Origin of the sequence: Actinoplanes sp. HUAS TT8, assembly GCF_051380535.1 — a bacterium.
Taxonomy (GTDB): Bacteria; Actinomycetota; Actinomycetes; order Mycobacteriales; family Micromonosporaceae; genus Actinoplanes.
Map to the genome: position 1 here is coordinate 3497139 of NZ_CP195646.1, position 108136 is coordinate 3605274.

The 108136-nt window shown below is 70.4% G+C and carries 126 protein-coding genes, 3 pseudogenes and 1 riboswitch (2 of these 130 only partly in view); of the genes and pseudogenes, 66 read left to right on the top strand and 63 right to left on the bottom strand.

All coding sequences use genetic code 11. The features are described from left to right. On the top strand, positions 1–287 hold the 3' portion of the coding sequence (locus ACSHV8_RS15640) for a hypothetical protein (protein WP_436533650.1). The gene continues 256 nt to the left of window position 1, outside the view; only the last 287 of its 543 coding nucleotides appear in the window; its start codon lies off the left edge, out of view; its stop codon occupies positions 285–287. Between the two features lie 20 nt (positions 288–307). Here ACSHV8_RS15640 and ACSHV8_RS15645 read toward each other — a convergent pair whose 3' ends face one another. The 7 genes from ACSHV8_RS15645 to ACSHV8_RS15675 all read right to left on the bottom strand — a co-directional run bounded on the left by ACSHV8_RS15645 (position 308) and on the right by ACSHV8_RS15675 (position 6429). Further along, positions 308–799, bottom strand: a complete 492-nt coding sequence (locus tag ACSHV8_RS15645) for an SRPBCC family protein (RefSeq protein ID WP_436533652.1) — start codon at positions 797–799, stop codon at positions 308–310. Beyond that, positions 796–1233, bottom strand: a complete 438-nt coding sequence (locus ACSHV8_RS15650) for a metalloregulator ArsR/SmtB family transcription factor (RefSeq protein ID WP_436533654.1) — start codon at positions 1231–1233, stop codon at positions 796–798. Before ACSHV8_RS15650 ends, ACSHV8_RS15645 begins: the two co-directional genes overlap by 4 nt. A 577-nt stretch (positions 1234–1810) precedes the next feature. Continuing rightward, positions 1811–2560 (bottom strand): SDR family NAD(P)-dependent oxidoreductase, encoded by a 750-nt coding sequence (locus ACSHV8_RS15655; protein ID WP_436533656.1) that lies wholly within the window; start codon positions 2558–2560, stop codon positions 1811–1813. Then, positions 2551–3822 (bottom strand): enolase C-terminal domain-like protein, encoded by a 1272-nt coding sequence (locus tag ACSHV8_RS15660; RefSeq protein ID WP_436533658.1) that lies wholly within the window; start codon positions 3820–3822, stop codon positions 2551–2553. Before ACSHV8_RS15660 ends, ACSHV8_RS15655 begins: the two co-directional genes overlap by 10 nt. Further along, positions 3819–4643: a fumarylacetoacetate hydrolase family protein gene (locus ACSHV8_RS15665; protein ID WP_436533660.1), complete on the bottom strand. Its 825-nt coding sequence runs from the start codon at positions 4641–4643 to the stop codon at positions 3819–3821. Before ACSHV8_RS15665 ends, ACSHV8_RS15660 begins: the two co-directional genes overlap by 4 nt. Continuing rightward, positions 4640–5458, bottom strand: coding sequence for an amidohydrolase family protein (locus tag ACSHV8_RS15670; RefSeq protein WP_436533662.1), 819 nt, complete (start codon positions 5456–5458; stop codon positions 4640–4642). The genes ACSHV8_RS15665 and ACSHV8_RS15670 overlap by 4 nt, the downstream gene beginning before the upstream one ends. After that, positions 5455–6429, bottom strand: a complete 975-nt coding sequence (locus ACSHV8_RS15675; protein ID WP_436533664.1) for an aldo/keto reductase — start codon at positions 6427–6429, stop codon at positions 5455–5457. The genes ACSHV8_RS15670 and ACSHV8_RS15675 overlap by 4 nt, the downstream gene beginning before the upstream one ends. A gap of 89 nt (positions 6430–6518) precedes the next feature. Between ACSHV8_RS15675 and ACSHV8_RS15680 the strand changes: the two genes are divergently transcribed. Beyond that, the gene (locus tag ACSHV8_RS15680; protein WP_436533666.1) at positions 6519–7160 is read left to right on the top strand and encodes a GntR family transcriptional regulator; all 642 of its coding nucleotides are present in this window, start codon (positions 6519–6521) and stop codon (positions 7158–7160) included. Positions 7161–7339: 179 nt separating this feature from the next. Here the strand turns inward: ACSHV8_RS15680 and ACSHV8_RS15685 are convergent, their stop codons facing one another. Both ACSHV8_RS15685 and ACSHV8_RS15690 read right to left on the bottom strand, forming a co-directional pair. Then, entirely contained in the window at positions 7340–7540 is a 201-nt protein-coding gene (locus ACSHV8_RS15685) for a helix-turn-helix transcriptional regulator (RefSeq protein ID WP_436533668.1), read from the bottom strand. Positions 7541–8169: 629 nt separating this feature from the next. Further along, complete coding sequence (locus tag ACSHV8_RS15690; RefSeq protein ID WP_436533670.1) at positions 8170–9321, bottom strand: monooxygenase; 1152 nt, start codon at positions 9319–9321, stop codon at positions 8170–8172. Between the two features lie 139 nt (positions 9322–9460). Between ACSHV8_RS15690 and ACSHV8_RS15695 the strand changes: the two genes are divergently transcribed. Beyond that, positions 9461–10375, top strand: a complete 915-nt coding sequence (locus tag ACSHV8_RS15695) for a cation diffusion facilitator family transporter (protein WP_436533671.1) — start codon at positions 9461–9463, stop codon at positions 10373–10375. A gap of 16 nt (positions 10376–10391) precedes the next feature. After that, a complete protein-coding gene (yiaA, locus tag ACSHV8_RS15700; RefSeq protein ID WP_436536776.1) occupies positions 10392–10811 on the top strand; it encodes an inner membrane protein YiaA in 420 nt (139 codons plus the stop codon). Here the strand turns inward: yiaA and ACSHV8_RS15705 are convergent. Next, entirely contained in the window at positions 10799–11356 is a 558-nt protein-coding gene (locus tag ACSHV8_RS15705; RefSeq protein ID WP_436533672.1) for a GNAT family N-acetyltransferase, read from the bottom strand. The genes yiaA and ACSHV8_RS15705 overlap by 13 nt on opposite strands. A gap of 372 nt (positions 11357–11728) precedes the next feature. After that, positions 11729–12727 (bottom strand): cation diffusion facilitator family transporter, encoded by a 999-nt coding sequence (locus tag ACSHV8_RS15710; protein ID WP_436533674.1) that lies wholly within the window; start codon positions 12725–12727, stop codon positions 11729–11731. Between the two features lie 52 nt (positions 12728–12779). Here ACSHV8_RS15710 and ACSHV8_RS15715 point away from each other — a divergent pair, with 52 nt between their 5' ends. Beyond that, positions 12780–13112 (top strand): ArsR/SmtB family transcription factor, encoded by a 333-nt coding sequence (locus tag ACSHV8_RS15715; RefSeq protein WP_436533676.1) that lies wholly within the window; start codon positions 12780–12782, stop codon positions 13110–13112. A gap of 52 nt (positions 13113–13164) precedes the next feature. Beyond that, complete coding sequence (locus ACSHV8_RS15720; RefSeq protein WP_436533678.1) at positions 13165–14106, top strand: hypothetical protein; 942 nt, start codon at positions 13165–13167, stop codon at positions 14104–14106. Here the strand turns inward: ACSHV8_RS15720 and ACSHV8_RS15725 are convergent. Both ACSHV8_RS15725 and ACSHV8_RS15730 read right to left on the bottom strand, forming a co-directional pair. Continuing rightward, positions 14057–14653, bottom strand: a complete 597-nt coding sequence (locus ACSHV8_RS15725; RefSeq protein ID WP_436533680.1) for a hypothetical protein — start codon at positions 14651–14653, stop codon at positions 14057–14059. The genes ACSHV8_RS15720 and ACSHV8_RS15725 overlap by 50 nt on opposite strands. A gap of 120 nt (positions 14654–14773) precedes the next feature. After that, positions 14774–15787 carry a LacI family DNA-binding transcriptional regulator gene (locus ACSHV8_RS15730; protein ID WP_436533682.1) on the bottom strand — a complete coding sequence of 338 codons (1014 nt, stop codon included), beginning with the start codon at positions 15785–15787 and terminating at the stop codon, positions 14774–14776. A gap of 142 nt (positions 15788–15929) precedes the next feature. Here ACSHV8_RS15730 and ACSHV8_RS15735 point away from each other — a divergent pair, with 142 nt between their 5' ends. From ACSHV8_RS15735 to ACSHV8_RS15745, 3 genes are all read left to right on the top strand, one after another. Further along, entirely contained in the window at positions 15930–19436 is a 3507-nt protein-coding gene (locus tag ACSHV8_RS15735; protein WP_436533684.1) for a LamG-like jellyroll fold domain-containing protein, read from the top strand. Between the two features lie 102 nt (positions 19437–19538). Next, positions 19539–19733: a hypothetical protein gene (locus ACSHV8_RS15740; protein ID WP_436533686.1), complete on the top strand. Its 195-nt coding sequence runs from the start codon at positions 19539–19541 to the stop codon at positions 19731–19733. After that, positions 19730–19996, top strand: a complete 267-nt coding sequence (locus ACSHV8_RS15745; protein WP_436533688.1) for a hypothetical protein — start codon at positions 19730–19732, stop codon at positions 19994–19996. Before ACSHV8_RS15740 ends, ACSHV8_RS15745 begins: the two co-directional genes overlap by 4 nt. A 12-nt stretch (positions 19997–20008) precedes the next feature. Here ACSHV8_RS15745 and ACSHV8_RS15750 read toward each other — a convergent pair whose 3' ends face one another. The 4 genes from ACSHV8_RS15750 to ACSHV8_RS15765 all read right to left on the bottom strand — a co-directional run bounded on the left by ACSHV8_RS15750 (position 20009) and on the right by ACSHV8_RS15765 (position 23118). Then, positions 20009–20422 carry a chemotaxis protein CheW gene (locus ACSHV8_RS15750; protein ID WP_436533690.1) on the bottom strand — a complete coding sequence of 138 codons (414 nt, stop codon included), beginning with the start codon at positions 20420–20422 and terminating at the stop codon, positions 20009–20011. 191 nt (positions 20423–20613) lie between these two features. Then, positions 20614–21576, bottom strand: a complete 963-nt coding sequence (locus ACSHV8_RS15755; protein ID WP_436533692.1) for a hypothetical protein — start codon at positions 21574–21576, stop codon at positions 20614–20616. Next, positions 21573–22076, bottom strand: a complete 504-nt coding sequence (locus tag ACSHV8_RS15760; RefSeq protein ID WP_436533693.1) for a SigE family RNA polymerase sigma factor — start codon at positions 22074–22076, stop codon at positions 21573–21575. The genes ACSHV8_RS15755 and ACSHV8_RS15760 overlap by 4 nt, the downstream gene beginning before the upstream one ends. A gap of 37 nt (positions 22077–22113) precedes the next feature. Beyond that, positions 22114–23118 carry a DUF4037 domain-containing protein gene (locus ACSHV8_RS15765; protein ID WP_436533695.1) on the bottom strand — a complete coding sequence of 335 codons (1005 nt, stop codon included), beginning with the start codon at positions 23116–23118 and terminating at the stop codon, positions 22114–22116. A 50-nt stretch (positions 23119–23168) separates the two neighbouring features. Between ACSHV8_RS15765 and ACSHV8_RS15770 the strand changes: the two genes are divergently transcribed. Together ACSHV8_RS15770 and ACSHV8_RS15775 are read left to right on the top strand one after the other, a co-directional pair. After that, a complete protein-coding gene (locus ACSHV8_RS15770; RefSeq protein WP_436533697.1) occupies positions 23169–24170 on the top strand; it encodes a phosphotransferase in 1002 nt (333 codons plus the stop codon). Between the two features lie 285 nt (positions 24171–24455). Beyond that, a complete protein-coding gene (locus ACSHV8_RS15775; RefSeq protein WP_436533699.1) occupies positions 24456–25436 on the top strand; it encodes a BtrH N-terminal domain-containing protein in 981 nt (326 codons plus the stop codon). Between the two features lies 1 nt (position 25437). On the opposite strand, the gene ACSHV8_RS15780 is transcribed toward ACSHV8_RS15775, so the two are convergent. Continuing rightward, positions 25438–25629, bottom strand: a complete 192-nt coding sequence (locus tag ACSHV8_RS15780) for a hypothetical protein (protein ID WP_436533701.1) — start codon at positions 25627–25629, stop codon at positions 25438–25440. Positions 25630–25709: 80 nt separating this feature from the next. Here ACSHV8_RS15780 and ACSHV8_RS15785 point away from each other — a divergent pair, with 80 nt between their 5' ends. From ACSHV8_RS15785 to ACSHV8_RS15795, 3 genes are all read left to right on the top strand, one after another. Further along, the gene (locus tag ACSHV8_RS15785; protein WP_436533703.1) at positions 25710–27212 is read left to right on the top strand and encodes an MFS transporter; all 1503 of its coding nucleotides are present in this window, start codon (positions 25710–25712) and stop codon (positions 27210–27212) included. 379 nt (positions 27213–27591) lie between these two features. Beyond that, the gene (locus ACSHV8_RS15790) at positions 27592–27963 is read left to right on the top strand and encodes a YciI family protein (RefSeq protein ID WP_436533705.1); all 372 of its coding nucleotides are present in this window, start codon (positions 27592–27594) and stop codon (positions 27961–27963) included. Further along, on the top strand, positions 27960–29174 hold the full coding sequence (locus ACSHV8_RS15795) for an RNA polymerase sigma factor (protein ID WP_436533707.1): 1215 nt from the start codon (positions 27960–27962) through the stop codon (positions 29172–29174). Before ACSHV8_RS15790 ends, ACSHV8_RS15795 begins: the two co-directional genes overlap by 4 nt. A gap of 306 nt (positions 29175–29480) precedes the next feature. On the opposite strand, the gene ACSHV8_RS15800 is transcribed toward ACSHV8_RS15795, so the two are convergent. From ACSHV8_RS15800 to ACSHV8_RS15810, 3 genes are all read right to left on the bottom strand, one after another. Continuing rightward, the gene (locus ACSHV8_RS15800) at positions 29481–29942 is read right to left on the bottom strand and encodes a MaoC family dehydratase (RefSeq protein ID WP_436533709.1); all 462 of its coding nucleotides are present in this window, start codon (positions 29940–29942) and stop codon (positions 29481–29483) included. A 79-nt stretch (positions 29943–30021) separates the two neighbouring features. Next, positions 30022–30777 carry a CbtA family protein gene (locus tag ACSHV8_RS15805; RefSeq protein ID WP_436533711.1) on the bottom strand — a complete coding sequence of 252 codons (756 nt, stop codon included), beginning with the start codon at positions 30775–30777 and terminating at the stop codon, positions 30022–30024. Continuing rightward, positions 30768–30971, bottom strand: a complete 204-nt coding sequence (locus ACSHV8_RS15810; protein WP_436533713.1) for a CbtB domain-containing protein — start codon at positions 30969–30971, stop codon at positions 30768–30770. Before ACSHV8_RS15810 ends, ACSHV8_RS15805 begins: the two co-directional genes overlap by 10 nt. 57 nt (positions 30972–31028) lie before the next feature. Next, a riboswitch (cobalamin riboswitch) is annotated at positions 31029–31103 on the bottom strand. Between the two features lie 116 nt (positions 31104–31219). Here ACSHV8_RS15810 and ACSHV8_RS15815 point away from each other — a divergent pair. The 7 genes from ACSHV8_RS15815 (at position 31220) to ACSHV8_RS15845 (ending at position 35373) form a co-directional block, all read left to right on the top strand. Beyond that, on the top strand, positions 31220–32128 hold the full coding sequence (locus ACSHV8_RS15815; protein WP_436533714.1) for a S8 family serine peptidase: 909 nt from the start codon (positions 31220–31222) through the stop codon (positions 32126–32128). A gap of 10 nt (positions 32129–32138) precedes the next feature. Continuing rightward, on the top strand, positions 32139–32441 hold the full coding sequence (locus ACSHV8_RS15820) for a hypothetical protein (protein WP_436533716.1): 303 nt from the start codon (positions 32139–32141) through the stop codon (positions 32439–32441). Positions 32442–32498: 57 nt separating this feature from the next. Next, positions 32499–32909, top strand: a complete 411-nt coding sequence (locus tag ACSHV8_RS15825) for a TetR/AcrR family transcriptional regulator (RefSeq protein ID WP_436533718.1) — start codon at positions 32499–32501, stop codon at positions 32907–32909. Then, positions 32906–33271, top strand: coding sequence for a hypothetical protein (locus ACSHV8_RS15830; RefSeq protein ID WP_436533720.1), 366 nt, complete (start codon positions 32906–32908; stop codon positions 33269–33271). Before ACSHV8_RS15825 ends, ACSHV8_RS15830 begins: the two co-directional genes overlap by 4 nt. 55 nt (positions 33272–33326) lie before the next feature. Continuing rightward, a complete protein-coding gene (locus ACSHV8_RS15835) occupies positions 33327–33893 on the top strand; it encodes a TIGR03086 family metal-binding protein (protein ID WP_436533722.1) in 567 nt (188 codons plus the stop codon). A 150-nt stretch (positions 33894–34043) separates the two neighbouring features. Beyond that, positions 34044–35072, top strand: a complete 1029-nt coding sequence (gene trpD, locus ACSHV8_RS15840; protein ID WP_436533724.1) for an anthranilate phosphoribosyltransferase — start codon at positions 34044–34046, stop codon at positions 35070–35072. Positions 35073–35184: 112 nt separating this feature from the next. After that, entirely contained in the window at positions 35185–35373 is a 189-nt protein-coding gene (locus ACSHV8_RS15845) for a hypothetical protein (RefSeq protein WP_436533726.1), read from the top strand. Positions 35374–35463: 90 nt separating this feature from the next. On the opposite strand, the gene ACSHV8_RS15850 is transcribed toward ACSHV8_RS15845, so the two are convergent. From ACSHV8_RS15850 to ACSHV8_RS15875, 6 genes and pseudogenes are all read right to left on the bottom strand, one after another. Beyond that, the gene (locus ACSHV8_RS15850) at positions 35464–36096 is read right to left on the bottom strand and encodes a hypothetical protein (protein ID WP_436533728.1); all 633 of its coding nucleotides are present in this window, start codon (positions 36094–36096) and stop codon (positions 35464–35466) included. Further along, positions 36083–36340 (bottom strand): sigma factor-like helix-turn-helix DNA-binding protein, encoded by a 258-nt coding sequence (locus ACSHV8_RS15855; protein WP_436533730.1) that lies wholly within the window; start codon positions 36338–36340, stop codon positions 36083–36085. The genes ACSHV8_RS15850 and ACSHV8_RS15855 overlap by 14 nt, the downstream gene beginning before the upstream one ends. A 103-nt stretch (positions 36341–36443) precedes the next feature. Continuing rightward, positions 36444–36611 (bottom strand): annotated as a pseudogene (locus ACSHV8_RS15860) (RNA polymerase sigma factor); the annotation flags it as partial. A gap of 52 nt (positions 36612–36663) precedes the next feature. Beyond that, positions 36664–37176 (bottom strand): adenylate kinase, encoded by a 513-nt coding sequence (locus ACSHV8_RS15865; RefSeq protein WP_436533731.1) that lies wholly within the window; start codon positions 37174–37176, stop codon positions 36664–36666. A 59-nt stretch (positions 37177–37235) separates the two neighbouring features. Further along, entirely contained in the window at positions 37236–37919 is a 684-nt protein-coding gene (locus ACSHV8_RS15870; protein ID WP_436533733.1) for an alpha/beta fold hydrolase, read from the bottom strand. Between the two features lie 70 nt (positions 37920–37989). Continuing rightward, the gene (locus tag ACSHV8_RS15875) at positions 37990–38685 is read right to left on the bottom strand and encodes an SDR family oxidoreductase (protein ID WP_436533735.1); all 696 of its coding nucleotides are present in this window, start codon (positions 38683–38685) and stop codon (positions 37990–37992) included. A 92-nt stretch (positions 38686–38777) separates the two neighbouring features. On the opposite strand from ACSHV8_RS15875, the gene ACSHV8_RS15880 reads away from it, so the two are divergent. Next, positions 38778–39587, top strand: a complete 810-nt coding sequence (locus ACSHV8_RS15880; RefSeq protein WP_436536778.1) for a LysR family transcriptional regulator — start codon at positions 38778–38780, stop codon at positions 39585–39587. A 96-nt stretch (positions 39588–39683) separates the two neighbouring features. On the opposite strand, the gene ACSHV8_RS15885 is transcribed toward ACSHV8_RS15880, so the two are convergent. Then, the gene (locus ACSHV8_RS15885; RefSeq protein WP_436533737.1) at positions 39684–40034 is read right to left on the bottom strand and encodes a DoxX family protein; all 351 of its coding nucleotides are present in this window, start codon (positions 40032–40034) and stop codon (positions 39684–39686) included. Positions 40035–40100: 66 nt separating this feature from the next. Then, on the bottom strand, positions 40101–40736 hold the full coding sequence (locus ACSHV8_RS15890; RefSeq protein ID WP_436533739.1) for a class I SAM-dependent DNA methyltransferase: 636 nt from the start codon (positions 40734–40736) through the stop codon (positions 40101–40103). A gap of 310 nt (positions 40737–41046) precedes the next feature. Between ACSHV8_RS15890 and fxsT (ACSHV8_RS15895) the strand changes: the two genes are divergently transcribed. The 4 genes from fxsT (ACSHV8_RS15895) to ACSHV8_RS15910 all read left to right on the top strand — a co-directional run bounded on the left by fxsT (ACSHV8_RS15895) (position 41047) and on the right by ACSHV8_RS15910 (position 46551). Next, on the top strand, positions 41047–43743 hold the full coding sequence (gene fxsT, locus ACSHV8_RS15895) for an FxSxx-COOH system tetratricopeptide repeat protein (RefSeq protein ID WP_436533741.1): 2697 nt from the start codon (positions 41047–41049) through the stop codon (positions 43741–43743). A 193-nt stretch (positions 43744–43936) separates the two neighbouring features. Beyond that, complete coding sequence (locus ACSHV8_RS15900; protein WP_436533743.1) at positions 43937–44119, top strand: hypothetical protein; 183 nt, start codon at positions 43937–43939, stop codon at positions 44117–44119. Between the two features lie 18 nt (positions 44120–44137). Beyond that, complete coding sequence (locus ACSHV8_RS15905; protein WP_436536780.1) at positions 44138–45349, top strand: FxsB family cyclophane-forming radical SAM/SPASM peptide maturase; 1212 nt, start codon at positions 44138–44140, stop codon at positions 45347–45349. After that, entirely contained in the window at positions 45346–46551 is a 1206-nt protein-coding gene (locus ACSHV8_RS15910; RefSeq protein ID WP_436533745.1) for an HEXXH motif domain-containing protein, read from the top strand. Before ACSHV8_RS15905 ends, ACSHV8_RS15910 begins: the two co-directional genes overlap by 4 nt. On the opposite strand, the gene fxsT (ACSHV8_RS15915) is transcribed toward ACSHV8_RS15910, so the two are convergent. From fxsT (ACSHV8_RS15915) to ACSHV8_RS15930, 4 genes are all read right to left on the bottom strand, one after another. Continuing rightward, positions 46552–49404 carry an FxSxx-COOH system tetratricopeptide repeat protein gene (gene fxsT, locus ACSHV8_RS15915; RefSeq protein ID WP_436533747.1) on the bottom strand — a complete coding sequence of 951 codons (2853 nt, stop codon included), beginning with the start codon at positions 49402–49404 and terminating at the stop codon, positions 46552–46554. Between the two features lie 53 nt (positions 49405–49457). Then, on the bottom strand, positions 49458–50183 hold the full coding sequence (locus ACSHV8_RS15920; RefSeq protein WP_436533748.1) for a class I SAM-dependent methyltransferase: 726 nt from the start codon (positions 50181–50183) through the stop codon (positions 49458–49460). 10 nt (positions 50184–50193) lie between these two features. After that, the gene (locus ACSHV8_RS15925) at positions 50194–50916 is read right to left on the bottom strand and encodes a maleylpyruvate isomerase family mycothiol-dependent enzyme (RefSeq protein WP_436533750.1); all 723 of its coding nucleotides are present in this window, start codon (positions 50914–50916) and stop codon (positions 50194–50196) included. 150 nt (positions 50917–51066) lie between these two features. After that, the gene (locus tag ACSHV8_RS15930) at positions 51067–52173 is read right to left on the bottom strand and encodes a tyrosine-type recombinase/integrase (RefSeq protein WP_436533752.1); all 1107 of its coding nucleotides are present in this window, start codon (positions 52171–52173) and stop codon (positions 51067–51069) included. Positions 52174–52327: 154 nt separating this feature from the next. Here ACSHV8_RS15930 and ACSHV8_RS15935 point away from each other — a divergent pair, with 154 nt between their 5' ends. Both ACSHV8_RS15935 and ACSHV8_RS15940 read left to right on the top strand, forming a co-directional pair. Further along, the gene (locus ACSHV8_RS15935) at positions 52328–52999 is read left to right on the top strand and encodes a maleylpyruvate isomerase family mycothiol-dependent enzyme (protein ID WP_436533754.1); all 672 of its coding nucleotides are present in this window, start codon (positions 52328–52330) and stop codon (positions 52997–52999) included. Between the two features lie 23 nt (positions 53000–53022). After that, positions 53023–53436: a GNAT family N-acetyltransferase gene (locus tag ACSHV8_RS15940; RefSeq protein WP_436533756.1), complete on the top strand. Its 414-nt coding sequence runs from the start codon at positions 53023–53025 to the stop codon at positions 53434–53436. Positions 53437–53446: 10 nt separating this feature from the next. Here the strand turns inward: ACSHV8_RS15940 and ACSHV8_RS15945 are convergent, their stop codons facing one another. Together ACSHV8_RS15945 and ACSHV8_RS15950 are read right to left on the bottom strand one after the other, a co-directional pair. Further along, positions 53447–54199, bottom strand: a complete 753-nt coding sequence (locus tag ACSHV8_RS15945) for a class I SAM-dependent methyltransferase (protein ID WP_436533758.1) — start codon at positions 54197–54199, stop codon at positions 53447–53449. 21 nt (positions 54200–54220) lie between these two features. Further along, on the bottom strand, positions 54221–54604 hold the full coding sequence (locus tag ACSHV8_RS15950) for a hypothetical protein (protein WP_436533760.1): 384 nt from the start codon (positions 54602–54604) through the stop codon (positions 54221–54223). Positions 54605–54698: 94 nt separating this feature from the next. Here ACSHV8_RS15950 and ACSHV8_RS15955 point away from each other — a divergent pair, with 94 nt between their 5' ends. Beyond that, positions 54699–55025 (top strand): hypothetical protein, encoded by a 327-nt coding sequence (locus ACSHV8_RS15955; protein WP_436533762.1) that lies wholly within the window; start codon positions 54699–54701, stop codon positions 55023–55025. Here ACSHV8_RS15955 and ACSHV8_RS15960 read toward each other — a convergent pair. Beyond that, positions 55009–56004, bottom strand: a complete 996-nt coding sequence (locus ACSHV8_RS15960; protein WP_436533763.1) for a TerC/Alx family metal homeostasis membrane protein — start codon at positions 56002–56004, stop codon at positions 55009–55011. The two genes, ACSHV8_RS15955 and ACSHV8_RS15960, sit on opposite strands and share 17 nt — an antisense overlap. A 147-nt stretch (positions 56005–56151) precedes the next feature. Further along, positions 56152–56691: a TetR/AcrR family transcriptional regulator gene (locus ACSHV8_RS15965; RefSeq protein ID WP_436533765.1), complete on the bottom strand. Its 540-nt coding sequence runs from the start codon at positions 56689–56691 to the stop codon at positions 56152–56154. Between the two features lie 85 nt (positions 56692–56776). On the opposite strand from ACSHV8_RS15965, the gene ACSHV8_RS15970 reads away from it, so the two are divergent. The 3 genes from ACSHV8_RS15970 (at position 56777) to ACSHV8_RS15980 (ending at position 59667) form a co-directional block, all read left to right on the top strand. Then, on the top strand, positions 56777–57988 hold the full coding sequence (locus ACSHV8_RS15970) for a thiolase family protein (RefSeq protein ID WP_436533767.1): 1212 nt from the start codon (positions 56777–56779) through the stop codon (positions 57986–57988). A gap of 9 nt (positions 57989–57997) precedes the next feature. Beyond that, positions 57998–58801, top strand: a complete 804-nt coding sequence (locus tag ACSHV8_RS15975; protein WP_436533769.1) for a thioesterase family protein — start codon at positions 57998–58000, stop codon at positions 58799–58801. Positions 58802–58971: 170 nt separating this feature from the next. Then, on the top strand, positions 58972–59667 hold the full coding sequence (locus tag ACSHV8_RS15980; RefSeq protein WP_436533771.1) for a rhomboid family intramembrane serine protease: 696 nt from the start codon (positions 58972–58974) through the stop codon (positions 59665–59667). Between the two features lie 47 nt (positions 59668–59714). Here ACSHV8_RS15980 and ACSHV8_RS15985 read toward each other — a convergent pair whose 3' ends face one another. The 3 genes from ACSHV8_RS15985 to ACSHV8_RS15995 form a co-directional block, all read right to left on the bottom strand. Continuing rightward, entirely contained in the window at positions 59715–61211 is a 1497-nt protein-coding gene (locus ACSHV8_RS15985; RefSeq protein WP_436533773.1) for a M1 family metallopeptidase, read from the bottom strand. Between the two features lie 79 nt (positions 61212–61290). Then, entirely contained in the window at positions 61291–61833 is a 543-nt protein-coding gene (locus ACSHV8_RS15990; protein ID WP_436533775.1) for a hypothetical protein, read from the bottom strand. Then, positions 61814–62779: a DUF2332 domain-containing protein gene (locus tag ACSHV8_RS15995; protein WP_436533777.1), complete on the bottom strand. Its 966-nt coding sequence runs from the start codon at positions 62777–62779 to the stop codon at positions 61814–61816. The genes ACSHV8_RS15990 and ACSHV8_RS15995 overlap by 20 nt, the downstream gene beginning before the upstream one ends. 60 nt (positions 62780–62839) lie before the next feature. Here ACSHV8_RS15995 and ACSHV8_RS16000 point away from each other — a divergent pair, with 60 nt between their 5' ends. After that, positions 62840–63595: a methyltransferase domain-containing protein gene (locus ACSHV8_RS16000; protein WP_436533778.1), complete on the top strand. Its 756-nt coding sequence runs from the start codon at positions 62840–62842 to the stop codon at positions 63593–63595. Here ACSHV8_RS16000 and ACSHV8_RS16005 read toward each other — a convergent pair. Continuing rightward, positions 63573–64340, bottom strand: a complete 768-nt coding sequence (locus ACSHV8_RS16005; RefSeq protein WP_436533780.1) for a hypothetical protein — start codon at positions 64338–64340, stop codon at positions 63573–63575. The genes ACSHV8_RS16000 and ACSHV8_RS16005 overlap by 23 nt on opposite strands. Positions 64341–64400: 60 nt before the next feature. Here ACSHV8_RS16005 and ACSHV8_RS16010 point away from each other — a divergent pair, with 60 nt between their 5' ends. Beyond that, entirely contained in the window at positions 64401–64886 is a 486-nt protein-coding gene (locus ACSHV8_RS16010) for a MarR family winged helix-turn-helix transcriptional regulator (protein WP_436533782.1), read from the top strand. A 55-nt stretch (positions 64887–64941) separates the two neighbouring features. On the opposite strand, the gene ACSHV8_RS16015 is transcribed toward ACSHV8_RS16010, so the two are convergent. After that, positions 64942–65802 carry a LysR substrate-binding domain-containing protein gene (locus tag ACSHV8_RS16015; RefSeq protein ID WP_436533784.1) on the bottom strand — a complete coding sequence of 287 codons (861 nt, stop codon included), beginning with the start codon at positions 65800–65802 and terminating at the stop codon, positions 64942–64944. Between the two features lie 71 nt (positions 65803–65873). On the opposite strand from ACSHV8_RS16015, the gene ACSHV8_RS16020 reads away from it, so the two are divergent. Both ACSHV8_RS16020 and ACSHV8_RS16025 read left to right on the top strand, forming a co-directional pair. Continuing rightward, positions 65874–66695 carry a 4-hydroxy-tetrahydrodipicolinate synthase family protein gene (locus ACSHV8_RS16020; RefSeq protein WP_436533786.1) on the top strand — a complete coding sequence of 274 codons (822 nt, stop codon included), beginning with the start codon at positions 65874–65876 and terminating at the stop codon, positions 66693–66695. Between the two features lie 78 nt (positions 66696–66773). Beyond that, positions 66774–67145 (top strand): hypothetical protein, encoded by a 372-nt coding sequence (locus ACSHV8_RS16025; protein ID WP_436533788.1) that lies wholly within the window; start codon positions 66774–66776, stop codon positions 67143–67145. Positions 67146–67165: 20 nt separating this feature from the next. On the opposite strand, the gene ACSHV8_RS16030 is transcribed toward ACSHV8_RS16025, so the two are convergent. Further along, positions 67166–68101 (bottom strand): hypothetical protein, encoded by a 936-nt coding sequence (locus ACSHV8_RS16030; RefSeq protein WP_436533790.1) that lies wholly within the window; start codon positions 68099–68101, stop codon positions 67166–67168. Positions 68102–68265: 164 nt separating this feature from the next. Between ACSHV8_RS16030 and ACSHV8_RS16035 the strand changes: the two genes are divergently transcribed. Genes ACSHV8_RS16035 through ACSHV8_RS16045 form a run of 3 tightly spaced genes read left to right on the top strand, consistent with a single transcriptional unit; the run spans position 68266 to position 71031 of the window. After that, positions 68266–69810 (top strand): FkbM family methyltransferase, encoded by a 1545-nt coding sequence (locus ACSHV8_RS16035; protein WP_436533792.1) that lies wholly within the window; start codon positions 68266–68268, stop codon positions 69808–69810. Positions 69811–69829: 19 nt separating this feature from the next. After that, positions 69830–70648, top strand: a complete 819-nt coding sequence (locus tag ACSHV8_RS16040; protein WP_436533794.1) for an SDR family oxidoreductase — start codon at positions 69830–69832, stop codon at positions 70646–70648. 26 nt (positions 70649–70674) lie between these two features. After that, positions 70675–71031: a DUF6204 family protein gene (locus tag ACSHV8_RS16045; RefSeq protein WP_436533796.1), complete on the top strand. Its 357-nt coding sequence runs from the start codon at positions 70675–70677 to the stop codon at positions 71029–71031. On the opposite strand, the gene ACSHV8_RS16050 is transcribed toward ACSHV8_RS16045, so the two are convergent. Further along, entirely contained in the window at positions 71028–71408 is a 381-nt protein-coding gene (locus tag ACSHV8_RS16050; RefSeq protein WP_436533799.1) for a VOC family protein, read from the bottom strand. The two genes, ACSHV8_RS16045 and ACSHV8_RS16050, sit on opposite strands and share 4 nt — an antisense overlap. Before the next feature lie 8 nt (positions 71409–71416). Next, on the bottom strand, positions 71417–71869 hold the full coding sequence (locus tag ACSHV8_RS16055; RefSeq protein ID WP_436536782.1) for a GNAT family N-acetyltransferase: 453 nt from the start codon (positions 71867–71869) through the stop codon (positions 71417–71419). A 71-nt stretch (positions 71870–71940) separates the two neighbouring features. Between ACSHV8_RS16055 and ACSHV8_RS16060 the strand changes: the two genes are divergently transcribed. Next, the gene (locus ACSHV8_RS16060) at positions 71941–72651 is read left to right on the top strand and encodes a Clp protease N-terminal domain-containing protein (protein ID WP_436533801.1); all 711 of its coding nucleotides are present in this window, start codon (positions 71941–71943) and stop codon (positions 72649–72651) included. On the opposite strand, the gene ACSHV8_RS16065 is transcribed toward ACSHV8_RS16060, so the two are convergent. After that, positions 72648–73169: a 2'-5' RNA ligase family protein gene (locus tag ACSHV8_RS16065; RefSeq protein ID WP_436533803.1), complete on the bottom strand. Its 522-nt coding sequence runs from the start codon at positions 73167–73169 to the stop codon at positions 72648–72650. The two genes, ACSHV8_RS16060 and ACSHV8_RS16065, sit on opposite strands and share 4 nt — an antisense overlap. A 116-nt stretch (positions 73170–73285) precedes the next feature. On the opposite strand from ACSHV8_RS16065, the gene ACSHV8_RS16070 reads away from it, so the two are divergent. From ACSHV8_RS16070 to ACSHV8_RS16100, 7 genes and pseudogenes are all read left to right on the top strand, one after another. Continuing rightward, entirely contained in the window at positions 73286–74224 is a 939-nt protein-coding gene (locus ACSHV8_RS16070; RefSeq protein WP_436533805.1) for an ABC transporter ATP-binding protein, read from the top strand. After that, the gene (locus tag ACSHV8_RS16075) at positions 74221–75000 is read left to right on the top strand and encodes an ABC transporter permease (protein WP_436533807.1); all 780 of its coding nucleotides are present in this window, start codon (positions 74221–74223) and stop codon (positions 74998–75000) included. The genes ACSHV8_RS16070 and ACSHV8_RS16075 overlap by 4 nt, the downstream gene beginning before the upstream one ends. A gap of 20 nt (positions 75001–75020) precedes the next feature. After that, positions 75021–76142, top strand: coding sequence for a sensor histidine kinase (locus ACSHV8_RS16080; RefSeq protein ID WP_436533809.1), 1122 nt, complete (start codon positions 75021–75023; stop codon positions 76140–76142). Next, positions 76139–76750, top strand: a complete 612-nt coding sequence (locus ACSHV8_RS16085; protein WP_436533811.1) for a response regulator — start codon at positions 76139–76141, stop codon at positions 76748–76750. Before ACSHV8_RS16080 ends, ACSHV8_RS16085 begins: the two co-directional genes overlap by 4 nt. A gap of 57 nt (positions 76751–76807) precedes the next feature. Further along, the gene (locus ACSHV8_RS16090; protein WP_436533813.1) at positions 76808–77440 is read left to right on the top strand and encodes a HEAT repeat domain-containing protein; all 633 of its coding nucleotides are present in this window, start codon (positions 76808–76810) and stop codon (positions 77438–77440) included. Beyond that, entirely contained in the window at positions 77427–78488 is a 1062-nt protein-coding gene (locus tag ACSHV8_RS16095; RefSeq protein ID WP_436533815.1) for a MerR family transcriptional regulator, read from the top strand. The genes ACSHV8_RS16090 and ACSHV8_RS16095 overlap by 14 nt, the downstream gene beginning before the upstream one ends. 212 nt (positions 78489–78700) lie before the next feature. After that, positions 78701–79558 (top strand): annotated as a pseudogene (locus ACSHV8_RS16100) (sigma-70 family RNA polymerase sigma factor); the annotation flags it as partial. Positions 79559–79874: 316 nt separating this feature from the next. Here ACSHV8_RS16100 and ACSHV8_RS16105 read toward each other — a convergent pair. Together ACSHV8_RS16105 and ACSHV8_RS16110 are read right to left on the bottom strand one after the other, a co-directional pair. Beyond that, positions 79875–80477, bottom strand: a complete 603-nt coding sequence (locus ACSHV8_RS16105) for a dihydrofolate reductase family protein (protein WP_436533817.1) — start codon at positions 80475–80477, stop codon at positions 79875–79877. An 82-nt stretch (positions 80478–80559) separates the two neighbouring features. Continuing rightward, complete coding sequence (locus tag ACSHV8_RS16110) at positions 80560–81753, bottom strand: PLP-dependent aminotransferase family protein (protein WP_436533819.1); 1194 nt, start codon at positions 81751–81753, stop codon at positions 80560–80562. A 344-nt stretch (positions 81754–82097) separates the two neighbouring features. Here ACSHV8_RS16110 and ACSHV8_RS16115 point away from each other — a divergent pair, with 344 nt between their 5' ends. The 3 genes from ACSHV8_RS16115 to ACSHV8_RS16125 all read left to right on the top strand — a co-directional run bounded on the left by ACSHV8_RS16115 (position 82098) and on the right by ACSHV8_RS16125 (position 85421). Next, positions 82098–83696 carry an ABC-F family ATP-binding cassette domain-containing protein gene (locus tag ACSHV8_RS16115; protein ID WP_436533821.1) on the top strand — a complete coding sequence of 533 codons (1599 nt, stop codon included), beginning with the start codon at positions 82098–82100 and terminating at the stop codon, positions 83694–83696. Between the two features lie 85 nt (positions 83697–83781). Continuing rightward, on the top strand, positions 83782–84618 hold the full coding sequence (locus ACSHV8_RS16120; protein ID WP_436533823.1) for an undecaprenyl-diphosphate phosphatase: 837 nt from the start codon (positions 83782–83784) through the stop codon (positions 84616–84618). A 122-nt stretch (positions 84619–84740) separates the two neighbouring features. Then, entirely contained in the window at positions 84741–85421 is a 681-nt protein-coding gene (locus ACSHV8_RS16125; protein ID WP_436533825.1) for a hypothetical protein, read from the top strand. 62 nt (positions 85422–85483) lie between these two features. Here ACSHV8_RS16125 and ACSHV8_RS16130 read toward each other — a convergent pair whose 3' ends face one another. After that, on the bottom strand, positions 85484–86218 hold the full coding sequence (locus ACSHV8_RS16130) for a hypothetical protein (protein ID WP_436533827.1): 735 nt from the start codon (positions 86216–86218) through the stop codon (positions 85484–85486). Between the two features lie 114 nt (positions 86219–86332). Further along, complete coding sequence (locus ACSHV8_RS16135; RefSeq protein ID WP_436533829.1) at positions 86333–86917, bottom strand: exonuclease; 585 nt, start codon at positions 86915–86917, stop codon at positions 86333–86335. A gap of 849 nt (positions 86918–87766) precedes the next feature. Here ACSHV8_RS16135 and ACSHV8_RS16140 point away from each other — a divergent pair. The 5 genes from ACSHV8_RS16140 to ACSHV8_RS16160 are packed head-to-tail and all read left to right on the top strand — an operon-like array spanning position 87767 to position 91609. Beyond that, on the top strand, positions 87767–88735 hold the full coding sequence (locus ACSHV8_RS16140) for a tyrosine-type recombinase/integrase (RefSeq protein ID WP_436536784.1): 969 nt from the start codon (positions 87767–87769) through the stop codon (positions 88733–88735). Then, positions 88732–89229: an HAD domain-containing protein gene (locus ACSHV8_RS16145; RefSeq protein ID WP_436533831.1), complete on the top strand. Its 498-nt coding sequence runs from the start codon at positions 88732–88734 to the stop codon at positions 89227–89229. Before ACSHV8_RS16140 ends, ACSHV8_RS16145 begins: the two co-directional genes overlap by 4 nt. 5 nt (positions 89230–89234) lie before the next feature. After that, complete coding sequence (locus ACSHV8_RS16150; RefSeq protein WP_436533833.1) at positions 89235–89966, top strand: dienelactone hydrolase family protein; 732 nt, start codon at positions 89235–89237, stop codon at positions 89964–89966. Further along, complete coding sequence (locus tag ACSHV8_RS16155; protein WP_436533835.1) at positions 89956–90495, top strand: GNAT family N-acetyltransferase; 540 nt, start codon at positions 89956–89958, stop codon at positions 90493–90495. The genes ACSHV8_RS16150 and ACSHV8_RS16155 overlap by 11 nt, the downstream gene beginning before the upstream one ends. Before the next feature lie 16 nt (positions 90496–90511). Continuing rightward, positions 90512–91609, top strand: coding sequence for a GNAT family N-acetyltransferase (locus ACSHV8_RS16160; RefSeq protein WP_436533837.1), 1098 nt, complete (start codon positions 90512–90514; stop codon positions 91607–91609). On the opposite strand, the gene ACSHV8_RS16165 is transcribed toward ACSHV8_RS16160, so the two are convergent. From ACSHV8_RS16165 to ACSHV8_RS16175, 3 genes are read right to left on the bottom strand one after another with little or no spacing between them, the layout of a single operon-like run. After that, positions 91585–92070, bottom strand: a complete 486-nt coding sequence (locus tag ACSHV8_RS16165; RefSeq protein ID WP_436533839.1) for a diadenosine tetraphosphate hydrolase — start codon at positions 92068–92070, stop codon at positions 91585–91587. The two genes, ACSHV8_RS16160 and ACSHV8_RS16165, sit on opposite strands and share 25 nt — an antisense overlap. A gap of 10 nt (positions 92071–92080) precedes the next feature. Continuing rightward, the gene (locus tag ACSHV8_RS16170) at positions 92081–92680 is read right to left on the bottom strand and encodes a class I SAM-dependent methyltransferase (RefSeq protein ID WP_436533841.1); all 600 of its coding nucleotides are present in this window, start codon (positions 92678–92680) and stop codon (positions 92081–92083) included. 59 nt (positions 92681–92739) lie between these two features. Continuing rightward, positions 92740–94788, bottom strand: a complete 2049-nt coding sequence (locus ACSHV8_RS16175) for a hypothetical protein (RefSeq protein WP_436533843.1) — start codon at positions 94786–94788, stop codon at positions 92740–92742. 149 nt (positions 94789–94937) lie between these two features. Here ACSHV8_RS16175 and ACSHV8_RS16180 point away from each other — a divergent pair, with 149 nt between their 5' ends. Next, the gene (locus ACSHV8_RS16180) at positions 94938–95690 is read left to right on the top strand and encodes a metallophosphoesterase (RefSeq protein ID WP_436533845.1); all 753 of its coding nucleotides are present in this window, start codon (positions 94938–94940) and stop codon (positions 95688–95690) included. Positions 95691–95695: 5 nt separating this feature from the next. Here ACSHV8_RS16180 and ACSHV8_RS16185 read toward each other — a convergent pair whose 3' ends face one another. Next, complete coding sequence (locus ACSHV8_RS16185; protein ID WP_436533847.1) at positions 95696–96784, bottom strand: hypothetical protein; 1089 nt, start codon at positions 96782–96784, stop codon at positions 95696–95698. 142 nt (positions 96785–96926) lie between these two features. Between ACSHV8_RS16185 and ACSHV8_RS16190 the strand changes: the two genes are divergently transcribed. Beyond that, complete coding sequence (locus ACSHV8_RS16190; protein WP_436533849.1) at positions 96927–97766, top strand: aminoglycoside phosphotransferase family protein; 840 nt, start codon at positions 96927–96929, stop codon at positions 97764–97766. Here ACSHV8_RS16190 and ACSHV8_RS16195 read toward each other — a convergent pair. Next, a complete protein-coding gene (locus tag ACSHV8_RS16195) occupies positions 97747–98049 on the bottom strand; it encodes an SAM-dependent methyltransferase (protein WP_436533851.1) in 303 nt (100 codons plus the stop codon). The genes ACSHV8_RS16190 and ACSHV8_RS16195 overlap by 20 nt on opposite strands. Before the next feature lie 32 nt (positions 98050–98081). Next, a pseudogene (locus ACSHV8_RS16200) lies at positions 98082–98231 on the bottom strand (SAM-dependent methyltransferase); the annotation flags it as partial. A 119-nt stretch (positions 98232–98350) separates the two neighbouring features. Between ACSHV8_RS16200 and ACSHV8_RS16205 the strand changes: the two are divergent. Genes ACSHV8_RS16205 through ACSHV8_RS16225 form a run of 5 tightly spaced genes read left to right on the top strand, consistent with a single transcriptional unit; the run spans position 98351 to position 101322 of the window. Then, positions 98351–98911, top strand: coding sequence for a hypothetical protein (locus tag ACSHV8_RS16205; RefSeq protein WP_436533853.1), 561 nt, complete (start codon positions 98351–98353; stop codon positions 98909–98911). Beyond that, complete coding sequence (locus ACSHV8_RS16210; RefSeq protein WP_436536786.1) at positions 98911–99507, top strand: HD domain-containing protein; 597 nt, start codon at positions 98911–98913, stop codon at positions 99505–99507. Before ACSHV8_RS16205 ends, ACSHV8_RS16210 begins: the two co-directional genes overlap by 1 nt. A 5-nt stretch (positions 99508–99512) precedes the next feature. After that, positions 99513–100250: a metallophosphoesterase family protein gene (locus ACSHV8_RS16215; protein WP_436533855.1), complete on the top strand. Its 738-nt coding sequence runs from the start codon at positions 99513–99515 to the stop codon at positions 100248–100250. After that, entirely contained in the window at positions 100250–100615 is a 366-nt protein-coding gene (locus tag ACSHV8_RS16220) for a zinc-binding dehydrogenase (RefSeq protein WP_436533857.1), read from the top strand. Before ACSHV8_RS16215 ends, ACSHV8_RS16220 begins: the two co-directional genes overlap by 1 nt. Then, positions 100612–101322 carry a VOC family protein gene (locus tag ACSHV8_RS16225; protein WP_436533859.1) on the top strand — a complete coding sequence of 237 codons (711 nt, stop codon included), beginning with the start codon at positions 100612–100614 and terminating at the stop codon, positions 101320–101322. The genes ACSHV8_RS16220 and ACSHV8_RS16225 overlap by 4 nt, the downstream gene beginning before the upstream one ends. Positions 101323–101335: 13 nt before the next feature. On the opposite strand, the gene ACSHV8_RS16230 is transcribed toward ACSHV8_RS16225, so the two are convergent. The 5 genes from ACSHV8_RS16230 to ACSHV8_RS16250 form a co-directional block, all read right to left on the bottom strand. Then, positions 101336–101947, bottom strand: coding sequence for a maleylpyruvate isomerase family mycothiol-dependent enzyme (locus ACSHV8_RS16230; RefSeq protein ID WP_436533861.1), 612 nt, complete (start codon positions 101945–101947; stop codon positions 101336–101338). Next, positions 101944–102381 carry a MarR family winged helix-turn-helix transcriptional regulator gene (locus ACSHV8_RS16235; protein ID WP_436533863.1) on the bottom strand — a complete coding sequence of 146 codons (438 nt, stop codon included), beginning with the start codon at positions 102379–102381 and terminating at the stop codon, positions 101944–101946. The genes ACSHV8_RS16230 and ACSHV8_RS16235 overlap by 4 nt, the downstream gene beginning before the upstream one ends. 67 nt (positions 102382–102448) lie before the next feature. Beyond that, positions 102449–102763 carry a transcriptional regulator gene (locus tag ACSHV8_RS16240; RefSeq protein WP_436533865.1) on the bottom strand — a complete coding sequence of 105 codons (315 nt, stop codon included), beginning with the start codon at positions 102761–102763 and terminating at the stop codon, positions 102449–102451. Continuing rightward, positions 102760–103449 (bottom strand): hypothetical protein, encoded by a 690-nt coding sequence (locus ACSHV8_RS16245; RefSeq protein WP_436533867.1) that lies wholly within the window; start codon positions 103447–103449, stop codon positions 102760–102762. The genes ACSHV8_RS16240 and ACSHV8_RS16245 overlap by 4 nt, the downstream gene beginning before the upstream one ends. 43 nt (positions 103450–103492) lie before the next feature. Continuing rightward, a complete protein-coding gene (locus tag ACSHV8_RS16250; protein WP_436533869.1) occupies positions 103493–103951 on the bottom strand; it encodes an Lrp/AsnC family transcriptional regulator in 459 nt (152 codons plus the stop codon). Positions 103952–104031: 80 nt separating this feature from the next. Here ACSHV8_RS16250 and ACSHV8_RS16255 point away from each other — a divergent pair, with 80 nt between their 5' ends. From ACSHV8_RS16255 to ACSHV8_RS16270, 4 genes are all read left to right on the top strand, one after another. Next, positions 104032–105048 (top strand): Glu/Leu/Phe/Val dehydrogenase dimerization domain-containing protein, encoded by a 1017-nt coding sequence (locus tag ACSHV8_RS16255; protein WP_436533871.1) that lies wholly within the window; start codon positions 104032–104034, stop codon positions 105046–105048. 8 nt (positions 105049–105056) lie between these two features. Continuing rightward, complete coding sequence (locus ACSHV8_RS16260; RefSeq protein ID WP_436533873.1) at positions 105057–105482, top strand: hypothetical protein; 426 nt, start codon at positions 105057–105059, stop codon at positions 105480–105482. A gap of 75 nt (positions 105483–105557) precedes the next feature. Further along, the gene (locus tag ACSHV8_RS16265) at positions 105558–105893 is read left to right on the top strand and encodes an Imm51 family immunity protein (protein WP_436533875.1); all 336 of its coding nucleotides are present in this window, start codon (positions 105558–105560) and stop codon (positions 105891–105893) included. Positions 105894–106006: 113 nt separating this feature from the next. Beyond that, the gene (locus ACSHV8_RS16270; RefSeq protein ID WP_436533877.1) at positions 106007–106576 is read left to right on the top strand and encodes a DUF4240 domain-containing protein; all 570 of its coding nucleotides are present in this window, start codon (positions 106007–106009) and stop codon (positions 106574–106576) included. 1 nt (position 106577) lies between these two features. Here ACSHV8_RS16270 and ACSHV8_RS16275 read toward each other — a convergent pair whose 3' ends face one another. Beyond that, positions 106578–107105: a LuxR family transcriptional regulator gene (locus ACSHV8_RS16275; protein ID WP_436533879.1), complete on the bottom strand. Its 528-nt coding sequence runs from the start codon at positions 107103–107105 to the stop codon at positions 106578–106580. Continuing rightward, positions 107102–108136, bottom strand: partial view of a LuxR C-terminal-related transcriptional regulator gene (locus tag ACSHV8_RS16280; RefSeq protein WP_436533881.1) — the 3' end only. Its footprint extends 1407 nt past the window's final position; 1035 of the gene's 2442 nt are visible here — the last part of the coding sequence; the start codon falls outside the window, past its right edge — the gene reads right to left on this strand; its stop codon occupies positions 107102–107104. The genes ACSHV8_RS16275 and ACSHV8_RS16280 overlap by 4 nt, the downstream gene beginning before the upstream one ends.

Consider the following 108136-nt stretch of genomic DNA (forward strand, 5'->3'; position numbering starts at 1 on the left):
GTACGTACGGAACACCGGCCCCGTTCGTGCAGACGTTCGCGGCGCAGCCCGGGCGGACCCGCATCCGGCCCGGCAAGTCGCCGAAGATCCCGGTGAAGGTCGCGCCGACGGTCGACGGATGCGATCGGAACTACGGCACGAAAGCGCAGTGCATCCCGCTGAACTACCCGGCCGGGGTGAAGGACCGGTGCGCCTGGCTGAAGGCGCACGGGTTCACCGGGATCAAGGTCGTCGCCAAGGACCGGCAGAACCTCGACCCCGACCGCAACAAGATCGCCTGCGGCTGACCGTGTGATCGGGGGCCCTGTCAGCGGGGGTCCCCGATCTGCCTCTCGAAATGCTCCTTCATCGACGGGTAGTAGTCGTCGAAGCTCGGCATCGGGATGCCGTCCCGGGCCGCGACCAGCGCGTCCAGGTAGAACTCCCACCCCGGCCCGACCTCACCGATCCCGTCCGTGCTCGTCAGGTGCTGGGTGAACGTCAGCTCGGTGACGCCCGCGCTCTCGATCAGCACCATCTCCAGGAACCAGCGGCCGTCGTCCTCACCGGCCGACACGGCCAGCCGGGCCGGCGGCTCACACGCGTCGACCGTCATGTCGAACCACGGCTTGCCCTCCTCCTGGACCATCTGCACCTTGATCGTCCGGCCCGGGCCGGCGTCGCCCTCCCACGGCCCGAACCACCTCGCGGTCCGCTCCGGCTCGGTCAGGCTCGCCCACACGTCGTCGATGCCGGCGCGGAACGTCCGCGTCAGCACCAGGTCGCTCCCGAACAGTCGCCCGGTCGGTGTCGGACTCATGCGCTCTCCCTCTCCTCAGGCTGCCCCCGCCGCCGGTCGCGGCGAGTCCGGTGAACCTCGGTCTCCAGCGCGTCGAAGTGCCGCCCCCACACCCCGGCCGCCGCATCGCCGCGCTCCCACAAGCCGCCCGCCCCCACGCCACCGCGCTCCTGCGGCTCACCCGCCACCACCACGCCGGAGCGTCCGGTCAGCTGCCCCAGCCACCCGGCCAGTTCGTCCAGCGGCGCGGTGACCAGCTCATACACCCGCCGCCGCCCATCCGCGGTGTCCTGCACGAGGCCGGCCTCGCGCAGCACCCGCAGATGTCGGCTGACAGCGGGCCGGCTGATCGCGAACCGCTCCGCCACCTGCCCGGCGGTCAGCGCCTCGTCCCGCAGCATCAGCAGGATCTCCCGCCGCACCGGGTCCGCGATCGCACCGGCCACCCCATCCACACCCAGAAGCGTAACCACTAGGTTACGCGTCCAGCAACCCACATCCCCGAATCCGCCCAGCCGCGGGGTCCGTTCCGGCCGTCGGCAGGACCCGCACCTGGGCCGGGTGCAGCGCGGACTCCGCGGGGGTTGCGGTCGGCGGCGCGGTTCCGGCTCTCGGCTGGTGCTGACGGCTGTTCCGGCTCGTTTTTGGAGCCGTGAGTGCCAGCCGGCGGGCGGGAGGCGCGGCTGGGCCGGGTGTGGCGCGGACCTCGCGGGGGTTGCGGTGGGCGGTGCGGTTCCGGCTCTCGGCTGGTGCTCAGGGCTGGTTTTTGGGCTGGGAACAGCCGTGAGCACCAGCCGGGGGTGGAGGCGCGGCTGGGGCTTGACCGGGCGCGGGCTCGCGGGGGCGGCGGGCGGCTCGGGACGAAACAGGGTGGACGGGTTTGTTGCTCTGACCGTGACCAACTGACCACGTCGCCCTTTCGGGCTGAGCGTTCTGGGCGCGCCAGCGCCCTGCTCAGCCCGGAAGGGTCCCCGCGGGAGCGACGATCTAGACCACAGACCAGAGAGGCAATGATGAATTTGATCTTGGTTTTTAGCGGGACGGGAGGCGCAGGCCGGACATTCCGCCGTCGACGGCCAGGGACATTCCGGTGGTGGCGCCCGAGGCCGGGGCGGCCAGGTATTGGACCGCGGCCGCGACCTCGTCGGCGGTGACCAGGCGGCCGGTGGGCTGGCGGGCGGCGAGGCGGGCCTTCTCGGCTTCGGGGTCGTCGGTGCGGGCGAGCAGGCGAGCCACCCAGGGGGTGTCGACGGTGCCGGGGGCCACGCAGCAGACGCGGATGCCTTCGGTGACCAGGTCGGCGGCCATGGCCAGGGTGAGGGCGTGGACGGCGCCCTTCGACGCGCAGTAGAGGGCGCGCTGGACCAGGCCCGCCGTCGCGGCGATCGACGACAGGTTGACGATGACCGGGGAGCGGCTGCGGCGCAGGTAGGGCAGGGCGGCGCGGCTGGCGCGGGCCACGCCGGTGACGTTGACGTCGAGGACGCGGGACCATTCGGCGTCGTCGTTGGCCTCGACGGTGCCGACGGCGCTGACGCCGGCGCTGTTGACCAGGATGTCGATGCCGCCGTAGGCCTCGGCCAGTTCTCGGAAGGCCGCGTCCAGGGAGGCCTCGTCGCGGACGTCGGCCTTCAGGGGCAGGCCGGGGGCCTTGGCCGGGTCCAGGTCGAGGATGCCGACCTTGGCGCCGGCGGCGGCGAGGCGGCGGGCGCACGCGGTGCCGATGCCGGAGCCGCCGCCGGTGATCGCGGCCACCAGGCCGTCGAGGTCGTTCACTGCCATGCCGGGCCTTCCGGGTAGGCGTACCGGGTCAGCGACTCCGGACGCATCTGGGTGGAGAAGCCGGGGACGGCCGGGGCCAGGTAGCGGCCACCGGCGACGACCGCCGGGTCGACGAAGTGTTCGTGCAGGTGGTCGACGTATTCGATGACACGGTCGTCGAGGCTTGCGGAGACCGCGGCGTAGTCGAAGAACGACAGGTGGCGGACGACCTCGCACAGGCCGACGCCGCCGGCGTGGGGGCAGACCGGTTTCTGGTACGCGGCGGCGAGCAGCAGGACGGCGATGTTCTCGTTGACGCCGGCGACCCGGCACGCGTCGAGCTGGACGAAGTCGATCGCGTCGGCCTGCAGGAGCTGCTTGAACACGACCCGGTTGGCGATGTGTTCGCCGGTGGCGACCCGGATCGGGTCGATCGCCGAGCGGATCACGGCGTGGCCGAGGACGTCGTCGGGGCTGGTGGGTTCCTCGATCCACCACGGGTCGTATTTCGCCAGCGCGGACATCCAGGTGATGGCGTCGGGGACGTCCCAGCGCTGGTTGGCGTCGACGGCGATCCGGATGTCGGGGCCGACGACGGCCCGGGCCAGGGCGAAGCGGCGGATGTCGTCGTCGAGATCTGCCCCTACTTTTAGCTTTATCATGGTAAATCCGGCGTCGACGGCCTCGCGGGCTAGCCTTTCGATCTTCGCGTCGTCGTAGCCCAGCCAGCCCGCCGAAGTGGTATATGCCGGATATCCGAACGCCTTCAAGTGGTCAATGCGTCGTGCTTTGTCCGATAAATCGGACAACAGATCTCGCGCGCCCGACGGCGTCAACGTATCCGTCAGATACCGCCAGTCCACCAGATCCACGATCTCGTCGGGCGACAGCGACGCCAGCAACTCCCACAACGGCAGCCCGGCCTTCTTGGCCCGCCAGTCCCAGGCCGCGTTCACGATCGCTCCGGCCGCGAGGTGCATGACCCCCTTCTCCGGCCCGAGCCACCGCATCTGCGAGTCGTGCGTCAACCTCCGATAGAACTCGCCCAGGTCGTCCAGGGGCTGTCCGGCGATCAACGGCGCCAGCGCGTCGATCGCCGCCCGGCACACCTCGTTCCCGCGCCCGATCGTGAACGTGAACCCGTGCCCCTCCGAACCGTCCTCGGCCCGCAGCACCACGTAGGCCGCCGAGTAGTCCGGATCCGGGTTCATCGCGTCGGATCCGTCCAGCTCACGCGAGGTCGGAAAGCGGATGTCGGACGAGGTGATCGAGGCGACCCTCATCCCTTGACCACGCTGCGCTGCCGCCCCAGCCCGTCGATCTCGATCTCCACCACGTCACCGGCGCTCAGGTACGGGAATCGTCCGCTCAGCGCCACCCCCTCGGGCGTCCCGGTGTTGATCAGATCGCCCGGTTCCAGGACGGTGAACTGGGAGAGGTGCCAGATCAGGAACCCGACGTCGAAGATCATGTCGGCCGTGCTGGAGTCCTGCCGGGGCGCGTCGTTGACCCAGCTGCGCAGCCGCAGCGGGAACCTCAGCTCGTCCGGCGTGACCAGCCACGGCCCGAGCGGGTTGAACGTCTCGCACGACTTGCCCTTCGACCACTGCCCGCCGGACCGGTCGAGCTGGTATTCACGTTCGGACACGTCGTTGGAGAGCACATAGCCGGCGACGCACTCCAGGGCCGCCTCCGGACTGGGCAGGTAGCGTGCCGTGCGGCCGATCACGACGCCCAGCTCCACCTCCCAGTCGGTGCGTTTCGAGCCGGGCGGGATCCGGATGTCGTCCTCCGGGCCGACCACCGTGTTCGGCGCCTTGTAGAAGATGATCGGCTCGACCGGCGGCTGAGCTCCGGATTCGGCGGCGTGCGCGGCGTAGTTCTGCCCGATGCAGACGACCGCGCCCGGTCGCACAATCGGCGGGCCGATCCGGTGGTGATCCAGATCGGCCGCCGGCAGCTCGTCCGGATCGCCGGTGAACCCGCCGCCGGCCAGGAACGCGCCGTCGATGTCGGCCGTGACCTCGGACAGGTCGCGGAGCACGCCGTCGGCGTACAGAATCGGACGCTCGGCGCCCGGCTCACCGGCACGCAGGTACCTCATCGGTTCTCCAATCGATAGACGCGGATCGCGGTGCGGCCGAACACGTCACCCGGCCGGCCGCCGAGGATGCCACTGAGCAGCGCCATGACCTCGCCGTAGCCGGCGACGACCTCGCACACCGGCCAGTCCGAGCCGAACATCAGCCGGTCCGGACCGAAAAGATCAAGAGCGACTTGGACGTACGGCCGGAGCCCCGCCCGCGTCCACCCGGGACCGGCCTCGGTGACCAGCCCGGACAGCTTGGCCACCACGTTCGGGCACGCCGCGACCGGTGTGATCAGGCGCGTCCAGCCGTCGAGGTCCCCGATCGACGGCTTACCCAGGTGGTCCAGCACGAACGTGGACTCCGGCATCGCGGCCACCGCGCGGGCCACCGACGGCAGCTGACTCGCGCGGACCACCAGCTCGTTGACCAGCCCGGAGTCGGCGACGGTGGCCAGCCCGGCGCGGACCCCGGGCTGGTCGAGCAGGTCGTCCGGCCCGGCCTGCACCTGGTCGCGGACGCCGACCAGCCGGTCACCGCCGGGGCCGGAGCGGTGCCGGGCCAGCATCGCCCGCAGATCCGGATCGGACAGGTCGGCCCAGCCGACGACCCCGGCGATCTCCGGGGTGTTGGCCGCCAGGGCCAGGAACCGGCTGGTCTCGGCCGGCCGGCACAACCCGGCCTCGACCAGGACCGTGCGCTGTACCCCGGAGGCGGCCAGGTGCGGGCGCAGGTCGGCCATCGTGTAGTCGCGCCGGATCCGGGCCAGCCCGTCGGCAGCCAGCCACGGATAGTCCGCGGTCCACAGGTGGTGATGGGCGTCGACGATCATCCTGGCACCGGGATCCCGGCGTCCAGCAGACCGCTTTTGATCAGGTCACGCCAGAGCCCGCCGGGGATCTCGACGGCCGCCATCGCCGCGGCGTCGGCGGCCTCCGCGGCCGATCGCATGCCGATCACCACCGACACGACAGCCGGATGGGCCAGGGGAAACTGCAGAGCAACAGCCCGCAGAGGTACGTCGTGACGGGCGCACACCTCGGCCATCGCCCGCGCCTTGGCCACGATGTCCGGGCGGGCCGGGCCGTAGTCGAAAGTGGTGTTGCGCCCGGGGTCGGCCAGAATCCCCGAATTGAACACGCCACCGCAGATCACGGCGATGCCGCGGCGCTCGCACTCCGGGAGCAGATCCCGCAGGCCGGACTGGTCCAGCAGCGTGTACCGCCCGGCCAACAGGAAACAGTCGAAACGGCCGGTGCGGGCGAACTCGGTGAGCATCGCGGACTGGTTCATGCCGGCCGAGACGGCCCCGATCGCGCCCTCGCGGCGCAACGCGACGAGGGCCGGGAGGGCGTCGGTCAGCGCCTGCGCGAAATGCTCGTCGGGGTCGTGCAGGTGCAGGATGTCGACCCGGTCCAGGCCCAGGCGGTCGAGGCTCTCGCGGTGCTGACGGCGTACGCCGGCATTGCTGAAATCCCACACCGGTGACGCGCCGGACGGCTCGGACCACATGCCTTCGGCCGCGTGGTGATCGGGAACGAGCCGCCGGCCGACCTTGGTGGCGAGGGTGAAGGCGCTCCGGCCGCGCAGGGCCGCGCCGGCGCGACGCTCGGAGAGGCCGGCGCCGTAGAGCGGGGCCGTGTCGAAGAACCGCACACCCAGCCGCCAGGCGGTGTCGACGGCATCCCGGGCCGCACGGTCCCCGACCGGCGTGAACAGGCCGCCGATCGGGGCCAGGCCCATGCCGAGGCGGGTGACGGTGACGCCGGTGCCGCCCAGCGGCACTGTCTCGAACGGATCCACTTCGCGGTCCTTTCGTAGATCCTATAGGATCCGCGTACCTGTCTAATCTCCTTCGCATTGATAGTCAACTTTCCCATGGAGGAAGGTCGATGTCTGGGCCGATTCGCCGCTCGGTGCTCAGCGACGACGTCCACGAATCGCTGCGGTCGATGATCCTGGAACACCAACTGGCCCCCGAGGAACGCGTCAACATCGACGCCCTGGCCCGCTCGCTGGACGTGTCGCCGACACCGGTGCGGGAAGCGCTCGCGCGGCTGGAATCGGAAGGACTGGTGCGGAAACGGCCCCTGGCCGGGTACACGGTGGCGCCGCTTCTCACCCGGGCCGAATTCAACGACATGTTCGACATGCGGCTGGTGCTGGAAACGGCGGCCGCGCGGTGGGCGGCCTCGCGATCCCCGGCCGCGGTGCGGGAATCGCTGTCGGCCGAGGCCTCGATCTCGTACGTCGTGTCGTCGTCGCATGCGGCGTTCACGGCCGCGGACGCGCGCTTCCACGACCTGGTCGCCGAGGCAGCCGACAATCCGCTGCTGCGGGACGCGATCTCACGACTGCATGCGCATCTCCATATTCATCGGTTGTATTTTCCGTACGCGGAGACCGGGTCGACGCGGCGTGAACACGAACTGGTCGCGGTGGCGATCGGGGCCGGTGACGCCTCCTCGGCCGAGGAGGCGATGCGGGAGCATCTGAGTGCGGCCCGGGCCCGGCACCTGGCCGTTTTTGACTAACCCTCGCTCGGGGTGTGCTGGCCGGGCTGCGTTTCGACTTGCTGTTGCGCTGATGCGGGTCCTCGCCGGTGCGCTGATCGCCGACCCGCGTATCGGCTCCCGCATCGGCCTGCTGGCCGCGCCGTGCTCTGCCCGTGGCGGCCTGGCCTCGGGTCGGGTTCCGGCCTCGGGCGGCCCGGTCAGGGCTTGGATTCCGGGCGGTGGATGCTGATCCACTCCTCGACGTCCTCGGCGAGCCAGACCCGGCCCTGGGCGAGGTCGGCGGCCGGCTTGGGGAAGTGGGTTTTGGCGGTCAGCTGGGTGACGCGCTGACGGCTGATCGAGCCGAGCCGGGCGCAGATTTCCTTGGTGCCCATCAGCTTGGGGCGCTTGGTGGTCATGCGAGCGACTATAGGCACAGAGCAACCACCTTGAGTACCCCGCAGGGCCAATTCGTTGCGGAAACTTTCGTCGGTTGTGGAGGGCTGGGGCGGCCCTTTGGTGCTTGTCACGAGGCCAGATGCCCTGTGTCAGCCTCGCAGAGTTCCCGAGGCTCGCGCATCGACCGTCACCGTTTCGTGTAACCGGCACCCGAACCGGTGACCCTGACCGAGCTCCGAGAGTAGTGACCTATCTTCCTAGGATGCCTTACGCGATGTCGCCTCGGCCACGCGCGGAAACCGCGAGCGAGGCCGAGCGGCTTTCGAGCTGTCACCGCGCGGCCCGGACCGTGAAGGCGGCCGGCGGGTCGTCCGGGCGTCTCTTGGACCGGATTGCCCTGGGTCGGATCAGGACGGCGGAGTCAGCCGACGCCAGACCGCGCGGCCCTGCCGGGCGGCGGGACCGTGCGGGGTTGGATCGCGGCGGCGGAGTCGGCCGGCGTCGACCCTGCGTGGCCCTGGGGGTAGCCGGACCGCGCGAGGTCGGGGGTCGCCACGACTTGGGTGGCGACCCCGGCCGGCAGGAGCGAGTGCGGCGACCCTGGGTGGCGTGGAGTTGGACCCGGCGGCCGCGGGTGGCGTGGAGTCGGTCAGCTGCGGGCGGTGACCAGGATGCCCAGGCACATCTCGTCGCTGGTGCCTTCGCCCCAGACGACGTACCTCGGAGGCAGTTTTTGCAGCTGCGGCAGCAGCTTTCGCAGTGTGGCGTCGTGCGTGCACGTCACGCGGACCGTGTCGCCCGCTTTGACGGTGATCGGTCGGGGGAGCGGGACCAGGGCCTGGTTGTCGAAGTTGTACTGCGGGACGTCCAGGATGGTCTGCGCGCCGGGCTTGCCCGGGTTGAGTTCGATCTTGATGGAGCGGCCGAGCAGGTGCATGTGGCCGGCCGCCATGTAGATGGTGGCCGGTTCCTCGACCGGCTGGTCGCAGTGCTGGGTGTTGCCGGCGGTGACCTTGCCGGCGTTGCAGCCCTGGATCAGGTGCGATTCCTGTTCGCCGGCCTCGGCGCCGAAGCGGTGGCCGACGTCGGCGATCGCGGTGTCGCGGTCGCACAGCGGGCCGGACTCGCCGGGCGCGCAGGGGAGTTCGATCGGGGCCGGGAACAGGGCGGTGTCGAGCCGCTTGAGCGGGGTGGTGCCGTCGGCGACGCGCAGCCGGATGCCGGACCTGTCGGTCTGGCCGGTGGCGCCGGTCTCCAGCAAGTTGTAGTGGACCTGCATGACGAGTTTGCTGCCGGGCGGCATGGCGAATCCGGAGCCGGACGGCATCAGGGTCTCGCCGGCGCCGGGCGCCCAGTGGGCGACCCACGCGGTCTGGCCCTGGACGCCGGCGTCGCCGAAGCAGGTCCAGCCCTCACCCGGGGTGCCGTCGTCGACCCGGGTGGCCTCGGTGGCCTGCTGCGGGTCGAGGCGGTAGAAGATCGCGTGGTGCACGATGGCCGCGTTCTGCGGCTGGAACTGGCTGCCGGTCAGGTACGACGCCGACGTGAGGCCGGGGTCGACGAGGAAGCATCGGTAGTCGTCGGTCCCGCCGTTCGGGGCCTGCGGCGTGTACGGCTGCGGCAGCGCCAGATCGACGAACCGTTCCCCGGCTCGTAGCGGGGTCGGCGGTGGCGCCGAGCCGAGAGTGTGCCCGGCGTGCGGGCCGGCCGAGGCCGGAGCCGGGGCCGAGGCCGGAGTTTCGGTGGATCCGCAGGCCGCGAGCAGCAACAACGCGGCGGCGGGGAGCAGGATTCGCTTCACGGTGCCCTCCCATCGAGACCCGCGAATCGTCCCGTTTGGGACGTCGTGATCGCATCCGGGATGTCCCGTAGTTTCTCCCCCCGAATGTGAAACTTGATCATGGCTGGATAATGGTTGTTCAGACTTCAAGAGAGGAATCATGGCAACCGAAGGCAGTACCAAGGCTGTGGTGACGGCACTGAGCGCGAACCTCGCGATCGGCGTCTCGAAATTCGTCGCCGCGGCCATCACCGGATCCGCCTCCATGCTCGCCGAGGGCGTCCACTCGGTGGCGGACTCGACCAACCAGGTGCTCCTGCTCGTCGGCGGGCGCCGGGCGAAACGGCCGGCGTCGGCGCTGCACCCGTTCGGCTACGCCCGCGAGCGGTACGTCTACGCGTTCATAGTGGCGATCATCCTGTTCAGCCTGGGTGGCCTGTACGCGGTGTACGAGGGCTACCACAAGATCATCGACCCCCATCCGCTGGAGTCGCCGCTGGTCGCGGTCATCGTGCTGCTGATCGCCGCGGTCCTTGAGGGGTACGCGTTGCGGACCGCGGTCGGGGAGGCGAACCGGGTGCGCGGCAAGCGCAGCTGGTTCCGGTTCATCGTGCGCACCCGCAACCCGGAGCTGCCGGTCATCCTCCTGGAGGACAGCGGCGCGCTCCTCGGCCTGCTGTTCGCGCTGCTCGGCGTGGGCCTGACCGTGATCACCGGGAACGGGATCTTCGACGGCATCGCGACGCTGATGATCGGTCTGCTGCTGGTGGCCGTCGCGGTGGTGCTCGCGGTCGAGACCAAGAGCCTGATCATCGGCGAGTCGGCGGTGCCCGAGCAGCTGACCGCGATCGAGACGGCGCTGCTGGCGTCGCCCGGCGTGCAGCGGGTCATCCACCTGCGGACCATGCACCTGGGGCCGGAGGAGTTGCTGCTCGCCGCGAAGATCGCGGTGGGCGAGGACGACGAGGGCCGGGACATCGCCGCGACGATCGACGACGCCGAGGCCCGGGTCCGCGCGGTGGTGCCGACCGCGAAGGTCATTTATCTGGAGCCGGACATCTACCGTCCGTCCTGATAATGTCCGTTAGGTGGTGAATTATCAGCAGCCACCGTCCCAGCCGCGGCCGCTCAGGCCGACGCCCGCCTTCGTGGGCGCATCCTGGGCGGCTCTGGCTGTCGGCATCATCTCGTACGGGGTCGGGCTGTGGAACGCCGACATGACCAAGAGCGAGAAGGGCTTCTACGCCGCGACGCTGCTGCTCGGGCTGTTCGGTGCGATCTCGCTGCAGAAGTCCGTTCGTGATCAGGCCGAGGGCGTGCCCGTCTCCGGGCTCTACCTCGGCCTGGCCTGGGTGATGGTCGCGCTGTCGATCATCATGCTGATCGTCGGGCTGTGGAACAGCGGGATGCAGCTCAACGAGAAAGGCTTCTACGGGCTGGCGTTCGTCCTCGCGCTGTACGCGGCCGTCGCCGTGCAGAAGAACGTGCGGGACTCGCTCTACAAACCCTGACGCAGCACCCAGAACGGGAACGGCTCGGTCGCCTCGGCCGTCACCTCCCAGCCGGCCCGCCGGTACATGCCGACGTTGCCCTCGGTCGCGGTCTCCAGAACGGCCGGGACGTTGTCGGCCCGGGCCCGCTTGAGGCCCTCGGCCATGACGGCGTGACCCAGACGGCGACCCTGGTGATCCGGGTGGGTGCCGAGAACACCCAGATACCAGTACGGCCCGTCGGGCAGGACCGCGTGCACGGCCCGATCGTAGGCGTCGACGCGGGCGCTCACGTCGGCCGGGACGTCCAGAACCAGGTCGACCGGGGGCGTGCCGTCGGACGGCGGCTCCCAGATCGCCACCGCGTCCCCGCCGTCGGCCACCCAGATCGAGCCGCGGCCGACCCGCTTGTCGAAGAGCCGCCCGAAGAACGCCGCCGCGTATCGCGGGTAGGTCGCGTCCTCCGGGAACAACCAGCGCAACACCGGATCCTCGGCAAAGGCAGGAACCAGAGAAGAGACCACTTTTGTACGGTCGGAAGGCCCGGCCACCGAGATCACAGTCACGCCACCCGACTCTATCGGCCCCGTCCCGACCCCGGCGCCCCGCGTCGCCAGGCCCCCGCCCGCCGGTGTCGCCCAACGCCTCCGGCCCCGTCCGCCAGCCCGCCGCCGGGCTTCCTCGCGCTGTCGGCCACCGGGTTGCGGGCGCCGGGGATAAGAGAGGGTGGGACGGGGATCGGTGGTGGTGGGGTGGGTTCAGGGGCCGGTCACGGGTTTTTTGGTTTGACCGTGACCAACCGACCACGTCGCCCTTTTGGGCCTCGCGTTCTGGGCGCGCCAGCGCCCTGCGAGGGTCGGAAGGGTCCCCGCGGGAGCGACGATCCGGACCACGGCGGACATAGGCAATGAAGAATTTGAATTTGATCTTGGGTGGGGTCAGGCGGGCTGGCGCGAGTGGGAGATGCGCAGGTGGTGGGCGGCGCCGGGGTGGGTGTCGGGGTCGACGTGGACGGTCGCCTCGGTGAGGCGGGGGATGTGGTGGGTGAGCTGATGTTCGGCGTCGGCGGCGATCTCGTGGGCGGCCATCAGGGTGAGGGCGGCGTCGACGACGACGGCGGCTTCGGCGTGCAGGTGGTGGCCGACCCAGCGCATGCGCAGGCCGGAGATGTCGCGGACGCCGGGGATGAGGCGGAGTTCGCGTTCGGCGTGGTCGACCAGGGCCGGGTCGACGCGGTCCATCAGGCGGCGGTAGACCTCGCGGGCGGCGTCCTTGAGGACGAACAGGATGGCGGCGGTGATGGCGAGGCCGATGACCGGATCCGACCATCGCCAGCCGAGGGCGGAGCCGGCGGCGGCCAGGACGACGGCGAGGGAGGCGAAGCCGTCGGTGCGGGCGTGCAGGCCGTCGGCGACCAGGGCGGCCGAACCGATGCGGCGGCCGACGGCGATGCGGTAGCGGGCGACGAGCTCGTTGCCGGCGAAACCGATGACGCCGGCGGCGAACACCCACGGGAGGTGGGTCATCGTGCGGGGTTCGAGCAGGCGCTGGACCGCGAAGAACGCCGATGCGGCGGCGGAGGCGGCGATGACCAGGACGACGGCGATGCCGGCAAGGTCCTCGGCGCGGCCGAAACCGTAGGTGTACGCCCTGGTCGCGGCGCGGCGGCCGAGCCAGAAGGCAATCCCCAGGGGTGCGGCGGTGAGCGCGTCGGCGAGGTTGTGCAGGGTGTCGCCGAGCAGCGCGACCGAGCCGGAGAACGCGACGACGGCGGCTTGGGCGAGGGCGGTGAGCGTGAGCGCGACCAGGGAGATCCAGAGGGCGCGCAGGCCGGCCCGGGACGATTCGAGGGCCTGGTCGACCTTGGTGGCGGCGTCGTGCGAGTGCGGGGTGAGGGCGTGGCGGACGCGGTGCAGCCAGCGGTGGTCGTGGCTCATCGGAGGCTTCTTTCCTCTTTCGGGTGGCCGGGCGCGCCCATAATATGTGCTCATGCGCGCACGCGACAACGTTGCAGATGCCAGTGACCTGCAGAAACACACTTCCGGTGACACCATAGAGGTGGCAACGACCATGCTGGGGATGCTGGCCGACCCGACCCGGTTGCGTCTGCTGGCGGCGCTGGTGGCGGGGGAGCGGGACGTCACCGGGCTGACCGAGGTGGCCGGGGCGGCGCGTCCCGCGGTGTCGCAGCATCTGGGTAAGTTGCGGCTCGCCGGGCTGGTCAGGGTGCGCCGGGAGGGGCGGCGCCAGGTGTACGCGGTGGCCGGTCCGCACGTCGCGCGTCTGGTGACCGAGGTGCTGCGGGCCGCGGCCGGGCATTGATCGACTTGTGCCGATCGGCGGAGCATTAGACCAGGCGTGGAACACTCGCGTCATGACGGACGGTGGGCGCGTCGTACGGTGGGGAGCCCGGCACCGCACCAAGGGCATCGCGGCGACCAGTTTTCTGATCGCCGGATTCATCGGGGTCGCGGTGCAGAAGCTCTTCGACACGCATCTGAGCTTCGCCGCGATCGCCGCGGTTCTCGTGTCGCTGCTCGTGGCGGCGCTGTTCACCAGCCTGACCGAGATGGTCGAGGGCCGGCTGCGGGCCGACGAGGCGATCATCGCCACGGTCCGGGAGGAGATCGCCGATCATCGGCGTCTGGCCGGCAGCACCGACGCGCGGATCTCGTCGCTCGGGCACGAGATCGTCGCGCTGGCCGGGAGCGTCGGCATGAAGGTCGACACGATGATGCTGGACGAGCTGAACCGCGCGAAGACCGTCGAGAGTGACCGGACGGTGCAGCTCATGTTGACCACCAAGGAGGAGATCCTCGTCCTCGACCTGCTGCTGGAGGACGGGCGGTGGCCGGACGAGGCGATGGACCAGTCGTATCAGACCAACGCGTTCGACGTCTTCTACGGACTTCTGAGCCAGTCGGATCCGGCGATCTGCTACAAGCGGATCGTCCAGGTCGAGTCGCCCGAGGCCGGGCTGCACCACGCGCTCACACCGAATCTGGTGCGGCACTGCCACGACATCATGGACCTGCAGAGCATCCGCAGCGGCAAGGTGTCGCTGCGGGTGACGCGGCGGCGGTTCCCGTTCAAATTCATCATCATCGACCGTACGGCGTTGGTGATCCAGCTCCAGGAGTACGGCGACACCCCCAGTGATCTGCGGATCTGGGGCGAGGTGCTGGTCAACGACCCGGGCGGTCAGCTGGTCGGGGTGTTCCGCGGGATCTGGGACGAGATCGTGGACGACCCGTCGACCCGCACGGTCACCCGCGCCGACCTGCCACCGTTCGGCGGCGTCCGCGCAGCAGGATGATCGCCGTCAGGCCGGCGCCCAGGACGGCCAGGTAGCCGGCGAACGCGTAGTGCGACAGCGTCCGCCCGCTGATCGTGGCCAGGGTGATCAGCGCGCTGACGGTCAGGCACCCGTAGTTGAACCAGGACTCGCTCTCCGGATCCCGCCACGACTTGCGGTAGGTCGGCACCGAGGCCAGCGCGTCGGCGGCGATCGCCAGGACGACCGCGTACGCGGCGTGGCGGGTCAGCAGCCAGGCGGCGATACCCAGCACCGACAGCGCCCCGCAGAAGACGTCGAAGCCGGTCACGCCCCACGCCGCCTGCCCGCGCAGGATCAGCACGACCACCACGACCAGCGGGCTGACGCCGGTGAACAGGGTGACCAGGGCGGCGAGGCCCAGACCGTCACTGACCTGGGCCGAGAACGCCAGGCCGGGCGCGAGCGCCCACAGCGCCCAGGTGACGATGTGCGGCTGGATCTCGCGGCGGACCAGCCGATACAGGTAGAAGCCGGCGCCGAGACAGTTGAAGGCCAGGGCCAGGAACACGAATCCGGACGGGATCACGGATGCCCTTTCGCCTCGCCGCGGAGCCTGGCGCAGTCAGGCTAGCCGGGGCAGTCCAGGGCGGCATCCGGTTTACCGCGTTTGTCGGGTGCTCAGGTGGGGACCTTCACTGCCGGGTGCTCAGGCCGGCGCGGAGGAGTTGCGCACGACCAGCTGGCACGGGACCGAGTGGACACCGGCCGTGTGGCCGTGTTCGATGGCCTGCAGCAGGAGCTGCCCGGCCCGGCGACCGACCTGGCGCAGGCTCAGGTCGACGCTGGTCAGCGGCGGGCGGCACTCCTCGGCGACCGGGGCCCAGTTGTCGACACCGACCAGCGCCACGTCCTCGGGGACGCGGCGGCCGGCCTCGCGCAGGCCGTCGGCGACACCGCGGGCGATCGTGTCGCTGCCGCAGAAGACGGCGTCGACCTCCGGGTGCTCACGGGCGATCGCGGACGCGGCGAAACGGCCCCAGACCTCGCTCCAGCCGCCGTACCAGGGCTCGCCGACCAGCTCCAGGCCGGCCGCGGCGAGCGCGCGGGACGTGCCGGCGACCCGGGCGATCGCCGAGGCGTGGCCGTGCGGGCCGGTCACGTGGGCGATGCGGCGACGCCCGGTACGCACCAGGTGTTCGATCGCGGTGACCGCGCCGCCCTCCTCGTCGGTGACCACGCTGCAGTCGGCGTCGTCGGCCGAGCGGGCAAAGGCGTAGACGACCGGGACCGGCGACTTGGCCAGCAGCGGCGGGCGGGCCTCGGCGCGGCGGCCGGCCACGATGATCCCGTCGACGCGCCGGCTGAGCAGGCTGCGCACGTAGTGCTGCTCGCGGATCGGGTCGTCGCGGGTGTCGCAGACGAAGGCCAGGGTCTCGGCCCAGCCGAGCGCGTCCTCGGCGCCGTGCAGCACCGGCAGGCTGAACCGGCCGTGATGGTCGGTCATGATCAGGCCGACGGTGAACGTGCGCCCGGTCAGCAGGCTGGTCGCGACCGAGCTCGGGATGAAACCGAGCTGCTCGGCGGCGGCCTGGACGCGGGCGCGGGTCTCCTCGCGCAGCTGTCCGCGATCGTTCAGCGCCTTGGACGCCGTCCCGATGGAGACGCCGGCGAGGCGGGCGACGTCGGCGATCCCGGCGCGCGCTTTGGTTTTCCCTGGCACAACGCCACGCTACCGACGGAAACCCTTTTCCTCAACCCAGCCCATTGACCACTGTGTACCTCGATCGTAACCTGGCGGAAACCGCTGTCCCCCTTCGGCAAAAAGTTTCCGCGTTGATGTCACACCAGTGGAGCTGAGCGCTATGAGACCGTCCCGAATCCTGGCCGCGGCGGCCGTCGCCGGCCTGGTCACGGCCCTGACCGCGGTCCCCGCCGCGGCCGCCGGCGACCTGCCCGCACCGGTGGTCGCCTACGATTTCGACCACGACGACCTGAGCGGCGTCATCACCGACACGTCCGGCCACCGGCTGAACGGGACCCTGGTCAACGGGGATACCGCGGCCCTCGTCGACGGGGCGTTGCAGCTGCCCGGCGGTGCGACCAACTCGGCCGGCGCGTACGTGACCCTGCCCCGCGGGGTCCTCGCCGGGCGCACCGATCTGACCGTTTCCGTTCGCGTCAGATGGAACGGATCGACCGCGCCCTGGCAGTGGATCTACGCGCTGGGCAAGGACAACGGGCGGTACCTGTTCAGCACGCCGTACAACGGGGACGGGCTGCTGCGGACGGCGATCACGACCGGCGGGGGTGGCGCGGAGGCGCAGGTCACCGGGTCGGCGGCACTTCCCGCCGGGGCCTGGAAGTTGCTGACCGTCACGCTGGACACCGCGGCCGACCGGATCGTGACCTACCTGGACGGCGTTGCCGTGTCGTCGGCCGCCACCACGATCAGTGCGACGGACGTGCTCGCGGACGCCACGTTCGCCGGTTACATCGGGAAATCGTTCTACGCCGACCCGCTCTTCGGCGGTGCGGTCGACGACTTCCGCGTGTACGACACCGCCCTCACCGCGGGCCAGGTCGCTTCCCTGTACGGCGCCGAGCTGCCGGCGCTGACCGGTGTGGCCCCGACCTCGTTCGACGTGCGGACGACGATCGGCACCGCCCCGGCGCTTCCGGCAACCGTGCGCGGCACGTTCTCCGACGGGTACGCCCGCGACGTGCCGATCACCTGGGCCGCGGTGGATCCGGCGTCCTACGCCCGGCGGGGCACCTTCACCGTCGCCGGAACCGCGGCCGGCGACGTGACGGTTTCGGCAACGGTGACGGTCATCCGCGAGGGCGAGATGACGATCGACCTGGCCACATCCACCGGCGCGTTCCACGGCGGGGCGTCCGGTTCGCTCTACGGGCTCTACGGCGACGGCGTGCCCACCAACAACCTGATCGAGGGCATGCACCTGCGCACCGTCTCGACCAAGGCGCAGGACGGCCCGCAGCACCCGGGCGCGGACGCCCTCGAAGTGGTCAAGCCCCTGGCCGACAGCACCGGCGGTGACACCTACATCTACATGACCGATATTCATCGCGGTTTCCCGTACCAGTGGCCGGGCAGCACGCCCGCCGAGAAACTGGCGCTGTTCAAGGAGAAGATCGGCAAACAGGTCGACCAGGTGCTCACGCTCGACCCGGAATACCAGAAACATGTCGTGTTCGTGCCGTTCAACGAACCCGAGGGCAACATGTTCGGCACCGGCGAATGGAGCCTGAACGGCATCAGCTGGCTCGACGATCCCACCGATTACTTCACCGCCTGGGACGACGTCTACCACCTGATCAAGGGCAAGATGCCGGCCGCGCGGATCGCCGGGCCGAACACCAGCGTGCTCTACACCCAGATCCAGGGCTTCCTCAAGCACACGCTGGCCGCCGCAACCGTGCCCGACGTGATGACCTGGCACGAACTCAGCCACCCGGAGAAGGTGCGGCAGGACGTCGCGCTCTACCGGGAATGGGAAGCCGCCATTCTCGGGCGCCGACTGCCGATCAACATCAACGAGTACGCGTTCAACTACCACACCTCGGTGCCCGGGCAGATGATCCAGTGGATCTCGGCGATCGAGGAGTCCAAGGTCGACGCCGACATCGCGTACTGGAACATCGACGGGAACATCTCCGGCTCGGCCGTGCAGGCCAATCGCGGGAACGGGCAGTGGTGGCTGTTCAACGCGTACGGGAGCATGACCGGGAACACGGTTCAGGTGACGCCGCCGTACCCGGGCCAGAATTACACCCTGCAGGGCGTCGCCACCCTCGACAAGCAGAAGAAACAGGCGCGGGCCATCATCGGGGGCGCAGCCGGCGCCGGGTACATCCGATTCGACAACGTGCCGGCGTCGGTCTTCGGCACGACGGTGCACGCGACGATCCGGGAGATCGCGTGGACCGGCCAGATCGGCGATTCCGCTCAGCCGCGCCTTCTCACCGAAACCGATCTGCGCGTACGGGACAACGCGGTCGCCGTGGAAATGCCCGGCCTGGTGGACTCCTCGGCCTATGAGATCGTGCTGTCGCCCGGCCCGTCCCGGGCGGTTGCCGGTGCTGTTCCGCAGACCTGGAGCGGTTCGTACGAGGCCGAGGACGCGAAATACACCGGCAGTGGCTACAGCCGGAACGGGCCGGAGGGATCGACGGCCGACGTCTCCAAGTTCTACACGTCCGGCGGCTACGACGTCGGCGGGCTGCGGACCGGCAGCGACGGCGTGCTCGACTTCAGCGTGGACGTTCCGGCCACCGGCACGTACGACCTGAGCGTTTTCGTCAACTCGCTGAACACCTATGACCTGGTCAAGGAACAGGGGCCGACGAATGTGTTCCTGCGGGTCGACGGCACGGCCGAACAGGAGGTGTACCTGCCGCTCGGCTACAAGTGGGTGGTGTGGGATCACGCCGACACGACCGTGCGGCTGACCGCCGGCCACCACACGATCTCGCTGGCCGCGCGCAGCCTGGACGGAACCCGGACGACCAAGGGCGACGCCATTCTCGACCGGATCACCCTCGCGTTGCCGAACCCGGCGGCGGCCACCGCGGTCTATCCGGCGGCCCAGGCCGACCTGAGCGGGGTGCGTTCCGTCTCGGCCGGGCGGGTGACGCTGAAACGCGGCGGGACCGCGACGTTCTGGGTGTACTCGAAAGCCGACGCCGAATCGACTATCGACGCCGGAGCCGGAACGGTGACCGTGAACGGGATCGCGGTGGCCCCGACATCGGCGGTGTCGCTGTCCGGCGGCATCAACAAAGTGGTGGTCAAAGCCGGCCGGGACAGCACGGTCCTGGACCGGTTGACGGTACGGGCCTCGGCTCACCTGCCGTCGACAGTTCTGGAAGCCGAATCGGCGTCGCTGACCGGCACCGCCGCGGTCGTATCGAAGTCGCTGGCCAGTGGCGGGGCGGCGGTCAGCGGAATCGGGAACGGGCCGGCGAACACGGTGACGTTCTCGGTGCCGGCGGCCCGGACCGGAACCTATGCGCTGCGGATCCGGTACGCGAACCCGGAACAGGCCGAGGCGACGCACTACAACCCGGACCCGCTCGCCCGGCATGCCGACATCGTGGTCAACGGGGGCACGGCGAAGCGGGTGCTGTTCCCGCACAGCTTCCACGACAACAACTTCTGGGAGCTGACCGTGCCGGTGACCTTGCGGCGCGGGACGAACAAGGTCACCTTCTCGTCGGCTGAGCTGCCCAACTTCGACGGGGTGACCTATGCGTCGCAGACGTGGCCCGGAGTGCTGCTGCGGTCGGCGTATGCGCCGGTCATCGACAAGGTGACGGTCACGCCGTATGCGAGGCCGTCGGCGCACTGAGGTTCGTGGCGGCCCGGTGCTTCGGTGCCGGGCCGCACGTGCTGTGTGACGCCTAGTCGTGCGACTTGATGTCGTGCGTTCACGGGCTGTACGCTCGTCAACATGTCGCACGACATCCCTCAGGACATCATCCGTTATCGCAACGAGTTCGCGGCGAAATTCTGCGCCGACATGGGGTTGCCACCACCCGAGCCGTGGACCGAGGAGGACGAGGCCCGCTACCAGGCGGAGAAGGTCGATATCAATCGGAAAGTCTCCGAGCTCCGCGCCGCCCGGCTCAAGGGTGAGGCGGCATGATCGAGGAGCCGCCCCGCATCCTCGATGCATCCGCACTGGTGGAACTGTTTCACGGAAATCCCAAGCTGCTGACGATGCTGACCGATGCGGATCTCGGAATTACGGCGGCCACGACGTTTCTCTGGTGGTCATCGAGTAGGGCGGGCTTACCGCCGTACGGCGAAATTGGGGTTGATCTGGGGAATGTCTTCCCCCGGCGCGGGAGGGGCCGGGCGGAAGACATTCCTCGACTCACCGGGTCAGGGCCTGAGTTCAGGCGGTGACGCGGGTGGTGCTCACGCATTCGGCGACGTCCAGGACCAGCAGCAGGCGGCCCTCGGTCTTGTACGCGCCGGTGACCAGGGCCCGGACGGCCCGGTCAGGGTGGCCGGGGGCTCCTCGAACATCTCTGCGTCGAGGTCGGCGACCTGACCGATCCGGTCGACCAGCAGGCTGACCGGCTCGCCGTCGTATCGGACGATCACGTTCATCACCAGGCCGGACATGTCGCGGCGGGGCAAACCGAACTGCACCCGCAGGTCCACCGCGGCGATCACCTGGCCGCGCAGGTTGAACAGTCCGCCGACCGCGTTCGGGGCCAGCGGCACCGGCGTGTACTCGCTGTACGACAGGACCTCCTGCACGGCGTCCACATCCACGCCGAAGAACTGGCCGGCGACCTCGAAGGTGACGAACTGGCGAGTGGACATGTGTGACTCCCTGGGGGTGATGACCGCCGGGGACCTGTAGCGACGGATTCACCAGGACCATCGGACGACGCAGGGCCGGGACAAGGAAATCTGGCGGGATTTGTCGCGGGTCTTCCGCCGCGTCGGATTCGACCCGGGATACGCCGACGTTCGGCTTCCTCCCGGCGAGGAGGAAGCCGAACGTCGGGCCGTCAGGAAATACCGTTCGCGAGTCGGATCGCGTCGTCGCGGGTGAACGGCACCATCTGCTGATCCCAGGTGATGAACACATCCTGCGTGGCCGACCAGGTGATCACCATCTGGTGCAGTTCCTCGTAGTAGACCGCGTGGCGCCCGTTGATGGTCATGTTCTCCAGCGGCGGTTCCAGGCTGACCCCGTCGGAGTCCTCAATCCCGATGCAGACCGGGTTGCCGCCCTGTCGTTGCCGCGACGCGACGTCGGGCGGGGCCAGGCACATCAGGCCGTCGGACTGCTGGGCCAGGGTCAGACCGGGCGGGACGGTCGCGAGCGTGAACGGCGCTTTCCCGGCCGGGACGGTGCCCGTGTCGCGCAGGCCCTCGGCGAAGCGCAGCACGTCCGCCTCGGTGCGCGGGCCCCAGCTCAGGACCGAGATCCACCGCCCGTCGGGCTGCTGCCAGCGGATACCGACATACCGGTCGGCGGGGCCGGAACCATCGTACTGGGAAGATCTGTGCACCTCGGCCGGTCGCCCGTTGACCGTCGTGGAGCCGGTCTGCTCGGCCTCGGTCTCCCAGTCGGCCTGCAGCGGGCCGATCTCGGCCGAGATGATCGCCTCGTCGGCGTTGCGATATTCCAGGTGGACGTTCGGGCCGAACACGGCGACGCTCGCGGTGCCGGCGTTGCCGGGAACCCAGGTCGGGCGCATCGGGAAGGCCGGCTCCGGCCAGGACGGCGGCGCCCAGCGGTCGGTCGGCTGCACGACCGGCGGGTTCGGGGCGCGGTCGTGGCCGAGCAGCGGGATCGTGGCGCTCGCGGCGCCGACGACCAGGGCCGCGGCGACGGCCACCAGGGTGCGGCGGCGGCGCTGATCACGGCGGACGCCGTCGGTGACGCTCGACCACAGGTCGGGTTGCGGCGCGGCGTCGGCGGCCCGGTCCCGCAACGTCGTACGCAGGTCTTCTTCCAGGCTCATCGCTTCGCTCCCGACTTCTCGGACAGTGCTGGATCGATCTCGTCGCGCAGCCGGGCCAGGCCGCGGCCGGCGTGCACGCGTACGGTGCTCGGCGCACAGCGCAGGATGTCGGCGATCTGCCGGTCGTCGAGGTCCTCGTAGTAGCGCAGCACCAGCACCGCACGCTGGGACCGGCTCAGGCCGGACAACCGCGTCCACAGTTCGTCGCGGACGGCCTGCTGATCGGCGAAGTCCCCGCCGATCGGTTTCTCGTCACTGATCGTGGCCGGTCGCTCGGTGTTGGACAGGCGGCGCAGCCAGGAGACGTGGGAACGCACGAGGGCCGTGCGCAGATATCGGTCCGGTTGTTCGGACTCGATTTTCGACCATCTTCGGTACGCCTTGACCAGCACTTCCTGAACGAGATCCTCGCCCAGATGCCGGTCGCCGCAGAGCAGGTAGGCGAAGCGTCGTAACGCGTCCCCCCGTGCTCGCACGTATTCCTCGAATCCGCTGTGCACTCCGTCGTCCCCCCGGTCCTCGAACGTGCCGTCACCCTCAAGGACGCGGTGAGTGGGCCGCGCTGCTTACGGCGATGCAGATTTCCGGTCGCTCCAGCACATCGGTGCTGTCACTGATCTGGTCGATCGAGCCGATCGGTGCCCGCCCGTCGAGCAGCGCCTCGGCGAAACGGCCGGCACCGATCACCGGATAACCGCGGTCGAAGAACGGGCGGCGGTGCGTTTGCAGCGGCGGGCACAGGCCGAGCGCGTTCTGCCGGCGGGCGGCCTCCTCGGAGGCGTCGGCCAGCGCCGCCGATCGGAGATCGGCATTGCCGGCCGACAATGCGCGGGCCAGGTGGTTCGCCGCCGGGTCGCTTTTGATCGCGGTCAGGAGCCATTTCCCGTACGGGGGCCAGCGGCGCTGCTGGAGCAGGAACAACCGTGCGAGATCACGGGCGAGCCGGGCCGCCACGACGCGGGATCCCGTGTCGTCGCCGAGTTCGGCAGTGCGGCCGACGAACGATTCCTCCTGGCCGATCCGGGCCCATTGGCAGCCCAATACGTACGTCCACACGTCGGTCGGATACCAGGCGAAACGCTCGCGGATCCGGGTGAGCTCGCCGTCCGGGTCGTGGAAGACGGCGCCGCCGGTGATCTCGGCCAGCCGCTGCCACGGAATGGCTGGCCAATCCGGGTCGTCGCCGATTCTCGCGCGCAACCACGCATCGAGAGGCGCGATGGTGACGTAGTGGTCGACCGGGCCGTCGGTGTCGGCCATCGAGCGGACCCGGGCGCCCGGCGGGGCGAAGTGCGTGGACCAGCCCAGGAAGCGTTTCGGCAGCTTGTGGCGCAGCTCCTCGCCGAGGTCGCCCGGGTCGTCGAGGAACAGGTCGACACGGGGACCCCAGTCGTGGTCGATGGAGCGTTCCGTGTCGAAGCCGAGGACATCGCTGCCGGGGCCGATACGGGCGGCACTGTGGGGACGGTCGCCGAGTAAAGGGCGTACCGCCTCGAGGTAGAACCGTCGGGCCAGTTCCACGCCAGGCCGGAAATCGGGCATGTGATCGGTCTACCATCCGAACCTATGTGGATCATCGGGATATTCGCGTCGTGAGCGCCGGCCTGCAGGAATTGGCGCACGGAACGGCCAACGAAGTGACCGGTGGAGTCTGGCGGGTGCCGCACGACGGCGGGACGGCCGTGCGGAAACTGGTCATGCGCAGCCGGGACGGGGCGGCGGCCCATCTGGCCGCCAGTGAGGATCCCGGGCATTTCAACTATTGGCGGCGGGAACCGACCGCATACGAGAACGGGTTGGCCTCGACCGCGTTCGCCGCGGGTGGACTGTCCGTTCCGGAACTGTATGAGATCGCGGAACAACCCGACGGGTCGATCGCGATGCTGCTCGCCGATGTGCGCGGAACCCCGCTGTCGTCGTGGCGGCCCGAGGATCTGGGGGACATCGCGTACCGGCTCGGGGTCGCGCAGGCGCGATGGCTCGGTGATCCGCCGGCCGCCGGGTGGCTGGCGCGGGATTTTCTTCGCGATTACACCCTGGCCCAGCCGATACCGCCGGAATTGGATTGGGATCATCCGGTCGTGGCCGCGGCCTGGGAGCCGGAATTGCGGGCCCGGCTGCGCGAGATGTGGACGCACCGGCACGATCTGCTGGCGGCGGCCGACGCCCTGCCACGGACGCTCTGCCATCACGATGTGTGGCCGATGAATGTGGTGCTGTCCGAGTCCGGGCCGGTGCTGCTGGACTGGGCTTTCGTCGGGCCGGGGGCGATCGGGGAGGACGCGGCGAATCTGGCCCTGGACACTTTTCTCGACGGGCTGGTCGATCTGTCGCTGCTGGACGGGGTGCTGTCGGCGGTCACCGAGGGTTATGTGCGGGGGATGGCGGATGACGTGGATCCGCTGGCGGTCCAGCGGGCGATCATGGTGACCGGCGCGGCGAAGTACTTCTGGCTGGCGCCTCGGATGATCGACGCGTTGATGCGGGATGCGCGGGCGGCCGCGTACGACTCGCGGGGGTGGCCGGAGCGGTTCGCCGGGCGAGGGCCGGTCCTCGAAGTGGTGGCGCGGTGGGCCGGCGAGGCTCTCCGGTGATCGGCTTCATCCTATCGTCCTAGGATGGCCTACGGGTAGTGCGGCAAGCCGCACCCATAAACGAAAAGGACGGCTTCGCCGACGAGCCCACCTTCTTGCCGGCTCGGCGAGTCCCGCAAAGACTTCCGGGGACGGGCTTGACTCTGCCCCAAGGGCAGACCTGAGGCTTGTCTCGTTGCCGGCGTCGGGCGGCCACCCGCATCGGGGCGGGTCGGTCCGGCGCCCAGGAAGCCTGGGGGTTCCGTTGTCCGAGATCGCTGCCGTCATGGCGGGCGGTGCCCTGCCATGATCATCGAAGGAGTGGGGTTTCCCGGCGGTCAGCACTGCGAGACGACCGCGGTCGGTGCACTGCTGCGGCACGCGGGGCTGGAGCTGTCCGAGCCGATGCTGTTCGGGCTGGGCGAGGGGCTCGGCTTCGTCTACTGGGATGCCAAGAACATGGACTTTCCGTTCCTGGGCGGCCGGTCCAAACCGATGGAGATCACCCGCAGGCTGGCCGAGCGGCTCGGGCTGGCGCTGTGGGTCGAGGAGACCGGGTCGGCCGGCAAGGCCTGGCGCAACGTCGAGGCCGCGGTCGAGTCGGGGCGACCGGTCGGGCTGCAGCTGGACTGTTTTCACCTGGACTACTTCACGACCAGGACGCATTTCGGCGGGCACGTCGTCGCTCTGTACGGGTTCGACGAGACCTCGGCGTTCCTGGTGGACACCGCTCAGCAGGGCGGCGCGGTCACCACCTCGCTGAAGAGCCTGGAGCTCGCGCGGGGTGAGCGCGGGCCGATGACGGCGCGGAATCTGTCGTTCACCGTGGCGGTTCCGGGCAACCGGCCCGACCTGGGTGCGGCGATCCGGGCCGCGGTGCGGGGGAACGCGGCGACGTTCCTGAACCCGCCGATCGCGAACCTGGGATATCGCGGGATCGGCAAGGCGTCGGCGCGGGTGCGCACGTGGCTGGACCGGTCCGGTGATCCGGCCCGGGATCTGCCGCGGGCGGCGATGCTGATGGAGCGGGGCGGGACCGGCGGCGGGCTGTTCCGGGCCATGTACCGGGACTTTCTCGCCGAGGCGGCCACGATCGTCGACGACGAGAAACTGTCCGCCGCCCATCGGATGTACGGGGAGATCGCGCCGCTGTGGACCGAGGTGGCGGGCTGCTTCGCGGCGGCCGGCGAGTCCGGTGATCCCGTGCCTCTGGATCGTGCCTCCGCGCTGCTGGCCGACCTGGCCGATCGGGAGCGGCGGGTGATGCGGCTGCTGGCGGGGCTGTGACTCAGCGGCGGTCGGTGATGGCAGCTTCCAGGCGCAGGCCGATGCCGGTGACGACCAGCAGGCCGGCGAAGACGTAGCCGCCGGTCCGGGTGCTGGCGGCCAGGGATCCGGCGACGGCGATCACGAGACCGAGGAGCAGGGCCATGGTTCCGAGGATCCGGGCGGTGTCGGTTCGGCGCTCGCGCGTATCCATGACCATCACGGTAGGGGATGAGGGTGGAGCTCTCGCATCGGGGCGTGTCAAGAATCGGTGGCCCGTTCCGACCATCGGGCATGACAAGTGATGCCTTACGCCCGGCCACCACCACCCGGTCGCTGCGGACGTGGCTGGGCCTGGCCGTTCTGATGTTGCCGACGCTCATCGTCGCCATGGACCTGACCGCCCTGCTGCTGGCGCTGCCCAAGCTCAGTGCCGACCTGGGCGCGACGGCGGTCGAGCAGTTGTGGATCAGTGACAGTTACGGTCTGACCGTGGCCGCGCTGGTCATCACCATGGGGACGCTCGGCGACCGGATCGGCCGCCGGAGGCTGCTGCTGATCGGGGCGGGTGCGTTCGCCGGGCTCTCGCTGCTGGCCGCTCTCGCCACGGGTCCGCTCATGCTGATCGGGCTTCGTGCGCTGCTGGGGGTGGCCGGTGCGACCCTGACGCCGTCGACGCTGGCGCTGATCACGAACATGTTCCGGGACGATGATCATCGGCGGGGACGGGCGATCGCGGTGTGGGCCACCTGCCAGTTCACCGGGGGTGCGCTGGGGCCGGTGCTGGCCGGTCTGCTCCTGCAGCACTTCTGGTGGGGGTCGGTTTTCCTGCTGGCCGTTCCGCCGATGCTGTTGTTGCTGGTCGCGGGGCCTTTTCTGCTTCCGGAGTTCCGGGCGCCGCAGCCCGGTCGGCTCGACCTGGCCAGTGTCGGGCTGTCCCTGGTCGCCGTGCTGTTGTTGATCTACGCCCTCAAGCAGGCCGTGTCCGGGGGAGGGGCGGTCGTTCCGGGTGTGGCTTTCGTGCTGGGCACGGTGGTCGGGGTTGCCTTCGTGCGTCGTCAGCGGCGACTGGCCGCGCCGCTGCTCGACCTGGGGTTGCTGCGGAATCGGACGTTTGCCGCGATCCTCGTCGCGCTGGTCGGGGCCGGTATCGCCATGGCCGGGACCGGGCTGCTGGTCACTCAGTATCTGCAGGGGGTGCGGGGGTTTTCGCCGGTCGCATCGGCGGTTCTGTTCGCGCCGATGGGCCTCGGCGTGGCCGTCGGGACGTTGACCGCGCCCGCGGTGGCGCGCCGGGTCGCCCCGATCACCGCTATCGCCGGTGGGTTGGGCGTGTCGGCTCTGGGGAGTTTGCTGGTGCTTACCGAGTCGCTTCCGCTGATTCTTGCCGGGATCACGGTGCTGGCTCTGGGCACGGGTCCGTTGTTCGCGCTCGGGACCGGGTTGATCATGAGTGCGGTTCCGCCGGCGCGGGCCGGGTCGGCGGCGTCCATGTCCGAGACCGGTAACTACTTCGGCGGGTCGCTCGGGTTTGCGCTTCTCGGAGTGCTGGCGGCGTTCGTCTACCGGACCCGGATGGACGGCGCCTCGGATTCGCTGCCGGCTGCCCTTGCGGCGAGTCGTCGCCTTCCCGCAGGTCAGGCCGTTGAGCTGCTTGTCGACGCGCGTCATGCCTTCACGGCGAGTCTGACCGTGACCGCCCTGGTCGCGGCGGTGATCCTGGCCGGGCTGGCGCTGTTGATCCACGCCGCGCGCAGGCCTGTCGCGGTGCCGGAACGCGATGTTGTCCGCGGCTAGCTTCGTTCCCGGTCGCCGCCGGGTCCAGCAGGTCTCGGCTGGTCCTGAGGGCTGTCTTCCGGGCCGGGTTCAGCCGTGGACGCCAGCTGGCCGGGTGCCGATCGGGGTGCGGCCGTTGGAGCTCGGGTTCGTGGGGCGGGGAGGTTGCCGCGCCGACAGGGAAGCGCCGACAGGGAAGCGCCGGCAGGGAAGCGCCGGCAGGGAAGCGCCGAGTGGGCGGTGCCGCATGCGGGCGGGGGCGTCGGGCTGTGGACGGGGGAAGTGGGGTTCGGGTGGGGGCTGTGGATGGCGGCGGAAAAAAGTCGGGTGGGGGTGTCAAGGTGGGGGCGGTGGCTACGACTGAGGGCCGAAAGACACCGAGTTCTGTGGAGGTATGGAGATGAAGTTCCTGATCAGCATGCATATCAACCCGGCGGTTCTGGAGGCGCTCACCGATGAGGAGAAGGCGGCCATCGGTGAGGGGCACGGGCGGTTCATGGACGGGCTGAAGGAGCGGGGGGAGCTGATCACGACGCAGGCGCTGGTTGATCCGTCGCAGGCGGTGGTGGTGGCCGTGCGTAACGGGCAGCCGGTGGTGACCGACGGGCCGTTCGTGGAGTCGAAGGAGTATCTGGGCGGGTTCTACTTCGTCGACGTGGAGAGCAAGGAGCGGGCGATCGAGCTGGCGTTGCAGATTCCGGATGCGGGGATCGAGGGGCTCGGGGTCGAGGTGCGGCAGGTGATGTTCGCGGACGGGGTTCTGGAGGCGTGACCGGGCCGGGCATCGAGGACCTGCTGCGTGAGTTGATGCCGCAGGTCCTCGGCGCGCTGGTGCGCCGGTACGGGCAGTTCGAGGGGTGTGAGGACGCGGTTCAGGAGGCTGGGCTGGCGGCTTCCGTGCAGTGGCCGAGGGACGGGGTTCCGCAGAATCCGCGGGGCTGGCTGATGACGGTGGCGTCGCGGCGGCTGATCGACGAGGTGCGCAGCGAGTCGGCGCGGCGGGAGCGGGAGTCGGCCAACGCGGTCGAGGTTCCGGTGGAGGTTGCGGATAGCGATGACACGCTTCTGCTGCTGTTCCTGTGCTGCCATCCGGCGTTGACGGCGGCTTCGCAGACGGCGTTGACGTTGCGTGCGGTGGGTGGGTTGACGACGGCGGAGATCGCGCGGGCGTTTCTGGTGCCGGAGGCGACAATGGCGGCGCGGATCAGCCGGGCCAAGCAGCGGATCCGGGCGGCCGGTGGGTCGTTCCCGTTGCCGGCCGGGTCGGAGCGGCTGCCGGTGGTCCTGCACGTGCTGTATCTGATCTTCAACGAGGGGTATACGGCGTCGTCGGGGTCGTCGTTGGACCGTCCGGATCTGGCCGGGGAGGCGATCCGGCTGGCGCGGATGGTTCACGCGCGGCTCCCGGAGGACGGTGAGGTGACCGGGCTGCTGGCGTTGATGCTGCTCACGCACGCGCGGCGGGTGGCGCGGACCACGGCCGGTGGGGATCTCGTGCCGTTGGACCGGCAGGATCGTACGCAATGGGATCGGAATTTGATCGAGGAAGGTCTCGAACTGGCGAAAGGGTCGTTGGGGGCGCCGGAGCTGGGGCCGTATCAGTTGCAGGCGGCGATAGCGGCCACGCACGCCGATGCGGTGACGGCGGCCGAGACCGACTGGCGGCAGGTGTACGCGTTGTATCTGATCCTGGAGCGGATCGCGCCGAACCCGATGGTGACGTTGAACCGGGCGGTGGCCCTGGCCGAGTTGGACGGGCCGGAGGCGGGGCTGCTTCTGCTGGCCGGGTTGGACGGTGACGAGCGGATGGCGGGGCACCATCGGTTGCTGTCGGTGCGGGCGCATCTGCTGGAGAAAGCCGGTGACAGCGAGGCGGCGTACGAATGCTATCGGCGGGCGGCGAAGGCTACGGCGAGTCTGGCCGAGCAGCGTTACCTGGATTCGCGGGCCGGTCGCTTGAGTCATCATCCTAGGACGGCTTAGAGACAGTGCGGCAAGCCGCACCCAACATCAGAAAGGACGGCTTCGCCGACGAACGCCAAAGACCTGAGCCCACAGGCCGGCATTTCCCGCTGACGCTTGCGGTGGCGTGGTCATCGGGTTGGATCGGGCGGCGCGGGATCGCCGCAACCGGTGAACTCGGCGGCGGCGTCGAGGTGGGCTGTCGCATGCGACAAGGAAAATGGGGGCGTCCGTGTCGGCCCTGGATGCGGTGCTGGCGCCGGTGGGGGCGCGCACGGCGGTGGCGTTGCGGACGGAATGAGGGTGGGGGCGGTGCTCGGGCCGTACCTAATCGGGGGTTTGTTCGTAGAGGGCCAGGATCTGGTCGGCTACGCAGGCGGGGCGGCGTTCGCCGTCGATCTCGGCGGTGGTGCGCAGGATCAGGCGGGCGCCGCCGGGCAGTCGTCGTGATTCCAGGAGGCGGACCTTGCCGCGCAGGCGGGCGCCGCAGCGGACCGGGGTGTGGAAGCGGACGCGGTCGAAGCCGCCGTTGACGACGAAGGTGACGGTGTCGACCTGGACGATTTCGGTCAGGAAGGTCATGCACAGGGAGAGGGTGAGGGCTCCGTGGGCGATGGTGGTGCCGAACGGGCCGTCCTTGCGGGCGCGTTCGGGGTCGGTGTGGATCCACTGGTGGTCGCCGGTGATGGCGGCGAATCCGTTGATGCGGTCCTGGTCGACGGGCAGCCAGTCGCTGGTGCCCAGCTCGTCGTGGCCGAGGAGTTCGTCGAGGCTGGTGAACCGGGGCATCGCCACACTCTATGGGAGAACGCCGCGCGAATCGGATTCGCGCGGCGTTCGGTGGTGCCTCGGAGCAGCCGATGTTCGGTCAGGCGTCGGCGGTTTCCGCGACGGCCGGTTGGTCGGCGGTGCGTCCGGCGAGGCGGTTGAGCTGGCCGGCGAAGGCGAGCCCGAGGACCGTCCACAGGATGGATTGGGTGCCGAGTGAGGCGATCCGGAATTTCCACAGCAGCACGGCCGGGAAGGTGTCGGGGACCTCGTTGATGGTGGGTAGCAGCAGGTAGGCGATGGTGACCACGATGACGAACCCGAGCAGGCCGGCGGTGGCGCGGCGCCACTCGTGGGTCTGGGTGCGGGCGGCCAGCACGCCGGCCCAGACGGCGACGACGCCGAGGGCGAGCACGGCGAGGTAGCTGACGGTCCGCTGGTTGATCGTGGCCGGGTCGCCGACCGCGGGTGGGTTGGGGGGATATTTGAAGAACGGCACGAGGACGATGCCGAGCAGGGCGGCGCCGGCCAGGCCGATCGCGGCGCGGGTGTCGCTGCCGGTGCGCAGGCGGCGGCGCAGCAGGGTGTACCCGGTGGCGAGGAAGCCGCCCATGGCGATGCCGTAGAGGCCGGTGGCCAGGAACAGGCCGACGTGTTTCTGGGTGTCGCGGCTGACCAGTTCCTCGCCGCCGCCGGCCTCGCCGTGGGCCAGGGCGTTCTGTTCCTCGATGGAGATGGCCGCGTCGATGCGCGGTTCGCCGGCGAAGTAGGCGAAGGTGCCGGCCAGCAGCCCGGCGACGAGGCCGGCGAGCAGGCCGGCGATCAGGAGCCGGCCGAAGCTGACTTTCAGTGGCACGGGACACCCAGCAGGTGGCGGCCGTCGTGCATGAGTTCGTGCATGTACATGCCGCTGCGCGAGAGGGCGCCCTGGTCGAAGGCGACCAGGTAGGCCAGGGCGAGCAGCAGGAGCACGGCGCCGGCTGCGGTGAGCAGCAGGCGGGGTGAGACGGCCGGGATGGTGAGGGGCCGGATGGTGGTGGCCTTGGGCATGGCGGATCAACCTCCTACGGGATGACGCGTCCCGTCGAACAGGCTGCGGACGCGTGAGCGTCCTGACTCACCGTCCCCGCGGGCGGGGGCGGTTCACAGTGGCGCGACCGCACCGGAATCTCACCGGTTTCCCTCACGACGCCGCAGATGGCCCTCACAAACTAACTGTCGCCGTGGCAGGGGCACAACCGGACGATAAGATTCACGTTCGTCGCTGGTCGGGGGTGGGGGCGTCGATGGTGTGGTGGGTGGGGGTTCTCGCGTCGTGTGTGGCGCCGGTGGTGGTGAATCCTTATCCGGTGTCGCCGCTGGCCACCGGGGCCGGGGTGCGGGTGGCGGTGGTCGATTCCGGGGTGGATGCGACGCTGCCGCAGCTCAAGGGCCGGGTGGCCGGTGGGCGTGACCTGCTGGCGGGCCGGCCTGCGTGTGCCGGGCACGGGACGGCGGTGGCGTCGTCGATCGTCGCGGTGGCGCCGGGGGTGACGATCGTCGCGGTCCGGGTGTCCGATGGTGATCCGGGGGATCGGGCCGGGATCGGGCGGGTGGCGGAGGGGATCCGCTGGGCGGCCGGCCACGCTTCAGTGATCAACATCTCGCTGGTGGTCGGGGTGGACGACCCTCGGGTGCGTTCGGCGGTGGCGTTCGCGCTCGCCCGTGGGGTGGTCGTGGTGGCCGCGGTCGGTAACGATGCGGGGCGGCCGGGGATGTATCCGGCCGCCTACCCGGGGGTGATCGGGGTCGGCGCGGTCCTCACCTCGGGGGAGGCGGCGTCGTTCTCCCCGGCGGGCCCGCACACGGATCTGCTGGCTGCCGGGGATGCGGGGACCAGTTTCGCGGCGGCGTTCGTGTCGGGGACGGTGGCGCTGCTGCGGGAGCGGTTTCCTCGGCTGACGCCGGCCCGGGTTGAGGACCGGCTGGTGGCGACTTCCGATCGCACGCGCCGGCTCAACCCGGCCCGGGCCCTGGCCGAGGGGACGTCACGGTCGCTGACGGCCGGGCATCCTTCGGAGACTTTCGCGTACGGCGTGAGCGAGGTCCCGGCCCGGCGGCGGGCCCTGTGGTTCGCCGGTGCCGGGGCGGGGCTGGGCGTGTCCGCGGCGGTGGTCGGGGCGGCGCTGGTGCGGGGGCGCCGCCGGCGGTGGCGTGCGGCAGGTTAGCTTGGCGGTCATGACGACGATGGAGTTGGCCTCGTTCCGTATTCACGACGGGGCCGAGCCGGCGCTGCTGGCCGAGCGCCCGGCGATGTTGGCCGCGATGCGCGCGGCCTATCCGGCTTGCCTGGCCGCGTATCTGGTCAAGCAGGACGACGGGTCGTGGACCGACATCGTGCTGTGGCGTTCGCTCGCCGAGGCCGAGGAATCAGCCAAGACGATCATGGAGGTGCCGGAGTGTGCGGCGTGGTTCCGGCACATCAGTGAGTCGCTGGGTATGCGTCATGCCGAGGTCGCCGACGCCTGGCCGGCACCGTAAATTTTTAGGAACGGTCGTTCTTGACTGGGTGTTCCTGAAAGGGTTAGCGTGGTCGTCATGGGAAGGCCACGCGCGTTCGACGAAGCCGAGGTCGTGCAGGCCGCCGCCGGGTTGTTCGCCCGGCGCGCGTTCGACGGGATCTCGGTCGACGACCTGGTCGCCCACCTGGGCGTGCACCGCAACAGTCTGTACTCGGTGTTCGGCAGCAAACGTGGCCTCTACCTGCGGGCGCTGCGCTGGAGCCTGGACAACCAGGTCCGGCCGCTGCTGCACGACGCCGACCCGGCCACCCTGGCCTACGAGCCGGCGTTGGACCTGCTGCTGATGGCCGCGGTCGAACGCGCCCCGCAGGATCCGGAGGTCGCCCGGGAAGTGGGTGCCGTCCTGACCGACGAGCGCACCGCCACCATGCTCGGGCTGCGGCTGCGCGCCCGGATCACCTCACCCACCGACGGGAGCGTCCGATGACCGCCGAGGTCAGCATCGCCGGGGAAACCCTCATCGTCGAGGTCCGTGGTCTCGACAAGCTCTGGGCGCTCAAGAGCCGCCTGGAGATCCCCCTGGTCAACGTGGCCGGCGCGACCGCCGACCCGGGTGTCGGCCGCGAACGCAAAGGGCTGCGGGCGCCCGGTACCCACGTGCCCGGGGTGATCACGTCGGGCACGTTCCACCTCGACGGCGAGAAGGTGTTCTGGAACGTGCACGACCCGAACCGGGCCGTGGTCATCGCGCTGCGCGACCAGACGTACGCGCGTCTGGTCATCGAGGTGGAGGATCCGCGCGCCACCGTCGACCTGGTCGAGCATGCCATCGTGCGTCCTCCGCAGTGATGACATCCGATCCGATCGCTTTGAGCGCGGCGGCCCGGGTTCGTAGCCTGTCCGGGTGTCCACCGAAATCAGCGACAAGCTAGCCACCGCCTCGGCCGCCGTCGCCGGACTGGTCGCCGCGGTCCGCGACGACCAGCTCGACCAGGCCACGCCCTGCACCGCGTTCCGGGTGCGGGACCTGCTCAACCACCTGATCCAGGTCGTCCACAACTTTCAGGCCCTGGCCCGCCGCGACGACGTCGACTGGACGCCCGGACCGGACCGGCTCGTCGGTGACTGGCGGACCGCGTTCGCCGCCGAGACCAGCCGCCTCGTCGACGCCTGGTCGGACCCGGACACCCTGGACGGCGTGTCCCCCGGCATGGGACTGCCCCAGCGCACCGTCGGGCAGATGGTGCTCGGCGACCTCGTCGTGCACGGCTGGGACCTGGCCCGCGGCACCGGCCTGCCCTACCGGGTCGACCCCAGTCTCGTCCCGGCCCTGCGCGAATTCCTCGACACGATGGTCGAAACCGGCCGGAAGATGGGTGCGTTCGGCGACCCTGTCGACTGCCCGCCCGACGCCGGGGAATTCGCCGAACTGCTCGCCCTGACCGGCCGCGACCCGGCCTGGCAGTGCTAAAGTCCGTGCCGTGATCACGTGTGTGAAGTTCTGGTGGCCCGCCGGTTAGGCGGCCCCGCTTCGCACCATCCCATCGGCCGCCTCCACGAGGCGGCCGATTTTGCGTGTGAGCCTCGTGAGTGGCCCCCACCCAGCGAGGACACCCCGGACATGCCGCTGTCGAAGATCATCCTGCCCCGGCTCCTGCAACGCCACGACCTGACCCGCGCCGAGGCGGCCTGGGCGATGACCCGGATCGTCAACGGCGAACCGGCCCCGGCTCAGGTCGCCGGGTTCGCGGCCGCGCTGCGCACCAAAGGCGAAACCGCCGCCGAGATCAGCGGCCTGGTCGATGCGCTGCGGGCCGGTGCCCTGCCGGTCGACATCCCCGGACCGGTCGTCGACATCGCCGGGACCGGCGGGGACGGCCTCGGCGCGGTCAACATCTCCACCATGGCCGCCGTCGTGGCCGCCGCTACCGGGCTGACCGTGGTCAAACATGGTGGCCGGGCCGCGTCGTCGACCACGTCCGGGGCCGCCGACCTGGTCGAACACCTCGGCGTGAGTCTCGACCTGAACCCGGCCGCGGCGGCCCGGGTCGCCGCCGAGGCCGGAATCACCTTCCTGTACGGGCCCAGGTTCAACCCCGGGCTGCGACACACGGCCGGGGTGCGCCGTGACCTCGGCGTACCCACCGTGTTCAACATCCTCGGCCCGCTGATCAACCCGGCCGCCCCGGAGCATCAGGTCGTCGGCGTGGCCGACGCGCGGATGGCGCCGCTGATCGCCGACGTGCTCGCCGCCCGCGGCGGCCACGCCCTGGTCGTGCGCGGCGACGACGGCCTGGACAAGCTGACCACCACCACGACGTCGCAGGTGTGGACGGTGCGCGACGGCACGGTCCGGGCCTCCGTGCTGGATCCGCGGACGCTCGGGCTGCCCCGGGCCGCGCCGGCCGACCTGCGCGGCGGCACCCCGGAACAGAACGCGGCCGGCTTCACCCGGCTGCTGGACGGGCAGCGCGGGCCGGTACGCGACGTGGTGCTGCTCAACGCCGCGGCGATGCTCGTCGCCGTGGACGGGCGTGGCCTGGCCGACGCGCTCGCATCCTGCGGCCGGGCGGTGGACGAAGGAGCGGCCCGGGAGACGCTGGCGCGGTGGGTGTATGCCGCCCGACGCGAAGCGGAGCAGGCCCGTTGAGACCGTTTTGTCCTGAACGATCGGGTGGTTTACCGGCATTGTGGCAACGGGCCGGCGGATGCGGTGGTCAGCTCAGGGGCGCATCGAGTTGTTCGCTGAAGGGAGCCGCACGATGAACAGGGTTCAGAGCTTGCTGACAGCCGGGATCGGTCTGATGGCCGCGGTGGCCCTCGGCGCCGGGGCGTCCTCGGCCGTCTCGGCCACTCCGGCCGGCACGGAAGGTGCCGCGATCACCACCGGCCTGCACGCGGGCGTCCTCATCCAGCCGCAGCCCCTGCCGCCGGGTGACCGCGCTGCCTGAGGTCCGGCTGGTGCTCACGGTCGTTTCCGCGGGCGGGAACAGCCGTGAGCACCAGCCGGCGATCGGGGCCGTGCAGACCGGGGTGGCCGGTCAGCCGCCGGCGATCAGCGTGTCGCCCGGGATCGGGAGGCACGGGCCGACCGGGCCGTCGGCCAGGCGGATCGCGGCCTTCGTGCTGCCCTTGTTGACCTGTGCGGCGTAGACGAACGTCTGACCGGGGCCGATGTACTCCGGGTGGACCTTGAAGTAGTGGTCGGGTTCGGACAGGGTGGACCAGTCGACCATTCCCAGCGGCATCTTCTCCGGGGCGACGAAGTCGGCGCGCGGACCCTGGCAGACCATGCGGGCGGGCAGGAAGTCGACGGCGGCTTTCACCCCGAACGACTCGATGCGCTTCTGCAGGCCGGCGGCGTCGGTGTACTGGCGGATCGTGACGCGGATCGAGCCGTCCGGGTCACGTTCGACCGCGTACGCGGGGGCGGTGTGCAGCAGCGGCACCAGCGCGGCCACCGCGGCGACGATCGTCGCGGCGGCCAGGGCGGGTTTCCCCACCCGGCGCTCCCGGGTCCGCCGATGATCATCGGTGGAAGAAGAACCGCTGCCGGTCAGCGCGGCCAGGCCCTCGCGATGCTCCGCGGCCAGGGGGCGCAACGCGGTGAGCAGGCGATCCTCGAACCGGCCGGACGGCCCGGCGTCGTCGAAACGCAGGTCAGGCGTATTCATGGGTGGTTCCTCCCAGCGGAATCTCGTCGGTGAGCAGCGACCGCAGCAGACGGCGGGCCCGGTGCAGGCGCACCCGGGCGGCGATCGCCGACATCCCGAGCACGGCGGCCGCGTCGGCGACCGGCAGTCCGTCGACCGCCACCAGTTCCAGCAGCCGGCGGGTGCCCTCGGGGATGCCGGACAGGGCCCGGTGGACGTGCCGGGCCGACGCCTCGGCGTCGATGCGTTCCTCGATGCGGGCCACGTCGGCCGCGTCGAGCAGGCGGTGGCCGGCGATGCGGCGGGTCGCGGCGGGCGCGACGGTGTTCGGCGGCGACCACGTTGTGGGCGACGCCGTAGAGCCAGGCGGTGATGCTGCCCCGGTCGGGGCGGTAGGTGTGCGCGGATTCGATCACCGCGACGAACACGTCGGCGGTCAGATCGGCCGCCAGGTGCGGGTCGTCGACGCGGCGGGCGACGAAGCGGCTGACCGGGCCGATGTGCTCCCGGTAGAACGCCTCGAACGGATCCTCCACAGGGCCTCCTTCGATGTCTTCACCGAGTACTTGGCCCGGGAGGCGCCCGGTGTTACATCGTGTCGAGCCAGGCGCGGACCGCGCGCGGCGAGCGCAGCAGCACGATCGGCGGCATCGACGGATCGTGCTGCCACTGCCGCATCCGGCGGCGTTTGCGCGGGTAGGACGCGAACTGCTGCCGGATGATCGAATCGCGGGTGAACAGTTCGCGCAGCGACTCGGTGTTGCCGTTGCAGACCGGGGTACGGGTGATCGCCCGTGACACCGTGCGGCGCAGCAGCCGGACCAGGCACAACCACTGTGGCAGGTCCAGTCCGACGATCAGTTGCGCGCGGGCCATCGGCACGTCCAGCCAGGACATGTACGCGCTGTCGAGCACCCATTCCTCGCCCGCGCACACCGCGGCGATCCGTGAGCGCTGTACGTCGGCCGGCACCTCGACCCAGCCCGGCTCCCAGGTCAGGTCGTCGACCGCGTGGTACGGCAGACCGGTGCGCTCACCGATCGCCCGGGCCAGGGTCGACTTGCCGGAACCGGTCACCCCGTAGACGACGATCCGTTTCACGCCCGTCAGCGTCGCACCCGCGCACGGGTGCGACGCTGACGCCGTACGGGAAAATCGGGTCAATGATTCTGAAGGAACCGGGTGAGCTCGCTCATGAACGCGGTCGGCTGCTCGGTGTGGACGTTGTGACCGGCCGTGACCGTGGCCAGCACCGCGTCCGGGATGCGGTCGGCCGCGTCGGCGAGCAGTTCGTGCGGGACCGGGCTCTCCGCCCCACTGATGATCAACGTGGGTGCGGTGAGCGTGGGCAGCGCCTCCCACCAGGCCGGATCCGGGTCGTTGAGCTGCGCCCGGATCGCGTTGACCACGGCCCAGTCGAACGGTGTCGCCTCGGTCGGCGCCGGCAGCGGCGGCCTCGACAGCGCCCCCGGGCGGGGCACGACCGCGTCCTCCACGACCAGATGTGACACGCGGCCGGGCGCGGCCACGACGACCAGGGTCGCCACGACCGCGCCCATCGAGTGCCCGACCAGCACACACCGGTCGATGCCGGCCGCGTCGAGGAAACCGAGCACGTCGTCGCGCATCAGCTCGAACGAATACTTGCCCGGACGGGCGCTGTAGCCGTGACCGCGCAGGTCGAGGGCGTAGACATGGTGGGTTTCGGAAAGGTCGGGCAGAACGGTCTGCCAGTCCGCGGCACTGTCGCCGAGGCCGTGCAGCAGGACCAGCGGCGGGTTGCCGGGATCACCGGCAGTTCGGTAGGCGACGGTTACTCCATTGACATCCAGACTCGTCGTCATGGCCGGAATGTAGCCGATCAGCGCCGCCCGTCCGGTTCCGGTCGCCCGAACGCGGGTAGGCAATCGCCGTTCAGACCAGCAGCGCACCCCCGTCGACGGTGACGACGGTTCCCGTGGTGAAGGGCTGACCGATCAGGTACAGGTACGCGTCGGCGACGTCGCCGACCTCACCGACCCGCCGCAGCGGCACCTGCGCGGCCGTCTGCGTGTAGAAGTCGTCGGCGCCGGCACCCCACAGCGGCGACCGGGTAACGCCCGGTTTGACGGCGTTCACCCGGATCGGCGCCAGCTCCACGGCCAGGGCCCGGGTCAGCGAGTCCACCGCCCCGCAGATGCTCGACGCGACCGCCCAGCCGGGGCTCGGCCGGTCCCCGGCGGTACCGGTGGTCAACGTGATCGACCCGCCCTCGCGCAGCACCGGCAGTGCGGCCCGCACCGCGGACAGCGCCCCGAAGTAGCGCAGCCCGAAGAAGTCCCGGGCCACCACCGGATCGAAATCGGTCACCGGCATCAGCGACAGCGGCCCGCCGGCGGTGTAGACCAGGTGATCGAAGGCCCCGATCTCGTCGAACAGCCCGGCCGGGAGCTCGTTCAGGTCGGCGGCGATCCCGGTCACGCCGAGCCGGTCGGCGGCGGCCCGGACGCGCTGCTCGTTGCTGGAGACGACCACGACCTCGGCACCGTGAGCGGCGGCGGCCTGTGCGGTCGCGTAGCCGATACCGGACGTGCCGCCGAGGACGACCACCCGCTGTTTCGCAATGTTCATGACCATCACGATGCGCCCGGCCGCGGCCCCGCGTCCAAGACCTGTCCGGTCGCCTGTAATACCCTGAGGGCATCGACCTGGACCTGCGCAAACTGCGCTACTTCGTGGCGGTCGCCCGGCACCTGCACTTCGGGCGGGCCGCGGCCGAACTGCACATCGCCCAGCCGGTGCTGTCACGCCAGATCCGGGCCCTGGAAACCGACCTGCGCACCCAGCTGTTCCGGCGCGATCGCCGCTCGACCGAACTGACCCCGGCCGGGCAGCGTCTGCTCGCCGACGCCGTCGCGCTGCTGGCCGACGCCGCGCGGGTGCGGCGGCGGGTGACCGGCGCGGACCGTTTCGTCGTGGCGTTCATGCCCGGCCTGATCGTCACCGATGCCGTGCGCGCGCTGCGCGACCGGCACCCCGACCTGGTCGTCGACGTGCTGCGCACCACCTGGAGTGACCAGGTCACGGTGCTGCACGACGGGCGCGCCGACGTGAGCTACCTGCGGTTGCCGGCCGAGCAGCACGGGCTGACCGTGCGGCCGGTGCTGCACGAACCGCGCGTGGTCGCCCTGCCCGCCGGGCATCGCCTGGCCGGTAAGGACACCGTGCGCATCGCCGACCTGGGCGGGGAACCGCTGCTGCAGGACCCGGACGCGGTGCCGGAATGGCGGGCGGTCGCCACCGTGCCCGCGGTGCCCGTGCCGGCCCTCGCGGTCGAGGAGAAACTGGAGCACGTCGCGGCCGGGCGGGGCATCGTGGTGCTGCCCTTGTCGACGGTGACGTTCTACACGCGGCCCGATGTGGTCCACGCCCGCATCGACGACATCGCCGACAACCAGGTGTGCCTGGCCTGGCTCACCGGGCCGCGGAATCCGCTGGTCACCGAGTTCGCCTCACTCGCGCTCCACCCCTGAAAAACACATTTGCGCGTACGGCGATGCAGCGCCCCGTGGCCCGGCCCGGCGCGTCGCGCGGGTTCTCACGCCGTACGCGCGCATCGGTTCTCGTCGTCACCAGAGGTAGAGGACGTTGATGATCAGGGTCGCGGTCATCGTGGTGAAGAAGATGGCCCAGCCGAGCAGATTGCGGGAGCCGACACGCAGGTGGGCGATCAGCGCACCGACGAAGTAGAGGACCAGCCCGGCGGCGGCGAGCGTGCCGACGATCGGGAGGGCGAAACCGGTCAGCAGGCCGACCGCGCCGGCGGCCAGTGACGCTCCCAGCCGCGGCATCCACGACAGCGGCAGCCGTTTCATGCTCAGTTGCGCTTTCGGGTAGTCGTGGCCGATCAGGTAGGTGACCGCGGCGCCGGCGGCGAAGAACGCGGCGACGATCGTGACAGTGATGTAGGCGGCGTGCACGGGTGCTCCTCGGCATTCGACGGGCTTTGCCGATCCGACGAGACAGCGAGCCGGAATGTGAGGTGGTCAGCGGCGCGCGATCAGGATGGCCCCGGGCCGCGGCTGATCCAGGTCGAGCAGCAGCTGCGTGGTCAGGGCGAACCCGGCCTCGCGCAGCCAGGTCGCGACGCGGCTGGGCTGGCGGCGGTGCACGTGCACGTTCATCGGATACCCGCCGTAACCCTGCGTCTTCAAGGTCGACTCGTTGCCGACGTGGAAGCCGATCAGCAGCGGACACCCCGCCCGCAGGACGCGGTGGAAGTGTCCGAGCACCCCGGGGACGGCCGCGTCGGGGATGTGGATCAGGGACCAGAAGACGAGCAGGCCGCCGGCCGAGGCGTCGGGCAGCGGCAGGTCCGTCATGGAACCGACCTCGAAACGCAGGCCGGGATGGTCACGGCGCGCCAGGTCGATCATGGCGGGGGACAGGTCGAGACCCCACGCGTCGACGCCGAGCTCCCGCAGGTGGGCGGTGACGTGCCCGGGCCCGCAGCCGACGTCGACGACCGGGCCGTCGCCGGCCGCATGAACCAGATCGGCGAACAGGGTGAGGGCGGCGCGCAGTTCCGGTTGCTCCCGCATCGAGGCCCGCATCAGGTCGGCGTAGCTGGCGGCGACGGTGTCGTACGAGGTCCGCGTGTCGGCCAGCCACCCCTCGGTCACCGTGCGGACGCTACCAGTCCGTCAGCAGTTCGCCCGTTCGGGGACCACGCGGCGGTGGCACAGTCGGTGAAACGACCGTGCATCTGATGGTGTTGTCGGCCGTCCGGGGTGGCCCGCGTGGGATCCTGTACCGATCTGAAAACCTTGGCAGCAGCTCGGAGCGTGTGGAGTGCCGATTGCAGTACCTGGGCCCGACGCGCTGCCGGAAGGCCCTCGCCGCGACCTCGTGGTTCGGCTGCACGCGCTATATCAGCAGGCGGGCAAACCGGCAACCCGGCTCATCAGGAAGCGCATTCTGGCTGACCGTTCATTGGAGAGCGTCTCCCACGAGACGGTCAGCAGCATTCTCCGCGGCAAGCACGTGCCGTCCTGGAACAAGTTGAAATCGATCATCGTGGTGCTGTGCGCCATGTCCGAACGGACGATCGACAGCCGCCGGGAACTCGTCGAGTGCCTCACCCTGTGGAATGAGGCCGACCTGGTTCCACCGGAAACCGAACCTGCTGATGTCCTGCCGGAACCCGCGCCGACATCGGCGATCGGCCACGAAACTTTGCCGCTGCGCCATCGGGTCGAGGCCCGCTGCCACGGTGAGATTCCGGCTCGGTCATCACTGTTCACCGGCCGGAAGGAGACCCTCGACGAGATCGAGCGCCGGCTGATCCGTTCGCCGCAGGCCCTGCTGTTGCACGGGCCGATCGGGTCAGGCAAGACACAGATCGCGGCCGAATACATGCGCCAGAACCGGGAGCGCTACACGATCACCTGGTGGGTACCCGCGGCCACCGTGGAGGAAGCCCGGTTGTCCCTGCTGAGGCTGGCCGATGCCCTGCACATCCCGCCCGCCGACTCCACGCGGCTCCGCCTCGGTGTTCTGTCCGAGGTGCTCGGCCGGTCCAGGCCGTACTTGCTGATCTTCGACGGTGTCGTCACCGGCGACGTGCGAACTCTGATCACCACTCGTGGTGGGGATGTCATCGTGACCGCCCGCAATCCGGGCTGGGGTCAGACCAATCCACCCCCAAGCCTGGAGATTCCGGGCTTCGACGAGGGCGAATCGACGCAGCTCCTGCGCAAGTACGATCCGTCCATCACGGCCGTGGAGATGCGACGAGTGGTCACGGCGGCCGGGCGGACCCCGTTCGGGTTGGTCGAGGCCTGCAAGCTGCACAGTGAGCTGGGCTGCACATGGGACAAGCTGGCCGAGTGGCTTGCCGACCCGAAGCAGCGGGTCCTGACCGGGCCCGGTCGCACGGCGACCGAGACCGTCCGGCAGGTCCTCGACGAGGGCCTGACCTCCGAACCGGGTCTGAAAGCGCTGCTCACGCTGTTGCTCGGCTTCGGTTCCAGTCCGGTCTGGGTGTGGATTCTGCGTAAGGGCATGGACGGCGACATCTCGGCCGGTGCCCGGCAACTGCTGGCCGATCTTGCCGGCCTTCAGCGACAGATACAGACCCTGGCCAGAATCGGCCTGGCCCGCCGGCACCCCGACGGCGATTGGGTGCGAATCCCGGCCTTCGAACGCTTGGTGCTGCACGAGCTGCTGCCCGAGTCCCGGAGCGAGATCAACCGGCGCGACGTGGTGGAGATTTTGGTGTGCGCGGACCCCGGCCGGCCGGGCGACCGGGATGCGCAGTCCCGCCACACGGCGATCGTGCCGCACCTCGGGCCGGCCGGAATCCTGGAGTCGTCGCGCCCGGCCGCGTACCGGACCGTGCACCACCAGATCCGGTTCCTGTTCCTGACCGGCAACTTCTTGCTCGCCCAGAAATTGGGCCGCGAGGCCGAAGCCGCCCTGGCCCGGCACGGGTCGGCGTTGTCCGGCTCCGGGATCGTGCTGCTCATCAAGCGAGACCTCGCGAACGCGTTACGTGCCGACGGCCGGTATCCGGAGGCCGACCGGCTGACCGAGGAGTCCCTGAAACTGGCCTTGGACAGCGCCTATCCGGGTGACGCCGAGGCCCAGGCGATAGTGCTCGACCTCGCCCGCAGCCGCGGGCACGACCTGCGGCTCGCCGGGCGATACCAGGAGGCGCACGACCGTGACGAGCTGACGCTGAAGGAGCATCTGGCCGCGTATGACGTGAAGGACCCGCGGTGCCTGGCCAGTGGCTACAACCTGTCGGTCAGCCGACGGTTCCTCGGCCGGTACCGCGAGGCCGAGGCAGCGGATCGGATCATTTTCGACCGGTTCCGCGACGATCGGCGTCGGCGAGCGCGACTGACCAACGCCCTGGCCGAGGACCTGTACGGGCTCGGCCGCTTCGAAGAACTGGCCGACCTGCTCGCGCCGATCCTGGAGAGCGAATCGGGTCGCGAGCTGTATCGCGCCCGTCGCATGGCCGGGGTCGCACTGCGCCGGCTCGGCCACTCCGCAGCAGCGGTCGAGCAACTCGGTGCCTGCCACCAGGCGTGCCTGGACCAGTTCGGCAGCCGGCACGAGCTGAGCCTGACGGTGTGCCTGAGCTTCGCCAACGCCTTGCGCGATCGGGGCCAGTCGGCCAGCGCCCTGCACTACTGCTTACTCGCCGAGAAGGGCTACCGCGATGCCATGGGTGACGACAATCCCCTGGTCCAGGTAGCGCGGGTGAACACGGCCGCGGTGCATCTGGCCGACGGCGACCGCGAGCGGGCCGCATGGATCATCGGCCCGGCCTACTCCGCGCTGGCGCAGCAGGTCGGAGTCCGGCATCCGTTCACCGTTCTGGCCGGGGTGAACCAGGCCTTTGCGGCCGCGAGCCGCGGCCCGGAACCGGTCTGGCCCCGACCCTTCTCAGCCTACGAGCAGGCACGCGAGCTGTTCGGCGCCGAGCACCTGGACACTCTGCTGGCCGGAGCCGGTCTCGCAGCGACCCGGGCCGCCCGTGACGAAGAAAGCGATCTCGCGTCCCGCCTCGATCAGATCCTGTCGGCGTTACGGCGCCGGTTCGGTTCCGGACATGAGCTGGTGACCCGCGTGGCCGGCGGACTCCCGGTAGCCGTGGACATCGAACTGCCGTCAGCGTGAACCGGCAAGCCTAGATTTGTCAGGTCTTGTCAGGAACCTGTGTCCATCCGGCATGAGGTCAGCGTTCCCGATAACTTCTGGCCCTGTGCCACTCTTCACGCGGCACGTGTCTTCGAATCAGACAAACTGGCTATATCTATGTGTCGGCCGGCAGGCCCTGACGAACCCTGTCCGGTCCGGCAAGGAGGTCACGATGAGGGTCGAATCCACCACCCACCTCTGGGCACCACTGACCGATCTGTCGCGGGTTCCCCTCGATGCCCCGATCACCGACGACGACCGGGTCGTGGACCAGGCATTGCGCCGGGTGCTGCACAGCCTGCACGATCGTGACGCGGTGATCAGCTCGTTCGGCTCGTTCATCGCGGAAGCCTGAGAAAGTCCCGCTGTGGACATGCCGGTGCCGGTCGTGCACGAGCGGGCGGCGCCGTGGCCGTACACCGGGCTCGACGTGGCCGCGGCCCGCGCGGCCGGGCACCGGGCGGTGCCGTTCCGCGAGCTGGTGATGAAGATTCACCAGCGCTGCAACCTCGCCTGCGACTACTGCTACGTGTACGAGTCGGCCGACCAGAGCTGGCGCGAACGGCCCCGGACCATGCCCGACGACGTGCGCGACGCGGCGCTTGCCCGGTTCGCCGACCACGCCCGCGACCACCAGCTCGGTGACGTACGGATCGTGCTGCACGGCGGGGAGCCGCTGCTCTACGGCCCGGCCCGGCTGCGTGAACTGGTCGGCGCCGCCCGCCGGGTGTTCCCGGCGGGCGTGCGGGTCACGTTCGGGATGCAGACCAACGGGGTGCTGCTGACCGAACCGGTCGTGGCCACCCTGCTGGAACTCGGCATAGCCGCCGGTGTCAGCGTCGACGGCATCGCCGCCGCTCACGATCGGCATCGGCGGACCAAGGACGGCCGGGGCAGTTTCGCGGCCGTCGCCCGGGCCCTGGCCCTGCTGCAACGACCGGAGAACCGGGCCGCGTACGCGGGCCTGCTCTGCACCGTCGACCCGGGCACCGACCCGATCGCGTGCTACGAGCAGCTGATGAGCTTCGCGCCGCCGGCGATCGATCTGCTGCTGCCGCACGCCAACTGGGAGAGCCCGCCGATGCGCCCGGATGGGGTGCTGACGCCGTACGCGCAATGGTTGATCGCTGTTTTTGATCGCTGGTACAGCGACCGGACGCCGACGCGGATCCGATTGTTCGACGATACGATAAGCCTGGTGCTCGGCGGGGCCAGCCGGTGCGAACAGGTCGGGCTGAGCCCGTCCGGGGTGCTGGTCGTGGAGTCCGACGGGGCGATCGAGCAGGTCGACGCGCTCAAGAGCGCGTATCCGGGCGCGTGCGCGACCGGGCTGCACGTGCTGCGCGACTCGTTCGACGCGGCCCTGGACCATCCGGGGATCGTGGCCCGGCAGATCGGGCGCGCCGCCCTGGCCGACGAATGCCTGGCCTGCCCGGCCGTCGCGTTCTGCGGCGGCGGCCACTACGCCCACCGCTACCGGCGCGGGATCGGTTTCCGCGCGCCGTCCGTGCACTGCGCCGACCTGCTGGCCTTCATCGGTCACGTCTACCGGCGTGTCGCCGCCGACCTGAGGAGCCCCTCGTGACCGCCGTCCACAGCCTCGACGCCCGGATGTTCGATCAGCTTGCCACCGGGGGCGGCGGGCCGGCCGCGATCGGCGCACTGTACGAGGCGCAGGTCAGTAAGCATCTGCTGCTGATCCGGTATCTTCTGGAACAGTTCCCGGACGGTGGTGCGGCGCTGGCCGGCCTGCTCGAACAGGCCCGGACCGCCGCGCCCGAGAAGTTCCGGCGGATCATCGGCGACCCGCTGGTCGGCGGCTGGACCGCGATCGCGAGCCGCGCCGCCACCCAGGGCGTGCTCGCCGACGCCGACCGTGATCACCTGGCCGCGATCGCCGTCGTCGCGGCGGCCGCGGCGGGCCTCGACGCGACACTCGACGTCCCGGTCCATGGGGGACTGGCGGTGCTGCCCGGGCTGGGGGCGATCGAGGCCGGTGACGCGGCGACCGTGACCGTCAGCGCGGCCGGCCTCGGCGCCATCGAGAAACTGCCGATCCGGATGCTGGCCGGGCCGGGGATCAGGCTCGCGCTCGACGACGTGCACCCGTATCGGCACGGCTACCACGTGCCGCCGCTCAACCGGCTCCCCGACGCCGACGTGGCCGTCTGGCAGGAATCGTTCGGGCAGGCCTGGGCCCTGCTCGCGGAGCATCTACCGGACCGGGCCGAGGAGATGGTGGCCGGGCTGCGCACGCTGGTACCACTGGCGCAGATCGATGCGCTGTCGGCGCGCAGCGCCACGTTGCGGCACGCGTTCGGGGTGTTCGGGCTGACCCTGCCGCCGACGCCGCACGACTTCGCCGTCACCCTCGTGCACGAGTTCCAGCACTCCAAACTCAGTGCGCTGCTGGACCTGGCCGTGCTGACCGACCCGGACGACGACCGGCGGTACTTCGCGCCGTGGCGGACCGACCCGCGGCCCCTGGCCGGGCTGATGCAGGGCGTCTACGCGTTCGTCGGCGTCGCGGACACCTGGCGGGCGTTGCAGACAACCGTCGAGGTCGCGACCGCGCGGTTCGCCGAGGCCCGCCTGCAGGTGGATCGCGGCCTGCGGGCCATTGAGGAATCCGGGGCGCTGACCCGGGACGGGGAACGGTTCGCGGCCGGACTGCGGCAGAGCGCCGACCGGATGCTGGCCCTGCCGGTACCGGACGCGGCCGATCGGGCCGCCCGGGACCGGCTGGCCAAGATCCACGCCGCGTGGCGGGAACACAACCGGGTCTGATCAGGTGGGCGGCGGTTCGATGTCGCCCTCCAGCCGGTTACCGGCGACCGCGGCCAGCACCTCGGGGTGGTCGTCGCCGAGCTGCGTCCGCAACGTGGTCACCGCGTCGTCGAACAGGGTCGTGGCGCGCTCGTCCTGACCGACAGCGCGCAGGTCGAAGGCGAGATTCACCGCCCGCATCAGCACGTACGGATGATCACCGGCCGCGCTGCTGAGCGTCAGCATCCGCTCCGACAGGTCCAGAGCGTCGTCATGCCGCCCGGCGACCGCATGATCGGTCGCCAGGGACGTGCCCGCGCAGATCGTGTACGCGTGGCCGTCCCGCAGCCGGTCGTCCAGCCGCGCATAGGCGGCCGCGTCGATCGTCGCCGCCTTGTCCATCTCGCCCTGGGCGCGCAGCAGGATGCCCTGGTTGACCTCCGCGACCAGGGTCAACGGATGATCCACCCCGAAGTCGCGGCGGAAACCGGACAACACCTGGTCGAGCAGAATGGTGGCCTCGTCGAGCTCTCCGGCCTGACGCAGCGCGTTGGACAGGCTCATCGCGGCCAGCACCGCGTGCTCGTGGCTCGGCTTCAACGTGCGCACCGTACGCTCGTGCGCCTCCAGCAGAACCTGGACCGCCTCGTCGAGCCGGCCCAGCTTGCGCAACACGATCCCGTAGGTCCGCTGGGCCATCACCGTCAGCAGGTGCGTGTCCGAGATCTGGCGTTTCTGCAGCAGCCATTCCTCGACCCGTTCCAGGGCCTTCTGGTACAGGCCCTGACCGTAGTGGTCGCGGGCCACGTTCATGTTCATCCGGAACAGTTCGACATCGAGCACCCCGTGGTCGGCGAAGCGCGACTCGACGTCCTCGTCGAGTCGCGCGGCCTTGGCGAACTGCCCCATCAGCCGGTGATCGGTCGCCACACTACTGAGGACCCGCCATGTGTAGAACTCCTCATCACCGAACACCTGCTGGTGCAGGATGGCGCTGCGCCGGTCGAACTCCAGCGCCTCGGCATACCTGCCTTCGATGCGTAGGTCGTGGCCGATCTGGTTGCCGGTGATCAGCGTGTACTCGTGTCGGGGACCAAACGCGGGGTTCCTGACGAACCGGTCGTAGGTGTCCTGGATGATCTCGGCGGCCAGCTTGCTGTCGCCCAGTGCCCGCGTCGCATTCGCCACCTGAGCCCGAGCCAGCAGCGTCGATTGGTCGTCCGGGCCGAGCTGCCCATCCCCTTGATCATCCTGAGCCCAGGCCACGGCTGCTCGCTCGGCGAGGAACCGGCTGTTCTCGTAGTCGCCGCTGAGGTAGAGGAACCGGGCGTGATCGAGAACGGTCTGGCGGCCCTGTGGCGTACCCGAATGAATCATGTCGGCCGGCAACAGGTGGGGGCCCATCTCGGCCTGCATGTCCAGCTCGCCGATGGTGTCGGGATCGCCCGGGCTGGCCGCGGCCAGCAGGTTCTGCACGTTGCGTAGTGTCTGCGCCCGCAGCGCGGGCTCCATCGTGTCCCGCACGACCCGCTGCACCAGCCGGTGCACCTGCAGGCGCGGCGACTTGTCGGCGCTGGCCGGAGTGGGCGCCGACGCGGTCCGGCTCACCGTCTTGGCCAGACCGTAACGCCGCAGCTCGCGGAGCAGCTGACCGGTCCGGATCGGGTTGCGCAACGCCTCCTGCAGCGGCGACGACAGGGCAGCGTTGCTGCCGCGGCGTAGCAGCGACTGCCGGATGCCCTCACCACCGAAGAACGCGAACAGGGCGAACAGCTGGGCGATGGCCTCGTCCTTGCCGCGCAACTCCTCCATCGCGACGGCGACGAACGCGGCCACGGTCAGCGGATAGTCCGGCGGCTGGCCCTCGTTGAGCAGCTCGATCCGATCGTCGAGCAGGTCGATGTACTCCCGGACCGGCATCGAGGTCGCCAGGTACCAGGCCAGGGCCTGCTCCAGGGCCAGCGGCAGGTCACCCAGCTTCTCTGCCAGTTCGTCGGCCTCGGACTCGGTGATCATCGGGTTGCCCTGCTGATCCAGGGCCCGATGGGTGAGCAGCTGAATGCTCTCGTCGCGATGAAAGACGTCGACCTCGATGGCGATGCCGATCTGATTCCACGCCTCGTTGCGGGTCGTGACGATGACATGGCCACCGGTCGACGGCAGCAGCCGTGTCAGCTGGGACGGATCGTCGGCGTTGTCGTACACCAGCAGCCACTCACGGTCGCTGCCGGCCAGCCAGTTCAGCACGGTCCGCGCAGTCTCCTGCTGATCGTCGGAGACCGGCAGGTCCAGGCGCAGGGCCAACTGGTTCAACGACGACAGGACGCATGAGATCTCTTCGGCGGGGATCCACCAGATCAGGTCGTACTGATCCAGATGGCGGTGTACGTACTCATTGACTATCTGGGTCTTGCCGACACCGCCCATACCGCTGACGGTCGGCGGCAGCACCGACGCCGTCGAGTCCTGTTCCAGAGCCTGGTCCAGACGATCGAGCAGCTCGATCCGGCCGGTGAAGTTGCGGTTGCGGATCGGGATGTCACCGATGATGCGCGCCTCGGGGCGATATACGTACGGTCGAGAACTGCGCGGCCGGGCCATGGTCAGGTCGGCGAACCGCTGAGCGGCCTCACCGCGGTGCCGCAGCCCGACGATCTCGGCGAACGTGCGCAGATCGGCTGGCGCGTCGAGCAGAACATCGATCAACGCAGCCAGATCCGCGCCCGGATCGTCGGACCGGGAAAAGGTCAAATCCCGGGTCAGCAACTCGCTCAGTTCGGCGATCCGCGCGTCCCGGGCCGATCGGCTTTCCAGCCCCGGCACGAGAAGAAGAGCATCAATGAGCCGGCTTCGAGAATCGCGCAAATTCGACAAAGCTCTTTATCTCCGAAGCACGGACGGGCCTGAGTCTCAAGCGTGACGCGGATTCAGCGCATCACCAACAGATCGAGAGTGTCCGTTTGCGGACCTTCTTCGGTGGACACCGCATCCCACAGGCGCGCGAGCCCGTCCGCGTAAGCCTCATCGCTGATCAGTTGCAGCAGCGTATGCGCCTCCCGCCGCAACGACGCCGCAGCCTCCCGCAACGACCCGGCGGAAACCTGGGTCACCGCCTCCACCACCGATCCGCTCACCCCGAAGGCATTCTCGATCACCGCCACCGACGGATACGACTGCTCCAACACCGTGATCGTTTCCGGCCAGAATCGGCACAGCGTGATCCCCTCATGCCGCCCCGGAAACGCCGACCGGATCAACACCGCCCCACCCGGCTTGAGCACCCGCCGAATCTCGCGGGCCGCCGCCCCCAGATCCGGCACATGATGGATCACTGTGGACAGCCACACCCCGTCAACACTGCCGTCCGCCAGCGGAATGTCAGCAGCGTCACCGGCGAGCACCGGCCCGGCCACCGCCCGTTCCCGCATGGCCGCCGACGGCTCCACCGCGATCACTTCCACCCCGGGCCACCACGAGCGAAACGCCGCCGTCCACGTGGCGGTGCCACACCCGAGGTCGAGCAGCCGCATCCCGGGCCGCGGATCCAGATGACGGCCGATCGCCTCCCGCCACGGCCCCAGCCCGTCCCCGTCCAGATGACGGTTCGCCTCGAACGCCGTGGCGTCACTCTCGTCGTACGCGATCAATGCCATGAATGTCAGCTTAGAACCGAGTGTTCTGCACCCAGCGGTCCAGCAGCGCCCGATCCCCTCGACACTCGCCCGGCTCGCGTCGCCGGTTCAGCACCAGCAGCAGTTCACGGGCCGGCGCGGTCAACTCCACATCGGCCGCTGCGACCCCGGGCCGCCACTGCGCGCCGCCCGGAGTCAGCGTGACGTGCCAACCGTGCACCCCATCACCGAACTGCAGCGTCTCACCGCGACCGCGAAGACCGGCCATCGGTGACGGCTCGCGAGCGCTGAGCGTCGCGTAGCACAGCAGAATGTCGGCCACCCCGTCCACGGCAAGATCCTCATCCAGGTCACCGTCAGGGTCGACGTCGAACCGATGAATGATCAGGTCGTGCAGCATCCGCCGCAGCCAGAAGCCGGTCGTCTGATGCTGCGGCACCCAGGCCCAGACCTCGGTGTCAAAACCTTGCTCGCGTACGGCGGTGACCAGCTCGCCGGCCCCCTCGGCGAGCCACGGCCCGAAGTCCTCCGGCGCCTGGATCAGCTCGTACGGCGCCGGTTTGCTGGCTTTGGCCCGGACCACCGCGGCCGACAGTCGATGGCCGGTCCCGACATGCGTGACCAGATCCCGCACCGACCAGTCCGGGCAGCTCGGCACCGGCTCGTGCGGATCACGCCGGCCGACGGCGGCCACGAGCCGGCCGGTCTCGGACTCCATGGCGGACAGATACCGCTCGGCGCTGAGCCATTCCATGTCGTCGATGCTATCGGCCGGATCGCGTCCCCGATCCAGGATTACCCGAGCAGATCAAGACCCAGGATTTCCCGTACGGCGATGAAGGTCAGTTGATGGTGGTCCTGCCCGAAATCCCAGGAGAATCGTTCTGACAGAACCGGAGTCCGGTCAGGACCGGCGGCTGGCCCGGCGCGCCCCGAGGATGAACGCCGGATCCCGGTCCAGGTTGTGACGGTCCCGGTCGTAGCGGCGAGTGGTGCGCGGATCGGCGTGACCCATCGCGTCCTGAACGTCTTCGAGGGGAACCCCGGCCTCGCGGGCCCCGGTGGCGAACGCGTGTCGCAGCGAGTGCGGCGACAACCGGCCGGCCGACGCGATACCGGCGACCGTGGCCAGGCGGCGCAGCGTCATGAAGACGTTGGGTTCGGCCAGCCGCCCGCCACTGGTCGCGAACAGCGGCCCGGTCAGCGCGCCGCCGGCCCGGGCCCGCGCGGCCAGATATTCGTCGATGGCCTGCAGGGTGTGCGCGGGCATCGGCCGTTCCCGGGCGACCCCGCCCTTGCCGACGAACCGCAGCGTGCGGTGCCCGGCGTTGTGGCTCAGGTCGTCGATGTCACGGTCCAGGGCTTCGCTGATGCGCAGACCGAGGTCGGCGAGCAGCCGCAGCAGGGCCCGGTCGCGCAGCGCGGCCAGGTAGTTGGTCATCCCGGTCGGTGTGCGCCCGGCCGCCGCGGACCGCGCGGTCACCTGCGCGTCGGCGGCGGCGAGCAGCGCGTCGACCTCGTCCAGGGTCAGCCCGGCCGTGTTGGAGACGTGCCGGTTCACGGTCGGGCGTTTGATCGCGGCGGTCGGGTTGCGGGCCACCGCACCGTCGGTGTTGGCGACGAGATGCCCGTACCAGCTGGAGATCGAGGCCAGCGCCCGCGCGACGGTACTGGCCGCGGCGGGCCGCCCGTCGGACGTGGACTGCTCGCGCCACACCTTGAACTGGCTCAGGTCGGTCGGCCGGGCGGTGAGCGGATCGAGCCGTTCCTGTCCGCACCATTGCAGGAAAACCCCGAGGTCGCGCCCGTGCGCGATCTCGGTGTGGACCGACTCGGCCTCCAGCAGCCACGCGACGGTGAGCCGGCGCGGACTGTAGCGGCTGCCGTCGTCCGGCGGCAGCGCCGCCATCCCGGCCACGAGCGTCGCGATCCGCGTGACGCGCGCCGCGAGAACGCTGTCAGCGGCCCGCCCGCCTGTGGCGGCGAGCTCTTCCCCGGGCAAGGCAGTCATCGGCGTCCGATCGTTCGTCCAACAGAGCTCATAGGATAACAGTAATTATCCTATGAGCTCTGTTAGGCATCCCAGGACCGTCCTGACCGGATTATTGGATTACCGTTAATAGCAATACGGTAATTATCGTGCTGGTCGTGGCACTGTGGAGAGCGTGCTGAGCCGGATTACCAGCGCGACCGAACACTTGATGGCGACCGCGGCCGGGTTCGACGACACCGACGTGCGGCAGCCGTCCCTGTTGCCCGGGTGGTCGCGCGGGCACGTCCTCACCCACGTCGCCCGCAACGCCGACGGTGGGACGCGGATGCTGACCTGGGCGCGCACCGGTGTCGAGACGCCCGAGTATCCGAGCATGCGGGCGCGGGCCGACGAGATCGAGGCCGGCAGTGGCCGCCCGGCCAAGGTTCTCCTGGCCGACGTCCGCGACAGCGCGTCCCGTTTCGCCGAAGCCTACGAGGCGATGCCCGAGCACGCGTGGTCGCGCATCCTGCGGTGGACGTCCGGCAAGCAGCGACCCGCCTCCCGCGCCGCGACCTCCCGGCTCACCGAGGTCCTCGTGCACCACGTCGACCTCGCGGCCGGCTTCGGCCCCGACCATTGGCCCGCCGACTTCGTCACCGCGCAGCTCGCCGACGTGGTCACCGCCTTCACCGGCCGCGCCGCGGTGCCCGCCCTGCACCTGATCGCCGCCGACACCGGCGCCGAATACCGTCTGGGCTCGTCGACCGGCGCGATTGTCGTGCGTGACCGTCAGGCGTCACTGCTGGCCTGGCTGCTCGGCCGCTCCCAGAACGATCTCCCGGCGCTGCCGTTCCTCTACTGACCGCCGTGAATAAACTCCGAGAGATGATCGTGCGGAGAGCAGGCGTCGACGATGTGGCGGCGCTGGCCGGGTTGCGGGGCATAACTGCCGAGGAGCTTCCGGCGTACGGAGATTGGGTCGCCGCCCACCAGCAGACCCACCTGCCGTTCGTGGCCGAGGTCGACGGCACGGTCGTCGGCGTCGCCTGGCTGCACGTGACCGAGCGGGTCCCCGGCCCCGGCGCGCCGGATCGGCGGTTCGGGGACGTGCAGGCCGTCGAGGTGCATCCGGATCACCGCAACCGGGGCATCGGCAGCGCCCTGATCGCGGCGATCCTGGCCGACGCCGACACCCGTGGCCTGTTGCACGTGACCGTGCACTCCGGGCGCCGCGCCGTCGACTTCTACCTGCGCAACGGTTTCACCCACCACCGTCAGCTGCTGCTGTGGGAGCCGTGAACCTGAACGGTCAGGGGGCGGTGGCGGTGGCGAAGACGCGGCGCATGGCGTCGAAGGATTTCAGGGACTGCCGGCCCTCCTCCTGCAGGGAGCGCACGGCCGCGTCGGTCTCGGGTTCGGCGACGGCTTCCTCCCACATGGCGCGTTCGGCTTCGCGCCAGTCCGGCTTGTCGTGGACCTGGACGTCGGTGAAGCCGGCCAACGGCAGGTCGCGGCGCAGGTCGACGGCGCGGATGCGGGTGGGGACGCGGTGGTCGCCCGGGGTGGTGGCTTCCCAGCAGCTCAGGGCGATGCGGCCGCCGGGGGTGAGCAGGCGGCGGAATTCGGTGAGGGCGGCCAGGGGCGGTTCGGCGAACTGGACGGCGTCGACGCACATCAGGGCATCGGCGCCGCCGTCGGGCAGGCCGGTTTCAGTCAGTGTGCCGACGTGGAATGCGGCGCGGCCGGCCGGCAGGCGGCGAGTGCTGATCCGGCGGGCCGATTCCAGGGCGACGGCGGAGAAGTCGATGCCGGTCAGGTGGGCGCCGGTGCGGTGGGCGATCTCGATGCCGTAGCCGCCGCGGCCGCAGCCGATGTCGAGCAGCCGGCCGTCGGGCGGCAGGCGCAGTTCGACGGTCATCTCGGCGATGCCCGACCAGGTCAGGGTGCAGGCGAATTCCAGTTCCGGCGGCAGCCCCAGGGTGCGGGCGATGATCGCGTCGCGGGCGGGGGAGACCGCCATGTCGGCATACCACTGGTCGAAATATTCGGCGTCGAGAGTCACGTCGAGCATTATCACTTAAATTCAGATTTGGTACGGGTACAGATGTGCGTCCCCGACCGGAACGCGGATCTGGATCCAGGTGCCGTCCGCCTCCCGCGGGAGTGTGTGGTCGCCGCCGATCAGGATCAGGGCGTCGTCGACCTGCAGTGTCGCGGCCCGGACGTCCAGTCGCCCGCGCAGGATCACGTGGTCGCCGTCGGTCCGGATGGCCGGGCCGGGTTCGTCGGCGGGCGTCGTGTTGACACCCCACACCAGGTCCGGTTCGATCGTCCATTCGATGTAATACTTTCCCGGCGGCGCGTCGGGGTTTCCGCACCACGGCACGGCGGCCTGCCCGATCCGGCTCACGAATCGCGCGATCGGGTGGGGGCGGCCGGGGCTGATGTCGACGACCTCGATCTGCACCCCACGATGATGGCCCACGCGGGGCCGCAGGGGTGAAAGCGCGCTGACCGAAACCGATCTTGCTGTCGATCTACGGCGGTGGTAGCTGTTGGCGATGGGCTGGTTTTGCGTGCGGGCGGTCTTCGCGTTCGACCTCGGTGAACGTGGCACGCTGACCTATGAGGAGCGGCTGACGTTGTGGCGGGCCGGCGACCTGGCGGCGTCGCTGGAGTTGGCCGGGGCGGACGCGGTGGAGTATGCGCGTTGTCTGGACCGCTGTGTTTTCACCGGTCTGCTGCAGGGTTACGAGTTGCCCGAGGAGCCGGGGCACGGCGCCGAGGTGTTTTCGCTGATGCGTGACAGTGCGTTGCGGCCGGAGAAGTATCTGTCGGCGTTCTTCGCCACCGGCTGGGAGCGGCAGCACGTCATCGACGAGGGCTGACCTTGGATTTCGTGTCGGCCCAGGCTTTGATCAGGGAGGCCGCGGCGGTCAGGGTGAGGGTGCCGGCGATGACGGCCAGTGAGGGGCCGATGCCGATGTGCGGGGCCCAGCCGATCGGTTCGCCGCCGTTGAGGAACGGCAGGTTGTTCTCGGCCAGGGCCTGCAGGACGAGTTTGACGCCGATGAAGCCGAGGACGATGCCGAGCCCGATGGACAGGTAGGCGAGCCGGTCGAGCAGGCCGCCGAGCAGGAAGTACAGCTGGCGCAGGCCCATCATGGCGAAGACGGTGGCGGTGAAGATCAGGTACGGGTGGTCGGTGAGACCGAAAATGGCGGGGAGCGAGTCCAGCGCGAAGATCACGTCGGTGGTGCCGATGGCGATGAAGACCACGATCAGCGGGGTGAAGCGGCGCCGGCCGTGGTGGTCGCGGGTGAGCAGGTGGGCCGCGTCGTAGTCGCCGGTCATCGGCAGGACCCGGCGGGCCCAGCGGACCAGGATGTTCTCGGCGTATTCGGGTTCGTCGTCGTCGTAGCCGAACACTTTGACCGCGGTGTAGATCAGGAACGCCCCGAAGATGTAGAACACCCAGGTGAATCGGCTGATCGCGGCGGCGCCGAGGGCGATGAACAGCCCGCGCAGCAGCAGCGACAGCAGGATGCCGACGAGCAGCACCTTCTGCTGGTAGCGGCGTTCGATCCGGAATCGCGACATGATGATGACGAAGACGAACAGGTTGTCGACCGACAGGCTGTACTCGGTGAGCCAGCCGGCGAGGTACTGCCCGGCGGCGGCGCCGTCGAAGTGCAGGCCCAGGAAGACGGCGAACAGCAGGGCCAGGGCGACGTAGCCGGTCACCCAGAGCGCGCATTCCCGGATGGACGGTTCGTGGGGCCGGCGGCTGACCAGGACCAGGTCGAACAGCACGAGAGCGCCCAGTGCGACGAGGGTGACCGTCCAGAGTGAGCCGGTGACCTCCACGGGCGAAACCTCCCAGCAGTTCCACAGCGACGGGGGACCACGTGCAGCGTCCCAGAGTTGGGGCGCCCGATAAAGGGTCTTCGGGCATTGACAGGTGTGTACCCGCCTTCCCGCCCGGTCTGCGCTGTGGTCGGATTCCCGACGCTGTCAGGAGACCAGCTCGGTGACCCATGCGATGGCGGTCGGGGCCTGTTCGGGTCCGCCGCCGTGCAGGCCGCTGATCAGCAGCCAGATCCGGTCGGCGTCCTGGGCCGGTTTGCCGAGCGCGGTGACCAGCCGGTCGACCTGGGCCCGGGTGTCGTGCAGGTAGGACCGGGCGACCTGGGCCGGGGCGTCGTTCTCGCCGGGGAACTCGGTGAGATGGTTGCGGAAGGCGCAGCCCCGGTATTCCGGGCTGCGGACCAGGTCGGCGACCTCGGTGACCAGGGCGATCAGCTGGCCGGCGGGGTCGTCGGCCCGGCCGAGGGCGGCGGTGATGGACCGGTCGCGGCGCTCGCGGACCAGGGTCAGGTAGGCCGCGGCGAGGTGGGCCTTGCTGGGGAAGTGCCGGTAGAGCAGGTTTTTCCCGCAGCCGGCGGCCTCGATCACCTGGGCCATCCCGACCGCGCGGACGCCGTGGCGGTAGAACAGGTCGCTGGCGGCGCTGAGGATGTTCTCGCGGGTGCCGGGGATCGCGGTGCGGGCCATGGTGACCAGTTTAACGGACCGTTCGGTCCGCTCCAGGGTTAATCTGGGACCGATCGGTCCGTCATCTGTTGTCGGAGGTAGAACCATGCGAGACGCCGTCATCGTCGACGCGGTCCGCACGCCGCTGGCCAAGGGCAAACCGTCCGGCGCCTACGCCGGCGTGCACCCGGTCGAGCTGCACGCCCACGTCCTGCGCGCCCTGGTCGAGCGTGTGCCCGGCCTCGACCCGGCCGAGATCGACGACGTGATCGGGGGCGCGGTCGGGCAGGTCGGTGAGCAGTCCGGCAACACGACCCGGCTGGCCGCGCTGGCCGCCGGTTTCCCCGACGCGGTGCCCGGTGTCACCGTCGACCGGCAGTGCGGCAGCAGCCAGCAGGCGATCAGCTTCGCCGCCCAGGGCGTGATCTCCGGAGCCTACGACCTGGTGATCGCGTCCGGCTCGGAATCCATGTCCCGCGTGCCGATCGGCAGCCAGACCCTGGGCCGCGACATCGCCGGCCCGTCGATCGAGCGGCGGTACTCCGGCGGGCTGATCCCGCAGGGCGTGGCGGCCGAACTGATCGCCCGCAAGTGGGGCCTGTCGCGCGGGCAACTCGACGCCTTCGCGCTGCTCAGCCATCAGAACGCGGCGCTCGCTTGGGCGGAGGGCCGGTTCGCGAGCCAGATCACGACCATCACACCCGGTTTCCCGTACGTCGATGGCCCGGTCCTTCCCGGTCGGCTTCTCGACGTGGACGAGACCGTGCGCGCCGACGCCCGCCTCGACGCGATGGCCGCGCTGCGCCCGGCGTTCGCCGACCCGCGCTGGGAGCAGCGGTTCGGCGCCGTCGACTGGAAGGTCACGGCCGGCAACTCCAGTCCGGTCAACGACGGCGCCGCCGCGCTGCTGATCACCACCGGTGAGAACGCGGCCCGGCACGGCTGGCGACCGCGCGCCCGCATCCACACCGCGGTCGCGGTCGGCGACGACCCGATCCACATGCTGACCGGCATCATCCCGGCCACCGCCAAGGTGCTGCGCCGGGCCGGGCTGTCGCTGTCCGACATCGACGCGTTCGAGGTCAACGAGGCGTTCTCCTCGGTCGTGCTGGCCTGGCTGGCCGAGACCGGCGCCGACCCGGCCAAGGTCAACATCGACGGCGGCGCGATCGCGATCGGACACCCCCTGGGTGCGTCGGGGGCTCGTCTGGCGACCACGCTGCTCGGGGTTCTCGAACGCACCGGCGGCCGCTACGGGCTGCAGACCATGTGCGAGGCCGGCGGCACCGCCAACGCCACCGTGATCGAGCGCCTTTAGTCTGTTCGCATGCAAAGTTTCGCCGAGGCCACCGCCGTCCACCCCGTCACCGGCGGGTTCTCCGCCGACCTGGACCCGCAGTGGGGTGTCGGCGACAAACTGCACGGCGGCTACCTGATGGCCGTGGTCGCCCGCGCGGTCGCGGCCGGTGCCGGCCCGGCGCACCCGCACCTGATCGCCATGACCACCACGTTCCTGCGCCCGCCGGCCCCGGGCCCGGTCACCGTGCAGGTCGAGGCGCTGCGCGCCGGCCGCGGTTCGGCCCAGTTCCGCGCCCGCCTCGTCCAGGACGGCGTGGCGTGCGCGGAATCCCTGGTCACCCAGGGCGTGCTCGACGAGGCCGACCCGTGGTGGTCCGGTCTGCCGCTGCCGGTCCTGCCCGCCGAGGACGAGTGCTACCTGCTCCCGTCCGACCCGCCCGGCGCCGGGATCGCGGTCCACCTGCTCGACGTCGTCGAGCACCGCCTCGACCCGACCTCGCTGACCTTCGCCATGGGTCACCCGTCCACGACCGGCCAGATCAGCGGCTACCTGCGCCTGGCCGACGGCTCCGACTGGGATCCGCTGAGCCTGCTGGTCGCGCTCGACCCCACCCCGCCGATCTCGCTGACCCTGGGCATCCAGGGCTGGGCCCCGACGATCAGCCTGACCGCGTACGTGCGTCGCCTGCCCGCCCCGGGCCCGCTGCGCATGACCATGCAGTCGGCCGAGGTGACCAGCGGCCGCATGGACGAGACGGCCCTGCTCTGGGACGCCAAGGGCGCCCTGGTCGCCCAGGCCACGCAGCTCGCGGCGGTCCGCCCGGCATCCTGACGTCATGACCGGTCGATGTGCGGAGCCGGGCCCTACCGCGCCGCGGTGAACAGAGTCACGCCCGCCCGCCCGGGTCGATGTCGAGGCGGCAGCAGGGGCCGGATTGTCATGGCATCGAGCACGACGATTGTCACGGGCTCCGGTGGGCGGACGGTGCGAGGCTGGCGGACATGCACGACATTGCTCTCTACCTGTGTGCCGGGGTGGTCGTCGGCATCGGATCGCAGGTGCTTCTCGCCTTCACCGTTTCCGAGCGGATCCCGCCGTCGGTGCTGCTGCGCCGGATCTGGGCGCGGCCGGTTCCGTGGGTGGCGGCCGGGCTTGTCGCCCTGCTGACGGTGATGGCGGTGCTGCAGGTGGCGCATCCGGCGATCATCGACGATCTGCAGCGGGAACCGGGCGGCGGCTGGTGGCGGTGTGTGACCGGGCTGCTCGTGCAGACCTCCGGGTGGGTTCAGCTGCTCGGCAACCTGGCCGCGCTGATCGTGGTCGCGCCGGTGGCCGAGCGGGTTCTCGGTTCGGTCACCACCCTGGCCGTCTATCTGATCGCCGGGGTCGCCGCGCAGGCGGTCAGCGTGGCCGGCTGGTCGCCGCACGGTGGGGGCGACTCGGTGGCGATCTGCGGGCTGGTCGGCGCGCTGTCCGTCCTTTACGCACTGCGCGGGAACCAGCGCGACGCCGGCGACGAGCGGGACGGCGACGCGCACGCGCAAAGGTTGCGGCGGCTGGCTCTGCTGGTCCCCGTGGCCGCGGTCGTGCTGCTGGTGCTGACCAACAACCACGGCGTCGGCCTGGCCGTCGGATGCCTGCTCGGCGTTCCGCTGGCCAGGACGCGCGCTCACGCCGTACGGCGAACGGGTTTTTAGAAAAAGGCGCGCCGCAAAAGGGTTACGGCGCGCCTGATCCGGATCGGTCAGTGCTCGTGCAGCAGCTGGTGGGTCCGGCTGATCTGCGCCCACGACTTCGGGGCGAGAGGGGCGGCCTTGGCCGAGCGGGCCAGTGACGATGCGACGACCGGCTTCGACGGGGTGTAGAGCCAGGCCTGGAACAGCGCGTCCAGATCCTGGCCGGAGATCTTCTCGGCCAGCGCGGTGAAGTCCGCCGTGGTCGCGTTGCCGTACTTGTGCTCGGCGGTCCACGTGCGCAGGATCGTGAAGAAGTCGTCGTCGCCGACGGCCAGGCGCAGCTGGTGCAGGGTCATCGCGCCGCGGTCGTAGACGGCGTCGCCGAACAGTTCGTCGACGCCCGGGTCGGCCGGCGCGGTGGTCCAGATCGACGCGTCGTCCGGGTAGGTGGCGTACAGGTAGTCGAAGATCTCCTGGGCGGTGCCCTCGTCGTTCTTCTCCGACCACAGCCATTCGGCGTAGCTGGCGAAGCCCTCGTTGAGCCAGATGTTCTGCCAGCTCTGGACCGAGACCGAGTCGCCGAACCACTGGTGGGCGTTCTCGTGCACGATCACCGAGGTGTTCGAGCCGCGCCGGAAGAAGACGTCGGCGAAGTTGGGGCGGGTCTGGTTCTCCAGGGCGAACCCGATCGAGCCGGGCGGGGTGACGACGCCACCGCGGGCCTCGAACGGGAACGGCCCGAACACGGTCGACTCCCAGTCGGTGATCTCCGCGGTGCGTTCGACGCTGGACTGCGCGGCGGCCCGGAAGTCCGGGCTGATCAGCTGCGAGTACGCGTTGTAGACGGTCGACCCGTCGGCGGTGGTGTCGGTGGTGATGTCGTACTGGCCGATCGTCAGGAACGTCAGGTATGTGGCCTGCGGTTTCAGCGAACGCCAGCTCCACCGGGTGTAGCCGAGGGTTTCGCGCACCGGCGGGCGCGGCTGCACGCCGTTGCTGATCGCCTCGACCCCGTCCGGGACCGACACGGACACGTCGAAGGTGGCCTTGTCCGTCGGATGGTCGTTGCTCGGGAACCACCACCAGGCGATCTCCGGCTCACCGACGGCGAGCGCCCCGTCCTGGGTACGAGTCCAGGCGGTGTATCCGGCGGCAACCTTGGTCGACGGTACCCCCGAATACTGGACGACGATGGTCAGCGCGCCGCCCTTGGCGACCGTGCGGGCCGGGGTGACGACCAGTTCGTGGTCGCCCTGCCGGGCGAAGGTCGCGGGCCGGTTGTTCACCTGGATCGACGACACGTCGAGGATGAAGTCCAGGTCGAGCCGGTTCAGGTCCTGGGTCGCGGTGGCCAGGATCGTGGTGGTGCCGGTGAGCCGGTCGGTGGCCGGCGTGTAGCGCAGGCGGATGTCGTAGTGGGAGACGTCGTACCCGCCGTTGCCGTAGTCCGGGTAGTACGAATCGCCGATGCCGGGCGCTCCGGGCGCGGGCGCGGCCTGCGCGGCCACGCCCGTTCCGGCTAGCGTCAACGCTGTGGCAAGGGTGGCCACGAGCAGTCTTCGCACGGTCGAACTCCCTCCGATAGGTAAGGGCTGACCGCGCCAACCTATCGAAGATCTTCGACTCGTATGTAAAAAGACGCGTTTACGTCAGTGAATGCAACAAGCCGAGCTCGGGGTGCAGCGCGCCGCCCTGGCCCAGGCTGCGGAAATCCTGCTCGACCTCGGCCAGGTCGAGGGCGCCCTGCAGCACGGCCTGGTAGCGGACCAGGTGCCAGACGAAGACGTCCAGGTTGTCGAAGCGGGTGTCGTCCTCGATGACCTCCTCCTCGTGGAACCAGAGGCCGACCTGCCCGTCCGGCAGCACGACGTACAGGTTCGAGGAGCCGTCGGCGGCCAGCGAGAAAACGGTGTCGGCGTTGTGCACCGAGCAGTCGTTGGCGGCGAAGTCGAAACCGTACGACCAGTCGTAGATGTCGGCGAACTGCGGCATCGACCCGGACCGCACACGCTGATCGAAAGCGGCCAGCGCGGCGGCATCCGGCTCGGGCAGCAGGGTCAGGAACGGTTCGACCGGCAGGGTCGGGTCGTCCAACGAGACGGGGTCTTCGCCGGGAAACCAGCGGGCGAGGTCGGCGTCGAGGTCACGGACGACGTATCCGGCGAGATCAGCGGGTCGCAGAGCCATCGCGGGATCGTAGCGCCCCGAACCAGGTGAGCGATTCGCCGTGTCCACGTACCCAGGCCAGGGGTTGACCGTCCAGGGTGAGCACGTTGTGCAGCGCCTGCGAGGGCGGCGCGGGCAGCTCGAAGGCCGGGTCGACGACCGCCGGGCTCTCCGAGGCGACCCAGTGCCCGGGCAGCGAACGGACCGTGGCCAGGAACGCCTGCGGATCGGGCAGCTGATACAGCATCGACGTGTGGTAGACGACCAGGGTCGCGTTCGGCGGCGCCTGGGCGGCCAGGGCCGGCAGGTCGGCGGTCGCGTCGCCGCGGACCAGGCGCGGCGGGTCCCTGCGGGCCACCTCGATCGCGGCCCGCAGCCGCTCCCGCCGGTGCTGGTGCTCCGGCCAGATCAGCGCCTGCAGCCACGCTACATCATCCGGATCGGTCACGTCCAGAGGGTTGAGGTCGAGCCCGGCCCGCCAGACGACGCGCGGCAGCCGGGTCGGCGGGGTGAACCCGGTGGCGGTGCAGTCCAGCAGCGGGGTCCCGGCGCCGACCGTGCGGGAGCCGTACCGATAGGCGTACCGGTCCGGGAACAGGCACAACCCGGCCGACGCGCCGACATCCAGCAGGGCCAGGGGCTGCGGCAGGGCGGCCAGGACCGGCAGCAGGGCGGCACACCGGCCGACCTCGTTGGTCTGGGTGGCCCGGACCAGCATCTGCGCGCTGACGTCGGCCCAGCGTGCGATGACGAAAGCGCGGAAGTCGGCCGGGTCGGTGACCGGGCCGCCGAGCAGCCGGACGACGGCGAACAGCAGGTTCGGCTGCTGCTTGGGCGCGGGCAGCGTGGCCAGGCGGTCGAGCAGATCAGCATCGGAGGCCACCTGATACGACAGCCGCTCGTAGACCGGTGAGGTGCCGTGCGCCTCACTTGCCGCGAAGTCCAGGTACTGGTCAGCAACAGTCACCGCGCCATGGTCGCAAGAAAATCGGTGGCCCGCCGTCCCGCCGATCGCCAGGATCGGCCGGTGAGCACATTCGAGGATCTGGTCGCCGAGGGCACGTCCGTACCGGTCGACGGCTGGGATTTCTCCTGGTTCGCCGGGCGGGCCACCGAACAGCGCCCCAGCTGGGGTTACGCCGGACTGGTCGGCGCCCGGATGACGACTGCCGAGCGGGTCCTCGACCTGCAGACCGGCGGCGGTGAGGTGCTGGCCGCCGCGGCCGCGTCCGGCCGGCCGGACGTGCTGGTCGCCACCGAGGGCTGGCCGCCGAACGCCGCGCTGGCCCGCACGGCCCTGGCGCCGCTGGGCGGGACCGTCGTGGAGGCGGCCGAGAACGATCCGCTGCCGTTCGAGGACTCCTCGTTCGACCTGATCGTGAGCCGCCATCCGGTGACGACCGACTACACCGAGGTGGCGCGGGTGCTCGCGCCCGGCGGCACGTACCTGTCGCAGCAGATCGGTGCCGGATCGGTGCGCGAGCTGTACGAGTTCATGATGGGCCCGCAGGATCCGGGCACGACCCGCGAGCCGTCGAGACATCGCGCCGACGCCACCGCGGCCGGGCTGACCGTCGTCGACCTGCGCGACGCGTCGCTGCGCATGCAGTTCGACGACGTCGCCGCCGTGATCGTCTTCCTGCGCAAGGTGATCTGGACGGTGCCCGGCTTCACCGTCGACGCTTATCTTTCCCGCCTGCGGGACCTGCACGAACTCATCGCCGCGCGGGGGCCGTTCGTCGCGCATGCCCGTCGCTTCCTCATCGAGGCACATCGCCGATAAAGGCAACGGCCTGCGCGTACGGGCGGTGCGCCCCGATCGCGTCGGCGGCGCGCGCCACCTCCCGGGCCAGCATCCGCGCGCCCGCCTCGTCGCCCTCGTCCCGGGCCAGGACCGCGAGCAGGATCTGCTGCGTGAGCAGGCCCGGGACCAGGCCGGCCCGGCTGCTCAGCTCGGTGGCCCGCGCCCACCGGGCGTAGGCGGCGGCCCGATCACCGTTGTCCCGGTCGTGATCGCCGAGGTGGCGCAGGGCCTCCCGTTCCAGCCGCGGGTCGGTGCTCTGCCCGGCCCGCAGCGCCGCCTCGTAGTGCGGGGGCGCGAGATCGCGGCGGCCGAGCAGGTTGTCGGCGATCAGCCCCTGATACATGCGGGCCCAGCCACGCGCCACCGGATCGGGCGCGTGCTCCTCCAGTTCGGCCGCGCGGTTCCGCAGCTTTTCGACCGCGGCCGGGTCCTTGCCGTCCGGCCCGGGCGTCCACGTGTCGCCGTCGTGCAGCAGCAGCCAGTAATCGTGCCTGAGCTGCAGGAAGTCCAGGTCCCAGCTGTGGCCGAGCCGGGTCGCGGTGGCCAGGCGGGCGGCCGCGAGGCCGGTGCCGGCGAACCAGTCGGACTCCAGGGCGACCTCGGCCGCGGTGACCGCGACCCGGAAACCGCCGTCGGTCGACTCCAGCAGGGACAGGGCCCGCGGCCAGCGTCCGGCCCGGGCCAGTTCGCGCGCCGCTTCGAGAATCTCATCGAGATCGGTCATGCTCCGCGACGGTAGTTATGCGAAAAACTATCCACAAGAAAACTACTTCGGGGGTACGGCATGAGAGACGCCATCGACGATCACGTGGACCTGTGGGTGCGGGAACTCGACGGGCTCGACCCGGTCCGGGAGGCCGTCGTCGGGCGGCTGATGCTGCTCGGACGGCATCTGGCCGGGTCCCGCCGGGCCGCGCTGGGCGCCAGCGGGTTGATGCACTGGCAGTTCAAGGTGCTGCTGATGTTGCGGCGGGCCGGGACGCCGTACGAGAGAAGCCCGTCGCAATTGGCCGAGCATCTGGGACTGAGCCGGGGTGCGCTCTCGGCTCGGCTGCGGCCCCTGGAGGAGGCCGGGTGGATCACGCGGAGCAGCGAGGACGGCGATCGGCGGCGGGTCCGGGTCCGGTTGACGCCGGCCGGGCTGGCGATGTGGGAGCGGCACACCGGCGCCGAGAGCGCTGCCGAGGAGGACCTGCTCGGCGGCTTGAGCCGGGCCGAGCGGGAGCAGCTCGCCGGGTTGTTGCGCACGCTCGTCCTGCGCACGACCTGACCCGTTCGGTGCGGCCTCTCCGGTTCCGGTCTCCCGGCGGGTGAGTCGCCGGATCTCAGCTGGTCAAGGCTGCTATGACGGCGGCGATCGCCGGGTGGGCGGCGGCGCCTTTGCGGTAGGAGATGCGGGTGCGCCGGCGCAGGGCGAGGGGGATGAGGCGCGCGCCCGGGGACGGCTGTGCGGCCAGCTCGGGCACCAGCGACACGCCCTGGCCGGCGCCGACCAGGGCCAGGACGGTGGCGAAGTCGTCGGCGCGGTGCCGCACCCGCGGGGTGAACCCGGCGGTGGCGCAGGCCCGCAGGGTGGCCTCGTGACACAGGGTTCCCTCGCTCGCCATGATCCACGGCTGGTCGCGGGCGTCGTCGAGGTTTGCGCAGTCCCCGGTGGCCGGGACGGCCAGGAACACGGTCTCGTCCAGCAGCGCGACCGAGTCGAGGTCGGGGTCCACATCGCCGGGCGCGACGTCGTAGTCGTTGAGCAGCGCCACGTCCAGGCGGCGTTCGCGCAGCGCGGCCGGCGCGTCGGCCGGATCCACTTCGGTCACCATGAGGTCGAGGGCCGGGTGGTCGCGGCCCAGCGCGACCAGGGCCGCCGGGAGCAGGGTGCGGACCGCGGTGGGGAACGCGCCGATCCGCAGCGGCCCGGCCGGTCCGGTGCGCAGCGCGGCCAGGGCCGCCTCGGTCTCCTCCAGTGCGGACAGGACGGTGGCGGCGTGCCGGGCCAGGACCTGCCCGGCCGGGGTGAACGCGACCCGGCGGCCGGTGCGTTCGAGCAGCGGCAGGCCGGCCTCGCGTTCGAGTGCGGCCAGCTGCTGGGAGACGGCGCTCGGCGTGTACGAGCGGGCCAGCGCGACGGCGGCGATCGTGCCGAGGCGCTCCAGATCGCAGAGCAGGCGGAGTTTGCGCACATCGAGCATCAGTTCAGCTTACGAGTAGCGTCACGAACGTGAACTGGACCTGATGCTCGTGGTCGCCGAGGCTGATGGTCATGGACTTGACTGGTGTTTTCGTGCCGCTGATCACGCCGTTCGATGCTTCCGGGGCGGTGGCTTACCCCGTACTGGGAAATCTGGCTCGTGAAATTCTCGATGCCGGCGCGGCCGGGCTGGTCGCCCTGGGGACGACCGGCGAACCGTCGTCGCTGAGCGCCGAGGAGCAGCAGGGTGTCCTCGACGTGGTGGCTCAGGTGTGCGCGGAGCGCTCGGCTCGGATGATCTCCGGGGTGCCGTTTGCGCAGGCTGATGCCGTGCTGAGTCTGGTGCCGCCGTTCGTGCGGCCGGGCCCGGAAGGTGTGGTGGCGCACTTCACGGCGCTGGCGTCGACCAGTGCGGCGCCGCTGATCGTCTATCACGTGCCGGGGCGCACCGGTCAGGCCCTCGACGCGGCGACGCTGCGGCGCATCGGCGCGCTCGATCGGGTGATCGGGGTGAAGTATGCGACCGGGGCTCTCGACGCGGACGTGATGGCGTTGCTGGCCGATCCGCCGCCGGGATTCGCGGTGCTGTCCGGGGACGACGTGTTCCTGTCGCCGCTGCTCGCGCTCGGTGCCGCGGGCGGGATTCTGGCGTCGGCGCATGTGGCCACGCAGCGTTTCGTCGCCCTGCACCGGGCCTGGCAGGCCGGTGACCTGGACGCGGCCCGCAAGCTGACCCGGGAGTTGAGCCCGTTGTCGGCGGCGTTGTTCGCCGAGCCGAACCCGACGGTGATCAAGGCGGTGCTGCACGCGCGAGGCCGCATCCCGACCCCTTCGGTCCGGCTTCCGCTGCTGCCCGCATCGCCGGCGGCGCTGGAACGGGCGCTGATGTGGTGATCCCCGGTGTGTGCCGCTGGCTACACTCGCTGCTCCGAAAGCCGGCCCGGTAAGACGCGAACCCTGGGAGTGAACGGCGTGAGCAGTGACGAGTGGGACCGCAAGCGCGCCGAGGAGAAACGCCGGATCGCGGCCGAGGAGGACGCGGTGATGGCCGCCTCCGGTCTGGCCTTCACCGGTGAACGGCTGACCGCCAGCACGGCGGCGGGCTCGTTCGTCGGCACCTACGCGCAGGCGCAGGCCCACGGTATGAAGGTCGGCGACATCAGCGAGGTCATGCCCGGCCGGCGGTTCCTGGTCCTGTCGGTGGTCTTTCACTACTACGACCGGTTCGACGGCCTGCCGCCGGATGTCGCCCCGGACGAACGGGCCGAGTGGAACTTCACCGTGAACCTGGCCGAGATCGCCCCGGCCGTCGATGAGCGTGACGATCGGTCTCCCGGACGGTGACGGCGCGGCCCGGGGCCGGATCAGTCGGCCGCGTCACCGTCGTCGTTCTCGTCGGGAACGGCGGCGGCAGCAGCGTTTTCGGTCCGCAGCGGCAGGTCGGCGAGTTCTGCGTCGAAAAGGGTGAGTTCGATCAGTTCAGCGCTGATCGTGTGCGGGACGGCATGCCGGCTCACATCGATTGCCGCCTGTCTCATCCAATGCAGGTAGACCGCGTACCGGAACGGGGTCCACGCCACCGGGCGACCGTTCTTGAGGTAGCCGGACTCATTTCCGGTCAGCCGCGCGACCCGGGCGGCGAGCCTGGCGTCCAGGATCAACGCCCCCGGAACGGTGAAATAGAGGAACTTCGTGAAGAAAGCGGGACCGTAACTGGCGATCCGTGACCACGGCAGGGTTCCCGGCCGTGTGCGGCGGTCGTAGTCCGGGCCGCCGTACAGCTGCGCGTACGCGAAGATCGGTCCCTGACCCAGGCCGATCTCGCGCACCTGTTCGAGTGTCCGGCCGAGGTGCGGGGCCCCGCTGCGGATCTTGTCGTAGCGGCTTCGCCCGTAGCCCCGTTTCCCCATGCCGAAGACGTAGCTGGCCGTGAACACGTCGGCCGCGGAAGCGCCGGACAGGTCGAAGACCTCGCCACGGCTGATCGAGCCGTCGCCGAACGGCAGGTCATGCCACTTACCCGGGTCGTAGGCGATGGAGTGACCCCGGATGCCGGCCGGACCGAGCTTCGCTGATCGGCGCGAGCAGGCGCCCGCCAGCCAGGTCGCCTGGTGCTGACTCAGTCGTGCGGCCACGGCTTGGTCCAGGGCTTCGCGGGCGTCGATCAGGTCCATGGACGCCATGATGTCCTGCCCGGAACCGTGCAGGCTCGTCGAGGGTCGTCCGGCGCGGCTTCCGTCGCTGCCATCTCGGTCGTTTAGAGATCGTTTCCCGTTCGGTTGATTCTTGTTGGTGAACACGAAGGGGGAATTGCGGGAAGGGCCGGCATTCGATCGGGTGTCGCCCGATAAGAGGGGGTACGAGCGGGCTGTTGATCAGGGCCCGGTCAGAGGACATGACGAGCCGGAAAACGGCATAGGATGAGCCGCCACAGCTGGCCGGCTGAGAGAGGATTCGCCCTTTCATGCTCATCTCCGAAGTCCTGCCGTTCACGGATGGGATCCGCGAACTCGTCGACACCACGTCGGCGGCGGCCGACGTCTCGCGCCTTCTCGGTGTGCCCGACAGCCTCCCGCAACGGCGAGGCACCCTCGCCGAGGTGGAGAAGCTGGAGCTGGGCCCCGGGGCCCTGCTGGTCGCGCCGGTCGGCGGGGACGCGCCGGACGACACCGATCTGGCGCATCTGGTTCCGGCGCTGCGCGGGCTGAGGCTGGGCGCGCGGGCCCTGCTGCTGGTCACGTGGCCGGCGGCCGAGCTGCTTCCGCGAGGGTTGCCGGCGGCGTTGACCGCGTCCGGCTGCCAGTGCATGGCCGTGCTGCCGGTCGGCGAGGCCGGCGTGCAGTGCGCGGTGCTGGTGGAGCGGGCCGATGTCGTCGCGTCGGTGGACATCCGCGACCGGAAGATCGCCGACCTGGAGTGGCTGGCCCGGCACCGGGCGGCGGCGCTGCGCAAGTCGACCGACGAGCTCACCAAGACCCGTAAGCGGCTGGCCGTGATCGAGCGGTCGATCGCTTTCCGGGCCGGGCAGGTGCTGGTGGACGGCGGCCGGCACCCGGCCCGGGCGGCGGTCAGTGTGCCGGCCGGTCTGGCCCGGTTGTGGCGGGAGGGCCGGGCCCGGCCGGGCGCCGCGACGGTCGATGCCGGGGCGCCCGCGGAGGCGGTCCCGCAGCCGGAACGGGTGGTGCCGATCGCGCTGCCGTCGGCGACACCGGACCGGCATGCCGGTCCGAGCCGGATCACGATGACCGCGCCGGCGCGGATGCTGGTGCCGCGCAAGCTGTCCAAGGTGGGCCTGAAGGCGTACGAGCCGGCGGCGATGGCCTGTTTCATGGCCGCGCTGGACGTCGCCGGGCCCGGTGAGGTCCTCGACATCGGGGCCAACGTGGGCATCTACGCCGGCATCGCGAGCGCGTTGACCCGCCGTACGGTGCGGGCGTTCGAGCCGGCGCCGGAGCTGGCCGAGGTGGCGGCCCGGTTCGCCGCCGAGAATCAGCTCGGTTTCACGGTCGAGACGCTGGCGTTGGGGGCCGAGAACGGGACGGCCACCTTCTACATGTCCGACGGTTCGGACACGTCGAACTCCCTGGCCGAGGGTTTCCGTGCGTCGTCGGAGCAGTTGACGGTCACGGTGGAGACCCTCGACTCGTTCGCGGCGCGTAACGGTGTGGTGCCGGCGGTCATGAAGGTGGACACCGAGACCACCGAGCCGGACGTGCTGGCCGGGGCGGCGGCGACGATCGCCGAGCACCGGCCGTGGATCCTGTGCGAGGTCCTCGCCGGCCGCGGGGAGGATCGGCTGGCCGAGGTGGTCAGGCCGTTCGGCTACCACTGGTACCACATCACCTCCGAGGTGCCGTACACGCTGCGCGACACGATCGAGGGTGACCGTACGTACGAGCACCTGATGTGGTTGTTCGCTCCCGAAGAGCCGGACGAGCGGTTCTGGGCGGCCGTGCGGGCCCGCACGGCCGAGCTGGACGAGTGCACCGTGGAACGCGCGAGCGCCTGAGCCGGTTAGGCTGCGGCGCGTGACGCGACGTCTGCTGGTGACCGGGGGCAGTGGATCGTTGGGGCGGCGCGTGGTCGCGCGCGCCGCCGCCTGCGGGTGGGAGCCGGTCGGGACCTATGTGACCGGCCCGGCCGACACGGCCGGCATGCGGATGGACATCCGCGACCCCGATGACGTACGGCGGGTGCTCGCCGAGGTCGCGCCGGACGCGATCGTGCACACCGCGTCCGGCCGCGACCGCAACGACTGGCCGGCGACCGCGGACGGCGCCGCGCACGTGGCGGTGGCCGCCCGCGGGATCCGGCTCGTGCACGTGTCCAGCGACGCGATCTTCTCCGGGCGCGAGGTGCACTACGACGAGTCGGCGCGGCCCGACCCGGTGTACCGGTACGGTGCCGCGAAGGCCGCCGCGGAGACCGCGGTGCGGGCGATCGACCCGGCGGCCGCGGTGGTGCGCACGTCGCTGATCCTGGGCGACGGTAACGGCGCGCACGAGGTCCTGACCCGGGATCTGATCGCCGGGCGGGTGCGGGGTGCGTTGTTCACCGACGAGATCCGCACCCCGGTGCACGTCGACGACCTGGCCGACGCGCTGCTCGAACTGGCCGGCGGCGACTACGCCGGGGTGCTGAACGTGGCCGGCGCCGACGCGGTCAGCCGCTACGACCTGGGTGTGCTGGTCGCCCGCCGTGAGGGCCTGGACCCGGCCGCGATCCCGGCCACGTCGCTGGCCGCGCTCGGGTTGAACCGGCCCGGCGACGTCCGGCTCGTCTGCGACCGGGCCGGGCAGGTGCTGCGCACGCGGCTGCGCGGGGCGCACGAATATCTGCGGCGCTGACCGCGGGCGTGCCCGATACTGGCCGGATGAGTGAGAGCCGCACGATTCGCGTGACCGTACGCGGGTCCTTCGACAACCTGACCGACGAGCAGCGGGCCGAGCTGGCCGCGAACGGCGGTGACGACCTGCTGACCGTGGAGTACACCGAGCAGGGTCATCTCACGTACGACATCGCGGCCCGCCCGTTCTTCACGTTCCGTTTCGCCGAGCAGGTCGAGGACGAGAAGCAGATCCCGCAGGCCGCGATCCGCGCCGAGATGAAGGCCGTGCAGTGGCTGGAGGACCACGGCTACGGCTACAAGAAGATCACCTCGCAGTCGGTGGACATGTCCGAGGTGCCGCTGGGCAAGCGTGGCAAGCGGGAGGCGGCCAAGTCGTCCTAGGCGGCGCGCTCGGCGGTGCTGCGCTCCACACAGAACTCGTTGCCCTCGGGGTCGCGCATGGTCACCCAGCCTTTGCCGTCCGGGGTGCGGTGGTCCTCGTGGATGCTCGCGCCGAGCGCCTGCATCCGCTCGACGAACTGGTCGCGTGTGCCGGTGGGCGGCTGGATGTCGAGGTGCACCCGGTTCTTGACGGTCTTGTCCTCGGGCACGGCGATGAACAGCATGCCGGGGGACTGCTCGAACGGGGAGGCGATGAACGCCTCGGTGCTGTCGGACTCGTCGTCGAAGGTGTAGCCGGTCAGCTCCGCCCAGAACTTCGCGACCTTGATCGGGTCGTGCGCGTCGACGGTGATGTGCCGGATCGGGTTGGTGGTCATGGCGCCCATCATGCCCGTTTCCGGACGTGCCGGTGGCCCGGCAGCGGGTAGCCGGGGCTGGGCGGCAGCTCGCTGTCGAGCCGGTAGTCGCAGCGCCGGGCGACCGCGCACGACGCCACGTTGTCGACATTGTGGATCAGGGCGATCTCGGTCATCGCGAAGCGGGTGAACCCCCATCGCGTGACCTCTTGCAGGGCCCACGCGGCGACGCCCTGGCGGCGGGCGTGCGCGGCCGTCCAGTAGCCGACCTCCCACCGGCCGGGCCGGGGTGTCTTGAGGGCGATGTTCCCGGCGATCGCGCCGTCGCGCAGGACCGCGAAGCTGTGCCGGTGCGTGTCGGCCAGGACCGCGTCGATCCAGGCTTCGGCGGGCAGGTCGCGGGTCCATGACCGTACCCCTGGATCGTCTTGCAACGGCCGCAACTCGTCGGCATCGCCGAGGGCCCACGGCCTCATCGTCATCACCACGCCACGAAGCCTATATCGTCAACTCAAGGTTGACGAACGGGTTGCGTCAACCTACGGTTGACCACATGACAGAGCTTAATTCTCCGGTACGTCTGGACGACCTCATCACCGCGATCACCAAGAACCGCCCCGACGAGCCCTTGGAACGGCTCTCCGACGCGGTCCTGCTCGGCGATCATCTGGGCGAGCTGGCCGATCACCTGATCGGGCACTTCGTCGATCAGGCCCGCCGCTCGGGCGCCTCCTGGACCGAGATCGGGCGCAGCATGGGCGTGTCCAAGCAGGCCGCGCAGAAACGGTTCGTGCCGAAGGAGAAACCCGACGCGTCGCAGGGCTTCAACCGGTTCTCCGACCTGGCCCGCTCCGCGGTCGTCGCGTCGATGAACCTGGCCAAGCAGCACGGCAACAACGAGATCACCCCGGCGCACCTGGTGCTGGGTCTGCTCGACCAGTCCGACGGCCTGGCCGTGAAGGCGGTCGTCGCGCAGGGGCTGAGCGTGGAGGCGGTGCGCGAGCGCATGATCGCGGCGCTGCCCGCGGGCGGCCAGGACGTACCGGCGCTGATCCCGTACGACGGGCGGTCCCGCAAGGCCCTGGATCTGACGTTCCGGGAGGCGTTGCGGCTCTCGGACGAGTTCATCAGCACCGGGCACGTGCTGCTCGCGCTGCTCGAAGAGGAAGAGCCCGAGGGCGGCGTACTTCATGGTCTGGGTGTTCTGAAAGCGGCGGTCGAGCAGACCGTGAACGACGGGCCGGCCGAGGTGCGGGCCGGCTAGCCGAGCGGGAAATCGGTCAGGGTGTGCCACGAGTCGCCCGGCTCGGGACGGCCGGTGATCAACCGCAGTGACGTGACCCGGGCCCGGATCGGCAGCCGCGCTTCGACCTCGGCGGCCGCCTCGGCCAGCCCGGGCGCGTCGTGCCCGACGGTCAGGTGCGGGACGACGTCGGTGAACGCACCGCCGTAGGGTTTCGCCGCCGGGAATCGCACGGCGAGCCGGTTGGTGAGCTCACGGAACGGTTCGGCCGGGTTGGGTGACAGCCACAGCACCCGGTTCTCGCCGAACCAGCCGGTCCGGTCCAGGCTCAGGTAGAAACGCGGCACCCCGGCCGCGATCAGCCGCACCGCGGCCAGGACCTGGGGGGCGAGCTGGTCCGGCGGCAGGAACGGGAAGATCACCGTGATGTGGGCGGGCACGCCCCAGGCCGCGGAGGAGTCCAGGCGCGCCCGCAGCCCGGCGACGGCCGGCTCGGCTTCGGGAATCGGAACGATCAGGGCGCTCTGCGTCGGTTCCATCCGCGAAGTGTCGTTGATGGACGCCACCGGACAAAGCACATACTGACGGATGTCATGGGAGAGCCGTGACGCATAGCGGGGTCGTGACCGCGTACGGATAAAGAAGAATTGCTCTCATGACGCTCACCGCTTCAACCGATCTCGCGGCCACCGGTACGGGGCAGCTGGCCGTGAACCTGGATGGCGTGGTCAAACGTTTCGGCACGGTCACCGCCGTGAACGGAATCGACCTGCACATCCGCCCCGGAGAGGTGGTAGCCCTGCTGGGGCCCAACGGCGCCGGCAAGACGACCACGGTCGACATGCTGCTCGGGCTCTCGCAGCCCACGTCCGGAACCGTTCAGGTCTACGGCCGGGCGCCGCAGGAGGCGGTCGCGCTCGGCCTGGTCTCGGCGGTCATGCAGACCGGCGGGCTGCTCAAGGACTACACGGTCGAGGAGACGGTCCGGCTGACCGCCGTGCTGTTCGGCAAGCCGCGCGAGGCGGTCGGGGTCGCGTTGAAGCGGGCCGGGATCGCCGACATCGCCGACCGCCTGGTCGGCAAGTGCTCGGGCGGTCAGCAGCAGCGGCTGCGGTTCGCGATGGCGCTGCTGCCCGACCCGGAGCTGCTGATCCTGGACGAGCCGACCACCGGCATGGACGTCGGGGGCCGCCGCGAGTTCTGGGACGCGATCCGCCAGGACGCCGAGGGCGGCCGCACGGTCATCTTCGCCACGCACTACCTGGAGGAGGCCGACGCGTACGCCGACCGGGTGGTTCTGGTCCGGCGCGGTCAGATCGTCGCCGACGGCACCGCCAGCGAGGTCAAGTCCCTGGCCGCCGGCCGGACCGTGCGGGCCACCCTGCCCGACCCGGAACGCCTCGACCTGTCGATGATCCCCGAGGTCGAGTCGTCGGAGATCCGCGGCGACAGCATCTACCTGCACGGGCGGGACACCGACGCGATCGCCCGTTACCTGCTGAACCAGACCGACGCCCGGGACCTGGAGATCACCTCCCGGAACCTGGAGGACGCGTTCCTGACGCTGACCGCCGACGAGGAGACCCCGGCATGACCGCCACCACGATCGAGCGCCGCCTGCCGAAGTTCGGCGGCTTCAACCTCGGCATGATCGCCCTGGAACTGCGCCGGCTGGTCCGCAACAAGCGGACGGTCATCTTCAGCGTCGTCATGCCGCCGGCGTTCTTCCTGCTCTTCGGCACCAGCGCCGACTACAAGACCGAGCGCATCGGCGACGGCAACGCCACCGGATACGTGCTGATCAGCATGGCCGTCTACGGCGCGATGCTGGCCACCACCTCGGGCGGGGCGATGGTCTCGATCGAGCGGGCGGCCGGATGGAGCCGGCAACTGCGGCTGACGCCGCTCAAACCGTCCGCGTACGTGGCGGTCAAGCTCACCCTCGCGATGATCATCGGTTTGGTGTCGGTGATCGTCGTCAACATCGCCGGGGTGGTCTTCGGCGCCGACCTGCCGGTCGGGGAGTGGATCGCCTCGGCCGTGCTGGCCTGGGTCTGCGCCCTCGTGTTCGCCGCGTTCGGCCTGTTCATGGGCTACCTGCTGCCCAGTGAGAACGTGATGCAGATCCTCGGCCCGGCGCTGGCCCTGCTGTCCTTCGCCGGCGGGTTGTTCGTCCCGCTCGACACGCTCGGGCACACCTTCGCCACGATTGCCAAATTCACTCCGGTGTACGGGGTGGGCGAGCTCGCCCGCTACCCGGTGACCCAGTCCGGGCACCTGTGGCAGGCCGTGCTCAACGTGATCGCCTGGACCCTGGTGTTCTCGATCGGCGCGATGTGGCGGTTCCGCCGCGACACCGCCCGGGTCTGAGCCCCCGGTACCGTCCTCTCATGACCACGGCAACGTCCGAGACACCCGGCCGCATCGGTTTCCGCGGCGGCTGGGTGTTCGCCGCGATCTGGCTGTTCTACCTCGGTGAGAACCTCAACGCCCTGCTCGCCCATCCGCCCGGCATGTGGCGCGACGTCGGCCTGACCGCCCTCGCGCTGTTCGCCCTCTCGTACGTGCTGATCATCGCCACGATGCGCCGCGAGCGCCGCGACGGTCCGTACCCGGAGAAGGTTCTGCCGGTCTGGCTCGGCCTGGCCCTGTTGGCCGTGCTGGCGCTGCTGCAGGTCCCGGCGGCCGGGTCGACGGTGCTGACCTGCGCGGTCTACATCAGCGCGACCGCGGTGATGGGCCTGCCACTGCACCAGGGTCTGGGCGTCGCGGTCGCCGTCGCGCTGACCGTGGAGATCACGCTGCGGGTCGTTCCCGGCTGGCACGCCGTCAGCCAGGGTTACGCCCTGGCCGTCGTGCTGGCCGCGGCCGCGACCTGGGGGATGCGGCTGGCGTTCGAACGCCAGAGCCGGCTCATCCAGGCCCAGCAGGAACTGGCCGACCTGGCCGTGGCCGACGAACGCTCCCGCATCGCCGGGGACCTGCACGACATCCTCGGCCACTCGCTGACCGTGGTCGCGGTCAAGGCCGAACTGGCCCAGCGCCTGCTGGACGTCGACATCGAACGGGCCCGCGCCGAACTGCGCGACCTGGAAGCGCTGTCCCGCGACGCCCTCGCCGACGTGCGGGCGACCGCGATGGGTATGCGCGGGATCTCGCTGCCCGGTGAGATCGCCGCCGCCAAGGCCGCGCTGGCCGCCGCCAACGTCGAGGCCGACCTGCCCGGCGCGGCCGACGACGTGCCGACCCGCAACCGGGAACTGTTCGCCTGGACGATCCGGGAAGCGGTCACCAACATCGTCCGGCACAGCCGGGCCCGGCACGCCGAGGTCCGCCTGAGCCCCGACAGCGTGGAGATCGTCGACGACGGTCAGGGGCCGGCCTCGGCCGACGCCCCTGGTCAAGGCCTGGCCGGTCTGCGCCGGCGCGCCGACGAACTGGGCGCACATCTGACCGCCGGCCGGCGGGGGGACCGGCCCGGTTTCCGAGTACGAGTGGAGGTCCCCTCATGATCAAGTTGTTGCTCGCCGACGACCAGGCCCTGGTGCGCGGCGCGATGGCCGCCCTGCTCGACCTGGAACCCGACATCAAGGTCGTCGCCGAGGTCGGGCGCGGTGACGAGGTGGTCGACGCGGCCCGCGCCCACGACGTCGACGTCGCCCTGCTCGACGTGCAGATGCCCGGCCTGGACGGGATCTCGGCGGCACGGCTGCTCAACGAGGCGTTGCCCTCGTGCAAGGTGCTGATGGTGACCACGTTCGGCCGGGCCGGCTATCTGCGTCAGGCGATGGCGGCCGGCGCCAGCGGATTCGTCGTCAAGGACACCCCGGCCCGGCAGCTCGCCGACGCGGTCCGCCGCGTCCACCAGGGCCTGCGGGTGGTCGATCCGGCGCTGGCCGCGCAGAGCCTGGCCCACGGCGACTCGCCGCTGACCGACCGCGAGTCCGACGTGCTGCGCGCGGCCCGCGACGGCGGCACGGTCGCCGACATCGCCCGGGAACTGCGCCTGTCCGACGGCACCGTCCGCAACCACCTGTCCTCGGCGATCGGCAAGACCGGCGCCCGGACCCGGGCCGAAGCGGTACGCCTGGCCGTCGACAACGGCTGGATGCTCGGCTGACACCCCTTGAGGTTGACACCGTGACAAGGTCTTCAGTGGGTGCCGGAGGTGGTCCCCATGGACGTGATCAAAGGGTTGGACGCGGGTAACTCGTCGGCGCGACTGCAGGCGGCCCTGGCCGCCGGAACACGGGCCGACCCGGCCCTGGCCGGCGCGCTGGTGGCCCGCTGCGCGGTCGAACCGGACTTCTTCGTCCGCGACATGCTCACCTGGGCGCTGACCCGGCTACCGGCCGAGGTGACCGTGCCGCTGCTGCGCGCCGAGCTCGGTGGCGCCCGGGCGCAGGCCCGCAGCCAGGCCCTGCACACCCTGTCGAAGATCGCCGACCGGTCGGTGTGGCCGGCCATCACCGGGGCGCTGCTGCACGACACCGACGACGAGGTCGCGCGGGCCGCCTGGCGTACCGCCGCCGGCCTGGTCCCCGACGAGCAGCGCGCCGACCTGGCCGGCGAACTGGTCACCGAACTCGGCCGCGGCGACCGCAGTGTGCGGCAGAGCCTGAGCCGCGCCCTGATCGACCTGGGCGACGTGACCGAAACCGCCCTCGGCCCGGCCCTGCACGACGACGACCCGGCGATCGCCGCCCACGCCCGGGCCACACTGCGGCTGCTGCGCGACCCGGACGCCGGGTTCGACCTGGCCGCCGACGAGGCCACCCGGATCGTGGCCCTCGACCATGTTGATCGGTGAGGTGGCGCGGCGGTGCGGGGTCAGCACCCGCATGCTGCGCCACTACGACACGCTCGGCCTGGTCCGCCCCACCGGCCGCAGCAGCGGCGGCTACCGGGAATACTCCGACGCCGACCTGCGCCGCATCTTCCACGTGGAAAGCCTGCGCACACTCGGGCTGTCGCTGCGCCAGATCGGGCAGGCCCTGCAGGACCCCGGCTTCGAACCGGCCGCGCTGGTCGCCGACCTGATCGCCCGCACCGAGGACCGGATCCGCCGCGAACAGGAACTGCTCGACCGGCTGCGGACCGTCGACGCGTCGTCCCCGACCGGCTGGGCCGGCGTCCTGCGCCTGGTCGAGCTGCTGCACGGCCTGAACTCGCCCAGCGCGGCCCGCCGCCAGCAGGCCGCGCTCGCCCCGACCGAGGACGTGCCCGCCGACGTCCTGACCGCGGCGATCCTGACCGAAACCGATCCGATCGTGGCCGGGGCGCTGCGGTGGGCCCTGGCCCGCTCCGACACTCCGGCCACGATCGGGCTGGCGGCCGGGCTGTCGTCACCCGACCCGCAGGTGCGGCGCCGGGCCGTCCTGGCCCTGGCCGCGATCCCGGACGACGAGGCGACCACGGTGCTGACCGGCGCCCTGGACGACGACGATGCGCAGGTACGAGGGCCGGCCGCGCTCGCCCTGGCCCGCCGCGGCGTCACGGCGGCCGTGCCCGCCCTGGTCGCCCTGGTGGTGGCCGGCACCAACGACGTGGAGGCGGCCGAACTGCTGGGGGAGTTGGCGCTGCTCCCCGGCCGCGCCGGCCCGATCCTGGCCGCCCTCACCGCCGAACTCGCTTCCTCCGATGCCGCCGGCCCGGCCGAGCTCACCCCTTCCGGCGCCGGCTCAAGCCCGGCAAAGCTCTCGGCGTCCGGTGCCGGGTCGGGCGTGCGGATCCGCGTGGTTCAAGCCTTGGCCGAGCTGCCGACGGCCGTCACCCGTGATCTGCTGGCCGGGCTGACCGGCGACCCGGACCGCGGCGTCGCCGCCCTCGCCACCGCACTCGGACGCCGCCGGCCGTAGCCGCCCGCCCCCGGTAGTGGCGCTCGCCCACGAGGCGGGGCCACGCAACAGCGAAAAGTCAAGGTGACGGGCCTGTGGTTCTGCTATGAGGCCACCCGCCGGACTTGAGAAGAAATTCGCAGTGCAACCGAGCGGCAACCGAGAGTGCCCATCCGCTGCACCCGTAGCCGCGAAAAGTTCCCCCTGCAACCGACACCACGGGGGGAACCGAAATGACCGCGACCGCTCTGAACACCGCGACCCGCTCCGTCACCCGCGAGCAGGAGCAGCTGATCCGCGACAACATGGCTCTCGTCGGTCACATGGTCCGCGAGATGCTGTTCAAGGTGCCGCCGCACGTGCACCGCGACGATCTCGCGTCGGCCGGGTATGCCGCCCTGGTGACGGCCGCGCAGGCCTACGACGAGTCGCGCGGCATCCCGTTCGGCCGGTTCGCCGCCGTCCGGGTCCGCGGCGCCCTGCTCGACGAGCTGCGCAGCATGGACTGGGCCAGCCGTTCGGTGCGGGCCCGAGCCCGCCGCGCGGATGTCGCCCGCGAGGAACTGACCCGCCAGCTGGGCCGCACCCCGACCGCGGAGGAACTGGCCGAGCTGCTCGGTGTCGCCGTCAACGAGCTGTCCAGCGTCGACGACGACGTGCAGCGCGCCGCCGTGCTGTCGCTGCAGGGTTTCACCGCCGGCGCCGCCGAGGACATGGTCACCGAGTCGTCGATGAACCCGGAGGAGACGCTGCTGCACCGCGAGCGCCTCGGCTACCTGCACGATGCGGTCACCGTTCTCCCGGAGCGACTGCGGTTCGTGGTGGAGGCCTCCTTCCTGCAGGAACGTCCGCTGTCCGAGGTCGCGGCCGAGCTCGGCGTCACCGAGTCCCGGGTGTCGCAGCTGCGCACCGAGGCCCTGGCGTTGCTGCGCGACGGCCTGACCACCCACATGGAGCAGGTCTCCGGCCCGGTCGCCAAGGACGGCTGCGTGGCCCGGCGCCGGGCCGCCTACGCCGCGCAGATCGCCGCCCGCAGCACCATGGCCACCCGCCTGAGCATCACCGACGCCCGCGGTGAGCGCGTCGCCGCCCCGGCCCTCGACCGCCACACGGCCGCCGCCGGTGTCGGCGCCGGCCAGGTCACCGCCGCCGCCGCCGAGCGTCCCGCTGCCGTGAGCGATCGCCACCCTGCGGCCGCCCGCGCCGCCGCGCCGGCCGACCGTCGCACCGCAGGCACCCGCCTCGCCGTCGCCGCATGACGCCCGCTCGCCCGGCGGGGCCGCCGTCCCGATCACGGACGCGGCCCCGCCGACCCGGCGGACACCGTCACCCCCGCCCGGCGGGCGAGAACGGTCACCCCCGCCGACCGGACGGGAATTACCGGACCCGCCCGCCGGGCGGCAACGATCAGACCTTGCCCTTCGCGTCGTCATACCCGGCCGCGGCCGGCGCCGCCCCGGGCGCGTAGATCACCCGGATCACCCCGGTCGGGAGCACCTCGGTCGCCACCACCCGCAGGTGATACGCCCGATCGCCGTCGTCGAACAACCGCCGCCCCTTGCGCGCGGCCACCGGATGCACCAGCAGCCGCACCTCGTCGACCAGTCCCGCGGCCAGCAGCTGCTGCACGACCGAGATCGACCCCGGGATCAGCACCCCCTTGACCCCCGGATCGGCCTTGAGCGCGCTCACCGCCGCGACCAGGTCGCCCTGCAGCAGCTCCGAGTTGCGCCAGGTGAACTCCAGCGGCTGCCGCGACACGACGATCTTGCGGACGTCGCCGAGCTGCTTGGCGAACGGCGCGTCCTCCTCACCACCGGCTTCCCGGTCCGGCCACGCCCCGGCGAAGCTGTCGTAGGTCTCCCGGCCGATGAGCAGCACATCGGCGGTCTCGTAGTCCTCGGAGACGGCGCGGCCCATGTTCTCGTCGAAGTACGGAAAGTGCCACTCGGGATCGATCTCGGCGACCCCGTCGGCCGAGATGAACAGGGTGGAGACGACCTTCGCCATCGCGGTGTTTCCCCTCAGATCGGTTGCTCTCGAAGGTTTGACGCCGCAAGCTTGCCAAACTCGACGCCCCACGACCCCCTTCTTAAGTACGGTTTCCCGCCGAAAGAACCGTCGGAAGAGCCGTAGGAAGAGCCGTCGAAGGCAGCGCCGAAGATCCCGACCCCAGAGCCACCCCGAGCCGCCGCATCCCCTCGACGATCCGCTCCGGCGTGCTCGAACTGAACGACAACCGCAACGTCGCCCGATCCGCCCGCACCGCGAAGAACGGCGCCCCCGGCACGAACGCCACGTCATGCGCCAACGCCACCGGCAGAACCGCCGCGGTGTCGACCTCACCGGGCAGCCGCACCCACACGAACATCCCACCGTCCGGATCGGTCCACGTCGCCCCCGCCGGCAACACCTGCGGCAGCAACCCCAGCATCGTGTCGCGCCGCTCCCGATAGGCCACCCGCAGCCGCGCCACATGCCCGTCCAGATCCGCCACGGCCAGATAGTGCGCCGCCGCCGCCTGATCGATCGTCGAGGTGTGCAGGTCGGCCGCCTGCTTGGCGATCACCAGCGCCGCCCGCAACGCACTCGGCGTCCGCACCCAGCCGAGCCGCAGCCCCGGCGCACCGATCTTCGACAAACTTCCGAGAAAAACCACCCTTTCGCCGTACGACGCCACGGGCGCCAGCGCATCCCCGCGATACCGCAGCTCGCCGTACGGGTCGTCCTCCACGATCCACACCCCGTACCGTTCGGCCAGCTCGGCCACCCGCTCGCGCCGCCGCGCGCTCAGCGTCTTCCCGGTCGGGTTGGCGAACGTCGGCACCAGGTACAACAGCGCCGGCCGCTCCCGCGCGAACACCTCAGCGAGCGCGTCCGGATCCACCCCGTCGGCGTCGGAGGCCACGGCGACGACCCGCGCCCCGGCCATCCCGAAGCACTGCAGCGCGGCCAGATATGTCGGCTCCTCCACGACCACGGTCGCGCCCGGCTCCAGCAGCGCCGCCGCGACCAGCGTCAACCCCTGCTGCGAGCCGGTCGTGACCAGCACGTCCCCGGCCTGCGAGGGCAGCCCCCACGCGGTCATCCGCGCCGCCAGATGCCCCCGCAACCGCAGGTCGCCCTCGGTCGCCGCGTACTGCAGATGCCGCCGCGCGGCCGGCCCGGTCAGCGCGGCGTCGAACGCGGCCCGCCACCCGTCCACGTCGAACAGTTCGGGTGCGGGCAGACCACCCGCGAAGGAGATCACCTCAGGCCGGTCGACCAGGGCCAACAGGTCACGCACGGGGGAGGAGGCAACAGAGGAGAGACGCATGACAGTCCAATTCCGGGAAGGTGGCGCGAATCAAGCCCACGAGTCACGGACGGTCGTGCCATCGACGTGCGCGGCGAAGCAGCTACCTGGTCAAGGCGCTTTCCAAAAGCCTAACGCCGATTAAGTACGAGATTGGTCCCACAATTGGTTCGCGCACCAAGCCACTGCATTCGGGTTGCGGCCGGGCGCCGCGCCGGGCAGAGTTGGCCGAGTCCTTCCCGCAACAGCCAGGAGCATGAACGCCCCATGTGAGAGCAGCCAACACCCCGTACCCCCCAATCCGGTGTTGATCTTTGCTCTTTGGAGGTTTTCGCATGCCCGCCCACCTCAAAGCCAGCGGCATCGCCCGCGCCCACGACGGTGACCTGCTGTTCTCCGGGTTCGACCTGGTCCTGCAGGACGGTGACCGCATCGGCGTGGTCGGCCCCAACGGCGCCGGGAAAACCACCCTGCTGCGCGTGCTCGCCGGCGAACTGCCCCCGACCCACGGCACGGTCACCCTCGCCCCCGGCACCACCATCGCGTACGTCTCCCAGCAGGTCCCCGACCCGCAGGGAACCGTCGCCGCGTTCCTCACCGCCGGCCTCGGCGAACTCGCCGACGTCACCGCAAGCATGCGCACACTCGAAACCCGGATGGCCGCCGGCGACGACGTCCTCGACGAGTACGCCCACGTCCAGGAACGCTGGACCGCCCTGGAAGGCTGGACCGCCGAGACCCGGCTCACCGAGATCCGCCAGCGCCTCGACATCGACCACCTCGACGACGACCTGCCCCTGGCGTCCATCTCCGGCGGCGAACAGGCCCGCCTCATGCTCGCCCGCGCGCTGCTGACCGGTCCTGATCTGCTCCTGCTCGACGAACCGACCAACCACCTCGACGCCGACGGCGCCACCTGGCTGCGCGACTGGCTGCAGAACTACCCCGGCGGCATCCTCACCGTCAGCCACGACCGGGCATTCCTCGACACCACCGTCACCCGCATCATCGAACTCGACGGCATCGACGAACAACCCCAGGACTATCCCGGCGGCGGCTACACCGCGTTCCGCGCCGAGAAACAACGCCGCTGGCAACGCCTGCTGCTCGACTTCGAGGCCCAGGAGAAGGACCGGATCCGCTGGGAAGCCGACATCGAACGCACCATGGGCTTCGCCCGCGGCGTCGAGAACGCCGACCGCTCCAACGCCGCCGCACCCCACCTGCGCCGCGTCGCCCGCCTGGTCGCCCGCAAGGCCAAGGTCCGCGAACGCCGCCTACGCCGCCAGATGGCCTCCGTCCGGTGGATCGCCGAACCCCGCCGCCGCCCCGCCCTGACCCTGGCCTTCCCCGACGACACCGGCGACCCGGGCGAGATCATCCTCAAGATCCGCGACCTGCACCGCGCCTACGGCAACCGCGTCCTGCTCGACCACGTCGACCTCGACGTCACCCGCGGCGACCGCATCGTCGTCACCGGCCGTAACGGCTCCGGCAAAACCACCCTGCTGCGCGCCATCGCCGCCGACCACCCCGACGTCGCCGTGCTCCCGCAGACCACCGATCACCTGCGCACCGACACCACCGTCATCGACTATTTCCGATCAGAAGTTCCCGTGTACGTCGACGACGCCGAAAAACTGCTCACCGGCCACCAGTTCGACCCCGAACAGTGGACGTCCCGCCTGCGCGACCTGTCCGCGGGGGAGCTGCGCCGACTCCTGCTGGCCGTCCTGGTCAACAGCCCGTCCCGGATCCTGCTGCTCGACGAACCGACCAACTTCCTCGACTTCGACGCCCTCGACGTCATCGAGGAAGCCCTGCGCCGCTACCGCGGAACCCTGCTGATCGTCTCCCACGACCGATACTTCGCGAAAGCAGTCGGTCACACCCGGCACTGGCACGTCGCCGACGGCACCGTGACCGAAAACTGACGAGGGACCGCCGTCGGTCCGCATGACCCGCACCCCTATGCTCTGAACCCGGCCACACACGTGACAAACAGGGCGGGATCAGGGTTTGAACATCTTCGAAGCAATCTTGATGGGCGCTGTGGAGGGCGTCACCGAGTTCCTCCCGGTGTCCAGCACCGGACACCTGACCATCCTGGAGAAACTGCTCGGTTACCGCCTCGACGACCCGGACATCACCGCCTTCACGGTCATCATCCAATCCGGCGCCGTCCTGGCCACCATCCTCTTCCTCATGAAGGACATCGTCCGGATCGTCCCCGCCTTCTTCCGCGGCCTCGGCAGCAAGGACGCCCGCGACCACCCCGACTTCCGATTCGCGATCGCCGTCATCCTCGGCTCGATCCCCATCGTCATCGCCGGGCTCACCTTCAAAGACACCATCGAAACCACCCTGCGCAGCCTCTGGTTCGTCGCCGGCGCCCTCATCGTCTGGTCCGGCGTCATGGCCTTCGCCGACCACGCCGCCACCCAGGTCCGCCACGAAGACGACGTCACCTGGAAAGACGCCCTCGTCATCGGCCTCGTCCAGTGCCTCGCCGTCATCCCCGGCATCAGCCGCTCCGGCTCCACCATGTCCGCCGGCCTGCTACGCGACCTCGACCGCGTCACCGTCACCAAACTGTCGTTCTTCCTCTCCGTCCCCGCCCTCACCGGCGCCTCCCTGCTGCAGGGCTACGAGGAATACGACAACATCTCCAACGGCGTCGGCTGGACCAACACCATCGTCGCCACCGCCGTCAGCTTCGTCGTCGCCTACTTCGCCGTCACCTGGCTGCTCAAATTCGTCGCTAAACACTCCTACAGCGTCTTCATCTTCTACCGGCTGGCCCTGGGCTCCCTGCTCATGCTCCTGCTCGCCACCGGCACCATCACCGCCCAATAACCCCAGCTCATCGAAGAAGCGCCCGCCTCCCCGGCGGGCGCTTGTTCCGTCTCCGGCACCGCCACCCAGCTACAACCACGGGTTGACCGGCCCACGACCGACAGCATCCAGACTTGGCGGACATGACCGTCAGACGTCATCTCCGATGCCTCGCGGCCGCCCTGGCCGTGCTCACCGTGCCGGCCTGCGCCGCACACACGCCGACAACGAGCAGCGCCGGCACATCGACACCCTCACCGGACGCCCCGTCGCCGAGCCCGAGCCCGAGCCAACCGGAGGGGATAGGCGACGGCAACTTCCTCGTCGGCCGCGACACCCCCGCAGGCACCTACCGCACCGTCTACGTGGTCCGGAACTGCTACTGGGAACGCAGCACCTCCGCCGGCAGCATCATCGCCAACGACATGATCACCTACGCGCCCGGCGAAGTGACCGTGACACTCGGCTACGGAGAGGCCTTCACCAGCAAAAACTGCGGCCGCTGGGTGATGGACCCACCCCCACCACCGCCGCCACCACCCTCGCCGCCCTCAGCAGCCGAGATCGCCGCGTCCAAGAAGGCCGAAGCCGAAGAAGCCAAAGCCGAAGCGAAGAACCGCGCCTGCATCAAACGCCGGGACACCTACGACGCCACCTTCGACAAACTCATGGCAGAACAGCAGAAGATCTCCGACAAGCTCGACAAACTCATGGAGCACTACCCGTACGACGAAGACGAGTACGACAAACTGATGGACCAGGACGAGAAAAAACTCGACAAAATCCACGAACTGGGCGACCGACCCGACTGCGAACCCGCGTAAAACTCAGCCGGGCGGCGACACGGGTCATCACCCGTCTCGCCGCCCGGCACAGCACACCACCGTCACGACGGCTGCGAGCCCGCCTCACCCAACTCCGCCAGCCGCGCCTCGATCTCGGCCAACTCCGCCCGCAACCGCTGCGCCTGCTGCTCCGCCTCCGCACGCTCACCCGACAGAATCTGCTCGACCGCCTCCTGCACACCCGGCACGTCGATCAACTGCACCATCTTCAACGCCTCGGCCGGACGAATCACATACGGCTTCGCCAGGGCCTTCGCACCCTGATTGGCGCCCACCGTCCACTCGCCCTCGGCATACGCCAGAGTCACCGTCAACTGCGGGGACGGCTTCGCCTTCACCGGACGCGCCACCTTCCGCGGCGCCGGAGCGGCAACTTCCTGACCTTCGTTCTCCACGTTGTCCTCACTCTTACGCTGCACCGGCGCCGGCTTCGGCCTCTCGATCGGCTTGTCGATCAGAAACTCCGGCCCCGACAACACCGGCTCCGGTTCCGGCTCGGGCACCGCAACCACCTTCTTCGCCGCCGCCGCACCACGCGGCGCGATCCGCAGATCAACGGGGGAGAAGGGCAGCTCGTCACGCCCGAACTTCACCACCACCCACTCCTCGGACACCGCGGGATCCTCCAACCCCACCACCTGCCCGATCTGACCCGCGATCTGCCCCGCCGACTCGGTGAACTGCACCTTCGGCTTCCGCCCGGCCGCCAGCGCGTCCCGGATCCCGTCCAACTCCTCCGTGGTCAACCCACGGGCCTCCACGCCCGCCGCGGCCATTGTCCCCACCTTCGTACGCCTGTATGAGAGGGCCTTAGTTCTACCAGCCCCCACCGACAACAACCGTTCGCCACCCCGGACACCCAAGATCAAGATCAGGGACCGGATCAACCCTCAATCCTCGACACCGGCCAGGGGAGCGGGCACCCGGAACAGCACACCCAACAAGTGCGCATACCCCCGCGCATCGTCGATCGCAGGATGCGTATGCGCAAAATCCCCGAACCACCCCGCCGGCAACGTCTGCGGCGTCACCTGCGCCACCGGCCGCCCCGTCAACGCCGCCGCATAACTGCGCAGACACAAACCCGGACGACCCACAAACAGAACATCCTTCTCGTACGGGCCCTGCACCAGCCCGTACCTCGTAAAACGCCGCAGATAGAAGTCGATCCACCCACCGTCGAACGCGATCGGGAACGCCGTGAACATCAACGGCCCCGGCAACGACCGCAACCACGCCACATAGTCGTCCATCACCCGCGAAACCGGAAGTGGATCATTCGTCGCCGCAGCCCACGCCACCGGATGCTCCTGGAAGAACGCATACGTGTCCGGATTCGGCGCCGCACCCGGCAACGGCTCCAGCACCGCCTCGAACACGCCGACCTCCTCGCCACCGGCCGTGACCGCCACCGACGCGAACGACCGCATCGAATTCGCACCCGGCCACGGCCCGTCCACCTCGACGTCGGTCACCACGTAGATCCACTCGTCCCGCACCCGCACGACCTCCCCGCACCATCAAGATCACCGATATCGTGCCATGCCCCGCCGCGCCGGCCCGGGGGAGTCGTCAACCCCGAGTTGACCCGACGACGTCGAGTCGCGAAAACACCGGAGAACCGCCGGCAGTCACCGACGCCGAGCGCGGCACCGCGCCGACAGCCCACAGCAACGCCGAGCGCACCGCGCCGACCACCGGCAAGGGCCATGCGCCAGCCCCAGGCAGAGCAGTTGGTTCTCACGTGTGCTTGAGGCGCACGTGAGAACCAGCTCGGAACGTGCGGCTGATCGTCAGGTGTGGGTGGGCGTTATCCCGCTGGTTCCGGCCTAAAATATCAGGTCGATAATGCACATTATGTCAACTAGAACGCGGAGAGGGGTCCGCCTGCGGCGGCGTTCGCTCCCCTGAACACGTCGTGTCGCGCAAACTCCCACCCAGCCTCAGCCCCCGGTCCGGGCCAGGGCTGCCGTGAGCCGGCCCGAGAGCAAGCCAAGGCGCACGTCGAACAAAAGGGAAACAGGTGTCGCCGCGCAGCATTCGAACATTCGAGCGAACCCAGCCGTGCATGATCGAGTTCCCCTTGACCGGAGGCCGCGGCGCACGTCCCTGAAGTGGCACATCGCAAGGGCGCCACGGCACCCCCTTCCCCGATGGTGTCCGCCGACCTCAGCTTGCCCGTGCGGAGCTGCCCGGGTTTGGCTCCCGTGTGGGCGGGAACGCCGCTGACGGGCGTGGTGTGCGTGAAAGCTGCTCGGGAGGTTGACTTACGTGCTAAGGTCCATCCAGGCACAAATGCGGATATATCATGCATAATATCTCTTATGCAGCACGAATCAGCCGTTGAGCCACTCTCCCCTCTCGCCGAGCTGGTTGACGAGTTCCTGGCCGCGCGGGCCACCCGCAAGCCGTCAGCGCACACCCTGATGGCGTACAAGCGCGATCTTTTCCTGGTGTTGCAGCAGGCCCTGCCCGCGCCGCAGTCGCCGGCCGACCTCTCCCCTCGCGTGCTGCGGTCGGCGTTCGCGCGGTTCGCGGCCGATCGCGCCCCTGCTTCGGTGGCTCGTGCCTGGTCGTCGTGGAATGCGTTTTTCACGTTCCTGGTGACCGAGGGTGTGGTGGCCGGTAATCCGATGTCGGCGGTGGACAAGCCGCGGATGGTGGCGCACTCCCCCAAACCGTTGCGGGGTGAGGACACTCCGGAGGAGTTGTTGCGGGTGGTGTCGCGGGCTGATGAGCGGCAGCGGGATCCGTGGCCGGAGCGGGATGTTCTGGTGGTGGCGTTGGCGTTGTGTGCCGGTTTGCGGTTGTCGGAGTTGTTGGGGTTGCGGGTGGGTTCGGTGTCGGGGCGTGACGGTGAGCGGCGTGTGGAGGTGGCCGGTAAGGGTGGGCGGCCGCGGGTGGTGCCGATCGACGGTGGCCTGGATGCGGCGGTGGGGCGGTATGTGGAGAGTCGCCGGGTGCGGTTCGGGCGGGTGTCGAAGTCGGATCCGTTGTTGGTGGATCGGCATGGTGCGCCGTTGTTGCGGGGTGGTTTGCAGTATTTGGTGCGGTCGTGTTTCCGGCGGGCCGGTATCGGTGATCGGGTGCCGCGGGGTGCGCAGTTGCATGCGTTGCGGCATACGTTTGCGACGCGGCTGGCCGAGGATGGTGCGAACGCGTCGGAGATCATGCGGTTGTTGGGGCATGCGTCTCTGGCGACGTCGCAGAACTATATCGAGGTCACGGCCGAGCAGCAGCGGGCGGCGATCCAGTCGAATCGCACGAATCGGGTTCTGCGGGAGTTGGCGTGAGCGGGGCGGAGTCCGTACGTCCGATTTTGTTTCTGGATGTTGATGGGGTGTTGAACGTGTATGGGGGTGCCTCTCCCCCGCCGGGGTTCTCCGAGCATGGGTGGTTTGCCGGTGAGGAGCCGGTGCGGCTGAATTCGGTTCATGGCCGGTGGATTCGTGAGTTGTCGCGGGTGATGGACGTGGTGTGGGCGACCGGGTGGAATGCGGAGGCGAATCGGCTGTTGGCGCCGTTTCTCGGGTTGCCGGCGTTGCCGGTGGTCGGGATGCCGGTGGGGATTTTCGATCCGGGTGACAAGGTGCCGCGTATCGATGCGTTCGCGGGTGGGCGGGCGGCGGCGTGGGTGGATGATCTGCATGCGCCGGCGGCGTGGGAGTGGGCGGCGGCGCGGCGGTTTCCGACGTTGTTGGTTCCGGCTGATCCGGCGGTGGGTTTGACGCGGGTGATGGTGGAGGGGTTGCTGGCGTGGGTTGCTGAGGTTTGTCCGTTAGGTTGATCTTCATGAAGTTGCGTGAGGATGAGGTGCGGGTTCCGTCGGCGGCCGGTGAGATCCGGGCGGTGGTGCTGTCGCCGGTGGGTGGTGGGTCGTTTCCCGGGGTGTTGTTGTACACGGACATTTTTCAGCTGACGGAGTCGACGTTGCGGTCGGCGCGGCGGTTGGCGTCGGACGGTTTTGTGGTGTGTGTTCCGGAGATCTATCCGCACGGTGAGTTGGGTGGGGTGGCTCTGGAGTTCGACGATGCGGGTAAGGCGCGTGGGTTGGCGGGTGCGGCGGCGACGTCGACGGCGCAGTTCGATGCGGATCGGGTGGCGGTTCTGGATTATCTGGAGCGGCGGGCGGATGTGTCGTCGCTGTTGGTGACCGGGTTCTGTATCGGTGGGCATCTGGCGTTCCGGGCGGCGTTGGATGCGCGGGTGTCGGCGACGGTGTGTTTTTATCCGACCGGTTTGCACAATGGTGGGCTGGGTTCGGATGTGGCGGATTCGTTGGCGCGGGCGTCGGAGATCCGGGGCCGGTTGATGGTGGTGTTCGGGTCGCGGGATCCGCATGTGCCGGCGGAGGCGCGTCTGGCGACGATCGGTTCGTTGTACGGGTCGGGGTTGACCGATCTGGAGTTGCATGTGTTTCAGGGTGGGGAGCATGCGTTCATGCGGGATGTGGGGGTGCGTCACGATCCGGTGTTGACGGATCTGGCGTTTGCGGAGGCGGTTTCGTTTTTCCGTGGGCGGTGATCGGGTGGTGTTTCCGCGGGCGACGCTGGTGACGGATCGGTTGGTGTTGCGGCCGTTCGAGTCCGGTGATGCGGCGGGTGTGCACGCGGTCTGGAATGAGCGGGAGTTCTTGCGGTTCGCGCCGGTGGGTTTCCGGTATGCGGGGGCGGGTCTTGAGCAGGCGGTGCAGTGGTGTGCGCGGGGGGACGTTTTTGCCGGGGTGGAGCGGGCGAGTGGCCGGTTGGCGTGTCATGTGACGTTGTTCGGTGCGGATTGGTCGGCGATGACGGCCGAGATTCATTATTGGACGGCGGTGTGGGCGCGTGGTCGGGGTTTCGCGGTGGAGGCGGCGGCTGCGGCGGGCCGGTGGGCGGTGCGGGAGTTGGGGTTTGCGCGGGTGACGTTGCATTCGGATGTGCGTAATGGGGCGTCGCGGCGGGTGGCGGAGGCGGCCGGTTTCGTGTTCGAGGGTGTGTTGCGGAATGCGTCGTGGACGCGGTCGGGTCGTGGTGATCTGGCGGTGTTCAGTCTGATCCCGGCTGATCTGTGACTGGCAGGATCAGCGTGTGGTGACGGTGAGAAGGTTCCGCGGGTCGGATACCGGTGTGTTGTGGGCGTTGGGTGCGTTGCCGAATGTCGGTGAGACGGCTGACCCGACGGTTGCGGTCCCGTTGTCGCCGGCGGTCGGGGTGCCGTCGGGTTTCCCTGATCTGGCTGATGTCGAGGGTGCTTTCCTGGCTGTGGGTGGCGAGTTCCTGGTGGTGGAGCTCGACGGTCATCTTGTCGGGATGGGTGGTTTTCGGCCGGGTGGTGACGGGCGGGCCGAGGTGTTGCGGGTGCGGGTGCATCCGGCGACCCGGCGGCGCGGTGTCGGGCGGGCTTTGATGGCGGAGTTGGAGCGGCGTGCGGTGGCGGCCGGTCTGCGGGCGTTGCATCTGGATACGGCCACGAATCAGCCGGAGGCGATGGCGTTCTACGAGGCGCTCGGTTTCGTGGAGGTCGGTCGTGAGCATCAGCCGGGTTGGTCGTGGACGCTGGCGTTTTACGTGAAGGCGCTCACCGGGGTCGACGAGGCGTATGACGTTGCTGCGCCCGCTTATGCGGAGCTGTTCCGTGATTCTCTGCGTGACAGTCCGCTGGATCGGGCGATTCTGGGCGCGTTCGCGGATGTGGTGAAGGGTGAGGTCGCCGATGTCGGGTGTGGTCCCGGGCATGTGACGGCCTATCTGGCTGGGCTCGGGGTGGCGGTTTTCGGGGTGGACGCCTCCCCCGCGATGATCGGTTTGGCTCGGCAGGCGTATCCGGTGTTGCGGTTCGAGGTCGGGTCGATGGCGGCGCTGAATGTCGCCGACGGTGCGCTGGGTGGTGTGTTGTCGCGTTGGTCGATCATTCACACGCCGCCGCCCGAGGTGCCGGCTGTTCTGGCGGAGTTTCGCCGGGTGCTGGCGCCGGGCGGGCATCTGTTGATCGGTTTCTCGGCGGGCGGGCATCCCACGCAGGCTTATGACCATCGTGTCGCCCCGGCGTATCTGTGGCAGCCGGATCACCTGGCTGGGCTGTTGCGTGAGTGCGGGCTGGCCGAGGTGGCCCGTCTGGTGTGTGAGCCGGAGCGTTCCGACCCGCGTCAGTACAAGGGTGTTCAGTTGCTGGCGCGTAGGGCGTAGGCGAGGTCGGCGCGCAGGTCGTCGTGTTCGGGGCCGAGCGGTTTCTGGGCTCGGAGGTCGCGGGGGTAGTTGAAGACCGGTCCGGTGACGTATTCGGCGGGTTCCCACGCGTAGCGGGCGTGGACGTGGGCGTGCAGGTAGTGGTCGAGGTTGCCGAGGATCTGGTAGTTGACGCGCAGGAATGCGGGGTCGCGGCGGGCGCAGACGGTGGCGATGGCTTCGCCGAGGTGGTCCATGTCGGCCAGGAAGGCGAGGCGTTGGGCCCGTGGCAGGTCGGTGAGCCGGTCGATGCCGGGGTCGTCGGTGAGCAGGACGCAGTATCCGGGGAGGAACTGGCTGTCTCCGATGGCGACGAATCCGGTGTTCAGGCGGGCGATGATGGTCGGGTTTTCGCCGCGCAGCGCTGTTCCGATGCGGTCGGTTTGAAACTTTGCTCCGTGAAACCCGGGTTGTGAGTCCACAAGTCTCAACCTATTTGTAGGCGCGGGAGGTGCGGAGCAGGAAGCCGGGCATGGTGATCTTCTGGTCGTCGACTTCGGCTTCGACCTGGGCGTCTTTGACGGTGGTGTCGTCCCAGACGGGTTCGGGGAAGCACTGTTGCAGGTATTCGCGGGTGATGGTCCAGCCGTGGCCGGCGTCGGCGGAGATGGCCAGCACGTACACCTTGGTGCCGGGTTCGGCGAGGCCGGGCAGTTGGGCGAGGTAGGTGTCGACGTCGCCGCCGTCGCGGTGCAGGTTGTGCAGCAGTCCGCTGTCGAAGATGGTGTCGAAGGGGGCGTTGGGCAGGTTGAGGGCGGTGGCGTCCTGGACGTCGAAGCGGGCGGTCAGGCCGGTGGCTTTGGCGCGGGCGCGTTCGATGGCGGTGGGTGAGATGTCGATGCCGGTGACGTGGTAGCCGCGGCGGGCCAGGGTGCAGGCGAGGTCGCCGGTGCCGCAGCCGAGGTCGAGGACTTTGGGTCCGCGGATGCCGTGTTCGAGCAGGGCGGTGATGGCCGGTTGTGGTCGGCCGGTCTCCCAGGGTGTGTTGCCGGTGCGGTAGCGCTCGTCGTAGTCGGTCATCGTCTCCCCCATGGCTGGTCGGTGGGACTGTATCGGTTGAGGCTTGGTGTCGTTTTTCCCGGGTTTCAAGATCAAAACCTTAAAGGCGATTGGCGCGTACGGGGTCCGAGTGCGATCAGGTGTCCGCGGTCCTGGATGACGATCCGGTCGGTGCTCGCGTTCAGGATCCGGTAGGGCTCGTGGGGCATCGGGACGGTCCTGACGGTCTCCCCCGTGGTGACGTCCCAGATCCGCAGCCGGTTGTCGGTGCCGTCGGTGACGACGGCGAGGGTGCCGTCGTCGAGGAGGAAGGGCCGGCTTTCGCGTACGGGCGCGGGGTGTGTCAGTGGCGGTCCGGCGGGTTCGCCGGTGCGCAGGTCGGTGCTGGTGACCGTGGCCGCGATCGCCGTGATCAGGATCGGTCCGGCGGTGTGCAGGCTGCGGACGGCGTCGGGCCCGTGGATGCCGGGGATGTCGTCGGTGTCGATGCCGGTGGTGTCGGGGACGCCGGGTGGGGTGGTCTCGGTCAGGTCGTGGGCGTCGAATCGTCGGACGGCGCCGTTCTGGAAGCCGGCGAGGACTGTGGTCTGTCCGTCGATGTCGGCCAGGGTGATGGTGGTGGCCTGTTGGGCGGTGCCGATCTTGACCTGGGCGCGCGGGGTGAGGGTGTCGGTGTCCCAGACGGCGAGGGTGCCGCCAATGGTGAGCGCGGCCAGGGTGGTGTCGTGCAGGGCGAGGCCCCACAGGATGGATCGGTCCGGGCCGAGGGGGTCGCCGTGGCGGGTGTGGCCGGTGGTCAGGTCGATCAGGACGGGCTTGAGGTGGTTCATGATGGCGAGCCGGCCGTGGTCGTCGGCGGCGAGCCGGGGGTGCCCGCCGACGTACCCGTATTCGTCGGTCGGTTTCCCGGTGGGGATGGTGAGCGGTTTTCCGTCCAGGTCGTAGGCGTGGCGTAGTCCGTTGCCGGTGACGGTCAGGATCGTGGCGCGGCCGTCGAGGATGATGGGGGTCGCGCCGAGCAGGCTGGTGCGTCCGGGGGTGTCGTGCGGCAGCGGGTCGGTGAGCTCGAGCAGGTTGATGCGGCCTTCGGTGCTGCTGCCCTGGGCGGCCAGGACGGTGCGGCCGTGGACGGCGGCGTGGCTGATCCCGAAGCGGAAGTCGGTGCGGACGGTGCCGTGGACGGTGGCGTCGTGCGGGTCGACGATCTGCAGAGCGCTGCCGGTGCCGGCGAGGAACCGGGTGCCGCCGGCGGCCGGGACGGCGGCCAGCGGGAGCGAGGCCAGACCGTTCCCGGCCGGGACGGGATGTCCGTTGAGCGCGGTGGCGGTGGCCGGGTCCCAGAAGGTCAGCTGGTCCACGGTGGGGGCGCCCTGTGACGCCGGACAGCTGGTGGGGGTGTTCGGGGCGGCTTCGGTCGAGACGGTGACGGCACCCTGGGAGGTCCAGTAGCCGATGGTGGTGTCCTCGGGGACGTCGGCCGAGGCGGTGTGTCGTAGTCCGTCGAGGTTGTGGAAGGCGACGGTGCAGCGGGGGTGGCCGCCGAGGCTGAGGACGATCGGGTGGTTGCCGGGGCTGATCGCGACGCGGGTGACGAAGGCGTCGGTGGTGTCGGCGTCGCCGTGGGCGTGGGTGCGGGCGAGCAGGCGTCCGCCGGTCAGGTCCCAGTGCAGCAGGTAGCCGTTGGTGGTGCCGGTCACCGCGGTGTGTCCGGTGACGGCGATGCGGACCATGTCCCCGGCCGGGCGGGGTATGTCGTCGGGGTCGGTGGCCAGGAGTTGTGCGCCGGTGGCGAGGTCGAAGACGCGGATCCGGTCGTGTTCGAGCATGACGGCGGTGTCGTGGTGGAAGACCCCGGCGGGCCGGTACACGTGGTCGCCGGCCAGGGGTGTGCGATGGATCTGCCCGCCGGTGCGGGCGATGCGCACGACGTGGTCGCCGGTGAGGACCCAGGCCCAGGTGTCGTCGAGGCGGGTGGCGATGATCGTGTTGTGGACCTGGGTGCTCAGGCGCAGGGCGGGGCTGAGCGGGTCGCCGGCCGTCCATCGGGGCAGCCACGCGTCCGGGTCGGCGGCGTGCAACCGGTCGGCCGTGTCGTCGTGTCCCTGCCGCAGCAGAGTGGTGATCTGTTCGAACCTGTCCACGCGTGGATCTTGGCACGGTTGGTCGATGGGTGGGGTTCACGGCCGTACGCGCGCATGGGGTGACCGGGACCGAGGCGCCGAGCGAGTCGCCGGGTCGGCCGTGCGCGGCGGCGGCGGGGCGTTTGCCGCTGGGCGCTAGGTTCCCGGGCATGGCGCGGATCGTGATCGTCGGGGATGTCGGTGGGTGTGCGGAGCAGCTGGAGCGGGTGGTGCTGCCGCTGGCCGACGATCCGGACACGGTCGTGGTTCAGGTCGGTGATCTGGTGGATCGGGGCCCGGATTCGGCGGGGGTGCTGCGGATCGTCGGTGAGCGGTTGCGGGCCGGGCGCTGGATTCAGCTTCTCGGCAATCATGAGGCGCAGTATCTGGGTGGGGCGATGTTCTGGCCGCAGCCTCTGGACGCCGATGATGCCGCGCTGTTGAACGGGTGGTGGTTGCGGGAGTGGATGCGGGTCGCGGCAGCGGTACGGACGGCCGACGGTGAGGAAATGCTGCTCTGTCATGCCGGGCTGAGTGTGGACTGCTGGCGGGAGCTGGGTGAGCCGGTGACGGCCGGTACGGCGGCGGATCTGCTGAACACGCGTCCGGAGCCGTTGTTGTGGGGTTTCGACGGGCCGTTGTGGGCCGAGGCCGGTTCGTCGGTGTATCCGTCGTGGCTGGGTGCGGTCGGGTCGTTGCCGTTCTCGCAGGTGCACGGGCATTCCACGGTGGTGCGGTTCGAGGCGCGGGAGTTCGCGTGCGAGGAGCGGATCCGGGCGCGCACGACGGTGGACTGGGAGGCGCGGCACACGGTGACGCGCTGCGGTGCGGCCCGTTTCGTGGGTGTGGACCCGAAGCACGGGACGGTGGGGGCGCCGCGGTGGGCGCCGCTGATCCTGCCGGGCGCGGAGCTGATCGCCTGAGCCGGTCACGCGGCCGGGATCTGCAGCCACGGCGGGGCGGTGCCGTCGTCGGGCAGGCCGTCGGTGAGGTCGAGGTGGTCCTCGTGGACCTCGGTGGCCTCGGTGGTGGTGGCGAGGAATGCGGTGACCGTGTCCGGGGCGGGTTCGGCCGGGTCGTGCGGTCCGGTCGCCAGCAGGTGCAGGGTGCCGTCGGCGTCGGCGGCCAGCAGGTCCCCGGCCGGGGTGGCGGTCAGCGCGGTCACCGCGGCCGGCATCGGGTGCTCGTTCGGGTGCTCGCCGTCGAGTGCGATCAGGGTGGCCTGCGGCGTGCCGATCCACAGCACGCCGGGCGCCCGCCCGTAGGCGATGTTGTGGCCGGACCAGGCGTTCATCTGGTCGAGCCATTCCTTCGGGTACGGGTATCCGGGGTTCGGCCGGCCGAGCGTCGCCCCGAGGACGCAGCGCAGCGACGGGAATGCGAACACCTGCACCGCGTTGCCGTAGGCGTTGCCGCGGACCGCGAGGTGTCGTCCGTCCGGGCTGAACACGGGCGTCTCGTAGCCGTCGGCGCTCAGGATCAGCCCGCGCCGCAGCGGCCGCAGTTGCGGTCCGGTGTCGCGGGCGAACAGCAGCAGGGTGGCGCCCTGGTCGCTCTGCAGGAGGGTGAGCAGGCCGCCGGCGGGGTGCGCGGTGATGCCGGTGTCCCAGCGCGGGACGGTGATCGTGGTGCCGGTGCCCGGGTCGAGGCCGACCGGCGGGTTCGACACCCAGAGGGTGCGGCCGTCGGGGCTGAACGCGACGTCGCGCCGGTAGTCGATCGGGGCGAGCCCGCCGACCGGGTGCACGCCGGTGGGTGTCCAGCGGGTGACGGTGTCGCGGTCGGCGACGATCAGGTGCGGTGCGGTCGGGTGCCAGGCGGCGGAGGGTATGTGCTGATGGCGGCGGTCCCCGTAGGCGGCCGTGTCCCGGCCGACAGCCCCGATCTCGCGCAGGTCGCCGTCCCAGATGTGGATCGCCGGACGTTGCGTGTCCCAGCCGGCGATCAGCGGCAGGCTCGGGTGGCCGAGCAGACGCTCGACGACGATGCCGGAGCGGACCTGGGTCAGGGTCTCCACCGGCCAACCGTAGATCGCCGGCGGCCGCGGCAACGCCGGGATCACCCGAAAGGCAGGTGCCCGTCCGCGGACAGGACCCGGTCGAGGGCGTTCGCGGCCGGCATAGACTTCGATGGCTGATCACTGTCGGACGGGGGGAACCGTGGAGATCACCACCCGGCTGGTGCGGCGCCTGGTCGACGAGCAGTTCCCGCAGTGGGCCGGTCTCCCGCTGAGCCTGGTCGACCCGGCCGGTTCCGATCATGTCATTCACCGGCTCGGTCCCGGCCTGTCGGTGCGGCTGCCCCGGCACGAGGGTGCGATCGGTCAGGCCGCGAAGGAACTGCAGTGGCTGCCGAGGCTCGCGCCGCACCTGCCGCTGGCCGTGCCGGTGCCGGTCGCGGTCGGCCGGCCCGGTTTCGGCTACCCGTGGCCCTGGGCGGTCGCGCGTTGGATGGACGGTGAGCCGGCCACCCGGGCGTTGGACTCGGTCGCGACCGCGGCGACGCTCGCCGGTTTTCTGCGCGCCCTGCAGGGGCTCCCGGTCGACGCGGCGCCCACCGGCAACGGCGGCCTGGCCGCCCGGGACCGGTCGACGCGGGCGGCGATCGGGCGGGCCGCGGGGGTTTTCGACGCGACGGCGATGACCCGGCTCTGGGACGACGCGGTGGCCGCGCCCGGTTGGGAGCGGCCACCGGTCTGGTTCCACGGTGACTTCCACACCGGTAACCTGCTGGCCGGCAACGGCCGGGTCAGCGCGGTCATCGACTTCGGTGGGCTGGGCGCCGGCGACCCGGCGGTCGACCTGATGATGGCGTTCACGCTGATGTCGGCCCGCACCCGCCCGGCGTTTCGCGAGGCGCTCGCCGTCGACGACGCGACCTGGCTGCGCGGCCGTGGCTGGGCCCTGTCGGCGGGTCTGATCGCCTACACCGCGTATGCCGCCACCGACGCGCACATCGCCGCGGTCACCACGTACCAGATCACCCAGGCGCTCGGCTAGATTTCTGTGCCACGCCGCCGTAGATGGCCACGTCGTGCGGGGTGGGCAGGTGCGCGCCCGGGACCGGCCGCCACTCGGAGACCGGCACGATGCCCGGGTCGATCAGGGTGAGGTCGCCGAAGAACGTGGCGATCTGCTCGCGGGTCCGCGGGAACACGTCCGCGAGTCCTTTGCCGATGATTTCCTGCGCGTACGCCTCCTCCTGCTCGGTGCCGAAGTCGGTGGTCCCGTGCGACAGCGTCAGGTAGCTGCCCGGTGCGAGCGCCCCCAGCAGTTCGGCCACGATGTCGGCCGCGAGCTGCCGTGATGCGATGACAGGAACGCCCGGTTCTCGCGGGCGGTCACCCGGATCGTCGGGTGTGCTTTCTCGATCAGGTCCCCGGACTCGCGGTCGGCGGCGAAATGGTCCTTGCCGCCGAGCCAGTAGTTGTAGCGGCGGGCCGGGTGGACGGTGCAGGTGTCCAGGCCGGCGGGTACGTCATCGCCCACGATTGTTCTCCCCGTATCGATGGCGGCGAAACTGTCCGTGACGAAGCTATCGCAAAAAGACACCATGGGTCCTTTGTGGATGCTATGAATGTGCGGTGCGGAAACGGGTCACGGACGCCTGCGCGCGAGCGCTGGCCTGTTGTGGTTTCACCCGGCGCCGGCACGGGATCCTGTTGCAGCCGGAGTTCGGCTGGCTCGACCTGGGCCTGAGCGACGACGATGACACGTCGGTGGTCGCGGATCCGGTGGTCGGGGTGCGGCACAAGCCGGTGGAGAAGATCCTGGTCGCCACGGCCGGCTGGGACGAGCCGGTCGCGTGTGTGACGCTGCCGGTGGGCCGCACGTGGACGTTCACCGCCGGTGATGTGGACGCGGTCGCGCAGGAGTTGACCGAGGCGGTGGTGGTGCTGGGGCAGCCGTTCATCGACCGGTGGGCCGACTGGCCGGCCCTGACCCGGGAGATCGGCACCCTGGCGCACGAGTCGACCCGGCATTTCCTGCTGCCGGCGGTCGCCCTGGCCGGTGGGGACCGGTCGCGGGCGCAAACCCTGGTGCGGGCGGAGGTGGCACGGTTGGCGGGACGCCAGGACGGGTACGCGGTTGCCTACCGGGACTTCGCCCGACGGCTGAACCGGCTGGCCGAGGGGGGCACGTGATGACGGCAGGGCTGCTCGCGACCGCGATGGGCGGACCGTCCGTACCCCGGATGCGGTTGTTGCCGCCGCAGGCGGTCGATCTTCTCGTGGCCCTGCAGGCGCCGCCGCGGCTGGGGGCGCACCTGCGGGCCGTGCACGACGTGGCCTGGCAGTTAACCGGGTGGCTGACCAGCACGTATCCGGGTCTGGGGTTTGATCGGGCGGCGGTGCTGTTCGGTGCGGCGACCCATGACATCGGCAAGATCGTGCATCCGGAGGAGTTGTCCGGGCCGGGATCGCGGCACGAACCGGCCGGGCGGCGGCTGCTGCTGGACGCCGGGGTGGAGCCGCGGCTGGCCCGGTTCGCGGCCAGTCACGGCACGTGGGACTCCCCCGCCGCCGGGGTGGAGGATCTGCTGGTCAGTGTCGCCGACAAGGTGTGGAAGGCGAAACGGGTCCCGGATCTGGAGCAGCTGCTGGTGCAGCGTCTGGTCGCGGTCAGCGGGGACGAGCCGTGGGCGGTGTTCCTGACTCTCGACGATCATCTGGACGGGCTCGCGGCCGGCGCGGATCGGCGTCTGGCGTACCAGAACGGGTTCCCGATCGCCGTAGCATGATCGCCATGCGAGTCGCGGTGATCTCCGATGTGCACGGCAACCTGCCCGCCCTCGACGCGGTCCTGGCCGCGATCGCCGGCGACCGGGTCGATCTGACCGTGAACCTGGGTGACCTGCTGTCGGGGTATGTGCAGCCGGCGCAGACCGCCGACCGGCTGATCGCGATCGGTCTGCCGACGGTTGCCGGCAACCACGAGCGGCAGGTGCTGACGTTGGCGCCGGAGCGCCAGGGCATGGCCGACCGGGTCACCGCCGCCCGGTTGAGCGCGCGGCATCGGGAGTGGCTGGCGTCGCTGCCGATGACCCTGTCGCCGCTGCCGGGGGTGCTGGCGTTCCACGGCACCCCCACCGACGACCTGCAGTATCTGCTGCACACGGTCACCCCGGACGGCGTGCGGGACGCGACCGTGGACGAGGTCGTCGATCGGGTCGGTGCGGTGAGCGGCTATCAGCTGCTGTTGTGCGGGCACACGCACCTGGCCGGATCCATGCGGCTGCCCGGTGGGCCGCTGATCGTGAACCCGGGCAGTGTGGGCTGGCCGGCGTACACCGACGACGACCCGTACCCGCACGAGATGGCCGCCGGGAGCCCGCACGCCCGGTATGCGATCGTCGACGACACGTCCGGCCGGTGGGAGGCCACGTTCCACGAGGTGGAATACGGGTGGGACGACGCGGCCCGGTTCGCGCAGGAATGCGGCAGGCCGGACGTGGCCCGGGCGTTGAGGACGGGACGGAACTGATGCGGCTGATCCGCTACTACCGGGCCGGCGGGCCCGAGGTGCTGCGGGCCGAGGACGGTGACCCGCCGGTGCCCGGCGACGGCGAGCTGCTGCTGCGGGCCGCGGCGATCGGGGTGACCCGCCCGGCCGTGCGGCGCCTGCGCGAGACGACCGGCCCGTTCCCGGCGACGCCCGGCGGCGAGGCCGCCGGGTTCGCGATGGCGCATTTCGCCCGCACCGAGCGGCAGCGTTACGCCGAGCACGGCGAGCAGGTGTGGCAGCTGACCCCGGCCGTGCACGCGGAACTTCCCCTGGAGCAGGCGGCCCGCGCCCACGAGATCGTCGAGGCCCGCGAGAACCGTGGAAAGGTGGTGCTGATCCCATGATCGTGCGCTGGGTGACCGGTTTCCTGGACACGCCCGCGGCCGGTGCTGCGGCCGCCGAGCGGTTCTGGTCGGCCGTGACCGGCACGACCCTGTCGGCGCGGCGCGGCAACGGCACGTTCGCCACCCTGGACCCGCCCGCCGGGGAGGCGACGCTGCGGGTGCAGGTGGTCGGCGACGATCCGGCCCGCGGCCATCTGGACCTGCACGTCGACGACCCGTTCACGGCCGCGGCGCGGCTGATCGCGCTCGGCGCGACCGAGACGGCCCGCGACGACGAGATCGTGGTGCTGCGCTCGCCCGCCGGGATCGTGTTCTGCCTGGTCCCGTGGCACGGCGAACAGACCGCCCCGACCGGGTACGCCGGCCGCGCCGACCAGCTGTGCCTCGACATTCCCGCCGCACACTACGAGGCGGAGACCCGATTCTGGCGGGCGGTGACCGGCTGGGACCACGACGCGATGCCGCACTGCCCGGAGTTCGAGCGCCTGCTCCCCGCGCCGCCGATCCCGATGCGGCTGCTGCTGCAGCGCCTCGACGACGGCCCGCCCGGCGTCCACCTGGACCTGGCCTGCGACGACGTGCCCACCGAGGTCGCCCGGCACGAAACCTTGGGCGCCACGGTGATCCGCCACTTCCCCGACGACTGGACCACCCTGCACGACCCGGCCGGCCGCGCCTACTGCATCACCGCCCGCCCACCGCGGTAGGGACGCTGCGGGTTCATCGCAGGACGCCCGGGCCGCTCAGTTCCGGCAGCACCACGTCGCGGCCGGTGACGGCCATGGCCAGCGCCTCGGCGGTTCCCCGCAGCACCGGGCCGTCACCGGCCGCCCAGTCGATGTCGGTGGCTTGCAGGCGGACCCCGGCGAGGCGGCCCGGGCGCACCAGGCCCGGCGCCGCCCCGGGCGCGGCCAGGTAGTCGAGCAGGATCCGCCAGTGCTCGGCGGGCACGTCGGCGGCGAGTCCGAGGGGCCGGGCGATGTCGCGCAGGTGCACGCACGTCTCCGCGAACGGCCCCATCGGCCCGACCCGCGGCGGGTTCACCCGGTCCCCGGCGTGCTCGCGCAGCAGCCGCAGCAGTTCGCCGCGTTCGCGGCGGGCGATCCGGCGCGTGACGTGGTCCACGGTCCGGTCGGTGTTCCCCCGATAGCGCATCGCCACGAGGAAGAATTTTCCGAAACCGACGAGCATCGGCTGTACGAGGTGGGCCGCCATCTCCCGCACGGTCCACCCCGCGCACAGCGTCTCGGTCGTCCACTGCTCGTCGTCGAGCCCGTCGAGGACGTCGGCGATCAGCCGCCGGTTGTTGCCGGTCAGTGTGTAGACGGTCATCCGCGCACCTCCCGGTTCAGTGCCCGCAGCACTTTCACCGCGGCGGTGATCTCGTCGTCGGTGCAGTCGGCGGCGAGCTGGTCGAGGCGGGCCAGTTCGTCGTCGTGGATGCGCCGGAACAGGGCCGTGCCGGTGTCGGTCAGGTGTACCAGCAGCGAGCGGCGATGCGCCGGGTTGGCCCGTACCGCGACCAGCCCGAGCTCCCCGAGATCGTCGACGTGCCGTTGCACTCCCTGCCGGGCCAGGTCGAGGCGCTGCGCGATGCCGGGCACGGTGAGTGTTCCGGCGCCGGCGAGCACTTCGAGCACGGCCCGCATCCCGACGCTGACGCGATCGTCGCGCAGTGCCGCCTCGACCACCCGGGCCGAGTTCAGCACGAGTGGCCGGGTCTCGCGCAGTACGTCGTAGATCTGTGCACCCCGCCTCGCAGACATGACAACAATGATGTCATATCGAGGTGAGTGCGGCTCTCCGTCCGTACGCGCCAATCGGTGTTGATCTTCAGAGGTCGACGCGGGAGATGAGCTCTTTGAGGCGGCCGATCTCCTCGGCCAGGGCGGTCGTGCCGGCCGGGGTCAGGGTGATCCAGGTGCGGCCGCGTTTGCCCTCGTAGCCTTTCTCCATCGCGACCAGGCCGGCGGTCTCGAGCACGCCGAGGTGCTGTGACAGGTTCCCGGCGGTCAGCTGCAGCTGGGCGCGCAGGTAGCCGAACTCGACGCGGCGTGCCTCGTGCGCGATGGTGAGGATCCCGAGGCGCACGCGCTGGTGCACGACGTCGTCGAGGCCGGTCACCGGGTGCAGGGCGTCGGCGGTCACCGCCGGCGCCTGCGGGCGAGGGCGAAGCCGGCCGCGCCGAGCAGCAGCAGCGTGCCGCTGATCACCTGCGGGGGCAGGAACTCGGCCTGCACGCTGCTGTGCATCCGCCAGCCGAACGTGATCGGGACCAGCACGATGGTCAGGTAGCCGACCGTGTACGCGAGCAGGGCCGGGTTGCGTTCGAGCCAGGCCAGGACCAGCAGCGAGATCCCGATCGTGCCGGCCGGGGCGACCAGGCGGTCCAGCAGCAGGATCCAGCCGGCGGTCGGCGGCGAGTCCGCGGTCACCGGATGGCTCGCCAGGTACATGCGCACCCACACGCAGGCCACCGCGAACACCCCGGCCAGGACGGCCCCGGTGATCGCATAGGGCAGCACGCGGGCGTCGACGCCGCGCGACCGCGCGATGCGCACGTAGACGACGGCGATGATCCCGTACGAGAGCAGCAGCGCCGGCGGCCAGAACACCATCGTCCCGAGCCGGTCGAAGCGGCAGGCTCCGTCCGCGGTGCAGTCGACCTGGGTGGCGAACCAGTCGACCGGGATCGCCGCGAACGTCGCGATGGCCAGGACCAGCAGCGCGACCCAGGTCACCCGCTGGTCGGTGCGCACCCGGCGGGACAGGGTGCGCACCTCCGACAACAGCCGGCGGGGATCCGCGCCGGCAGGAACTGAATCAGCAGTCATGCCAATAGGTTTCCATCACAAACCGATTGGCGCTAGTGCCAATTTACGGGTCGAGGGGTTCGATGACCGGTTTGCGGGTGTGCTCGTAGATCACTGAGCTGCGGAAACCGACGATCTCGCGGCGTCCGCTGAACTTGTCCATCAAAAATCCGTGCAGCGCGTCGACGCTGGGCACGGCCACGTGCACGAGGAAATCGTCCCCACCGGCAAGGACAAAAACCGACAAAACCTCAGGCAGGCCCATCGCGTACGTCTTGAAACTCTCGATGACCGCCCGCGACAGCGGCCTGACCTGCACGTGCAGCAGCGCCTGCACACCACGGTTGAGCGCGCCCAGGTCCACCTCGGCGTGAAAGCCGCTGATCACGCCCCGCTCGCGCAGCGCCCGCACCCGTTCCAGGCACGTCGACGGCGCGATGCCGACCGTGCGGGCCAGCTCCCGGTTCGTCTGGCGTGCGTCGGTCTGCAAACTGGCCACGATCGCCGAATCAAGTTCGTCCACGACCGGAATTATCCCCCTGCTGCCGAACGTCGTTCGGATCCGATGATCGTCGGCCGTGCAGGTGACTACATTCTGCTGCCATGGATCACGAACTCGTCGTCACCCGCCGCGGCCCCCGGACCGGGCTGCCGATCACCGTCGCCGTGCACTCGACCGCCCGCGGCCCCGCCGCCGGTGGCTGCCGCCTCAAGGAATATCCGCACTGGCGCGACGGGGTGAGCGACGCGCTGCGGCTGTCCGCGGCGATGACCGGCAAATGCGCGATCGCCGGGCTGCCGCTCGGCGGCGGCAAGACGGTCGTGGCCCTGCCCCCGGGGCACGTGTTCGACCGTCATGAACTGCTGCTCGACGTCGGTGACCTGATCGAGTTCCTGGGCGGGCAGTATGCGACCGGGCCGGACGTCGGGACCGGGCCGGACGACATGGCGGTCATCGGTGAACGGACCGCGCACGTGTTCTGCCGGCCCGATGCGAGCGGGGACTCGTCGCAGCACACCGCGGTCGGGGTGATCGCGGCGTTGCGGGCGGTGTGCGAGCAGCGGTTCGGCTCCCCCGCCCTGGACGGGCGCCGGTTCGCGATCCTCGGGCTGGGGCGCGTCGGTGGTCATGTGCTGCGGCTGCTCGCGTCCGAGAATGCTCACCTGCTCGCGGCCGACGTCGACGAGTCCCGCCGGGCGCTGGCCGAGCGGCACCGGGCCGCCTGGGTCAGCCCGCAGCAGTGTCTGAGCGCGCAGGTGGACGTGCTGGTCCCGGCCGCGCTGGGCGGCCTGCTGACCGCCGCGTCGGTGCCGCAACTGCGGTGCGCGGCGGTCGCCGGGCCGGCGAACAACCAGCTCGACGTGCCCGCGACCGCGCAACTGCTGCACGAGCGCGGCATTCTGTGGGCGCCGGACGTGGTGGTCAGCGCGGGCGGGCTGATCCACGCGACCGCGGTCGAACTGCTGCACGAGACGCCGGCCCAGGTGGATGCGCGGCTGCACGCCATCGGCGACACCCTGGGAGCCATCCTGACCACCGCGGCCGGCACGGGAGTCCCACCCCTGACCGTTGTCGATCAGCTCCTCGCCGACGAGCACGGGGTTGAGAGTCCCCTATGATCGCGGCCATGTTCGCGTTGTATGCCTGGGGCAATTTCATTCGTGAGGCCGAACTGGACCGTCTGCCGGCCTGGCTCGACCCGGCCGTGCTCGACGGGTCCCGCCAGGCCGTCGACGACAACCTGACCCTCATCGACGAGGGCCCGATGCCGGTCGACGGCCCGGCGACGTTCTTCGACGTCGACGGGCGGCTGCTGACCGGCCGTGACCTGATCGGCCGCGACCTCACCGGCAGCGCGTGGCGGGTCGCGTGGATCCGGGTCGCGACCGACGGCACCCGGGACGACGCGCTGCGCATCACCGACGCGATGTCCGAGGCCGGTGACGTCTACGTCGACGACGAGCCGGAACGCAATCCGCTGCCGCTGGGTGAGATCGTGACGGTGTGGGAGGACGAGCACGGCCAGTGGGACCTCGCCCTGGTCCGCCTCTGACCCCCGTTCGCCGGAGCACCCCGGCCCGGCCCGGACCTTGCGCGCAGCTCCGGCGTCGTCTGCGAGGATCGGCCGATGAACGACATCACGGTGGAAGAGATCGACCCGGGCCGGTTCCGGTTGTACCTGGTGACGGGCACGTCGGTGGACGCGGTGATCGGCGAATTCGGCCACGAGCCGAACGGCCCGTTCTGGGAGGGCATCACCGAACTGCTCGTCGCCACCGAGGCCCCCGCGCTCGAAGGACGTTTCTGGGCCGACTCGGAGTCGGACGCGTTCCTCGCCCACAGCGAGGACCGGCGGGTGCTCGACGACCTGGCCACCCGGCTGGGCGCTGCCATGACCGACGAGGCTCGCCTGCGTGAGCTGATGACAATCGCGCAGGGGCGTGGTTTCCGGTTCGACGACTGAACCCGGCCGCCGGAAATGGTCGCCGTCGCGGGGCGGCGGTTTCCTCAACGTTCACGTCGTCGTTCCGATCGTCAGGGGACATGCAGCGGCGAGCGGCCCCGGGAGGGCGAGTGATGGACGAGCAACAGTGCTGGGAGATCATCGAGGCGGCCCGGGACGACGCCGGTCAGGCGTGGGATCACCTGGACGAGCGGCTTGAGCACACGTTGACCCGGCATCTGGTGAAGTTGTCGCCGCCGGAGGTGGCCCGGTTCGCCGAGTTCTTCCGGGCGTTGCAGCATCGGGTGAACCGTGAGGATCTGTTCATGGCCGCGTTCCTGATCCATCACGGGTGTGACGACGACGGGTTCGGTGATTTCCGGGCCGGTCTGGTCGGGTTGGGCCGGGACTGGTACACGCGGGCCCTGCAGGATCCGGATGTCCTGGCCGAGCATCCGGCCGTGCGGGCGCGCGCCGACATCAGTGCGTTGATGCTGGCCGGTTTCCGGTATGCCCCGGAGCGTGCTCTGGAGGAGCTGACCGGTGAGGAGTACGACGGCTACTACGACAGCGGTGAGCCGGTGCGCCTGGACGACCCGCCGCCGCAGGCCGCGCCGGTGCCGCGCCGCCTCGAAAAACTGGCCGCGCTGTTCCCCCGCCAGCAGGCCTACCTGCGCGAGCTCTACCCGCAGCTGACGGAGTGAGTCAGTCGGGCTGGCGCTGGCGCAGGTAGGCGAGCACGGCTTCCCGGGTCGTGCGGACCCCGAACAGGGCGCGGGCCTCGGCGATGCGCCGGTTGGCCGTACGCAGGGAGAGGAATTCGGCGGCGGCCGCCGCCGCGATGGTGTCCCCGGCGGCGAGGCGGTCGAGCAGTGCCCGCTGTTCGGGGATGAGGCTGGCGACCGGGTCGGCGCCGTCGACGCCGCGATGCACGGGTCCGATGCGGGCGAGGTCGTCGATCAGGGCACGCCCGGCCGCTGATTCGGTGTCGCAGACCGCGACGACGCCGGCGCCGCGGGCGGCGGCGAGCACGGCGAGGCGGGCGGCGTCGGTGTCGTCGTCGCCGATGCGCCCGTGCAGGACGATGTGGGCGGCGGCGACGTCCCAGGCCGGGTCGGGCAGGGCGAATCCGGGCCGGGCCGTCCAGCCGTCACGGGCCAGGCGGCGCAGGACGGTGTCGGCGTCGGCGGCCGTGGCAACTACGTGGCGTGGTGCGTCGGATTGTGGGTTCACCGGCCATCCTCGCTGTTGTCGCTGGTTTCGGCGCGGGTCGCGAAGGCGAGCGCGGCGGCTTCGGTGCGGGTGCGGGCACCGAGTTTGCGCATGCTGGCTCGGATGTGGGTGTCGACGGTCTCGGTGGAGATGCCGAGTTGCCCGGCGATGCGGCGGGTCGGTTCGCCGGCCGCGACCAGCCGCAGCACGTCTTGTTCGCGTTGGGTGAGGCCGCCCTGGGAGCGGCGGCCGCGCACGTCGCGGTGCACGCGGTGCTGGCGCAGGCCGCGGCGGGCGCGGCCGGCGAGCACGGTGAGTCCGGCGTTGTCGGCGAGTTCTTCGGCGCGCAGCAGGGCGGCGACGGCCCGGTCGCGGTCGGTGTCGGTGAGGCCGGCGGCGAGCAGGCAGCGGATCTGTTCGCGCAGGGCGACGGGTTCCCAGCTGTCGGCGGCGGCCGGGAAGCCGTTGCCGACGGCCCAGGCGGTCAGGGTGCGCCGGGCCGGTCCGGGTAGTCCGGTGGGTATGGGTGAGCTGTCGCGCTGGCCGAGGTCGTGGGCGGCCCACCGGGCGGTGATGGCGTGCAGCCCGGCGAGCAGGCCGTCGCCGGGTTCGGTGCTGTCGCCGCGTTCGGGTTGCCCGTCGAGCCAGGCGGCTTCGCGGGCGACCCAATCGGCGGCCGGGTGCCGGGGGGCGCTCTTGAGTCGTCCGCGGGCGGCGGCGAGCAGGCCGGTGTCGGCTTCGACGAGGGCGGTGGCCGCGGTCGCGTAGGCGCGGGCCTGCTCGGGCAGGGCCAGGTCGGTCAGGTTGGCGGTGCGGCGGACGACGGCGTCGGTGTCGCCGGTCGGGCCGTGCAGGACCAGGGCCCAGTCGGCGGCGGCCAGGAACCGGGTCTGCCATCCGTAGGCGAGGGCGTCGGCGGCGGCGTCGGCGGCCTGCCGGGCGGCGGCCGCGGATTCGGCCAGGCGGCCGTCGGCGGCGAGGTGTTCGACGAGCAGCCAGGCGCTCCAGCGGCTGATCAGGGGGTCGCCGGCCGGGTCGGCGGCCGCGGCCAG

Coding starts and splice junctions, on each gene's coding strand:
- ACSHV8_RS15645 (WP_436533652.1), bottom strand. CDS start 799: ATGAGTCCGACACCGACCGGGCGACTGTTCGGGAGCGACCTGGTGCTG.
- ACSHV8_RS16260 (WP_436533873.1), top strand. CDS start 105,057: ATGTTCGCGTTGTATGCCTGGGGCAATTTCATTCGTGAGGCCGAACTG.
- ACSHV8_RS16010 (WP_436533782.1), top strand. CDS start 64,401: ATGAGAGACGCCATCGACGATCACGTGGACCTGTGGGTGCGGGAACTC.
- ACSHV8_RS16150 (WP_436533833.1), top strand. CDS start 89,235: ATGAAGTTGCGTGAGGATGAGGTGCGGGTTCCGTCGGCGGCCGGTGAG.
- ACSHV8_RS15710 (WP_436533674.1), bottom strand. CDS start 12,727: ATGAGCCACGACCACCGCTGGCTGCACCGCGTCCGCCACGCCCTCACC.
- ACSHV8_RS16115 (WP_436533821.1), top strand. CDS start 82,098: ATGCCCGCCCACCTCAAAGCCAGCGGCATCGCCCGCGCCCACGACGGT.
- ACSHV8_RS16255 (WP_436533871.1), top strand. CDS start 104,032: ATGGATCACGAACTCGTCGTCACCCGCCGCGGCCCCCGGACCGGGCTG.
- ACSHV8_RS16125 (WP_436533825.1), top strand. CDS start 84,741: ATGACCGTCAGACGTCATCTCCGATGCCTCGCGGCCGCCCTGGCCGTG.
- ACSHV8_RS15940 (WP_436533756.1), top strand. CDS start 53,023: ATGATCGTGCGGAGAGCAGGCGTCGACGATGTGGCGGCGCTGGCCGGG.
- ACSHV8_RS16075 (WP_436533807.1), top strand. CDS start 74,221: ATGACCGCCACCACGATCGAGCGCCGCCTGCCGAAGTTCGGCGGCTTC.
- ACSHV8_RS15775 (WP_436533699.1), top strand. CDS start 24,456: ATGATCATCGAAGGAGTGGGGTTTCCCGGCGGTCAGCACTGCGAGACG.
- ACSHV8_RS15790 (WP_436533705.1), top strand. CDS start 27,592: ATGAAGTTCCTGATCAGCATGCATATCAACCCGGCGGTTCTGGAGGCG.
- ACSHV8_RS15670 (WP_436533662.1), bottom strand. CDS start 5,458: ATGATCGTCGACGCCCATCACCACCTGTGGACCGCGGACTATCCGTGG.
- ACSHV8_RS15825 (WP_436533718.1), top strand. CDS start 32,499: ATGGGAAGGCCACGCGCGTTCGACGAAGCCGAGGTCGTGCAGGCCGCC.
- ACSHV8_RS16225 (WP_436533859.1), top strand. CDS start 100,612: ATGATCGTGCGCTGGGTGACCGGTTTCCTGGACACGCCCGCGGCCGGT.
- ACSHV8_RS15735 (WP_436533684.1), top strand. CDS start 15,930: ATGAGACCGTCCCGAATCCTGGCCGCGGCGGCCGTCGCCGGCCTGGTC.
- ACSHV8_RS16035 (WP_436533792.1), top strand. CDS start 68,266: ATGCTCATCTCCGAAGTCCTGCCGTTCACGGATGGGATCCGCGAACTC.
- ACSHV8_RS16045 (WP_436533796.1), top strand. CDS start 70,675: ATGAGTGAGAGCCGCACGATTCGCGTGACCGTACGCGGGTCCTTCGAC.
- ACSHV8_RS16235 (WP_436533863.1), bottom strand. CDS start 102,381: ATGTCTGCGAGGCGGGGTGCACAGATCTACGACGTACTGCGCGAGACC.
- ACSHV8_RS16130 (WP_436533827.1), bottom strand. CDS start 86,218: ATGGCCGCGGCGGGCGTGGAGGCCCGTGGGTTGACCACGGAGGAGTTG.
- ACSHV8_RS16220 (WP_436533857.1), top strand. CDS start 100,250: ATGCGGCTGATCCGCTACTACCGGGCCGGCGGGCCCGAGGTGCTGCGG.
- ACSHV8_RS15850 (WP_436533728.1), bottom strand. CDS start 36,096: ATGAATACGCCTGACCTGCGTTTCGACGACGCCGGGCCGTCCGGCCGG.
- ACSHV8_RS15905 (WP_436536780.1), top strand. CDS start 44,138: ATGCCGGTGCCGGTCGTGCACGAGCGGGCGGCGCCGTGGCCGTACACC.
- ACSHV8_RS15685 (WP_436533668.1), bottom strand. CDS start 7,540: ATGACCACCAAGCGCCCCAAGCTGATGGGCACCAAGGAAATCTGCGCC.
- ACSHV8_RS15755 (WP_436533692.1), bottom strand. CDS start 21,576: ATGAGCCTGGAAGAAGACCTGCGTACGACGTTGCGGGACCGGGCCGCC.
- ACSHV8_RS16090 (WP_436533813.1), top strand. CDS start 76,808: ATGGACGTGATCAAAGGGTTGGACGCGGGTAACTCGTCGGCGCGACTG.
- ACSHV8_RS15980 (WP_436533771.1), top strand. CDS start 58,972: ATGCACGACATTGCTCTCTACCTGTGTGCCGGGGTGGTCGTCGGCATC.
- ACSHV8_RS16210 (WP_436536786.1), top strand. CDS start 98,911: ATGACGGCAGGGCTGCTCGCGACCGCGATGGGCGGACCGTCCGTACCC.
- ACSHV8_RS16180 (WP_436533845.1), top strand. CDS start 94,938: ATGGCGCGGATCGTGATCGTCGGGGATGTCGGTGGGTGTGCGGAGCAG.
- ACSHV8_RS15660 (WP_436533658.1), bottom strand. CDS start 3,822: ATGAGGGTCGCCTCGATCACCTCGTCCGACATCCGCTTTCCGACCTCG.
- ACSHV8_RS15785 (WP_436533703.1), top strand. CDS start 25,710: ATGACAAGTGATGCCTTACGCCCGGCCACCACCACCCGGTCGCTGCGG.
- ACSHV8_RS15900 (WP_436533743.1), top strand. CDS start 43,937: ATGAGGGTCGAATCCACCACCCACCTCTGGGCACCACTGACCGATCTG.
- ACSHV8_RS16005 (WP_436533780.1), bottom strand. CDS start 64,340: ATGACCGATCTCGATGAGATTCTCGAAGCGGCGCGCGAACTGGCCCGG.
- ACSHV8_RS16065 (WP_436533803.1), bottom strand. CDS start 73,169: ATGGAACCGACGCAGAGCGCCCTGATCGTTCCGATTCCCGAAGCCGAG.
- ACSHV8_RS16095 (WP_436533815.1), top strand. CDS start 77,427: ATGTTGATCGGTGAGGTGGCGCGGCGGTGCGGGGTCAGCACCCGCATG.
- ACSHV8_RS15845 (WP_436533726.1), top strand. CDS start 35,185: ATGAACAGGGTTCAGAGCTTGCTGACAGCCGGGATCGGTCTGATGGCC.
- ACSHV8_RS15930 (WP_436533752.1), bottom strand. CDS start 52,173: ATGACTGCCTTGCCCGGGGAAGAGCTCGCCGCCACAGGCGGGCGGGCC.
- ACSHV8_RS15990 (WP_436533775.1), bottom strand. CDS start 61,833: ATGGCTCTGCGACCCGCTGATCTCGCCGGATACGTCGTCCGTGACCTC.
- ACSHV8_RS16215 (WP_436533855.1), top strand. CDS start 99,513: ATGCGAGTCGCGGTGATCTCCGATGTGCACGGCAACCTGCCCGCCCTC.
- ACSHV8_RS15800 (WP_436533709.1), bottom strand. CDS start 29,942: ATGCCCCGGTTCACCAGCCTCGACGAACTCCTCGGCCACGACGAGCTG.
- ACSHV8_RS15810 (WP_436533713.1), bottom strand. CDS start 30,971: ATGCCCAAGGCCACCACCATCCGGCCCCTCACCATCCCGGCCGTCTCA.
- ACSHV8_RS16245 (WP_436533867.1), bottom strand. CDS start 103,449: ATGACTGCTGATTCAGTTCCTGCCGGCGCGGATCCCCGCCGGCTGTTG.
- ACSHV8_RS16270 (WP_436533877.1), top strand. CDS start 106,007: ATGGACGAGCAACAGTGCTGGGAGATCATCGAGGCGGCCCGGGACGAC.
- ACSHV8_RS15740 (WP_436533686.1), top strand. CDS start 19,539: ATGTCGCACGACATCCCTCAGGACATCATCCGTTATCGCAACGAGTTC.
- ACSHV8_RS15920 (WP_436533748.1), bottom strand. CDS start 50,183: ATGGCATTGATCGCGTACGACGAGAGTGACGCCACGGCGTTCGAGGCG.
- ACSHV8_RS15875 (WP_436533735.1), bottom strand. CDS start 38,685: ATGAACATTGCGAAACAGCGGGTGGTCGTCCTCGGCGGCACGTCCGGT.
- ACSHV8_RS16105 (WP_436533817.1), bottom strand. CDS start 80,477: ATGGCGAAGGTCGTCTCCACCCTGTTCATCTCGGCCGACGGGGTCGCC.
- ACSHV8_RS15665 (WP_436533660.1), bottom strand. CDS start 4,643: ATGAGGTACCTGCGTGCCGGTGAGCCGGGCGCCGAGCGTCCGATTCTG.
- ACSHV8_RS15820 (WP_436533716.1), top strand. CDS start 32,139: ATGACGACGATGGAGTTGGCCTCGTTCCGTATTCACGACGGGGCCGAG.
- ACSHV8_RS16170 (WP_436533841.1), bottom strand. CDS start 92,680: ATGGGGGAGACGATGACCGACTACGACGAGCGCTACCGCACCGGCAAC.
- ACSHV8_RS15765 (WP_436533695.1), bottom strand. CDS start 23,118: ATGCCCGATTTCCGGCCTGGCGTGGAACTGGCCCGACGGTTCTACCTC.
- ACSHV8_RS15680 (WP_436533666.1), top strand. CDS start 6,519: ATGTCTGGGCCGATTCGCCGCTCGGTGCTCAGCGACGACGTCCACGAA.
- ACSHV8_RS16085 (WP_436533811.1), top strand. CDS start 76,139: ATGATCAAGTTGTTGCTCGCCGACGACCAGGCCCTGGTGCGCGGCGCG.
- ACSHV8_RS15720 (WP_436533678.1), top strand. CDS start 13,165: ATGACGGACGGTGGGCGCGTCGTACGGTGGGGAGCCCGGCACCGCACC.
- ACSHV8_RS15970 (WP_436533767.1), top strand. CDS start 56,777: ATGCGAGACGCCGTCATCGTCGACGCGGTCCGCACGCCGCTGGCCAAG.
- ACSHV8_RS16140 (WP_436536784.1), top strand. CDS start 87,767: ATGCAGCACGAATCAGCCGTTGAGCCACTCTCCCCTCTCGCCGAGCTG.
- ACSHV8_RS15655 (WP_436533656.1), bottom strand. CDS start 2,560: ATGGCAGTGAACGACCTCGACGGCCTGGTGGCCGCGATCACCGGCGGC.
- ACSHV8_RS15830 (WP_436533720.1), top strand. CDS start 32,906: ATGACCGCCGAGGTCAGCATCGCCGGGGAAACCCTCATCGTCGAGGTC.
- ACSHV8_RS15925 (WP_436533750.1), bottom strand. CDS start 50,916: ATGGAATGGCTCAGCGCCGAGCGGTATCTGTCCGCCATGGAGTCCGAG.
- ACSHV8_RS15715 (WP_436533676.1), top strand. CDS start 12,780: ATGCGCGCACGCGACAACGTTGCAGATGCCAGTGACCTGCAGAAACAC.
- ACSHV8_RS15965 (WP_436533765.1), bottom strand. CDS start 56,691: ATGGCCCGCACCGCGATCCCCGGCACCCGCGAGAACATCCTCAGCGCC.
- ACSHV8_RS16060 (WP_436533801.1), top strand. CDS start 71,941: ATGACAGAGCTTAATTCTCCGGTACGTCTGGACGACCTCATCACCGCG.
- ACSHV8_RS15695 (WP_436533671.1), top strand. CDS start 9,461: ATGGCAACCGAAGGCAGTACCAAGGCTGTGGTGACGGCACTGAGCGCG.
- ACSHV8_RS15745 (WP_436533688.1), top strand. CDS start 19,730: ATGATCGAGGAGCCGCCCCGCATCCTCGATGCATCCGCACTGGTGGAA.
- ACSHV8_RS16265 (WP_436533875.1), top strand. CDS start 105,558: ATGAACGACATCACGGTGGAAGAGATCGACCCGGGCCGGTTCCGGTTG.
- ACSHV8_RS16070 (WP_436533805.1), top strand. CDS start 73,286: ATGACGCTCACCGCTTCAACCGATCTCGCGGCCACCGGTACGGGGCAG.
- ACSHV8_RS15975 (WP_436533769.1), top strand. CDS start 57,998: ATGCAAAGTTTCGCCGAGGCCACCGCCGTCCACCCCGTCACCGGCGGG.
- ACSHV8_RS15780 (WP_436533701.1), bottom strand. CDS start 25,629: ATGGATACGCGCGAGCGCCGAACCGACACCGCCCGGATCCTCGGAACC.
- ACSHV8_RS15955 (WP_436533762.1), top strand. CDS start 54,699: ATGGGCTGGTTTTGCGTGCGGGCGGTCTTCGCGTTCGACCTCGGTGAA.
- ACSHV8_RS15870 (WP_436533733.1), bottom strand. CDS start 37,919: ATGACGACGAGTCTGGATGTCAATGGAGTAACCGTCGCCTACCGAACT.
- ACSHV8_RS16020 (WP_436533786.1), top strand. CDS start 65,874: ATGGACTTGACTGGTGTTTTCGTGCCGCTGATCACGCCGTTCGATGCT.
- ACSHV8_RS15750 (WP_436533690.1), bottom strand. CDS start 20,422: ATGTCCACTCGCCAGTTCGTCACCTTCGAGGTCGCCGGCCAGTTCTTC.
- ACSHV8_RS16015 (WP_436533784.1), bottom strand. CDS start 65,802: ATGCTCGATGTGCGCAAACTCCGCCTGCTCTGCGATCTGGAGCGCCTC.
- ACSHV8_RS16050 (WP_436533799.1), bottom strand. CDS start 71,408: ATGACCACCAACCCGATCCGGCACATCACCGTCGACGCGCACGACCCG.
- ACSHV8_RS16230 (WP_436533861.1), bottom strand. CDS start 101,947: ATGACCGTCTACACACTGACCGGCAACAACCGGCGGCTGATCGCCGAC.
- ACSHV8_RS16055 (WP_436536782.1), bottom strand. CDS start 71,869: ATGACGATGAGGCCGTGGGCCCTCGGCGATGCCGACGAGTTGCGGCCG.
- ACSHV8_RS16080 (WP_436533809.1), top strand. CDS start 75,021: ATGACCACGGCAACGTCCGAGACACCCGGCCGCATCGGTTTCCGCGGC.
- trpD (WP_436533724.1), top strand. CDS start 34,044: ATGCCGCTGTCGAAGATCATCCTGCCCCGGCTCCTGCAACGCCACGAC.